Genomic DNA, 114,591 nt, shown 5'->3' with positions numbered 1-114,591 from the left:
CTGCACCCACTTCACAGACCGCTGGTCTGCTGCAGGCACTGACCTCGCAATTGAACGTGACCCCTGAGCAGGCCGTTGGTGGTACCGGCGCAATGCTGGGCCTGGCCAAGAATAAATTGGGCGGCGGTGATTACTCGCAACTGACCAAAAGCGTACCGGGCCTGGACAAGCTCTCCGGCAGCAACTCCCTGGGCAGCCTCGGCGCCCTGAGCGGCATGCTCGGCCAGAGCGGCGGCAGCAAGACCTCGGGCCTGGACGGCGTGTTGGGTAACGTGAAGAACACCAACGACCTGAACACCGCGTTCAGCGCGCTGGGCATGGACAGTGGGATGGTGGGCCAGTTTGCGCCGGTTATCCTGAAATACCTGGGCGGCCAGGGCGCCAGCGAGTCGGTGCTGGGCAAACTGGCTTCGGCCTGGGGCACTGGCGGCTAAGACCGCTCCGCGCGCAGTTGGGCGATGCGCGCATCCTTCTCCATCCAGAGCTGGTTGACCCAGTTCTGGACGGTCTGGCGAAACGCCGGATCGTTCTCGTAATCCCCCTGCCACAACGCCGGATCCAGCTCTCGGGTACGGATATCCACGATCACCTTCGGCACCGCACCACTGATCAAGTCCCAGAAGCCCGGAATGTTTTCCTGTGGATAAACCACGGTGACGTCGAGCACCGCATCCAGCTGTTCACCCAACGCCGCGAGCACGAACGCCACGCCACCCGCCTTGGGCTTGAGCAGGCGCTCGAAGGGTGAAGCCTGCTGTTTGCGCTTGGCCGGGGTGAACCGCGTGCCTTCCAGGTAATTCACCACGGTGACCGGCTGGCGCTTGAACAACTCGCAGGCCTCTTTGGTGATTTTCAGGTCCTGGCCTGCCAGTTCAGGGTGCCTGGCCAGGAATGCCTTGCTGTAGCGCTTCATGAACGGGTAATCGAGTGCCCACCAGGCCAGGCCCAGGAAGGGTACCCAGATCAGTTCCTTTTTCAGGAAGAACTTGAAGAACGGCGTGCGCCGGTTGAGGGCCTGGATCAGTGCGGGGATGTCGACCCAGGATTGATGGTTGCTGATCACCAGGTAAGAAGTGTCACCCCGCAGGTCGCCGCCGCCGCGAATGTCCCATTGGGTAGGGATGCACAGGGCGAAGATCAGCTTGTCGATCTCGGCCCAGGTTTCGGCGATCCACATGACGGCCCAGGACGCATAGTCACGAAAGCGACCGGGGGCCACCAGCTTGAGCAGGGCAAACACCATCAGCGGCCCGAACAGCACCAGGGTGTTGAGCAACAGCAGCAATGTGACGAAACAGCCGGTGAGCAGGCGGCGCATAAGTAACTCTTGGAATCATTTTTGGCCCGCCATGATAAGCAGCTTGGGCCTGGAGACCAAATCGCAAATAAGCTTACGAATGTTTCACAGCGGGCTGGGTATGCTCTGTGATCTAACTAAGCAGCGAATTTGCAGTCTAGAATTGGCCCACTTATTTCAAGGAAACCTCCTACGTGAAATCCATCCTTGCCCTGCTAACGCTGGTGGCCTTGCCTGTCATGGCCGCCGAGCCGACCCTTTACGGTCGCTACGAATACATCCAACTGCCGGAAATCGGTGAGACCTTCAAGGCCAAGATGGACACCGGCGCGCTGACCGCCTCGCTGTCGGCCCGGGACATCGAGACCTTCACCCGTGATGGCGACGACTGGGTACGCTTCCGCCTCGGCGGCAAGGACGCCACCAACAAGGTGTACGAGCACAAGGTTTCGCGCATCAGCAAAATCAAGAGCCGCGCCGACGAAGATGACGACAAGGACGAAGCCACCGTGGCCAAGCGCCCGGTGATCGACCTGGAAATGTGCCTGGGCAACGTCAAGCGCACCGTCGAGGTCAACCTCACCGACCGCAGCAGCTTCAACTACCCGCTGCTGATCGGCGCCAAGGCCCTGCGTGAATTCGGCGCTGCGGTATACCCGGCCCGCCGTTACACTGCGGACAAACCGGACTGCTGACGGAACACCATGGCGCATATCCTGATTGTCGAAGACGAAGCGGCTATCGCCGACACGCTGATTTTCGCCCTGCAAGGCGAGGGCTTCACCACCACCTGGTTGAGCCTCGGCCAGGCGGCGCTGGCCCATCAGCGGCAAACCCCGGCGGACCTGGTCATCCTCGACATCGGCCTGCCGGACATCACCGGCTTTGAAACCTGCAAGCAACTGCGGCGTTTCAGCGAAGTACCGGTGATGTTCCTCAGCGCCCGGGACGGTGAGATCGACCGCGTGGTGGGTCTTGAGATCGGCGCTGACGACTATGTAGTCAAGCCGTTCAGCCCGCGGGAAGTGGCAGCGCGGGTACGGGCCATTCTCAAGCGCGTGGGCCCCGGTGCTGCTCCGGCGGTGTTCCAGGTGGACCTGGAGCGCATGCAGATCAGTTATCGCGGCCAGCCCCTGAGCCTCACTCGCCATGAATTCCGTCTGCTGCACAGCCTGTTGGAGCAACCCGAGCGCGTGTTCAGCCGCGAGCAACTGCTGGATGCGGTGGGCGTGGCGGCGGACGCAGGCTACGAGCGCAATATCGACAGCCACATCAAAAGCGTGCGCAGCAAATTGCGCGCGGTGGCGCCCGAGGCGGAGCCCATCCAGACCCATCGCGGCCTTGGCTACAGCTACAGCCCGGGCAACAGCTGATGCGCCTGGGGATCCGGTTCTTCCTGGTGTACGCATTGTTTATCGGCCTGACAGGCTACTTCGTACTCAGCACCGTGATGAAGGAAATCCGCCCCGGCGTGCGCCAGTCCACCGAGGAAACCCTGGTGGACACCGCCAACCTGCTGGCGGAAATCCTGCGCGACGATGTGAAGAACGGCACCCTCGGCCAGAGCCACTGGCCCGAACTGCTCAAGGCCTACGGTGAGCGTCAGCCCGGCGCGAATATCTGGGGCCTGCCGAAAAACCAGGTCAACCACCGCATCTACGTCACCGACGCCAAGGGCATCGTGTTGCTGGACTCCACCGGCGAGGCGGTGGGCGAGGACTATTCGAAGTGGAACGATGTGTACCTGACCCTGCGCGGCGAATACGGTGCGCGCTCGACCCGCAGCGAACTGGACGACCCTGCCTCATCGGTGATGCACGTCGGCGCGCCGATCCGCGATAGCGGGCAGATCATCGGCGTGGTCACTGTGGCCAAGCCCAACAGTTCACTGCAACCCTATGTGGACCGCACCGAAGACCGGCTGCTGTGGTACGGCGCCGGGCTGGTCGCTCTGGGCTTGCTGTTTGGTGCGCTGTTGTCGTGGTGGTTGAGTGTCGCACTGCGCCGGCTGACGGCGTATGCCCAGGCGGTGAGTGAAGGCCGGCGTGCCGAGTTGCCGCACTATCGCGGCGGTGAACTGGAGCAGTTGTCCACCGCCGTGGAGCACATGCGCACCCAGCTGGAAGGCAAGGCGTACGTCGAACGTTATGTGCACACCCTGACCCACGAATTGAAAAGCCCGCTGGCGGCGATTCGTGGTGCGGCGGAGCTGTTGCAGGGCGACATGTCCCGTGACCAGCAGCAGCGTTTCGTGAGCAATATCGACAGTGAAAGTGCGCGCTTGCAGCAGTTGATCGAACGCTTGCTGAACCTGGCGCAGGTGGAGCAGCGCCAGGGCCTTGAGGACCAGGCCAGCCTGTCGTTGGCGGCGCTGGTGGACGAAGTGCTCAGGGCTCAATGTGCGCGCATTGAAGGCGCCGGGTTGCAGGTCGAGCAGGCGATTGCCGCGGATCTGCAGGTGTATGGCGAGCCGTTCCTGCTGCGCCAGGCGCTGGGTAACCTGCTGGAAAACGCGCTGGATTTCACACTGCCCGGTGGCACATTGCGGTTCAGCGCCAAGGCCTTGGATGACGGGATCGAATTCACCCTGTTCAACCAGGCCGACGCCATTCCCGAGTATGCGTTGCCGCGCCTGAGCGAGCGCTTCTATTCCCTGCCGCGCCCGGCCAGCGGGCGCAAGAGCACCGGCCTTGGGCTGAATTTTGTCGAAGAGGTGATGAAGCTGCACGGCGGCTCATTGCAGATCGGCAACGTGCCCGGCGGCGTGCAGGTAAAACTGCATCTCCACACAGTCTCCACATTCCCTTCATAAATCCCCCTTAAGCGCCCGCCAGACTCTCCCCCATCAAAACAGGGAGAGCTTCATGAACCGCAATCTGCTTTTCAAATTGGGCGCCATCGCGCTGCTGATCGTGCTGTTGTTGATTCCGTTGCTGATGATCCACGGGGTGATTACCGACCGTCAGCAACTGCGCGACGACGTCTTGCAGGATATCGCCCGCAGTTCCAGCTACAGCCAGCGCCTCAATGGCCCGGTGCTGGTGGTGCCTTATCGCAAGACCGTCCGGGAGTGGAAGCTCAATGAAAAGCTCAACGAACGCTACGAAGAAACCCGCGAGGTGCGTGGTCATCTGTATTTCCTGCCGGAGCAATTTGCCCTCGACGGGCAGGTGCAAACCGAAGTGCGCGCCCGGGGCATTTACCAGGCGCGGTTGTTCCACGCCGACAGCCGTATCAGTGGGCGGTTTGTGTTGCCGGAGCAGTGGGGCATCACGGAAAACTTTGCCGATTACCGCTTTGAGCCGGCGTATCTGGCAGTGGGTATCAGCGACATTCGCGGCATCGAAAATGCGTTGAAGCTGGAGCTGGGCAGCCAGCAACTGGCATTTTCCCCGGGCACTCAAGTGGCTTGGCTGGGGGAGGGTGTGCACGTGATGCTGCCCGAGCAGGACAGCCACAATCCGTCACCTTTTGACTTCGCCTTTGACCTGCGCCTGCAAGGCACCGAGCAGCTGCAAGTGGTGCCGGTGGGCAAGACCAGCCAGGTCAAGCTCGCGTCCAACTGGCCGCACCCCAGCTTTATCGGCAACTTCCTGCCGACCCAGCGCGAGGTCACCGCCCAAGGCTTCAGCGCCAATTGGCAGACCACATTCTTCTCCACCAACCTGGAAGAAGCACTGCGCGGTTGCCTGGCCGAGCGCGGCTGTGACGACTTCAACAGCCGCAGCTTCGGCGTGAGCTTTATCGACCCGGTGGACCAGTACCTCAAGAGCGATCGGGCGATCAAATATGCGCTGCTGTTCATTGCCCTGACGTTTGCCGGTTTCTTCCTGTTCGAGGTGCTCAAGAGCCTGGCGGTGCACCCGATCCAGTACGCGTTGGTGGGGGTTACCCTGGCGTTTTTCTATTTGCTGTTGTTGTCATTGTCCGAGCACATCGGGTTTGGCCCGGCGTACCTGATATCGGCGGCGGCCTGTGTGTTTCTGATCGGGTTTTACGTCTGCCATGTGCTGCGCAGTGTCGCCCATGGCCTGGGGTTTTCAGCAGGGTTGGCGGCGTTGTATGGCTTGCTGTACGGGTTGCTGAGTGCCGAGGATTACGCGTTGTTGATGGGCTCGTTGCTGCTGTTCGGGTTGCTGGGCACGGTGATGGTGCTGACCCGCAAGCTGGATTGGTATGGCGTGGGCAAACGCAAGGAGGTGGGTGATGAGTAGGTCGTTGGGGTTGCGGGAAGATCAGCAAGAGGGCGCGCAGTTAGTGGTGAGGATTAACGCGCTGTTCCCTTTGGCCCGGGAGCTTTTTGTGGCGAGGGAGCTTGCTCCCGCTGGGCTGCGCAGCGGCCCCAAAAATCCTGGGAGCGCTTCGCACTCCAGCGGGAGCAAGCTCCCTCGCCACAGAGGGGTCCTTGCAGCAGGTTAGGCCGGTGGCTGGGTCTGGAGCATCGACGGCCGCTGACTCACCTCGGCATACCACGCCGCCAGCTTCGGATGGCTCGACCGCCACTGCATGTCCGGGTGGCGGAAGTCCAGATAAGCCAGTGCACACGCCACGCTGATCGCGGCCACGTCAAACGGCCCGGCCAGTTCGGCGATGGCGTCCTGTTCGAGCATGTCGAGGGCGCGGCGGATCTTGTCGCGCTGGCCTTCCAGCCACAGGTCCCAATGTTTTTCCTCGGGGCGCATGGCGGTTTCATAACGCACCAGTACGGCGGCATCCATGATGCCGTCGGCGGTCGAGGCTAGGGTCAGGCGCCGCCAGCGGGCCGGGCCGTTCCGGGGGATCAGTGGAGTCCCGGTGTGTTGGTAGTCGAGGTAATCGAGGATCACCCGGCTGTCGTGCAGCGCATTGCCGTCGGCCAGGCGCAGGGCGGGGATCTTGCCCAGCGCGTTGTCCAGGATTACATCGGCGTCGGGCTTGACCGGCGTCGGCACGCAGGCGTGCAAGGTCACGCGGTCCAGTTGACCGGTCTCGTGCAACAACACCCGTACTTTGCGCACAAACGGCGAGGCAGGGTTGTGGAACAACGTCATGCTGGGGGTGGACATGGGCATTCCTCGGAAAAGGGCAGCGCTAATCTATCTCAACGCTTGAGCAACGCCCAGCTACCTATGGCGGCCGGAATGCCCAGCCCCACCCAGCTCAGCGAATCCCACAAGCCGTCCCCCAGCAATGCCGCAAACAATCCGGCAGCACTCAACAACCCGATGGCCAGCGGAATGCCGAATACCTTCCAGAAACTCGATTGCCTCGGCTTCATGACTTGGCCGCCTTGCGCCGCACCAGCCACAGGTACACGCCACTGCCCAGGACGATGATGGTCAGCACATCCAGCACCGCCCACAGGATCTTCATCGGCATGCCGCCGTAGTCACCGAAGTGCAGCGGCTGGGACATGCCCATGGCGTCCATGTACCACGGCCGTTCGGCGATGGCGGTGACGTGCAGGTTGCTGGCGTCGATCAATACCGGCGTCAGCAGGTGTGAAGTCAGGTGGGTGCTGCCTTTCATGAACACCGCGTAGTGATGCTCGCTGGAGAAACGCGTGCCGGGGAACGCGATAAAGTCCGGCTCCATCCCGGGCGCGGCCTTGGCGGCAATCGTCAGCAGGTCGGTGGCGGGGGCGCGCAGGGTCAGCGGCGGGGCGTTTTTGTAAGGCTCGATCATTGCGCTGAGGCTGTCGGTGCGCCACGCGGCGATGATCAGGTCGGCGCAGGCGCTGATCACGCCGGTCACGCCCACTACCAGCGCCCAGGTCAGGGTGACCACGCCGATCAGGTTGTGCAGGTCGAGCCAGCGCAGGCGCGTGGATTTGTCCTGGCGCACGGTGGCGAATTTCAGCCGGCGCATGAACGGCAGGTACAACACCGTGCCGGAGATGATCGCCAGCACAAACAGAATGCCCATGAACGCCAGCAGCAACTTGCCCGGCAGCCCGGCGAACATATCGACGTGCAGGCGCAGCAGGAACATCGTCAGCCCGCCGTTGGCCGAAGGCGTTTCCAGGGCTTCGCCGGTGCGGGCGTCGAGCATGAAGGTGTGGGAGGAATTGGGTTCGGTGCCGGCGGTGGCGGCCATGATCGCGATCACGCCGTTCTTGTCGTCTTCGTCCCAGGCCAGGTATTGCATGGCTTCGCCGGGGCGATGGGCCTGGGCTTTGGCAACAAGCTGTTCGAGGTTCAGCTGTGGGGTATCGGCGGGCATCTGTGCCAGCTCGGGTTCGTTGCCCAGCAGGTGGTCGATCTCGTGGTGGAAGATCAACGGCAGGCCGGTGAGGGCGAGCAGCAGCAGGAATACGGTGCAGACGAGGCTGGTCCAGGTGTGGATGAAGGACCAGCGGCGGATGGTTTTGCTTTTCATTTTCTAGCCTTCAGACACACCGAAGCCGCCCACGGGGGCGGCCCGGTTGTTAACTCAGCCGATTACCACTGGTAGGTGGCACTGGCGACGACGCTGCGTTGGTCGCCGTAGTAGCAGTAGGAAGCATCGCAGGTGGAAATGTAGTCCTTGTCGAACAGGTTGGTGGCATTCAGTTTCACCGAAGCCCCCTTGAGGCTGTTGTCCAGGCGGCCGAGGTCGTAATGCACGGAGGCATCGAACACGGTGTAGGCATTGGCCTTGCCCAGCCAGGTGTTGCCCTGGTCGCCATAGGTATTGCCGGTGTAGCGGGCACCCGCGCCAATGCCGAAACCGTCGAGCACACCGGCGTGCCAGGTGTAGTCGGTCCACAGTGAGGCTTGCTGGTTTGGCATCAGTTGCAGGCGGTTGCCTTTGTATTGGCCTTTTTGCACTTCGGATTTGGCCAGGGTGTATGCAGCGATGACCTTAAGGTTCTCGGTCACGTCAGAGACGGCTTCCAATTCCAGGCCCTTGACCTTCACTTCGCCGGTCTGGTTGGTGATCGACTGGCCACCGGCGCCGAAGCTGGTAACCAGCACGTTCTTTTGGGTCAGGTCGTACACCGCGGCGCTCAGCAGGGTATTTGAGCCGGGTGGTTGGTACTTGACCCCCAATTCCCATTGCTTGCCTTCGGTGGGTTTGTACGACTCGGTTGGCGAGACGCTGGCGTTACTCGCTGGCTGGAACGATTCGGCGTAGGAGAGGTACGGAACGAAGCCCGAATCGAACACATAGCTCAGCGCGGCGTTGCCACTGAAGTTCTTGCTGCGGTCGGTATTGGTTGCATCGTTTTTGTTGAAGTAGGTGGTGCCTTGGTGCACCCAGTCTTCACGCCCGCCAAGAGTCAGGCGCCACTTGTCCAGGGCCATCTGGTCCTGGGCGTAAAGGCCAGTCTGGATGGTTTTCTGGTTGTAGTCGTAATAAGCGGTGGAGCGCGCCGGACGCACCACCGGCTTGGTGTTGACGGGGTTGTAGAGGTTGACTGTGCCGCCGTCACCGAAGATCGACAGGTACGAGGTGTCGGTGCGCTGGTGATCCAGGCCGAGCAACAGCGTGTGGGTGATATCACCGGTGGCGAAGTCAGCCTGGAAATTGTTGTCGACGGCGAACTGGCCGATGTTTTCGTCGACGTTGGTCGACCCGCGGCTGGTATTGCCCTCGGCATCAATGGTCGAGTAACCGTAGGAACCCACGGTCAGTTGCTGGAAAGCCAGCTCCGACTTGGTGTAACGCAGGTTCTGCTTGAACTGCCAGGTATCGTTGAAGCGATGCTCGAAGGCGTAGCCCAGCGCGTAGTAGGTGCGGTCGTAGTACTCGTAGTCCGGGTCGCCGAGGTTCTTGTGATGAGAGATGTCCCCCAGCGGCGATTTGATCTTGGTGCCGACAATGGGCAGGAACTGACTGGTGGCGCCGGTATCGTCGCGGGTGAACTGCGACAGGAACGTCAGCTTGGTGTCGGTATCAATATTCCAGGTCAGGCTGGGGGCGATGTTGTAGCGCTTGTTGTCGATGTGATCGACCTGGGTGCCGGCGTCGCGCACCACACCGCTGAGGCCGTAGAGAAACTGGCCTTCATCATCGATCTTGCCGGTGCTGGCGAAGTTGATCTGGCGGTAGTTGTCGCTGCCGTACTGCACCTGGATGGCATTGCTCGACTCGGCACTTGGACGTCGGCTGACCATATCCAGCAGGCCACCCGGTGGCGTCTGGCCGTAGACCGACGAGGCCGGCCCACGCAGCAGCGCAAGGCGGTCGAGGTTCCAGGTTTCGGCTTTCGGGTTGGCATACACGCCGCGTGGCAGCGGCAGGCCGTCGAGGAACTGGGTGGGTTCGAAGCCGCGTACACGCATCCAGTCGTAGCGGGTGTCACTGCCGTAGCTGGCGGACACGATACCGGGCATGTATTTGACGGCGTCATCCAGGTTCTGGACGTTGCGGTCCTGCATTTGCTGGCGAGTGGCGACGGAAATCGAACGCGGGGCTTCGACCAGTGCGGTATCGGTCTTGGTGCCGGCAGCGGTGCGGGTCGCCAGGTAACCATCAACCGGCCCCCATGCGCTTTCCGCGTCGGCCTGGCCGGTAATGCTGGTCTCCGGCAATGCCACGACCCCATCCGGGATCGCTACCAGGCTGAACGTGCCTGCACTGCTTTGCTCCAGTTGCAGCCCGGTCCCGCGCAACGCTTCACGCAATGCGCCTTGTGCATCGAATTGCCCTTTTACCGGCGCGGAAGTCTTGCCCGCTGCCAACCCCGGGTTCAGCGTCAGCGCCAAACCGGCCTGGCTGGCGATCTGGTTCAGGGTGGTGGCCAGCGACGCTGCCGGCAGATTGTAGGCGCGCGCACTGGACGCTTGTTCGGCGGCGAGCAACTGGGTGCTGGCCAGCGGGGCGCTGAGGGCAATGGCCACGGCCAACAGGCTGGGGCGCAACAAGGTGTCTAGCGTGCGGGACATAGGGCGGCTCCTGAATGGAAATATTTCTCAATTGCCTATGTGCCGAGCGAGATGCAAAAAGTGATAGGGCTCGATGAAAATAATTTCTATTAGTGGGTGAGTGCTGTTTTTGAGGGCCTCATCGCAGGCAAGCCAGCTCCCACAGGGGAACGCATTCCACCTGTGGGAGCTGGCTTGCCTGCGATGACAATGGCCTATGCACCACAGGAGCCTACGGCTTGGGCGCCACCGTCACCCACCACGGCGTGTGTTGTTGAATCTGCACCGGCAAGGTCGGCAGCAGCGCGTTCAGTGCCAGGTTGGTGTCGTGCAACGGAAAGCTGCCGGTGATCCGCAGGTCGGCCACCTGTTTATCCACACCCAGGTAACCGGTGCGGTAGCGGCTCAGCTCGGCAACCACATCGCCGAGCCGCGCGTTGTCCACCACCAGCATGCCGCGCGTCCAGGCGTCGGTGCCGGGGCTGACGGCAAGCATCGGGCCGAGGCTGTCGCGGCGCATCAGCACTTGCTGGCCTTCCTTGAAGATCTGCTCTTGATGCAGCGCTTCAGGCTGTGCGCCGACGGCAGACAGCAACACGCTGAGGCGGGTGCCATCTTCCTCACGCTTGACGATAAACCGTGTGCCCAGGGCGCGCAGGCTGCCTTCGCGGGTTTCAACAAAAAATGGACGGGCGTCGTTGTGGCCGGTTTCGACAAGGATCTCGCCTTCCTGCAATACGATCAGCCGACGTTTCTCGTCAAAGCGCACGTCAATGGCGCTGTGGGTGTTGAGGTTGATCACGGTGCCATCCGCCAGCTTCAGGGTGCGCTGTTCACCGGTGGCGGTGCGCTGGTCTGCCAGCCAATAGTTGAGCGGCACGTAGCGCTGGCCGACGAACAATGCCAGGCCGCACACCAGCACCACACTGGCCAGGCCGCTGCCGAGCTTGCGCACGCGGCGGCGAATGCCTTCGCGCGACTGCAGCAATGCCGCACGGGCCGGGCCCGAGGCCACACTGAAACGCTGATCGAGCATGCCCAACTGGCGCCAGGCGCGGGCGTGTTCTTCGTTGCTGGCCAGCCATTTGGCGAATTCTTCCTGCTCCACGGCACTACCGTCGCCCGAGTCGAGGGACAGTTGCCAGGCAATGGCCGCGTCGAGCACCCGCGCCGACACCGGCTTGGAACTGACCGGGCTCACAGCGGCTCGCCATACAGGGCGATGTAGCACTGGCGGATACCCTGGGCCAGGTATTGCCGCACCCGGGGCACGGAAACCCCCAGGCGCTGGGCGATTTCGGCGTGGCCCATGCCGTCGAGGCGGTTATAGAGGAAGGCCGCGCGGGCCTTGCTCGAGAGTTTGCCCAGCAGGCGGTCGATGGCCTTGAGGTCTTCGAGGATCAGTTGCTGTTCTTCCGGGGACGGGTGCTCGCTTTCCGGGATCAGCATCAGTTCGGTGAGGTAAGCCTGTTCCAGCGCGGCGCGGCGGAAATAATCGAACAGCAGGCCCTTGGCGATGGCCACCAGGAACGCCCGCGGCTCGCGGGGTTCACGCAGTTCTTCACGGCCCAGCAGGCGCATGAAGGTGTCCTGGCTGAGGTCTTCGGCGCGGCTGGGGCAGGCCACGTTGCGTCGCAGCCACGCCAACAGCCAGCTGCGATGGTCGCGGTACAACGCGCCAACAAGCTCACTGTGGGGACTTTGGATTGACGACAAGGCGACACCGATCGGAAAGTTTAAACTAACGAGAATTATTCGCGATTGTGGCAGAGGTGTAAGACGGGTGCAATTGGCGTTGGTCGGGCGGCGGCGTAATGCTATCTATCATGATGATGCCGCTTACTGTGGCGAGGGAGCTTGCTCCCGCTCGGCTGCGCAGCAGTCGTAATCCAGGCAGTGCATTTATTCAGTTGGAAATGGGTTGGCTGATTTGGGGGCGCTTCGCACCCCAGCGGGAGCAAGCTCCCTCGCCACCATTAGAATGAGGGCGCTTGTTTGCGGCGTTTCCATTGGCCCAGGCGCTGTTGTAACGCGTGCGGGCTGTCGATCTGCTGCTGCCGTGCGCGGCTGAACAAAATCAGCATCAGTTCCGCCGTTGCCAGCGCATCCGCACTGGCATGGTGACGCTCGCCCACTTGCAGCTTGAAATGCGTGATCCAGTCATCCAGCCCGGCTTCGCGGATGTTGGCGTCGGGGCACAGCAGCGGGGCGATGTCGGCCACGTCCAGGAACGGGTGGTTCAAGCGATAGCCCAGGCTGTCCTTGAGTGCCCGGCACAGCATGTGTTGATCGAAGGGCGCATGAAACGCCAGCAGCGGGCTGTCGCCGACAAACTCCATGAAGTCCATCAGCGCTTCTGCCGGGTCACTGCCCGCTGCAATGGCGCTGGGCCCCAGGCCATGGATCAGCACGCTGGGGCTGAGCTTGGTCTCGGCCCGGTGCAGGGTGCGCTCGAATAATTGCGAGAAGTCCACTGCGCCGTCCTCGATCACCACGGCGCCAATCGAAAGCACCTGGTCACGATTGAGGTTCAGGCCGCTGGTTTCCAGGTCCACCACCACCCAGCGCTGGGCCCGCAGCGATCCGTCCCCCAGCTCCCCAGGTGTGGGCAATTGTTCGACGCGCCGTTGTTGCGCCGCATCCAGGCCAGGTTTGGGTTTGCGCAACCAGCCAAACCAGCTCACAGCTGATACCGCAACGTCAGGCTGCCTTGCAGGCGTTGGGCCTGGCGCAGGGATTCGCGCAGGATGCGCCGGTCGAGGTGGTTGAGGCTGTCGGGATCGACGCGGTTGGAGTAGGGCAGGTTCTCGCGGGTTTGCAGTTGGTGTTGTTGCATGCGAGTTTGCTGGATGAAGTGATAGGCCTCTTCATAGGCGGCGCCATCAAGGCGTTCGATGACTTCCCTGGCCACCAGTTGGCGCAAGCGCTCCAGGGTGTTGATGGCGCTGATGCCGTTGGCCAATGCCAGCAGACGGGCGCCGTCGACAAATGGCGTGAGGCCTTGCACCTTGAGGTCAAGGGTTGCCTTGTCGGCGCCTTTGCGCGTCAACACAAAATCCCGGAAGCGCCCTACCGGCGGGCGCTGGCGCAACGCGTTCTCGGCCAGCATGCGCTGGAACAAACGGTTGTCTGCCACCTGGTCGAGAATGCCCTGGCGCAGTTGCTCGCACCCTTGCTCATCGCCCCACACCACCCGCAAATCAAAATAGATGCTCGAACCCAGCAGATTCTCCGGCGTCGCCTCACGGATAAACCCGGCAAAGCGCCGCGCCCATTCCGCCCGGGACAGGCACAGCTCCGGGTTGCCGGCCATGATATTGCCCTTGCACAGGCTGAAGCCGCACAGCGCCAGGCTCTGGTTGATCTGTTGTGCCAGCGGCAGCAGGCGCCCGCGAATCTCGGCGGCTTCGGCGGCGTCCCGGGCTTCGAACAGGATGCCGTTGTCCTGGTCGGTATACAGCGTCTGCTCGCGGCGGCCCTCGCTGCCGAAACACAGCCAGCTGAATGGCACGCCCGGGTCGCCTTTATCGGCCAGGGTCAACTCGATGACACGGCACACCGTGTGATCGTTGAGCAAGGTGATGATGTGGGTGATCTGCGTAGACGACGCGCCGTGGGCGAGCATGCGCTCCACCAACTGGCCGATTTCGCCGCGAATCGCCACCAGGTTTTCGACCCTGGGTGCATTGCGGATGGTGCGCGCCAGGTGCACCAGGTCAACCCGCTGCAGGGAAAACAGGTCACGCTCGGACACCACGCCACACAGGCGCTGATCCTTGACCAGGCACACGTGGGCGATATGCCGTTCGGTCATCGCAATCGCCGCGTCGAAGGCGCTGTGGTCCGGCGTGAGGAAAAACGGCGCCTGGGTCATATGGCGCTCGATGCCCTGGTTGAAATCACTGGTGCCGTCGGCCACCACCTGGCGCAGGTCCCGCAGGGTGAGAATCCCCAGGGGCGCCTTGTGCTCATCCACGATCACAATGCTGCCCACTTGTTGCTCGTGCATTTGCGTGACCGCTTCACGCAGCGGCGTCAGCGGGCTGCAGGTGACCGGGTGACGCATGGCCAATTCGCCCAGGCGGGTGTTCAGCGAATATTGGGTGCCGAGGGTTTCCACGGCCTTTTGCTGGACTTGCTGGTTGACCTGGTCCAGCAAGCTGCTCACGCCGCGCAAGGCAAAGTCGCGAAACGCGCTGGAAAGGGCGAACAGCTTGATAAAGGCCGGCTTGTTCAGTTGCAGGCAGAAGGTGTCTTCGGCGGCTTTGTGCTCGGTACGGGTGGCCCGCTCCCCCAGCAGCGCCGCCAGCGGAAAACATTCACCGGTGGTGATTTCAAAGGTGGTTTCTGTCGAGTCCGGCCGCTCGCCGACTACGCGCCCCTGCTTGACGATATAGAAGTGTTCCACCGGCCCGCCCGAGGGCTTGAGGATGCTCTCGCCGGGGCCGTAGAAGCGCAATTGACACTGCTCTACCAGAAATCCCAGGTGGGCGTTTTCCATTTGGTTGAACGGCGGGAAGCGTTGCAGGAATTGCAGGGTGCCGTGGATGTTCTGCAACACAGCGGTTTTCCCCGCTTGTGTGAAAGCATCAGCTTTACTCATACCTATGACCGCAGTTTTTTGTCGTTATCGTGCCCCATGGTCGACTCCTGCGCTGCGGGTGCCCATTGGACGTAAGTCTAGGTAGCGTTATGCCTTCCACGACTAGGGAAAAACCTTACATGAATATCGTCCAAACCCCGTAGAACGCCCACTAGGCAAACTTTCCGACGAAGTGCACATTGTTCGCCCTTCCGGCGATGTCTGACTTCTGTGCTGGGAGATTGAATAGAACTGCCGAGAAACGTATGTCCGACCACGATATTTTGAGTGATGCCGAGCGCGAGGCCCTGAGTGCTGTTATGCAGGAGCCGGATTTGCCGCCACAACGGGTTTTGATCGTGGATGACGACAAGGACGCGCGCGAACTGTTGGCAGAAATTCTTGGCCTGGACGGCATTCGTTGCATGACCGCCGACAGCGGCGAGGCTGCATGGGACTTGTTGAGTTCCAGCAGCTCCATCGGCTTGCTGATCACCGACCTGCGCATGACGCCGAGCAACGGGCTGCAATTGATTCGCCAGGTGCGCGAATCCACCCGGGCGGCGCTGCCGATCATCATCATGTCGGGTGACGCCGAAGCGCCGGATGTGATTGATGCGATGCACTTGAGCGTGGTGGACTTTTTGCTCAAGCCGATTGATAGCGTGAAGCTGGCGAAAATGGTGAAGCGGGAGTTGGGGATGGCGTCCTAGACGGTGCCATTGGTCTGATTTCGCGAAGAACTGTCAATTCTGACAGTAGGAAAGTATCGAACTTCGCATGTTTACTGATTAGGAGGGGGTGGGTCGCAGGCCTGCACCTAATCAATTTGTGGACAGGAGTTCATCATGAGTACTGAAAAATTCAATATCGATGAGAAAGAACTGCACAAGGCCAAGACTTTAAGCAGTGGTGATGCTCGTATTGAAGTTTCGCGAGATGGCACCTTGAGTCATGTATTTGTGCCTACAGACGTCTTTGGCTATCTCTCCTGGAGCGCTTTGGACGGTGCAGTTGAGAGTGTTCGTATCTACTACGGAAGCGACTTGAAAGCCGGGCCGCATCATCGGAAAGCTCCACTTCTTAATGTCACCTACCGCGATGCCGACGGCCATTCATACCATCAGCCTGTGCTGGGTGACCTCACTGTGCTGGTCGATCGTCCGGAGTCCGGTACTACCTTCAAGCACATCGGGAAACTTACAAACGTAACGTTTGAATCGGACGGAGGAACGGTCACGCTTAATGGGAACTACACCGTTGAGTCCGATTGACATCCCAAACAAAAAAGCCCTGATCGATAGGTCAGGGCTTTTTCGTTTCTAGCGCTTACTCACAGACCATTCTTGGCCTTGAACTCCCGACGCCGACGGTGCAACACCGGCTCGGTATAGCCGTTCGGTTGCTTGGTCCCTTCAATCACCAACTCCACCGCTGCCTGGAACGCGATGTTGCTGTCGAAATCCGGAGCCAGCGGACGGTACAGCGCATCCCCGGCGTTCTGACGGTCCACCACCGGCGCCATGCGCTTGAGGCTTTCCATCACCTGGGCTTCATTGACGATGCCGTGGCGCAACCAGTTGGCAATGTGCTGGCTGGAGATACGCAGGGTGGCGCGGTCTTCCATCAGGCCGACGTCGTTGATGTCCGGGACTTTCGAGCAACCCACGCCCTGGTCGATCCAGCGCACCACGTAACCGAGGATGCCCTGGGCGTTGTTGTCCAGCTCGTTGCGGATTTCTTCGTCGGACCAATCGGTATTCTGGGCCAGGGGAATGGTCAGGATATCGTCTACCGAAGCACGTTCGCGCTTGGCCAGTTCGGCCTGGCGGGCGAACACGTCAACCTTGTGGTAGTGCAGCGCATGCAGCGCAGCCGCCGTCGGCGAAGGAACCCACGCCGTGTTGGCGCCGGCCAGCGGGTGAGCAATCTTCTGCTCCAGCATGGCGGCCATCAGGTCGGGCATCGCCCACATGCCTTTACCGATTTGTGCGCGGCCTTGCAGGCCGGTGCTCAAGCCGATGTCCACGTTCCAGTTTTCGTAGGCGCCGATCCACTTCTCGGCCTTCATGGCGGCCTTGCGCACCATCGCGCCGGCTTCCATGGAGGTGTGGATCTCGTCGCCGGTACGGTCGAGGAAGCCGGTGTTGATAAACACCACGCGCTCGCTGGCGGCCTTGATGCAGGCCTTGAGGTTGACCGTGGTACGGCGCTCCTCGTCCATGATCCCGACTTTGAGGGTGTTGCGCGGCAGCTTCAGCACGTCTTCGATGCGACCGAACAGCTCGTTGGTGAACGCAGCTTCTTCGGGGCCGTGCATTTTCGGTTTAACGATGTACACCGAACCGGTGCGGCTGTTCTTGCGGCGGGTGTTGCCGTTAAGGCTGTGGATCGCCGACAGGCTGGTGAGCAGGCCATCGAGAATGCCTTCCGGCACTTCGTTGCTATCCTTGTCGAGGATCGCGTCGATGGTCATCAAGTGGCCAACGTTACGCACGAACAGCAGCGAACGACCGTGCAGGGTCACTTCCTTGCCGTCGGCACCGGTGTAGACGCGGTCGGCGTTCATGGTGCGGGTAAAGGTCTTGCCACCCTTGGCGACTTCTTCCGACAGGTCGCCCTTCATCAGGCCGAGCCAGTTGCGGTAGATCACCACCTTGTCATCGGCATCGACGGCGGCGACGGAGTCTTCGCAGTCCATGATGGTGGTCAGGGCGGCTTCCATCAGCACGTCTTTCACGCCGGCGGCGTCGGTCTGGCCGACCGGGGTGCTGGCGTCGACCTGGATTTCGAAGTGCAGGCCGTTGTGCTTCAGCAGGATGGCAGTCGGCTTGGCTGCGTCGCCCTGGTAGCCGATCAACTGGGCATCGCTGCGCAGGCCGCTGTTGCTGCCGCCCTTGAGGCTGACCACGAGCTTGCCGTCGACGATCTTGTAGCCAGTGGAGTCCACGTGGCTGCCGGCAGCCAATGGCGCGGCTTCGTCAAGGAAGGCGCGGGCGAAGGCGATGACTTTGTCGCCACGCACCTTGTTGTAGCCTTTGCCCTTTTCGGCGTCGTCGGCTTCGCTGATGGCGTCGGTGCCATAGAGCGCGTCATACAGTGAGCCCCAGCGCGCATTCGAAGCGTTGAGGGCGAAACGGGCGTTCATCACCGGCACTACCAGCTGCGGGCCGGCCATGTGGGCAATTTCTTCGTCGACGTTTTGGGTCGAGGCCTGGAAATCCGCGGCTTCTGGCAGCAGGTATCCGATATCTTGAAGGAAGGCTTTGTAGGCCACCGCGTCGTGGGCCTGGCCGGCGTGTGCCTGGTGCCAGGTGTCGATCCGCGCTTGAAAATCGTCGCGTTTGGCGAGTAGGGCTTTGTTCTTCGGCGCCAGGTCGTGGATGACCTTGTCGGCACCGGCCCAGAACTGGTCGGCGGTAATGCCGGTACCAGGAATGGCTTCGTTGTTCACGAAGTCGAACAGGACTTTGGCGACCTGCAGGCCACCGACTTGAACGTGTTCAGTCATTGCTTGCCTCACTCTGCGGAGCTTATGCGCTTTTCAGCTTTTCAATTTACCAATGAAGCCTCTGGCCATGTAAACCGTGAACACGCTGCACCAGTACATGCCGTAGAAGGCGGCTGGGCGGGCTGCGTCGCGGTGCGTGGTTGCCTTGGCAGACATCGACCTAACGTTATGTAGTGCGCGATTGGGCATACTACATGATGAGTTGCGGTTGTGAAAATTAGACTAAATACGTCGTTTAGCGACCCACTTTGGTCGTACGGTCACAGTGGGGTACGGGATGTTCTCAAAAAACTATTGGATTGTTCCATATAAATATAAAAATGGTACACGATTTGTTTTCGTGGCTACCTGAGTCCACCTTGGTAGGTACGAGGGGAACGCCTGGTTCCTACCTGATTTTCATAAGAAGAGGACGACACCATGGACCATCTCGTACTGACTGTCATCGCCCCGGACAAACCCGGTGTGGTCGAACGCATCGCCCAGTGCATCGCCGCCCATGGCGGCAACTGGCTGGAAAGCCGCATGGCGCACATGGCCGGGCAGTTTGCCGGGATTTTGCGGGTGAGCGTGCCGGCGGAAAATCGGCTGGACTTGATTGGCGCGCTGGAAGACTTGTCCACCCACGGCATTCGCGTGCTGCTGGGCGAAAGCAGTTCGCTCGCCCCCAGCGAGTCGCAACCCATCGCGATGGAACTGGTCGGTAACGACCGGCCGGGGATTGTTCGCGACATCACCGCGCTGCTCAGCAAGCAGGGTGTCAACCTGGAGCGCTTGATCACCGACGTGCGCCCGGCGCCCATGAGCAGCGACCTGCTGTTCCACGCCGAAGCCTTGCTGGCGGTGCCGTTGACGCTGCCGCTGGAAACCTTGCAGGCGGCGCTGGAAACCCTGGCCGACGACTTGATGGTGGAACTGGAACTACGCAGCGAGGAATAGTTGCCCACAAGGTTATGCATGGAAATCTTGCATGGGCCTGTGGATAACCTGTAGAGACCCGCGTCCGGCCCAGGCGGGCCGTGGCTCTTCGCCAGCTGGCTAAAAAACGAACAGTTTCAAGGGCTTGTGCACAAACGCCGGGGACCAGGCTGTGGATAACCTTGGGGTGAATGCCTGCAAGCCACACCAGCTGTGGCTTGCAGAGGTTTGTACGTTATTTGATCAGTTTTTCCGCACAGTCATCCAGGCGTCGATGCTGTAAACCACCAGGCCGGCCCAGATAAAGCAGAAGGCGATCAGCGTGGCGGGTGCCAGGTGTTCGTTGAATAACAGCACGGCTTCCAGCAGCACCAGGGTGGGCGCCACGTATTGCAGGAAGCCCAGGGCGGTGTAGGGCAAATGCCGTGCGGCGGCGTTGAAACACACCAGCGGGATCAGCGTCACCGGACCTGCGGCCACCAGCCACCACGCTTCGGAGGTGCTCCAGAATTCCATCTGTGCGCTGTGGGCCGAGGGGTTGAACAGCAACCATGCGATGGCAATCGGCACCAGCATCCAGGTTTCCACCACCAGCCCGGGCAATGCCTTGACCGGCGCCTGCTTGCGGATCAACCCGTAGAAACCAAAGGTCGCCGCCAGGACCAGGGATACCCACGGCAGGCTGCCGACTTGCCATACCTGTTGCGCCACACCTACCGCTGCCAGGCCCACGGCCACCCATTGCAGGCGGCGCAGGCGCTCGCCGAGGATCACCATGCCCAGCAGCACGTTCACCAGCGGGTTGATGTAGTAACCCAGGCTGGCCTCCAGCATGCGGCCACTGTTCACTGACCACACGTAGGTCAGCCAGTTGGCTGCGATCAAGGTGCCGCTCAGGGCCAGGATCGCCAGGCGCCTGGGGTTGTCCCGCAGTTCTCGGAGCCAGCCCGGGTGTTTCCAGACTATCAGCAGCAGACTGCCGAACAGCGCCGACCACAGCACGCGGTTGACGATGATTTCTGCGGCGGGAACGCTGGCGATGGCCTTGAAGTAGATCGGGAACAGGCCCCAGATGACGTAGGCGCTCAGGCCCAATATGTACCCGCGACGGGGGTTGGCGGCTTGCATGCAGAATCCTTGCTTAGGCAGCTAACAAAGCCGCGATTGTAAGGATATTTGTCAGTCAGTGGGATGTGCTTTTCTGTAGGAGCTGGCTTGCCGGCGATGGCTTCACCCCGGTTCCACTGATACACCGAGGCGCTTGCATCGCCGGCAAGCCAGCTCCTACAGGGGATTGTGGTGTGCGTTAGAACAGTTTCAAGGGTTCTTCATTGAGCGCCGACAACTGCTCGCGCAACGCTAGCACCTGGTCGCCCCAGTAACGTTCGCTGCCAAACCAGGGAAAGCTGTGGGGGAACGCCGGGTCGTCCCAGCGCCGTGCAAGCCAGGCGCTGTAGTGCATCAGGCGCAGGGCACGCAGGGGTTCGATCAGGGCCAGTTCGCGCGGGTCGAAGTCGTGGAATTCCTGGTAGCCGTCCATCAATTCCGACAGTTGCCCCAGGCATTCCTGACGATCACCGGCGAGCATCATCCACAGGTCCTGAACGGCGGGGCCCATGCGGCAGTCATCGAGGTCGACGATATGGAACATCTCGTCGCGGCACATCATGTTGCCGGGGTGGCAATCGCCGTGCATGCGGATGTTCTTGTGGGGCGTGGCCTTGTAGACCTCCTCCACACGCTTGAGCAGGTCGCGGGCCACGGACTCGTAGGCTGGCAGCAGGCTGCGAGGAATGAAGTTGCCTTCCAGCAGGGTGTTCAGGGAATCGTGACCGAAATTCTTCACGCCCAGGGCTTCGCGGTGTTCGAAGGGGCGGGTGGAACCGACCGCATGCAGGCGGCCGAGCAATTGGCCGAGGCGATACAACTGGTCGAGGTTGCCCGGCTCCGGTGCGCGGCCGCCACGGCGCGGGAACAGGGTGAAGCGGAAACCCGCGTGCTCGAACAGGCTTTCACCGTTGTGAATCATCGGCGCCACCACCGGCACTTCGCACTCGGCCAGTTCGAAGGTGAAGCTGTGTTCTTCGAGGATCGCTTCGTTGGTCCAGCGTTGCGGCCGATAGAACTTGGCGATCAAGGGCTCGGAGTCTTCGATGCCGACCTGGTAGACACGGTTTTCGTAGCTGTTGAGCGCGAGGATGCGGGCGTCGCTGAGGAAACCGATGCTTTCGACTGCGTCGAGCACCAGGTCAGGGGTCAGTGTTTCAAACGGGTGTGCCATGCGAACTCCTGCGCGCAGCAGGGCGCCGCGTCCGGCCGGGTATGGTAACGCACCCAGGGTTGGATAGGTGGTGACTGTTCTGACGCCTTCGCGAGCAAGTCGAATCGTCGCACCGCCGCTCCCACATTAAACCGAGTCCTGGCTTTGGAATGCGGTCAAATGTGGGAGCGGGCTTGCTCGCGAAGAGGCCTTATCAGGCGCCGACGATCCCGCCATCATCCCGACGAATCGCCATCACCGAGGACCGTGGCTTGCCATTCGGCAGATGCTCCGGCCAGGTGGAGCCACCGGTTTCCCCCGGATGCTGAATCCCCACAAACAGGGTTTTCTGGTCCGGCGAGAAGCTGATCCCGGTCACTTCACAGGCCACCGGCCCCACCATGAACCGCCGAATTTCACCGGTCGACGGGTCGGCACACAGCATCTGGTTATTACCCATCCCGGCAAAGTCGCCGCCGTTGCTGTAGTCGCCATCGGTGAGGATCCACAACCGCCCGGCCTTGTCGAAGCCCAGGCCGTCCGGGCTGTTGAACATGTTCTGCGGGTTGATGTTGGATGAGCCGCCCTTTGGCGTGCCGGCATGCACCGCCGGGTTGCCGGCCACCACAAACAAATCCCAGCTGAAGTCCTGCGCGCCATGGTCGTTGGCATTGGCCTTCCAGCGCAGGATCTGCCCGTAGACGTTTTTCTCCCGCGGGTTCGGGCCGCCCACCGGCTGGCCGTCTTCGCCGCGCTTGGCGTTGTTGGTCAGGGTGCAATACACCTGGCCGTCGGTGGGGCTGACCACGATCCATTCCGGGCGGTCCATGCGGGTGGCTTTCACCACGCTGGCGGCCAGGCGCGCGTGGATCAGCACTTCGGCCTGGCTGGCAAAACCGCTGTTGGCGTCGATGCCGTTCCTGCCGTAGGTCAGCTCGACCCATTGGCCCTGGCCCTTGGGGTGGTCGGCATTGCCGTCGCCCGCGTCGAAGATCGCCACGTACAAGGTGCCGTGGTCCAGCAGGTCCTTGTTGGCCTTGGGATTCTTGTGATTGATCTTGTCGCGGCTGATGAACTTGTAGATGAACTCGCCGCGCTCGTCGTCGCCCATGTACACCACGGCGCGGCCGTCGCGGGTTTCCGCCAGCGCAGCATTTTCATGCTTGAAGCGGCCGAGGGCGGTGCGCTTGACCGGTGTGGATTGCGGGTCGAACGGGTCGATTTCGACTACCCAGCCATGGCGGTTGAGTTCGTTGGGATTCTTGGCCATGTCGAAGCGGGGATCGTGGGGGTGCCAGTTGATGTCTTTGCTGGCGGCCACCACGCCATAGCGTTTCTGCCCAGCGTCGAAGGTCTGTTGCGGGTTGCTGCTGCCGAAGCAGTCGGTGAAGTTCTCTTCGCAGGTGAGATACGTGCCCCACGGGGTCTTGCCGTTGGCGCAGTTCTGGAAGGTGCCGAGGACTTTTTTGCCGGTTTTGTCGGCGCTGGTTTTCAGCCAGGCATGGCCCGCCGCAGGGCCGCCGAAGCGGATCGGCGAGTTGCCGTGGATGCGCCGGTTGTAGCGCGAGTCCTGGACGAACTGCCAGGTGTCGCCTTTGCGCCGTACTTCGATCACCGACACGCCTTCGCTGGCCAACGCCTTGCGCACGTCTTCGGCCGATTGCGGCGCGCCGCCGTGGGCGTAGAGGTAGCGGTAGTTGGTGTATTCGTTGTTGATCGCCATCAGCGCGCGGTTGTCGTCACCGGGGAAGGCGAACAGGCTCATGCCGTCGTTGTTGTCGCCGAACTGCTGTTCCTGGGCCTTGGCCGTGCCGTTGCCGCTGGGGTCGAAGGCCGGCGCGTTCTTGTGCAGCGGCTGGCCCCAGCTGATCAGTACCGAAGCGCTGTAGCCGGGCGGCAGGGTGATGGTGTCGCTGGTGGCCGAGGCGATGCTGGCGAACCCCAGCAACGGGCTGTTCGACGCGACGTTGACCGCCAGGGCGCTGCGGGTCAGCAGGTTGCCACCGAGGAACATCGCGGCACCGCACAGGGCGCCGGCGCCGATAAAACGCCGGCGGGTGAGGCCGATCATCTGTTCCAGGTCGGTGGCTTGGTTTTCTTCTAATAGGCTCATTTCAGGCTCCCTGCGGGTTTTTGCAGCCACCTTAGGGAGCAGTCGTGACGAAATTGTTGCAGTTTGAAGCGCTACACCGGAGTGCCCAGCAGCACGTTGCTGGGGGAGAACTGCACCTTCACCTGCAGGCCTTCGGCGGCATGGATCTGCGCAAGCGCGTCGGGCCGGGCCAGGGCGCAGAGAACCTGGCCGTTGGGCAAGGTGATCCGCACCTCGCTGGGGCCGTCTTCGGCATCGAGAATGGCGTCGATTTTTCCTTCCAGGCAATTGTGTCCAGGTGTTGCTGCCTGCGTGACGGCCAGTACTTCAAGCCAGCCGGCCTTGATCAGGGCGACGACTTCGGTGCCGATCTCCAGCTCCAGGCGCAAGGTGCTGTCGTGGGTGATCTGCGCATCCAGGCGCAGCCCGGCTGCCAGCTCCAGGCGAATCAGGTCATTGCGGCCGTGGCTGTCGATGGCGATCACCCGGCCGTGCAACTGGTTACGTGCGCTGGTGCGCAGCATCAGGCGGCCCAGCAGGTTGAAGTCGCTGGCGTCTTCGGCGGAATCCAGCACCTGGGCTTGCAACACCTGCAGGCGTTGGTAAAGGCGTAATACCCGCTCACCCTCGGCCGTCAACCTGGCGCCGCCACCGCCCTTGCCGCCGACGCTGCGTTCCACCAGGGGCTTTTGCGCCAGGTTGTTCAGTTCGTCGATGGCGTCCCAGGCCGCCTTGTAGCTCAGCCCCGCACTCTTTGCGGCGCGGGTGATGGAGCCTTGTTCGGCAATATGTTGCAGCAGTGCAATGCGCTGCGGGCGACGGACGATGTGTTGGCTCAAGAGGGTTGGCAGGGACATGGTTACACGCTTCGATGGAATGGGCAGACGTTGCGGGCAGGGCGCCCGCGAGTCAAGTCATGTGCCGGGCTTGGGCGTACGCGCCAGGCAATACACATCCACCTGTCGGGCGCCGGCATCCATTAACAGGCGGGCGAGACTGCTGGCGGTGGCGCCGGTGGTCAGTACGTCGTCGATCAGCGCCAAGTGCCGGCCTTTGACTTGCGCGCCGTCGGCCAGGGCGAAGGCCTGGTGCAGGTTGCGCTTGCGGGTCCTGGCGTCGAGGTCTTGCTGCGCCACGGTTTCACGCGGCCGTGACAGCAGGTGCTCATCCCAGGGGATGTTCAGGTCCTCACTCAGCCAGCGGGCGAGCATTGCCGCCTGGTTGAACCCCCGTTCCCGCAGGCGTTTGCGGGCCAGGGGCACGGGCAGCAGGCAGTCGGGGCGAGCCAGCGCGGCATCTTCATAGCGGTGTTGCAGGAATTGTCCCAACAGGTGCGCAAGCAGATGCCCCAGCGGCCAGCGGGCCTGATGCTTGAAACGGCTGATCAGGCTGTCGATGGGGAAGCTGTAGGTCCACGGCGCGACGACCTGCTTGAACGCCGGAGGTTGCTTCAAGCACTGGCCGCACACCAGGCCAGTCGCCGGCAACGGCAGTGCGCACACCTCGCAATGTTCCATCAGCCAGGGCAGCTCGGTTTCGCAGGCGCTGCAGACAGGATCGGCCGTTCCGCTGCTTTCATCGCAGATTAAACAGGTTTGGTTGCTTTTTAACCAGATGTAAACCTCGTGTTTGTTCTCAAGTTGACAGTGCATGAATCTTCCTTAAATATGCCGAGCATCCGTGTCGTACCTGTGGGTATTACTCCCACAGGGCTTGCCAAAGCATAATCAAGGAATCGCCCATGAGCGCCAGCATCACTGCCAACCTGCGTCACGATTGGTCTTTAGCCGAAGTCAAAGCGCTGTTCGTACAGCCCTTCAACGACCTGTTGTTCCAGGCGCAGACCGTGCACCGCGCGCATTTCGACGCCAACCGCGTCCAGGTTTCCACGCTGCTGTCGATCAAGACCGGCGCCTGCCCGGAAGATTGCAAATATTGTCCGCAGTCGGGCCACTACAACACCGGCCTGGAAAAAGAGAAGCTGATGGAAGTGCAGAAGGTCCTCGAAGAGGCCGCTCGCGCCAAGGCCATCGGTTCGACCCGTTTCTGCATGGGCGCCGCCTGGAAGCATCCGTCAGCCAAAGACATGCCCTACGTGCTGGAGATGGTCAAAGGCGTGAAGGCCATGGGCCTGGAAACCTGCATGACCCTCGGCCGTCTCGATCAGGACCAGACCGAAGCCCTGGCCCAGGCCGGCCTCGATTACTACAACCACAACCTCGACACGTCGCCGGAGTTCTACGGTTCGATCATCACCACCCGCACCTACGGTGAGCGCCTGCAAACCCTGGCGTATGTGCGTGATTCGGGGATGAAGATCTGCTCCGGCGGCATCCTCGGCATGGGCGAGTCCCTGGACGACCGCGCCAACCTGCTGATCCAACTGGCCAACCTGCCGGAGCATCCGGAGTCGGTGCCGATCAACATGCTGGTGAAAGTTGCCGGTACGCCGCTGGAAAACGCCGACGACATCGACCCGTTCGACTTCATCCGCATGCTGGCTGTGGCGCGCATCCTGATGCCGCAGTCCCATGTGCGGCTGTCGGCCGGGCGTGAGGCGATGAACGAGCAGATGCAGGCCCTGGCATTCTTTGCTGGCGCCAACTCGATTTTCTACGGCGACAAGCTGCTGACCACTGCCAACCCGCAGGCGGACAAGGACATGCAACTGTTCTCGCGCCTGGGCATCTTGCCGGAAGCTCGTGAAGAGCACGCCGATGAAGTGCACCAGGCGGCGATCGAGCAGGCGCTGGTGGAGCAGAAGAGCAGCGAGCAGTTTTACAACGCGGCTGTTTGATAAGTCCACTTTGGAATGCCATCCAAATGTGGGAGCGGGCTTGCTCGCGAAGGCGGTGTGTCAGCCAATACATAAGCTGACTGATCCACTGCTTTCGCGAGCAAGCCCGCTCCCACATTTTTGACTGCGTTCAACCTGATCTACCGAGGTCTGCATGTCTTTCGATCTCGCCGCGCGTCTTGCGGCTCGTCGTGCCGAACACCTGTATCGCCAACGTCCACTGCTGCAGAGCCCGCAAGGCCCTGACGTGGTGGTCGACGGCCAGCCGTTGCTGGCGTTCTGCAACAACGATTACCTGGGCCTGGCCAATCACCCGCAAGTGATTGAAGCCTGGCGCGCGGGCGCGGCTCGCTGGGGCGTGGGTGGCGGCGCTTCGCATCTGGTGATCGGCCACAGCACGCCGCACCATGAACTGGAAGAGGCCCTGGCCGACCTCACTGGTCGCCCGCGGGCGCTGCTGTTCACCACCGGTTACATGGCTAACCTTGGCGCCGTCACCGCGCTGGTGGGGCAGGGCGATACGGTGCTGGAAGACCGCCTTAACCACGCCTCGTTGCTGGATGCTGGTTTGCTCTCGGGTGCGCGCTTCAATCGTTACCTGCACAACGATGCTGAAAGCCTGGCCAAGCGCCTGGAGAAAGCCACCGGCAATACGCTGGTGGTGACCGACGGCGTGTTCAGCATGGACGGTGACCTGGCCGACTTGCCGGCGCTGGCCCGTGAAACCCGGGCCAAGGGCGCATGGTTGATGGTGGATGACGCCCATGGCTTCGGGCCTTTGGGCGCCAACGGTGGTGGGATCGTCGAGCATTTCGGTTTGAGCCAGGAAGACGTTCCGGTGTTGGTGGGCACTCTGGGCAAAGCCTTCGGTACTGCCGGCGCGTTTGTCGCGGGCAGCGAAGAGCTGATCGAAAGCCTGATCCAGTTCGCCCGCCCGTATATCTACACCACCAGCCAACCGCCGGCATTGGCCTGCGCCACGCTGAAAAGCCTGGAATTGCTGCGCACCGAGCATTGGCGCCGTGAGCATCTCAATGGGCTGATCCGCCAGTTCCGCCAGGGCGCCGAGCAGATTGGCCTGGAACTGATGGACAGTTTCACGCCGATCCAGCCGATCATGATTGGCGACAGTGCCCGCGCGGTGCGTTTGTCGCAGATGCTGCGCGAGCGCGGGCTGATGGTGACGGCGATTCGGCCACCGACCGTGCCTGCCGGTAGCGCTCGCCTGCGGGTGACCCTGACGGCGACCCACAGCAACGCCCAGGTGCAGCTATTGTTAAGCGCATTGGAAGAGTGTTTCCGCTTGTTAGGCCAGGAGCCCGACCATGCGTGATCGACTGATATTGCTGCCTGGCTGGGGCCTCGGCGTTTCGCCGCTGGAACCGCTGGCGGCGGCGTTGCAGGGGCTGGATGAACACTTGCAGGTGCAGATCGAACCGTTGCCGGACGTGGAGTCGGACGACCTTCAAGAGTGGCTCGATGAGCTGGATTCGACCTTGCCCCAAGACGTCTGGCTGGGTGGTTGGTCCCTCGGCGGCATGCTTGCTGCCGAGTTGGCCGCCCGGCGCGGTGATCATTGTTGCGGTTTGCTCACCTTTGCCAGCAACGCAAGCTTCGTGGCCTGGTCCCGCTGGGACCATGGCATGCACGAAGAGGATTTTATTGCGTTTCTTAACGGTTGCCGCCTTGATCCGGTTGCGACGTTAAAACGCTTCAGTCTGCTTTGCGCCCGGGGCTCCAGCGATCCCCGATCACTTGCTCGGCTATTGCTGGCGGGTGCCCCTAAAACCTCCGCGCAGACCTTGCTCAGTGGTCTGGAGCTGTTGGGCCGATTGGACACCCGCCAGGCGCTGGTCGACTTTCAAGGGCCGCAGTTGCATCTGTTTGCCGGGCTGGACGGGCTGGTTCCGGCTGAAGTGGCCAGTGAGTTGTTCGCCTTGTTGCCTGACGTTGAAATCGGCCTGATTGAACAGGCCGGTCACGCTTTTCTACTGGAGGACCCCCACGGTGTGGCGGGGGCCATCCAGGCTTTTTTGCATGAGTGCGGTGATGACTGATTTGTCCCATGTGCTGCCCGGCGGCTTGCCAGACAAGCGCCAGGTAGCGGCCTCCTTTTCCCGCGCAGCCGCCAGTTACGACAGCGTTGCCGAGTTGCAGCGTGCGGTGGGCAGCGAGCTGTTGCGGCGTTTGCCCGAAGGTCTTTCTCCACAACGCTGGCTCGACCTGGGCAGTGGCACGGGCTATTTCAGTCGTGTGCTGGGCCAGTCATTTGCGGATAGCCAGGGTTTGGCCCTGGATATCGCCGAGGGCATGCTCAAACACGCCCGGCCGCTGGGCGGTGCACAACATTTCATCGCTGGCGATGCCGAGCGCTTGCCCTTGCAGGACGCCAGTTGCGGGCTGATCTACTCCAGTTTGGCAGTGCAGTGGTGTTCGGATTTTGCCGCAGTGCTCAGCGAAGCGCAGCGCGTATTGCAGCCCGGCGGCGTGCTGGCGTTTGCCAGCCTCTGCGTGGGTACGCTGGATGAGTTGCGCGAAAGCTGGCGCGCAGCGGATGGCATGGTTCATGTGAACCGCTTCCGGCCGTTCAGTGCTTATGAGCAACTGTGCGCAGCCAGTGGTTTGCGGGTGCGCAGCCTGGAGCAGTGTCCCCACGTGTTGCATTACCCCGACGTGCGCAGCCTGACCCACGAACTGAAAGCGTTGGGTGCGCACAATCTGAACCCGGGGCGCCCAGGAGGGTTGACGGGCCGGGCGCGGATTGTTGCACTGGTGCAAGCCTACGAGCAGTTCCGCCAGGCCCAGGGCCTGCCGGCAACTTATCAAGTGGTGTACGCCGTCCTGGAGAAACCTCTATGAATGCCGCTTACTTCATCACGGGGACCGACACCGACGTCGGCAAGACCACCGTCGCTGCCGGCCTGCTGCATGCCGCGCGGCAAGCCGGCAAAAGTACGGCGGCGGGCAAGCCGGTAGCCTCTGGGTGCCAGCTGACGCCCAAGGGCCTGCGCAATTCGGACGCCCTGGCGTTGCTGGCCGAGTGTTCGTTGCCGTTGAGTTATGCCGAGGTCAACCCGGTGGCCTTCGAGCCGGCCATCGCGCCGCATCTGGCGGCCCGTGAAGCCGGCGTGGCGCTGACGGTGCAGTCGTTGTTGAAACCCATGCAGCACGTTCTCGCCAAGCAGGCGGACTTCACCTTGATCGAAGGTGCGGGCGGCTGGCGTGTGCCATTGGCGGACCAGGACAATTTGTCGGACCTGGCCCAGGCGCTGAAGCTGCCGGTGATCCTGGTGGTGGGTGTGCGGCTGGGGTGTATCAGCCACGCGCTGCTGACCGCAGAAGCCATCGCCCGGGACGGGTTGCCGCTGGCGGGCTGGGTGGCCAATATCATCGACCCCAAGACCTCTCGTCTGGAAGAAAACCTCGCGACCCTGGCTGAACGCCTCCCCGCGCCATGCCTGGGAAGGGTGCCCAAGCTCAAGCATCCCAGCGCCGAAGCGGTCGCCGCGTACTTGCAACTGGACCTGCTTGACTAGTTTTGCCTATCGCGAAGGCATTATGCCATTAGTGTTTTTGACGGGCGTTTTGCCGGTAGGTCTGCTTCAATAACAGTTCACGATTCTCTTATAGGCAGGTTCACGCCATGGAAATCTCTGGTAGCAGTGCGTTTTACTCGGGACTGAGCGCGATTCAGACCGGGCAGAACCGTGTCGACCAGGCCGCCGGCAAGATTGCCAGCGCCGCCACTTCCCAGCCTTCGGACGCGCAAAATGATCGTTTGCGTTCGGTAGACGCCAATCAGGCCAGCAACTCGGCGAGCAACATGGTCGAGATGGCCCAAGGCAAGTTCCAGGTTGAACTGGGCGCCAAAGTCGCCAAGGCTTCCGACGAAATGCTCGGCACGTTGATCGATACTTACGCATAACCCCCCCCTCTTATCATGCGAGCTGGCTTCTCTGTGGGAGCTGGCTTGCCTGCGATAGCGTCACCTCGATCCTCCTGATACACCGCGGCGCCCGCATCGCAGGCAAGCCAGCTCCCACACTGATCTTCACCGCTCAATAATCTTTTTCCCCCTGAATCGTCATGCGGCATTTCGCTGCAGGCCTTGCCGTGCCTGACGTTGACCTGCGTCATGACAAACGGCGTTTGCGCGACGCTTGACAAGGATTGGTCGTAAACGTATGTTTCAAACAACTGTTTGACCGCCACAACACATCCATGCGGTTGTTCATCCCAGATACATCAGCAGAGGTTTATCGCTATGCCTGACTACAAGGCCCCCTTGCGTGATATTCGCTTCGTTCGTGACGAACTGCTTGGCTATGAAGCGCACTATCAGAGCCTGCCGGCTTGCCAGGACGCTACCCCGGACATGGTTGACGCCATTCTCGAAGAAGGCGCCAAGTTCTGTGAGCAGGTACTGGCACCGCTGAACCGCGTGGGTGATATCGAAGGTTGCACCTGGAGCGAGTCAGGCGTTAAGACCCCTACCGGTTTCAAAGAAGCCTACAAACAGTTCGTTGAAGGCGGCTGGCCAAGCCTGGCCCACGACGTGGCGCACGGTGGCCAGGGCCTGCCGGAATCCCTGGGCCTGGCGGTCAGCGAAATGGTCGGCGAGGCCAACTGGTCGTGGGGCATGTACCCGGGCCTGTCCCATGGCGCGATGAACACCATTTCCGAGCACGGCACTCCCGAGCAGCAAGAGGCTTACCTGACCAAACTGGTGTCGGGCGAGTGGACCGGCACCATGTGCCTGACCGAACCGCACTGCGGCACCGACCTGGGCATGCTGCGCACCAAGGCCGAGCCTCAGGCTGATGGTTCCTACAAGGTTTCCGGTACCAAGATCTTCATCTCGGCCGGCGAACACGACATGGCCGACAACATCGTCCACATCGTGCTGGCTCGCCTGCCGGACGCACCGGCTGGCACCAAAGGCATTTCGCTGTTCATCGTTCCCAAGTTCGTACCAAACGCCGACGGTTCGATTGGCGAACGCAACGCGGTGTCCTGTGGTTCCCTGGAACACAAGATGGGTATCCACGGCAATGCCACCTGCGTGATGAACTTCGACGCGGCCACCGGTTTCCTGATCGGCCCGGCGAACAAAGGCCTGAACTGCATGTTCACCTTTATGAACACCGCTCGCCTGGGCACCGCGCTGCAAGGCCTGTCCCACGCTGAAATCGGCTTCCAGGGCGGCCTCAAATACGCTCGCGACCGCCTGCAAATGCGCTCCCTGACTGGCCCGAAAGCGCCGGACAAGGCCGCCGACCCGATCATCGTGCACCCAGACGTGCGCCGCATGCTGCTGACCATGAAAGCCTTCGCCGAAGGCAACCGCGCGATGGTGTACTTCACCGCCAAGCAGGTTGACGTGGTCAAGTACGGCACTGACGACGAAGCCAAGAAACAGGCTGACGCACTGCTGGCCTTCATGACCCCGATTGCCAAGGCGTTCATGACCGAAGTCGGTTTTGAAGCCGCCAACCACGGCGTGCAAATCTACGGCGGCCACGGCTTCATCGCCGAGTGGGGCATGGAGCAGAACGTTCGCGACAGCCGCATTTCGATGCTGTACGAAGGCACCACCGGCATCCAGGCCCTCGACCTGCTGGGCCGTAAAGTGCTGATGACCCAAGGCGAAGCGCTGAAGGGCTTCACCAAGATCGTCCACAAGTTCTGCCAGGCCAACGAAGGCAACGAAGCGGTACAAGAATTCATTGCACCGCTGGCGGCACTGAACAAAGAGTGGGGCGAGTTGACCATGAAGGTCGGCATGGCAGCCATGAAGGACCGTGAAGAAGTCGGCGCCGCTTCGGTGGATTACCTGATGTACTCCGGTTATGCCTGCCTGGCTTACTTCTGGGCCGACATGGCCCGCCTGGCCGCCGAGAAACTGGCTGCCGGCACCAGCGAAGAAGGCTTCTACACCGCCAAGCTGCAGACTGCGCGTTTCTACTTCCAGCGCATCCTGCCGCGTACCCGCACCCACGTTGCAACCATGCTGTCGGGCGCCAACAACCTGATGGACATGAAAGAAGAGAACTTCGACCTGGGCTACTAAGCCTCGGCCAGTTCGCTTCAAAAGCCGCCGCTCCTTCGGGAGCGGCGGTTTTTTTTGCGCGATAAAAAACCACAGTACCGCACTCAGGGATTGCTCCGAGCGGCCGTTACAGTGATGGCAATGTGATACGCATCACATTGAATGTGCTTAACTGTGATCAGTGAAGGCACTGTGCCATCTTTTTTGTGGGTCGGAGCTTTACCCTTGTCGCGCGCGTCTGCTGTACGTTTCAGTCATTTTTTACCTTCACTGCTTTTACTGCTGGCGGGGCTCTCGGCTGCGTATGTGAAGGATCTCAATGTGTTCTTCACTTCACTGTTCAATGTGCTGCCGACCCTCGTGCTGCTGCTGGGCGGCTCGTACTGCGCGGTCTACCGGCGCCAGCGAGAGCTGTTCCTGATGATCACGGTGTACGTGGTCTATTTCCTGCTGGATACCCAGACCGATTACTACCGCGATAACGGTCGCGTGCGGGACGACGCGGCCGTGGTCTTCCATCTGTGTTGCCTGTTGTTACCGTTGCTGTTCGGCATCTACGCGGTCTGGCAAGAAAAAACCCACCTGTTTCGCGACTTCGTCGCACGCTGCGCGGTGCTGTTTGCGGTAGGCAGCGTGGCACTTGCCCTTGAACAAAGTTTTCCCCATGCCTTGTTGAGCTGGTTGGCTGAAATTCGCTGGCCCGCCTTGCATGGCCGCTGGATGAGCCTGATCCAGCTGTCCTATCCGATGTTCCTGATTGGTTTTGTGACCCTGGCCGCGCAGTACTGGTATCAACCAAGACCGCTGCACGCCGCGCAACTGGTAGGGTTGCTGGGCTTGTTCTGGATGTTGCCGCAGACGTTCATCCTGCCGTTCACCCTGAACATCATGTGCAGCCAGGTGATGCTGATGATCGCTGCCGGGGTGGCCCACGAGGCTTATCAAATGGCCTTCCGTGACGAGCTGACCGGGTTGCCGGGCCGCCGCGCGCTCAATGAGCGCATGCAACGCCTGGGGCGCAATTATGTGCTGGCCATGGGCGACGTCGATCACTTCAAGCGTTTCAACGATACCCATGGCCACGACGTGGGCGACCAGGTACTGCGCCTGGTGGCCAGCAAGCTGTCCAAGGTCAACGGCGGCGGCCGGGCCTACCGCTATGGCGGTGAGGAATTTGCCGTGGTATTCGCCGGCAAGACCCTGGATGAATGCCTGCCGCACCTGGAAGAGATCCGCGAAATCATCGCCAACTACGACATCAAACTGCGTAACCCGGACCGTCCCCACGACGACCAGCAGGGGCGCCAGCGTCGTGTGGGCAATGGCGCTTCCAGCGTGTCGGTGACCGTCAGCATCGGTGTGGCCGAACGCCAGGCCGAGCAGCGCAGCCCTGAAGAAGTGCTCAAATCCGCCGACCAGGCGCTGTACAACGCCAAGGGCGCGGGGCGTAACTGCGTGGTCGCTGCGGGGCAGACCCGCCGCGGCGCGGTCCGCATGGACAGCGCTGCCGGTTGAGTGATGGTGGTGTATTCAGCGGCCCTACAGTGATTGTCCGGTGGGCCGTGGGGCAGTAGGTTGAAGGCATCTGCTGCCGGAGACATTGCCATGCCTGACTATAAAGCTCCCCTGCGCGACATGCGCTTTCTGATCGATCACGTCTTTGACTTCCACGGCCACTACGCCGCGCTGGGTGCAAGCGATGCCAGCCCGGACATGGTCGGCGCGATCCTCGAGGAAGGTGCGAAGTTCTGCGAAAACGTCCTGGCGCCGTTGAACCGCTCCGGCGATGAAGAAGGCTGCCATTTCGACAACGGTGTGGTGACCACGCCCAAGGGCTTCAAGGAAGCCTTCGCGCAGTACGTGGAAGGCGGCTGGCACGGTTTGGCGGCTGACCCGGCCTACGGCGGGCAGGGCTTGCCAATGTCCCTGGGCCTGGTGCTCGCGGAGATGATCTCCTCCAGCAATACGTCCTGGGGCATGTACCCTGGCCTGACCCACGGTGCGATGTCGGCGATCCGTGCCCACGGCACTGAAGAGCAGAAAAACACCTACCTGAGCAAACTCACCGCGGGCCAGTGGACCGGCACCATGTGCCTGACTGAAGCCCATTGCGGCACCGACCTTGGCCTGATCAAGACCCGCGCCGTACCGCAGGCCGACGGCAGTTATGCAGTCACCGGCAGCAAGATTTTCATCTCGGCCGGCGAGCATGACATGAGTGACAACATCATCCACCTGGTGCTGGCCAAGCTGCCGGATGCGCCGGCCGGCACCAAGGGAATCTCGCTGTTTATCGTGCCCAAGTTCCATGCCGACTCGGGCGAGCGCAACACGATGAGTTGCGGCTCCATCGAGCACAAGATGGGCATCAAGGCGTCGGCCACCTGTGTGCTGAACTTCGATGGCGCCCGGGGTTTCCTGATCGGTGAGGCGAACAAGGGCCTCAACTGCATGTTCACCATGATGAACCATGCGCGCCTGGGCACCGGCATGCAGGGCCTTTGCCTGGGGGAAGCGAGCTTCCAGGGTGCGATCAAGTACGCCAACGACCGCTTGCAGATGCGCTCGCTGACCGGCGCCAAGGCACCCGAAAAAGCCGCTGATCCGATCATCGTCCACCCGGATGTGCGGCGCATGTTGCTGACCATGAAAGCCTTCAATGAAGGCAACCGCGCATTGACCTACTTCTCGGCACAGTTGCTCGATACCGCACACCTGAGTGGCGACGAGGGGCAACGCCAGGAAGCCGAAGACCTGTTGGCCTTCCTTACGCCGATCTGCAAGGCGTTCATGACCGAAACCGGACTGGAGGTGACCAACCACGGCATGCAGGTGTTCGGTGGCCATGGCTTCATTCGTGAATGGGGCATGGAGCAACTGGTTCGCGATTGCCGGATTGCGCCGATCTATGAAGGGACCAACGGCATCCAGGCCCTGGATTTGCTCGGGCGCAAGGTGCTCGGCAGCCAGGGCAAGCTGCTGCGCGGCTTTACCAAAATCGTCCACAAGTTTTGCGCGGCCAACGCCGAACATCCGCAACTCAAGGCCCATGTGGCTCAGCTCAACCAGTTGAATCAGCAGTGGGGTGAGCTGACGGTCAAGGTAGGCATGGCAGCCATGAAAAACCCGGATGAAGTCGGCGCTGCAGCCCTGGATTACCTGATGTACAGCGGCTACATCATCCTTGCCTACTTGTGGCTGCGCATGGCGCTGGTGGCACAAGAGCAGTTGGACAGCGGTAGCGGTGATGCCGATTACGCCCAAGGCAAGCTGGCGACCTGCGAGTTCTACTTCAAGCGCCTGCTACCGCGCACGGCCGCGCACCGGGCGGCGGTGGAGGCGGGCAGTGAGTGCCTGATGAGTCTGCCGGCGGAGCTGTTTGCGCTTTAGTGACCGTAAAATACTTGTTGGTCACAAGCAGACCCTATGTGTCACAAAAGTTGTTCGGTTACACTCGGGGTCTGTAAAACCGACCCCACCCGAATAACGTTAAAGTTCTCACGAGGTTTGCCATGGCTGACTACAAAGCGCCGCTGCGCGATATGCGCTTCGTCCTCAACGAAGTTTTCGAGGTCGCCAAACTCTGGGCCCAACTGCCCGCGCTGGCAGAAACCGTCGACGCCGAGACCGTTGAGGCAATCCTCGAAGAAGCCGGCAAAGTCACCTCCAAGACCGTCGCCCCGCTCAGCCGCGGCGGCGACGAAGAAGGCTGCCGCTGGGAGAATGGCGCGGTCTTCACCCCGGCTGGCTTCAAGGACGCCTACAAAACCTACGCTGAAGGCGGTTGGGTAGGTGTTGGCGGCGACCCGGCGTACGGCGGCATGGGCATGCCCAAGGCAGTGTCGGCCCAGGTAGAAGAGATGATCAACTCGTCGGGCCTGGCCTTCGGCCTCTACCCGATGCTGACCTCCGGCGCCTGCGTGTCGATCAACACCCACGCCAGTGAAGAGCTCAAGGCCACTTATCTGCCGAATATGTACTCCGGCGTGTGGGCCGGTTCCATGTGCCTGACCGAACCTCATGCCGGCACTGACCTTGGGATAATTCGGACCAAGGCCGAGCCTCAGGCAGACGGTTCCTACAAGGTCAGCGGCACCAAGATCTTCATCACCGGTGGCGAGCACGACCTCACCGAGAACATCATCCACCTGGTGCTGGCCAAGCTGCCGGACGCACCGGCGGGTCCCAAGGGTATTTCGCTGTTCCTGGTACCCAAGTTCATGGTCAATGCCGACGGCAGCCTGGGCGCGCGCAATCCGGTGACCTGCGGCTCCATTGAACACAAGATGGGCATCCAGGCGTCTGCGACCTGCGTGATGAACTTCGACGAAGCCGTGGGCTACCTGGTGGGCGAGCCGAACCGTGGCCTGGCCGCGATGTTCACCATGATGAACTACGAGCGCCTGGGTGTGGGCATCCAGGGCCTGGCCTCCGGTGAGCGCTCTTATCAGAACGCTATCGAATATGCGCGCGACCGCCTGCAAAGCCGTTCGCCAACCGGTCCGAAAGCCAAGGACAAGGTCGCTGACCCAATCATCGTCCACCCGGACGTGCGGCGCATGCTGCTGACCATGAAAGCCTCGAACGAAGGTGGCCGTGCGTTCTCCACCTATGTGGCGATGCAGCTCGACACCGCCAAGTTCAGCGAAGACGCCACCGCCCGCAAACGCGCGGACGATCTGGTTGCTCTGCTGACCCCGGTTGCCAAGGCGTTCCTGACCGACCTGGGCCTGGAAACCACCGTGCACGGCCAGCAGATTTTCGGCGGCCACGGCTACATTCGCGAATGGGGCCAGGAGCAACTGGTGCGTGATGTGCGCATCACCCAGATCTACGAAGGCACCAACGGCATTCAGGCCCTGGACCTGGTGGGACGCAAGATCGTCGGCAGCGGTGGGGCGTTCTACAAGCTGTTCGCTGATGAGATCCGCCATTTCACCGCCACTGCCGGCGCCGAACTGGCCGAATTCACGAAGCCGCTGAACGCGGCCGTGGATGACCTGGACGAACTGACCGCCTGGCTGCTGGACCGCGCCAAATCCAACCCGAATGAAATCGGCGCGGCATCCGTGGAATACCTGCACGCGTTCGGCTACATGGCTTATGCCTACATGTGGGCCCTGATGGCCAAGGCGGCTCTGGGTAAAGAGGCTCAGGAAGACTTCTACGCGAGCAAGCTGGGCACCGCGCGTTTCTACTTTGCGCGCTTGCTGCCGCGGATCGCGTCCCTCAGCGCCTCGGTAAAAGCCGGTAGCGAATCGCTGTTCTTGCTGGATGAAGCACTGTTCTAAGGACTTGGAGGGCGTGTAAGCATTCTCTTACATGACGTGCTGCTATTCGTCCTCTATCGCCAAATTGGATCCACGGATAATCTACTTCACATGGACGTCGCGCAGGAAGCGCAAAGCAACAACACGGACACGTAGGATTCTGCCAGGAAGGCGGAGTGAAATGGATGTCAGGGAAACAGTCTGCAAAGCCCCGCTTCGGCGGGGTTTTCTTTTGCCTGCGAAAAAGTCAGGCGGGCGCGTTCATCACGTCTTCCAGCAGCGTGCGCAACAATTCCAGCGTCGCCTGCTGGCGCTGCACATCCCGGCACACCAACCCCACTTTCAACGGCACCCGTGGTTCGCTCAAGGGTTTCCACAGCAACGCCTTGCTGTTGTGTTCATCCTGGGAGCGTCCGGGAAGCACCGTCGCCAGCTTGGTGTGGGGCAGGCTGTCGAGAATCCCCGCCATCGTATTCAACTCGGCCTGCACTTGCGGGCGTCGGCCCAGGTTGGCCAATTGACCTTGCCATATCTGGCGCACCTGAAACTCTTCCCCCAGCAGCAACATGGGTAACTCGGCGGCTTGCTTCAGGGAGACTTTCTTGAATTCCCGCAGCGGGTGATCAGCCGGGATGACTACCTTCAGTTCATCTTCATACAGCAGCACGCCGTGCAGCCCCGGCTGGCGTGGCGGCAGGTAGCTGATGCCGATATCCAGCGAGCCGTTGAGCAGCCGGCGTTCGATTTCCATCCCGGTCAGCTCGTAGATCTGTACGACCAGGTGCGGCTGGGCCTTGCGCACTCGTTCGAGCATCTGCGGCACCAGGCTGGTGTGCACGGTTTGCAGCACGCCGATCGCCAAGGTGCGCAGTGCCTGGCCCTTGAAGTTGCGCAGTGCTTCCACCGCGTGCTGCATACCGTCGAGCAAGGGCAGGGCGTGGTTATACAAAGTGTGGGCGGCGAGGGTCGGCAGCAGGCGCTTGCTGCTGCGTTCGAACAGGCTCACATCAAGGTTTTGCTCGAGCTGGCGAATCTGCTGCGACAACGCTGGCTGGGAGATCGACAGGCGCTCCGCTGCCCGCCCCACATGGCCTTCTTCGTACACCGCGACGAAATAACGCAGTTGCTTGAAATCCATAAGTAATGCTTATCGAAAATGCTGGAAAATCGAAATGGCCGAGTGCCCCCAAGGCGCCTAGTCTAGCGCCTATTCACAGGGCTTACAGGGCCGGAAAGCACGATGAGTAGTGTTTATGTTGACGGTGTTTGCATAGGCAAGGCAAAAAACCTCCGCCATGGGTTTATCGGTAATGCCGACCAAGGTGCGATTGCCAAAGGGGTTCATCCATGAACCTGTTCAACCTGCGTCGCCCCGCCCCCAGCCTGGATGATCTGATCCTCGAGGCGAAGACCCCGGCTCTGCGAGACGATCTTTCCAGCGATTGCCTGATGCCCAGTGTGGCCCGCCCGCCCCAGGTGTTTGTACGCGGCCAAGGCTCCTGGCTGTGGGACAGCGAAGACCGCGCCTATCTCGACTTCAGCCAGGGTGGCGGCGCCAACAGCCTGGGCCATAGCCCACAGGCAGTGACCAAGGCGCTGGCCGATCAGGCCCAATCGCTGATCAATCCCGGTAACAGCCTGCACAACCGCGTTCAACTGAACCTCGCCGACCGCCTGTGCCATCGCACCGGCAGCGACCAGGCCTACCTGCTCAACAGCGGCGCGGAAGCCTGCGAAGCGGCCATCAAGCTGGCGCGCAAATGGGGCCAACTGCACCGTGGTGGCGCCTATCGCATCATCACCGCGAGCAACGGTTGCCATGGCCGCAGCTTTGCCGCGATGTCGGCCTCGGCAGCCGCCAGTGAAAACCGTTTTGAGCCCCAGTTGCCAGGCTTCAGCCACGTGCCGTTCAACGACCTGCCGGCGCTGCACGCGGCGGTGGATGCGCAAACCGTAGCAATCATGCTGGAACCGATCCAGAACGATGCCGGCGTCATTCCCGCGACCGAGCATTACCTCAAGGGTGTCGAACGTCTGTGCCGTGAGCTGGGAATTCTGTTGATCCTCGATGAAGTGCAAACCGGCACCGGCCGTTGTGGCACGTTGCTCGCCGAACAGTACTATGGCGTTTGCGCCGACATCATCACCCTGGGCAAGGGCTTGGGGGGTGGTGTGCCGCTGGCGGCTTTGCTGGCACGGGGCAAAGCATGTTGTTTTGAGCTGGGTGAGCTGGAAGGCACCCACCACGGCAACGCGCTGATGGCTTCCGCCGGTGTGGCGGTGCTTGATACGGTGCTGAACCACGGATTTCTTGAACACGTCTGCGAGGTCGGCACTTACCTGGGTGAAGGGCTTGCCCGCCTGGCGCATCGCTATGACCAGGGTGAACTGCGCGGCCAGGGCCTGATGTGGGGACTGACTCTGTCGGAGGATTCGGCAGATGCGGTGGTAAACGCCGCCCTCAGTGAAGGCCTGATCCTGAGCGCGCCGCAACCCGATTGCCTGCGCTTCACCCCGGCGCTCACATTGAGCAAAAGCAACGTCGACGAAATGCTCCTGCGTCTGGCCCGTGCCTTCTCCCGGGGGCGCACTGCACAGCTGCAATGCCGCAAGGGCATTGCCGTTTAAGCCCCATATTTCCTGAACCGTCTCGCGGTATACGCGGCGCCTCCAGCCTGATTCTTTTGGCTGGGGGCGTTTTTTTGTCCGCGAATTAGACGATGGCTGAGTGCCAGATCCCACTGAACCCTTACCAACGGCCAAGGTCGATTAGCTTGTACGGCTCACACGAGCCGATTTTCTGGAGCTGAACCCATGGATATCATTCGCATCATCATCGCTATTCTGCTTCCGCCACTGGGTGTGTTCCTGCAAGTGGGTTTCGCTGGCGCGTTCTGGCTGAACATCCTGCTGACCTTGTGCGGTTACATTCCCGGCATCGTGCACGCGGTGTACATCATCGCCAAACGCTAAAAGACCTCAGCCTTTCGCGATCAGCCGTGAGTTGCGCTCATTGCGAAAGGCCAGTTGCTCGATGGTCTGGGTGGCGTGCTCCGCTTCTTCGCGGGCCTGGAGGATCATGCCGTGATGCTCCGATTTGCTGCACACCGGGTCGGCGTTGCTGGCATCCCCGGTCAGCATGAACGCCTGGCAGCGGCACCCACCGAAGTCCTTTTCCTTCTCGTCACATGAACGGCACGGCTCGGGCATCCAGTCGTAGCCGCGAAAGCGGTTGAAGCCAAACGAGTCGTACCAGATGTGTTGCATGCTGTGGTCGCGCACATTGGGAAATTGCACCGGCATCTGTCGGGCTCCGTGGCACGGCAGGGCAGTACCGTCCGGCGTTACTGTCAGAAAGATGCTGCCCCAGCCATTCATGCAGGCTTTCGGGCGTTCCTCGTAGTAATCCGGCGTGACGAATATCAGCTTGCACGGGTGGCCTTCGGCTTCGAGCTTGGCGCGGTATTCGTTGGTGATGCGTTCGGCGCGCACCAGCTGTTCTTGGGTCGGCAACAGGCCGACCCGATTGAGCTGGGCCCAGCCGTAGAACTGGCAGGTGGCAAGCTCGACAAAGTCCGCTTCCAGGGCAATGCACAGCTCAATGATGCGGTCGATCTTGTCGATATTGTGCCGATGGGTGACGAAGTTCAGCACCATCGGGTAGCCATGGGCTTTCACTGCCCGGGCCATTTCGAGTTTTTGTGCGAAGGCTTTTTTCGAGCCGGCCAGCAAGTTGTTCACTTGCTCGTCACTGGCCTGGAAACTGATCTGGATATGGTCCAGGCCGGCCTTCTTGAAGTCGCTGATCTTCTGCTCGGTGAGGCCGATGCCGGAGGTGATCAGGTTGGTATAGAAACCCAGCTTGCGCGCCTCGGCGATCAGTTCGGCGAGGTCCTGGCGCACCAGCGGCTCACCGCCGGAAAACCCCAGTTGCGCAGCGCCCATTTCCCGGGCTTCACGAAATACCTTGATCCACTGTTCCGTGCTCAGTTCCTTGCCCTGCTCGGCAAAATCCAGCGGATTGGAGCAGTACGGGCATTGCAGCGGGCAGCGGTAGGTCAGCTCGGCCAGCAACCAGAGCGGCAGGCCGATTTCCGGCTTGGGTGGCAGGTCAGGCAAGTTCGATCCAGTGCTGAGCACGGGCAACCTCCATGAATTGCTCGATGTCTTCACCCAGCTCGGGCACGCCAGGGAACTGCTTGTCCAACTCGGCGATGATTGCGCTGACATCGCGCTCGCCGTCGATCAAGCCACCGATCAAGGCGGCGCTGTCGTTGAGCTTGATCATGCCTTCCGGGTACAGCAGCACATGGCCTTTTTGCGCCGGTTCGTACTGGAAACGATAGCCCTGGCGCCAGGTCGGTTTTTTGCTGCGATCGAAGCTCATAGGGTGATCCCCTTATGCCATACACGCTGATCGGTCACGCTGTGATACGGCGGGCGTTTCAGTTCATAAGCCATGCTCATTGCATCGAGCATGCTCCAAAGAATGTCCAGTTTGAACTGGAGAATTTCCAGCATGCGCTCCTGGCCTTCGCGGGTGGTGTAGTGCTGCAGGGTGATGGCCAGACCGTGCTCCACATCCCGGCGAGCCTGGCCCAGGCGGGTGCGGAAATACTCGTAGCCGGCGGGGTCGATCCATGGGTAATGCTGGGGCCAGCTGTCGAGGCGCGACTGGTGGATCTGCGGGGCGAACAACTCGGTCAGGGAACTGCTGGCGGCTTCCTGCCAGCTGGCCCGGCGGGCGAAGTTGACGTAGGCGTCTACCGCAAATCGTACGCCCGGCAGTACCAACTCCTGGGAGCGCAGTTGATCCGGGTCGAGGCCGACGGCCTGTCCCAGGCGCAACCAGGCTTCAATGCCGCCGTCTTCGCCGGGAGCGCCGTCGTGATCCAGCAGGCGCTGGATCCACTCACGACGAATCTCCCGGTCCGGGCAGTTGGCCAGGATCGCGGCGTCCTTGAGGGGAATGTTCACCTGGTAATAAAAACGGTTGGCGACCCAGCCCTGGATCTGCTCGCGGGTGGCGCGGCCTTCGTACATCGCCACGTGATACGGGTGATGGATATGGTAGAAGGCGCCCTTGGCGCGCAGGGCCTGTTCGAACTCGGCGGTGGTCAGCGGTGTGTCAGTCATTTGGCTCGCTCCTACAATTCAATGCTCATGCCGTCGTACGCCACTTCCACATTGCGTCGCAGCAGCTCGGCTCGCTCGGGCGAGTCTTCATCCAGGATCGGGTTGGTGTTGTTGATGTGGATAAGCACCTTGCGCTGCTTGGGCAACTGCTCCAGCACTTCCAGCATGCCGCCGGGGCCGTTTTGTGCCAGGTGGCCCATCTCGCGACCGGTGCGGGTGCCGACGCCACGGCGCTGCATTTCGTCGTCGTCCCACATCGTGCCGTCCACCAGCAGGCAATCGCTGCCGGCCATGATTTCCAGCAACGGTGCGTCAACCTTGCCCAGGCCCGGCGCATAGAACAGCTTGCCGCCGGTGCGCAGGTCTTCGACGATCAGGCCGATGTTGTCGCCCGGGTGTGGGTCGAATCGGTGAGGTGAGTAGGGCGGTGCCGCGCTGCGCAGCGGCAATGGTGTGAAGCGCAGGTTGGGGCAGGCGGGGATCGTGAAGCTGGCGTCCAGCTCGATGCGGTTCCAGGCCAGGCCGCCGTTCCAGTGGGTCAGCATGGTGAACAGCGGGAAGCCGGTGCTCAGGTCCTCATGGACCATGTCGGTGCACCACACCTGGTGCGGGCAGCCTTCGCGCAGGCTGAGCAGGCCGGTGGTGTGGTCGATCTGGCTGTCCATCAGGATGATCGCGCTGATGCCGGTATCCCGCAGCGCGCGGCCCGGTTGCATCGGGGCGAAGCCTTGAAGCTGGGCGCGGATATCTGGCGAGGCGTTGCACAGCACCCAGTTCACGCCGTCATCGGAAATCGCGATGGACGACTGGGTACGCGCCTCGGCCCGCAGGCTGCCGTCGCGAAAACCTGCACAGTTCACGCAGTTGCAGTTCCATTGCGGGAAACCACCGCCCGCGGCGGAACCTAGAATCTGGACAAACATGGCCGCTCCATTACACACAACTCAAAAATAAAAACGCCCCGGGCGAGCCGAGGCGTTGCATTGCGATACAAAGCCAATCAGCGGCTGGCAAAGTACATGGTGACTTCAAAGCCGATACGCAGATCAGTGTAAGCAGGTTTGGACCAAGTCATGTTCTTACTCCTACGAAGGGAAGGGACGTTTACTACCAAGTAATACATATAGTCCACCTCCAAGCGGAGATGTTCAGATGTGTGCATGTGAATGTTACGTACTTCTTTTGAAGATAGCGCTGTCCTGCGGGAAAAAGCCTTTTACCGAAGCGGCAATGATCAGCCAGATCGTTGCCAGGAGCCGGCGGCACAAGCGCCATTGGCCACACAGCACCATCCGCCTGCAGCAGCATTGAGTTGCTGTGCAGCTACCATTAAATCCTCACGGGTGCGGGTCTGGATGAAATCTTGCAGCTGCTGGATGTAATCCGACGGGTGGCCTGCCAAGTGCGCGTGCCAGAGCAGTTCAGCGGCTTGGGAAGTGGGTAGGGCGTCGAGGGAAAATTGCCGGGCCAGATCGTTCGGCAGTTCGCTGGCGTTGATCAGCGCGGGCAGTTGCTTCAGGAACGCCTGCAGGTGATCAAGTATTTGCGCAAGAGACGCGCTTGGGGATTGCACCCCAAACAGCAGGCCGGTTTGCCCGCTGTACTGTCGGATGTCGCTGAACACCGCGTAGCCCAATTGAAGCTCAACACGCAGTTGCTGGTAGAACGGCGCTTGCACCAGATGTGCGAGTAGACGCCAGCAAGCCTCGTCCGCCAGGGAGCGTGTGGCTGTCGGGCAGAACAGCAGCAACGCGGCGTCGCTGGAATCGGTCCTGACTTCGTGCCAACGATGCTGGCTGCTGATTGACGGCAGTTCGCTGATAGCCGCTTGCGGTTGGCCGGGCAGTTTCCCGGCTGCACTTTTTATCGCCGTCTCGCAGGCGGCGGGCAGCCCCACGGCGAGCCCTTGCCAGCGAGCGGTTGACCATCGGTCTCGCCCAGCAACCTGCTGTGCAGCTGGGATGTCGGCGCAATACCCGGGCAATGCCTTGAGTAACTGCCGGATCGCCATTGCCGGCGCCGGGGAGGATGACGCTCCGGCATTTTCGTCGAGCCGGGTCAGCTCGCGTGCCACTTCCTCCAATATCGCGGGCATGGGTTCGTGCAGCCCTAGCATCTTCAGCTGCCAGTGACCGCCGATTGTCTCGAAAGACAACTGGACGCCAGCCTGGCTGGCGTTCTCACGCAGCCGTGGGAAAAGCTCTGCATCCAGCGGCGAATCCAGATGCCAGCGCAGGTAGAGCGCGCCTTCATCTGTGTCGCCTGGCAAGGCCTGGCTGAAGGTCAGCGCCGAAAAGTCCTTTCGCCCACGGGAGCGATCCTGGGCGAACGTGCGCAGGCCGCGATGGGCGCTGGTTTGCCCGCGAATCAGCCCCGGGCGCTCTTCCCTGGCTGCCGGCTGCAGGAACGGATTGGTGGGCGGCAGTTGCCAGGCGTGCCGGGACGGCGGAAATTGCAGCGAGTCCAGCAGGGTCTTGAGGGAGCTGGCGCTCTGCTCGGACAGGACCAGTTCCTTGTCCTGCCGGGCCAATGCCAGGGCACCACTGACCTGTTGTTTGCGAGCAAGCAGCAAGGCGTGCTCTTCCCGCAGGGGCGCCCAGTCACTGTGTGCGAAAAAGCTCAGCCAGTCGTGCAGCAGTTCTTGGATCAGTGTCGTCTGCTGCGCACCCTGAGTGTCCAGGGTGAACTTGATATCCAACAACGCCTGTCCGGCAAATTGATACAGCGCCGTTGCGTTAATGGCACTGACTAACTGCCGCGACTGCAACTCGGCGAGCAACCCGCCGGGCGCCGAAGTGTTCAGCCACAGGCAGAGGAAATCCAGCGCCTCAGGGGAAGCCTCGCTTGCCACCACCTGATGCCAGTGGTGTTCATCGGTGTGTTGATAAGTACGTTGATTGCCGGCCAGCAACGCTGGCGCCGACGTCTGTCGCCGCAGAGGTGCAGTCTTCAGCGCAGCGTCAAACTGATGCGCCAATGCCTCCAGCTCCACCAGCGACTGAGGGCCCGCAAGGCTCAAGGTCATCTGCCCGGAATGATAGAAACCTTCATAAAAATCCCGCAAGGCCTGCTGAAAATCCTCACGCTCTACCGGCAAGCTATCCCGGTTGCCCGCATGAAACGCGCGCAACGGATGACCCGCCGCAACACCTCCCAGCAACGCTTGTTGCTGTTGCGCCGTGGCATCTTGCGACCAGGCAATAAACTCCGCCTGCAATACTTCGCGCTCACGCAACTGGTCTTCCAGGGCCAGGCGCGGATGGGCGAGCATGTCCCCCAGGCGCTCCAGTGCGGCTTCAAATGCCGTAACAGGCACCTCAAAGAAAAAGTCGGTAGTGCGCTCGCGGGTGCTGGCATTCACCTGTCCACCCTGGCGCTGGACGTAGGCCATCAGCCCGTCGCTTGCGGGAAAACGCCCGGTGCCCAGGAACAATAAATGCTCAAGAAAATGCGCCAGTCCCGGCCACGCCAGGGGCACATCGTGGCTGCCCGCTGCAACGCGCAAGGCAGCCGCGGCGCGCTTCAAGCGCGGCGCATGATGCAAGGAAACCCGCAGGCCGCTGGCCAGGGTCAATTGAAGGTGATGAGGGTGGGCCGGCGCAGGCATGAGCACTTCCGAAACGTAGGAAGTGCCTATGCTAGCGCAAACCTGCGGGATCAGTGCTTGTGCAACGCCCCATAAAGCTCGGGACGCCGGTCCAACAGGTAGCGATTGGCCGCGCGTGAGTCGACCATCAACTGCCGATCGAGTGTGCCCACGATCAGCGCTTCATCCAGACCTGCCTGGGCAATCCGCTGGCCATCCGGTGCGGCGATGCTGCTTTGCCCGCAATACTGGATCTCGCCTTCCTGCCCGCAGTAATTGGCGTAGGCCACATAACACTGGTTTTCAAACGCCCGCGCCCGCACGGTCACATCGGCGACGAAATCGAAGGGCACCATATTGGCCGTCGGTACCAGGATCAACTCCGCGCCGGCCAGCGCCAGGCGCCGGGTGTTCTCCGGGAACTCCAGGTCATAGCAAATCAGGAAACCCAGCGTCCAGCCGTTCAATTCCACCAGCGGGAAATCATCGTCGCCGGCGCTGAACATCGAGTTGTCGAGATCGCCAAACAGGTGGGTCTTGCGGTAGTTGCACAGGCGCTGGCCGTTGGCGTCGATCAACTGCACGGCGTTGTAGATCTGCCCGTCTGCACCGCGTTCCGGGTAGCCATACAGAATCGCCACGCCCGAGTTTTTCGCCAGCGCGGCGATGGATTGGGCAGCGGGACCGTCCTGGGTTTCAGCCAAGGCGCCGACCGCTTCCACGCCGATGTTATAGCCGGTGAGAAACATCTCCGGCAGCACCAGCAGGTCGGCGTCGGTGGCCTCTTGCGCCAACTGATGCAGGCGCTTGAGATTGCCGGCCACGTCCAGCGGCAAAGGCGGGCATTGATACAGGGCAACACGCATGGGCAACTCCTTACTCGGGCAGTGCGATTGGCCCGATCTCGTCGAACACATCCCCCGGCCCCGGGTTCTGCGGGTGAGTGCTGCCACCGAAGTGAGTCATGATGCCCCACACCGCGTTCAGCGAGGTTTGCACGGCGCCTTCAACCCACGCCGGGGTCCAGGACACGTCGTCACCGGCAATGAAAATACCGCGTTGCTCCGCCGGCATGTCCTTCTGTATGAAGTGCGCGTACATCCGCTGGTTATAGCGATAGTGGCCGGGAAGTGCGCCTTTGAAAGCACCGAGGAAATGCGGGTCGGCTTCCCATGACACGGTGATCGGATCGCCGATGATCCGCGCGGCGATGTCGACTTTCGGGTAGATCTTCTTCAGCGCATCCAGAGCCAGCTTCACGCGTTTCTCGATGGGTTGCGGAAGCATTTTCAGCGCATCGCTCATCCAGGAGTAGGACAGGCAAATCACCCCCGGCTTGTCGTCACCGTTGTCGAACAGATAGGTGCCGCGGGTCAGGCGATCCGTCAGCGTCATGCTCATCAGGTCGCGGCCGGTTTCCGGATCCTTGTCCTTCCAGAATGGCCGGTCGACCATCACGAAGGTCTTCGACGACTGCATGTAGCGGGTGCGGTCCAGGGCCATCCACATCTTTTGCGAGAACAGGGTTTCGTCGCACTCGATCTGGGTGGTCAGCAGCCAGCTCTGGCAGGTGGTCAGCACGGCGGCGTATTCGCGGGTGTCACCGTAGTTGTCGGTGACGGCGAAACGGCCGTCCGGCGCGTGGGCAATGCGCTTGACCCCGGCCCGTGGCGCACCGTTGTGCAGGGAACTGAGGCTGGTGCCTTCGGGCCAGTGGGCGCAACGCTCCGGCACATGGCGCCAGATGCCCATGGGCACTTGGGCGACGCCGCCGACCACCAGATGCTGGTGATCGTCGCAGTTGGTCATCACCACGCGGAAGATTTCCAGCATCGAGTTGGGGAAGTCCGAGTCCCAGCCGCCGGTGCCAAAGCCGACCTGGCCGAACACTTCGCGGTGATGAAAGGACAACTTGGCGAACGCTTTGGAGGTCGCCACGAAGTCGTAGAAGGTGCGGTCGTCCCACAACGGAACCAGCGTATTCCACAGCTCTTTCAGGCGCGGTACGTCACGGTCGCGGATGGCTTGCTGGATATCGGCGAACTGCGAGCCGGCTTCCAGGGCGTCGGCCCAGGCGTCAGCCACTTCCTGGAACAGTGCAGGAAGGTCAGCGAGTTTCTGTGCGTAGTGCGTCTGGCCTTCGAGGTCGATGACCGTGCTGCCGGAAGCCGGCGTCAGCGGGTTGGGGAAGGGTTTGGTCTCCAGCCCGAGCTTGTCCACATAGTGGTAGAACGCGGTGGAGGACACCGGGAAGCGCATGCCACCCAGTTCCGCAATGATGCCTTCGGCGCCTTCAAACGCCTGGGAGCGCAGGCGGCCACCCATTTTCGAGGCTTCATACACCACGGGTTTAAGGCCCAGCTTCATCAGCTCATAGGCGGCTACCAGCCCGGCAATCCCGGCGCCGACGATCGCCACTTCGGCGCCGTGGTTGGCCGCCGGAATGCTACCCAGGCCCGCCGGATGTTCGATCCAGTCATCAAAGGCAAACGGGAAGTCCGGGCCAAAGATAGTGATGGGCTTCTTGCCGTTTGCCGGGTGGCGATTGGTCTTGCTGATGGTGCTGGAAGGAATGCTCATGGCTGACCTTGCTGGCGGCTCGGCGGGGCGCGACCCGCTGAGTATAGGAAAAGATGGCAGCCATTCTAGGGAGCGTAGCGTTCGTTAATAAGACGCAATGTGTCGTCGGATTGAATTGTTTTTAGTCAGAGTGACGATCTTGCTGGTCAGATTGGTTGGCCGCGATCCAGTTTGTTACTGAGGATGATCGAGGTGGTGGTCTTCTCCACGCCATCGACGCTGCCGATCTGGTCCAGCAGTTGATCCAGCTGTTCCGGCGAATCGGTGCGCAGCCAGGCCACGTAATCGAACTCGCCGCTTACCGCACATAACTGCTGAACCTGCGCCATGGCACTGATCCGGCGCAGCACTTCCTTGCCGGAGCGCGGTTGCACGGTGATCCCCACGTAGGCCTGCAAACCACCGTCCACCACCCGCTGGCTGAGGCGCACGCCATAGCCGGTAATCACCTGGGTTTTTTCCAGGCGCGCCAGGCGTGAGGTGACGGTGGTGCGCGCGATGCCCAGTTGCCGGGCAAGCATGGCCACACTTTCACGCGCGTTGATCTGCAAGGCGGCGATCAACTGGCGATCGATTTCATCGAGGACGGGAGGGTGAGAGGCGGACAAGGTGTTCTCCGGCGCGGGCATCAATGGGCGAGCATGTTACAGGCTCGGTCCTGGCGATACTGCCCGCCCGGCCGGGAATTTATTTTCGCCGCTGATCGAACACATTATTTTGTGCCAGATTGTGAAAAGTAACTGTTTGGTACATTATTTTGCGTTAGGTATACAGGAAGGACGTTTGCGCGATGAATAACTTTGGGGCTGCCACCGGCAGCAGATGGTTGCTGGTTGGGCTGGGCCTGCTGATCGCCTTGATCGGCCTGGGTTTGGCAGGTGGCGGCGGTTACCTCGTAGCGCTGGGCGGCAGTTGGTATTTCCTGCTGATGGGCCTGGCGATGCTGGTCTCTGGTGTGCTGATCGCCAAGCGCCGGCCTCAGGGCGCATGGCTGTACGCCGTGGCATTGGTGCTGACTGCGATCTGGGCGGTGTGGGATACCGGTCTGGAATACTGGCCGTTGGTTTCGCGAGTCCTGACCTTCGCCGTCATCGGCCTGGTAGTCGCGCTGATTTATCCACAGCTCGCCCGCGCTTCGGGATCGACACCCGGGCGCGGCGCCTATGGCGTTGCCGGGCTGCTGGGCCTGGGCGTGGTCGCCACCCTGGCGTACATGTTTGTACCGACCCACGTGGTCAAGGCCAGCAGTGAGCCTGCGGTGACTGCGGTAACGCCGGGCACCGAGCAAAAAGACTGGGCCCACTGGGGCAACACCACCGCCGGCAATCGGTTTGCCGCGCTGGACCAGATCAACAAAGGCAACATCGACAAGTTGCAGGTGGCCTGGACCTTCCACACCGGCGACATCCCCGAGAGCAATGGCGCCGGTGCCGAAGACCAGAACACCCCGCTGCAGATCGGTGACAGCGTTTACGTGTGCACCGCCTACGGCAAAGTGTTTTCCCTGGACGCCGATACCGGTGCCCAACGCTGGAAATTCGATCCCCAGGGCAGCGGCCCCAACTGGCAGCGTTGCCGTGGCCTGGGTTATTTCGACAGCAGTGCCAGCGAGCAACCCGCCGGCGCCAAAGCCTGTGTGAAACGTCTGTTTCTGCCGACCGGCGATGCCCGGTTGATTGCGATCAATGCTGAAACCGGCGCGCCTTGCGAAGACTTCGGCGACCACGGCACCGTCGACCTGAAGACCGACATGGGCGAAGTGAAGCCCGGTTATTACCAGCAAACCTCGACGCCACTGGTGGCGGGCAATGTGGTGATCGTGGGCGGGCGTGTGGCAGACAACTTCTCCACCGGTGAACCGCCAGGCGTGGTGCGCGCCTTTGACGTGCACAGCGGCGAACTGGTGTGGGCCTGGGATCCGGGCAACCCGAACACCACCAAACGCCCACCTGCAGGAGAGACCTACACCCGTGGCACGCCGAACGTATGGTCGGCCATGTCCTACGACGCCAAGCTCGGCCTGGTCTACCTGCCTACCGGTAACGCCACCCCGGATTTCTTCGCCGGTGAACGTACCGCCTATGACGACAAGTGGAGCTCCTCCATCGTCGCCATCGACGTGAAGACCGGCCAGGTGCGCTGGCACTTCCAGACCACTCACCACGACCTGTGGGACTTTGACCTGCCGGCACAGCCGCTGCTCTACGACATTCCGGATGGCAACGGCGGCGTGCAACCGGCACTGGCCCAAGTCACCAAGCAAGGTGAAATCTTCCTGCTCAACCGCGCAACCGGCGTGCCCATCGCCCGGGTAGAAGAGCGCCCGGTGCCCCAGGGCAATGTGCCCGGCGAACGTTATTCGCCGACCCAGCCGTTCTCGGTGGACATGCCTTCGATCGGCAATCAGCAACTGACCGAATCCGACATGTGGGGCGCCACGCCGTTTGACCAGTTGATGTGCCGCATCCAGTTCAAGGGTATGCGTCATCAGGGCGTCTATACGCCACCAGGTCTGGACCGCGCGCTGCAATTCCCGGGTTCGCTGGGGGGTATGAACTGGGGCAGTGTGTCGGTGGACCCGAACACCCACTACATGTTCGTCAACGACATGCGCCTGGGTTTGGCCAACTACATGATCCCGCGCGACAAGATCGCCGCCGGTGCCAGTGGCATCGAAATGGGCGTGGTGCCGCAAGAAGGTACGCCATTCGGTGCAATGCGCGAGCGCTTCCTCTCGGCGGCGGGCATTCCGTGTCAGAAGCCGCCGTTCGGCACCCTGTCGGCCATCGACCTGAAAACCCACAAGCTGATGTGGCAAGTGCCGGTGGGCACGGTTGAAGACACCGGGCCGCTGGGTATCCGCATGCACATGCCGATTCCAATCGGCATGCCGACCCTCGGCGCGTCCCTGGCCACGCAGTCTGGCTTGCTGTTTTTCGCCGGCACCCAGGACTTCTACCTGCGCGCTTTCGACACCGGCAACGGCAACGAGATCTGGAAATCACGGCTGCCGGTGGGTAGCCAGTCGGGGCCGATGACCTACGTGTCGCCCAAGACCGGCACGCAGTACATCGTGCTCACCGCTGGCGGCGCGCGACAGTCGCCGGACCGTGGGGATTATGTGATTGCCTACGCGTTGCCCAAGAAATAGGGCGTGAAAAAGCCGCACGGATGTGCGGCTTTTTTTTGCGTCTCAGATCGCGTCAGCCAGCAGGCATCGGGCAAAGAGTTGTGGCACCGGAAGGTTGCGCTGGCTGTAGCGGCTCAGCAAGATGATTTCCCGGTTAAAGGTCAGCTCGCCCAGCGGGATGACACGCACCTGCGGGGATCGGTCCAGCCATAGTCCGGCGTGGGGAACCAGTGAAACGCCCAGGCCGCATTCGACCATTTTGACCAGCGCCTCAATCTCGTCCAGTTCCAGCGCCACTTGCACGTCCAGCCGCTGATCCCGCAGAAAGCGACTGACCAGCCGCCCGCCAAACGAAGCGCGGTCGTAGCGCACGTGGGGATGAGCTTCGAGCAGTTGCAGCGGGTCATCACCCTTGACCGTGTGCGGCACGATCAACACAAACGGCTCCTTGCGCAGCACCTGTACGTGCAGTTCCTTGGGCAAATCAAAGGGCGGGCGAATGATGATCGCCGAATCCAGCTCGCCTGCGTCTACCTGGCTGAGCAACTCCAGGGAAACCCCTGGCACTAATTTGCATTCGACCGTCGGCGCAGCCTGGCGCAAGCGCACGAGGGCCTGGGGCAGCAGCCCGGTCTGGGCGGTGGTGATGGCGCCGACTTTCAATTCGCCACGGTATTCGTTGGCATCCACCGGCACGGCCATGCGGTTGAACGTCTCGAGAATCTCCTTGGCCAGTGGCAGCGCGCGGATGCCCGCCGCATTCAATGTGGCCTGGCGCCCGGTGCGGTCGAACAGCTGCACGCCGAGCACCTGCTCCAACTGACGGATCTGCGCACTCACCGCCGATTGTGTCAGCCCGATATGCATGCCCGCTGCGGCGAACGTGCCATGGCGGGTAACGGCGATAAAGGTTTTCAGTTCCCGCAGCATGGGCGTCTCGATTGATCAAAATAATTTGAGCTCGCTGCGAAAACTATCGTCTTTCCATCGGTTACGGCAAGGCTAGACTCGCAAGGAATTAATATCCATAGAGGTTAAACCTGATGGCACTGGCTCCTTTTCACCTGGCAATTCCGGTATTCGACCTGGCGGCTGCGCGGCAGTTTTATGGCGAGGTGTTTGGGTTGGAGGAGGGACGTGCCAGTGATCACTGGGTCGACTTCGACTTCTTCGGGCATCAATTGGTGATTCATGAGCACCCGAAAACCGCTTCTCAAGAGGCGGCGCACACCAATGCAGTGGACGGCCACGACGTGCCGGTGCCGCATTTTGGCGTGGTGTTGAGTTGGGATGATTGGCATGCGTTGGCGGAGCGTTTGCAGGCGCGCAATACCCAGTTTGTGTTGGAACCGCATATTCGTTTCAAAGGCCAGGTGGGCGAGCAGGCGACGTTGTTTCTGTTTGACCCGTGCGGCAACGCGTTGGAGTTCAAGGCGTTCAAGGACATTGGGCAGTTGTTTGCCAAGTGAGGGCGCTTTGATGAATGGCCTGGATGCAACGGGCATCGCCGAGGCGGTGGGTTCGGGGGCGATTACGCCGGCTTTGGTTGCTGAACACTTTCTTGCGCGCATAGGTGTCGACGAACCAGATATCCAGGCGTTTGTATCCTTCGACGCTGAGGCGGTGCGCGAGCAGGCGTTGCAGCTTGAAGGCTGTTCCGGTCCGCTGGCGGGCTTGCCCGTGGGGGTCAAGGACATCTTTGATACCGCCGACCACCCAACGGAATTCTATTCGCCGATTTACCTGGGTAATCGTCCATCGCGGGATGCCCATGTGGTGACGCTGCTACGACAGGCGGGCGCGATCATCATGGGCAAGACCCACACCACCGAATTTGCCTACATGCACACAGGGCCGACGCGTAATCCGCTCGATCTGTCCCGCACGCCGGGTAGCTCCAGCGCGGGTTCCGCGGCGGGGATGGCGGCCGGGTTTTTCCCGTTGGCGTTGGGTACCCAGACGGCTGGGTCGCTGCTCAAGCCAGCCGCTTATTGCGGGTTGTATGCCTTCAAGCCATCGTTTGGACTGGTCTCGCTGGAAGGCGTGAAACCCCTGGCGCCGAGCTTCGATACGGTGGGTTGGTATGGGCGCTCGGTGCGTGATCTTGAGCGGGTGGCGCAGGTGTTGATTCGAGGGTTTCCGGCTGTTGAGGTCGGTCGTCGGCCTTTGCGGCTTGGTTTCTGCCGTACTTCTCGCTGGTCGGATGTGCAGCCGGTGGTGGCCCAGGCGATTGAGCTAGCGATAGCCAGGTTGGGGCCTCTTGTCAGTGAAGTCGTGTTGCCCGAGGCGTTCGACGGAGTATTCGACGATCACCAGTTGATCAACGATTGCGAAGGTGCCCGGTCATTGGCCAAGGAGTTTCAGTCTCATCCCGAACTACTCAGCGACTCGACGTTGGCCATGATCGAGCGCGCCCAGACGACGAGTTGGGAGCAGGAGTCGGCAGCCAAGGCCCGCTTGGTACAACTGGCCCCGCAGCTTGCGCAAATCTGCCAGCCGTTTGATGCGATGTTGAGTGTTTCCTGCGGGATGCTGGCGCCGGTGGGGTTGGCGACCACGGGCCCGTCGGACTTCATCAAGTTCTGGGGCGCGTTTGGCTTGCCGCAGGTGAATGTACCGGTGATGCGTGGGGAAGGGGAGTTGCCGGTGGGGTTGCAGGTAATTGGGGCGTTCAGAGGGGATGCGCCGTTGCTGGGTACGGCGCAAGGCATTGTTGATGCGTTGGTAAGCTGAAAGGCACTATGGGGGAACACGTTACTGATCTGTTGAGTGAGCCCCAGGCGGTTCATTCAGAGGATGAAAAATGAAATTCCCTGTGGTGATGCATAAAGACGCTGATTCAGATTACAGCGTGACCGTCCCGGACGTGCCAGGTTGCTTTTCTGCGGGCACAACCTTTTCCGAAGCTCTGGATAATGTCCGCGAAGCTTTAGCGCTGCACCTCGAGGGATTGGTTGCTGATGAGGAGCGGCTTCCTCAGGCTAGAGAGGTCGACGTCCATTTGGAGAATCCGGACTTTGCGGGTGGCGTGTGGGCGGTGATCGACTTTGATCTCACTCCTTACCTGGGCAAGTCAGTCAGGTTCAACGCCTCACTGCCTGAGCAACTTTTGAATCGTATCGATGAGCGAGTGCAAAAAGACCATCGCTATGCCTCGCGCTCTGGGTTCCTGGCGACGGCGGCTTTGCGCGAACTTTCCGTTTGATAACGGGCCGGTAGAGCACGCAGTACAAAAAAGGCTTACGCCGCAAAGCGTAAGTCTTTCTTTTATTCGAGGAGGTGTGATCAGCGAGACTACGACCCCTTGCACACCTTCGCAGCGGCAGCATCGTTCGGGATAAATGAATCCGGCGCGCCCGGCTTCAGCACCACGTACCCTCGCCGCCACGGTTGATCGTCCACCAGATTCCAGCGATGCCCTGTGCCGGTGTTGTCTTCGGCGATCAGTACTTCACCCGGATGCAACGTGAACTTCTCACCGCCGCGTGTCACGAACGCCAGGGTGCCGGACAGCGTCATCACGTACTGAGGCTCCGGGTCGTTATGCCAGCCATACGAGGCGTGCGCCGGGGTTTGCTTGAAGTGAATGGCAGTCACGTCATTGCGCATGCTCTGGTCGATGGTGCCTTCCAGTACGTGCGAATTGTTGTCGGCGCCGGTGCAGAGCTTGAATGCCTTGATGGAGTCAGTGGCGGCGGGGGCGGCTTGTGCGCCGCTCAAGGTGGCGAGGGTGATTGCGACGGCGGCTGTGGCACGTATGCCCAGGCCGTGGATTGCGTTGCGCGGCGAGCGTTTTTGCTGATGCATGGAACAAGTTTCCCTCGTGCTGAATTGGCGTTGACTGGGAATCATGGTCAGTGCCGTAGCCGTTCGGGACAACTAACTAATGTTTCATTGCTGCACGACTCACGCGCGCCAGAAACGACAAAGCCGCGCAATGCACGGCTTTCAAGATGGTGGGCCCAGTAGGACTCGAACCTACGACCAAGGGATTATGAGTCCCCTGCTCTAACCAACTGAGCTATAGGCCCTCAGTAGGCCGCGGATTATAGCGATGGTTTCTTCGCTGTGCCATCCGAAAAGTCCGAAACACTCATACGAAGGAACGTAGCGGCGAAAAGGTCCGGCGGCAGCGGCAGGCTGACGATATAGCCTTGCATCTGCTCACAACCTTCAGCCGCCAGAAACGCTTGCTGGGCCGGCGTTTCCACACCTTCGGCAATGATGGTGAATTGCATGCTGTGCCCCAGGGCAATAATGGCGCGCACGATCGCCGCATCGTGTGGGTCATCGGGCAGGCCGCGGACGAAGGATTGGTCGATCTTCAGGAAGTCCAGCGGCAGGCGTTTCAGGTAGCTGAGGGACGAATAGCCGGTGCCGAAGTCATCAATGGCCAGTTGCACGCCCAGATGCTTGAGCTGGTGCAGCACCTCCAGCGCTTCTTCGGCCTGGCTCATGATGAAGTTTTCGGTGATCTCCAGTTGCAGGCAGCCAGGCTCCAGGCGGTTGTCCCGCAGCAGTTGCTCGATGCGCGCCAGCAGGTTGGGGTGGCGCAGTTGCGCGCCGGCGAGGTTGACGGACAGCGGGCCGAAGTCATCAAAAATTTCTCGCCAGTCGTGCATCTGTCGGCAGGCCTGCTCCAGTACCCAGTCGCCAATCTGCAGGATCATGCCGTTCTCTTCGGCCAGGGCAATGAAGTGCTCGGGCGGCACTTCGCCGAAGGTGGGGTGGCGCCAGCGAATCAGGGCTTCGGCGCCGATCAGTTGTTGGGTGTCGAGGCTGAGTTTCGGCTGGTAATAGAGAGACAATTCGTCGCGCTCGATCGCTCGGCGCAGTTCGTGTTCCAGGGCCACGCGCTCGTTGGCTTGCGCAGTGAGGTCCTGGGTGTAGCTTTCGACGCGGTTGCGGCCTTTGGCCTTGGAGCGGTACATGGCGGCGTCAGCGTTTTTGACCAGGGTGGCGACGTCGTTTCCGTCCCGTGGGTACAGGCTGGTGCCGATGCTGGCGCTGATGAAGAACTCATGCTCGCCCGCCTGGAACGGTGGGGTGAAGCAGGCCAGCAGCTTATTGGCCAGGTGTTCGGCGTCGCTGGCTTGTTGCAGGCCGGGCAGCAGGATGATGAATTCGTCACCGCCCAGGCGCGCGACGGTGTCGACGTCTCGCAGTTGGTCCTTGAGGCGAACGGCGATGTCCTTGAGCAGCAGGTCGCCAATCGGGTGGCCGAGGCTGTCGTTGATGTGTTTGAAGCGGTCGAGGTCGAGGAACAGCACGGCGCCCTGGCTGCCGGTTTCCTGTTGGTTGTTGAGGGCGGCTTGCAGGCGGCTTTCAAACAGGGTGCGGTTGGGCAGGCCGGTCAGCGGGTCGTGGTGGGCCTGGTAATCGAGGCGCGCCTGGGCGTGCTTGAGGCTGGAGATGTCGGCAAACACGGCGACGAAGTGGGTGATCGACTCCTCGCGGTTGCGCACGGCGCTGATGGTCAGCCAGCTGGGGTACAGCTCGCCGCTCTTGCGCCGGTTGGAGATCTCGCCTTGCCAGTGGCCGTTGGCCGTCAGTTGGTGCCACATGGCCGCGTAGAAGGCGCTGTCGTGCAGGCCCGAGGCAAGCAGGCGCGGGGTTTGGCCGAGGGCCTCGGCTTCGCTGTAGCCGGTGATCTCGCTGAAGGCGCGGTTCACGGCGCTGATATTTTGCCGGGTGTCGGTGATCAGTACGCCTTCGGCCGTGCTCTCGAACACGGTGGCGGCCTGTTGCAGTTTTTCCTGCATCAGTTGGCGTTCGGTGATGTCCCGGGCGATGGTCAGCATGCAGTCGTCGTCGCCGATGGGCAGCGGGCGGCTGGAGACTTCACACAGGCGAATTTCGCCGTCGCTGCGGCGGATGTGGCAGACAAAGTCGCGGACAAATCCATCCCGTTGCAGTCGCTCCAACATATCTTTGCGTTCGTTCAGGTCGACCCAGATCCCGAGGTCCAGGGTTGACTGGTCCAGCGACATCACGCTGTTGAAGCCGGTAATACGGCTGAATCCTTCGTTGACCTCAATCAGCAAACCGTCGCTTTGGCGGGACAACAGCAGGCCGTCGGGAGAGGCATGGAAGGCCTTGGCGAATTTCTCTTCGGAGGTTTGCAGCCGCTGCTGGGTTTCTTTCAGCTGGGTGATGTCACGCACCACCACGACCAGAGCTTCGGTGGTATCCAGTTGAAAGGGTTCGGCGGAGATCAGTCCGGTGAAGGCCTGGCCGTTGCTGCGCAGGAAGGGCATTTCCAGGTTGCGGATGCTGGTGGTCTGTACCCGTTGCAGCAGGCCGGGGCCTACGCCCTGGATGCCCCAGATATTCAGTTCAGTGGCGGTTTTTCCTACGACTGCTTCGGCGCTCAGGCCGATCTGGTCTTCGAATGCCTTATTGACCTCCATCAGGCAGCCGTCCGACAGCCGGGCGATGACCAGGATGTCCGGGCATTGCTGGAACACAGAGGCGAATTTCTGTTCCGAAAGCTGCAACGCTTCCTCGGTGCGCTTGGCCTCGCTGATGTCGATCATCAGGCCGCGCAGCACGGGCTCGTGGCCGTGTTCGATCAGGCTGACGATGTCCCGCACCCACAGGCAGCGTCCATCGGCGGTGATCACCCGGTAGTCGACACTGTGGTCGCGGTTGGCCCGGGTTTCGGCGTAGCAATAGGATTCGGTGCGGGTCAGGTCCGCGGGGTGGATGATGTTGCGCCAGAAGCCCGGGATCAGCCAGTGGGCACGGGGGTAACCCAGCAGTTCCTCGGCGTGGGGCGACACGTAGCTGTAGGTGAAATCGCTGATGCTGGCTTCCCAGGCGATCGCGGAAAGGCTCTCCACCAGGCCGCGATAGTGGTATTCGCTGCTGCGCAGTTCCTGTTCGAGGGCGACCCGGCGGGAAATTTCCGAGCTGAGCCGACGATTGATCCGAATAACCACGGCCAGCACGATGCTCAGCAACAGCACGGCAGGCAACCCGTAGAGCAGCACATCCGTCCAGAGCGTGCGGTGGTCGATGACGTTGCCGACCCAGCGCTGCTGGATGGCCTCGGTCTCAGACGGGCTGATGTCGGCCAGGACTTTATCGAGGATGCCCACCAGCATCTTGTCGTCCTTGGGTACGCCCATGGCCAACTGATAGCGGTAAGGCGTTTCGCCGCTGATGTACAGGCCTTCCAGCTTGAGTTGCCGCAGGCTCCACACGCTGGACGCCAGATCGCCCACTACGGCGTCGACCTTGTCGGTGGCCAGGGCCTGCAGCGTAGCGCTGACATTGGGCATGGCCACCAGGTTGAGGTCCGGGTGGTGAGTGCGCAGCAGTTCATGGGGCGCGTAGTTTTCCACCACGGCCACCTTCAACCCGTACAGGTCTTTGAGGCTGCGTGGTTGCGGGCCGCCTTCGTGGGCGAGGATGACGATGGGGAAGTCGAGATAAGGCCGGGTAAACGACAGGAAACCCTGGCGTTCCGGTGTGGACATGATGCCCGGCAGCAGGTCGAGCTGGTTGTTGCGGGCCTGTTCCAGCACGGCACTCCAGTTCACCGGCTCGATCAGTTTTATCCTGACGCCAAGGCGATCCTGCATCAGCCGCACATAATCAGCGGCCAGGCCCTGGTAGCGACCATCTTCATCGCGGTATTCAAAGGGTGGCCAAGAGGCGTCGACGCCCAGGCGCAACTCTTGGTGGTCCGCCAGCCAGCCACGCTCTTCATCGGTGAGAGTCAACGCGCCAGCCGTTGCGGTCCAGGTCAGCAGCGACAGCAGTAACACGGTCGGCAATCTGGGCATAACGGTCTCGTTATGGCACGGGGAATATTTCGAGTGTAGACGGGCATTGCGGGGGAGGGGAGGCAGCGAGGATTTAATCTGTAGAAGCAAAAACCCCGGCCTGGGCCGGGGTTTTTGTGATCACTCGTCGAGGAAGGAGCGCAAATGCTCGCTTCTCGTCGGGTGGCGCAGCTTGCGCAACGCCTTGGCTTCGATCTGACGAATCCGCTCACGGGTAACGTCGAACTGCTTACCAACCTCCTCAAGGGTGTGGTCGGTATTCATGTCGATGCCGAAGCGCATGCGCAGTACCTTGGCTTCACGGGCAGTGAGGCCGGACAGTACGTCGCGAGTCGCTTCTTTCAGGCTCTCAACGGTAGCAACATCGATTGGCGACTGCATGGTCGAGTCTTCGATGAAGTCACCCAGATGGGAGTCTTCGTCATCACCGATCGGGGTTTCCATGGAGATCGGCTCTTTAGCGATCTTCAATACCTTGCGGATTTTATCCTCAGGCATTTCCATGCGTTCGCCCAACTCTTCCGGGGTCGGTTCGCGACCCATTTCCTGCAACATCTGCCGGGAAATACGGTTGAGCTTGTTGATCGTCTCGATCATGTGCACCGGAATACGGATGGTGCGGGCCTGGTCGGCGATCGAGCGAGTGATCGCCTGACGGATCCACCAGGTGGCATAAGTCGAGAACTTGTAGCCGCGACGGTATTCGAACTTGTCCACCGCTTTCATCAAGCCGATGTTGCCTTCCTGGATCAGATCGAGGAATTGCAGGCCACGGTTGGTGTACTTCTTGGCGATGGAGATCACCAGACGCAAGTTCGCTTCAACCATCTCTTTCTTCGCGCGGCGGGCCTTGGCCTCACCGATCGACATGCGACGGTTGATGTCCTTGATCTCGGCAATCGTCAGACCGGTTTCAGTCTGCAATGCAGTCAGCTTCTGCTGGCAACGAACGATGTCGGCCTGGAAGCGACCAATGGCTTCAGCGTATTTGCTTTTGCCTTTGGCCAGTGCGTCGGTCCAGCTTTCGTCGACTTCGTTGCCCGGGAACTGGCGCAGGAAGTCGGCACGCGGCATGCGCGCATCACGGACACAGAGCTGCATGATCGCACGCTCTTGTGCACGCAGACGCTCAAGGGCGCTACGAACCCGCTCAACCAGGCCTTCGAATTGCTTCGGTACCAGTTTGATCGGCATGAAGAGTTCAGCCAGGGCCAGCAATTCAGCAGTTGCCTGCTTGCTGCCGCGACCGTGCTTCTTCAGGGCCTTGCGAGCCAGTTCCATCTGATCGGAGACCGCGCCAAAGCGCTGGGCTGCGATGATCGGATCCGGACCGCTTTCGACTTCTTCTTCGTCATCGGTGCTGGCTTCAGCTTCGTCGTCGTCGGTGTCGTCGTCTGCTTTCGCAGCCTTGGCATCGATCGGTGGCGGAATTTCAGCCGCAGGTGGCGCAATGCCGTCGTCCGGGTCGATATAACCGCTCAGGACGTCGGACAGGCGGCCACCTTCGGTGGTGACGCGAGTGTACTCGGAGAGAATGTGGTCAACCGTGCCTGGGAAGTGCGCGATTGCGCCCATCACTTCACGGATGCCCTCTTCGATACGCTTGGCGATTTCGATTTCGCCTTCACGTGTCAGCAGCTCTACCGTACCCATTTCGCGCATATACATGCGCACAGGGTCAGTCGTGCGACCGATGTCGGTCTCGACCGCTGCCAACGCGGCGGCTGCTTCTTCAGCGGCTGCCTCGTCGGTATCGGCGTCGGCCAACATAAGGGCGTCCGCATCCGGAGCACTCTCGTGTACGGGGATCCCCATGTCATTAATCATGCGGATGATGTCTTCCACCTGCTCTGGATCTGAAATATCCTCAGGCAGGTGGTCGTTGACCTCTGCGTAAGTCAGATACTTCTGCTCACGACCAAGGGTGATCAACTCTTTGATACGAGACTGCTGTTGCGCTTTTCCGGACATAACACCCTATCCACTGAAGGTCTTGGCGGGCAAAAAACAAGCCGAGGATTATACCCGAGCTATGACCTCACACGCCAGCTGAGGTCGGGTTTGATGCGGAAACATTGCGACTTAAAAGGTCGCGCAGTTGATTTTTCTCTTCGGCGGTCAATTCACTCTGACGCGCTTTTCGAAGAAGTTGTTCCAGGTTTCGCTCGCGTTGACGAGCTACCAAGCTAGTAATGGTGTCGAAAAACTGTTGTTCAAGGTTATCGCCATCAATCAGCCATTCCTTTTCTGCCAATGCCTTCAGCAAACGGCCCTGTTCGGTGCCGTGCCAGCGTGCAATCAGCTGGAATGAGTTTAGCTTAGGATTCTTCTGTACGGCTTCGAGCAGGGCCACCAACAGTTGCGTATTGGTGTGGTCTTCGGCCGCAAAGTGCCCCGCATCCTCGACTTTTTGTGCCAGTTGCGGGTGGTGCAAAAGTGTACGCAGGGCTGCCATGGTGGGCGGCTCTACTGCTGCTGGGACGCGTGGGCCGCGCGGTTCGTCACGGTCACCGCCACGTTTGCCGTTTTTGTCCCAGGGTTTCTTGTCCCATTTCTTGCCGCCGGTGCCGGGTTTCTTCGGTGTCCACTCCTGCTGGGGCGTGTAGGCCTCCTGCGGTTGGTGGAAGTCGGAGTAGTCCGGCATGGCGTCGTAATCCATGCCCGGGTCGTAGGCCGGCGGCGCCTCTTGCGGCGCGCTGCGGGCCAGCTGGCTGACGGCCTCGCCACTCAAGCCGGTGATTTCCAGCAGGCGCTGGCGCATCAGGGTGCGCAGGTTGGCGCCCGGAACCTTGTCGATCAGCGGGGCCGCGAGGGTGACCATGTGGGCCTTGCCTTCGAGGGAGCGCGGGTCGGACTCTTCGGTCAGTTGCTGGAAAAAGTAATCGGCCAGCGGTTGTGCGTGTTGGTTGATGCGCGCGCGGAACGCGTCGGTGCCTTCGGAGCGGACCAGGGTGTCCGGGTCTTCACCTTCGGGCAGGAACAGGAAGCGTGCGCGCCGCCCGTCCTGCAGGCTCGACAGGGTCGACTCAAGGGCACGCCACGCTGCGTTGCGGCCGGCCTGGTCGCCGTCGAAGCAGAACAGTACGTTGGGCACTACGCGAAACAGGCGCTTCAAGTGCTCTTCGCTGGTCGCGGTGCCCAGGGTCGCCACGGCGTTGCGCAAACCTTGCTGGGCCAGGGCAATCACGTCCATATAGCCTTCAACCACGATGATTTCGTCGAGGTTGCGGTTGTTCTTGCGCGCCTCAAACAGGCCGTAGAGTTCCTGGCCTTTATGAAACACCGGGGTTTCCGGTGAGTTCAGGTATTTGGGCTTGTCGTCCCCCAGCACCCGGCCGCCGAACGCGATGATGCGGCCGCGGCTGTCGCGGATCGGGAACATCACGCGGTCGCGGAAACGGTCATAACGCTTGCCGGTCTCGGCGTTTTCCACCAACAGGCCGGCGTCGATCATGGCTTTTTGCTGCAGGGTGTCGCTGCTCAGGTGCTTGTACAGGTTGTCCCAGCCCGGCGGGGCGAAGCCGAGGCCGAAGTCGCGGGCGATTTCACCGGTCAGGCCGCGGCCCTTGAGGTAATCGACGGCGGCTTTGCGCTGCGGGTGGCTTTTCAGTGCCTGGCGGTAAAAGTCGGCAGCAGCGGTAAGCAGCGGGTACAGCGGCGAATCGGTGGGTTGCCGCGGTTTGTGCGGGCGGCCACTTTCTTCGCGGGGGATTTCCATGCCGGCGGCTTTCGCCAGTTCCTCGACGGCCTGGGGGAAGTCCAGGTTGTCGTGGTCCATGATGAAGCCGAGGGCGTTGCCGCCAGCGCCGCAGCCGAAGCAGTAGTAGAACTGCTTGTCGGGGCTGACGCTGAACGACGGAGTCTTTTCCTTGTGGAACGGGCAGCAGGCGGTGTAGTTCTTGCCGGCCTTTTTCATCTGCAGGCGCGAGCTGACAACATCGACGATGTCGGTGCGGTTCAGAAGGTCGTCAATAAAGCTCTGGGGAATTAGCCCGGCCATGGCGTTCTCGTCATCACTGCGTGTAAAAGAGGGCCCGCAAAGTGCTCAAGGCGCGCGTGTTGTGCGGCTCGATCTACTGTCGTCTGCTTGGTCTGTCAGGAAGTGTATCTGCCGAACATTCACTGACGTTAGTTCCGATCAGTGCCCGGCGTAGAAATGTTGCCCGGGAGTCCGGTCTTGGCCATGTGGGGGCCTCGGAAGCTCATCGGTGGGCGCAGCCGACCTGTTGATCGCCTGTTAAAAAATAAGTGTGCTCGTCAGTAGCCTTGTTAGGCTCGTCAGAAGAGACGTGCACCGCTGGCAAAAGAGCCAGTCCTGACGTGTGAAGCAGTTCGTTTCAGTCGCGTGTGCGGCGTCAACGGTGAAGCATCAAGCGATATCCGCAAATGCCAACAGCCCGGCTGAGGGCCGGGCTTGGCAGAAGCTTGCTACGAACGTCTGTGTATTAGTACAGACGAACGGCGCGGCGCTGCTCGCGCTGAACTTTCTTGGCGTGACGCTTAACAGCGGCTGCTGCTTTACGCTTACGCTCAGAAGTTGGCTTCTCGTAAAATTCGCGGCTACGAACTTCAGCCAGAACACCGGCTTTTTCGCAGGAGCGCTTGAAACGACGCAGAGCTACGTCGAAGGGTTCGTTCTCTTTTACTTTGACGGCTGGCATCCAGAGCTACCTTCTTTCATTACCGGGAATCAACGTTCTCGTCGCAAAAAATTCGCGGCTGAGGTCGTCGGTTTTTAAGGGTTGCGGATGTTAACCCCTCATTGCCCGGAATGCAAAGCCTCTGATCGAAAACCGCTAGTCGGGAGGGGGAGTGGCGACTATTATGCGCGCCTTCGAATTCAGCCTCTACAAGGCGCAAACCCATGCTAGTTCTGGGATTAGAAACCTCGTGCGACGAAACCGGTGTCGCACTTTACGACAGTGAACGCGGGCTTTTGGCCGACGCACTGTTCAGTCAGATCGACCTGCATCGCGCCTATGGCGGCGTGGTGCCGGAGCTGGCCAGCCGTGATCATGTGAAACGCATGCTGCCATTGATTCGCCAGGTGCTGGACGAGGCCGGCTGCGTGCCGACCGAGATCGACGCCATTGCCTATACCGCAGGCCCCGGATTGGTCGGAGCCCTGCTGGTTGGGGCCTCTTGCGCCCAGGCGCTGGCATTTGCCTGGGGCATTCCGGCCCTTGGTGTGCACCACATGGAAGGCCATTTACTGGCACCGATGCTGGAAGAAAACCCGCCAGCGTTCCCGTTCGTCGCTTTGTTGGTTTCAGGTGGCCATACGCAGCTGGTTCAGGTCGACGGAATCGGTCAATACACGCTTCTGGGGGAAAGCCTGGACGACGCTGCCGGTGAAGCGTTCGACAAGACCGCGAAGATGATGGGCCTCAATTATCCCGGCGGTCCGGAAATTGCGCGGCTGGCGGAAAAAGGCGTGGCAGGGCGCTACACCTTCCCGCGCCCGATGTGCGATCGCCCTGGCCTGATGTTCAGTTTCAGCGGCCTGAAAACCTCTGCCCTGAACACCTGGCAGCAGAGCGTCAGCGCCGGAGACGACAGTGAGCAAGCCCGTTGCGACATCTCGCTGGCGTTCCAGCAGGCCGTGGTGGAGACTTTGACCATCAAGTGCAAGCGGGCCCTGAAGCAGGCGGGCATGAAGCGCCTGGTGATCGCGGGCGGCGTCAGCGCGAACAAGGCGCTGCGCAGCTCCCTGGAGAAAATGCTCGGCGACATGAAGGGCGACGTGTTTTATGCGCGTCCCGAATTCTGCACCGACAACGGTGCGATGATCGCCTATGCCGGTTGCCAGCGTTTGCAGGCCGGGCAGCATGAAAGCCTGGCAATCAGCGTGCAGGCGCGCTGGCCGATGGAGCAGTTGCCGCCGCTGTAACGGGCGAACGTGAGCCGGGTTCACCGGGCGTATTTAAAAATGCCGTTCGCGCCCGGCAAACAGGTCGCGTAAATTGCCCCGGTGGCGCCAGACGATCAGCAGCGTGAGCACGCTCATCGGCACCAGCGCCTCCGGTTCCTGCCACGCCAGCAACGGCAGGGTCAGGGGCGTGGCGATGAGGGCGGCCAGCGAGCTGGTGCGTGTCAGGTAGAACGTCAGCAGCCAGGCCAGGATGGCCAGCAGCGCCGCCGGTGGGTAGATCCCCAGCAGCATGCCGGCCGCCGTCGCAACGCCTTTGCCGCCGCGAAAGCGAAAGTACAGCGGGAACAGGTGGCCGAGCACCGCGCAGACGCCGATCCAGGCTTGCTGTTGCAGCGAGAGTCCGGCGAGATCGGCGATCAGCACCGGCAGCAGGCCCTTGCAGACGTCGCCGAACAGCGTGAGTACGGCGAGTTTCTTGCCGGCCAGGCGCAACATATTGGTGGCGCCGGCATTGCCTGAGCCACTCATTCGCGGGTCGGGATTTCCCGTCAGGCGGCTGAGCAAAATGGCGAAGGACAGCGAGCCGAGCAGGTAGGCGAGAGTCGCCAGTAACCAAAACATGCTAACTATTCCGGGCGAGGACGCCCTGATTCTAACGGGGCATCGCGCCCTTGTCGTGCAGCGGAGAAGAGTGCTTGGACAGAGTGTTTATCGAAGGCCTGGAAGTCGACACCGTGATCGGGGCCTACGACTGGGAGCGCGGTATCCGGCAATGCCTGCGTCTGGACCTGAGCTTCGCCTGGGATAACCGCCCGGCCGCTGCCGGTGATGACCTGACCCTGGCGCTGGATTACGCGAGCGTGTCCGCGCGGATCCAGGCCTTTGCCGAGCAGGCGCAGTTCCAGCTGGTGGAAACCTTCGCCGAGCGCCTGGCTGAAGTGTTGATGAGTGAGTTCCAGATTCCCTGGCTGCACCTCAAACTGACCAAGCCCGGCGCCGTACCGGCCGCCAAGGGTGTGGGCGTGGAGATCGAGCGCGGATGTCGCTAACTCAGGTTTACCTTGGTCTTGGCAGTAACATCGAGCGTGAGGCCCATTTGCACGCTGGCCTTGATGCGCTGGCGGGTTTCCTGACGCAGATGCGCTGTTCGCCGGTGTTTGAAAGCCAGCCTGTGGGCATAAAGAGCGGGCCATTCTTCAATCTGGTGGTGTCGGCGTATACCGACCTGCCGTTGATGGAGCTGGACCGCCGGCTGAAATTCATCGAGGCCGACAATGGCCGCTACGCCCCGGATCGCAAGGGCTTGCCGCTGGACATCGACGTGCTGCTGTATGGCGAGCTGGTGGGTAACTTCGATGGCCTGATCCTGCCCCGGGCCGAAATCCTGAAGAACGCGTTTGTGCTGTGGCCGCTGTCGTTGATGGCGCCGCAGCGTGTGCATCCTGAGGTGGGCAAGTCATTTGCCGCGCTGTGGCAGGATGCACACATTGACCAGGTACTGGCGCCGGTCGCGTTCGAATGGCGGGATCAGCTGTTGACGCCGGACTCGCTCTTGTAGGCTTTTAGCGCCTTGAGCCGTTCGCGTTTCAGCGCTTCGCCCAGTTCGGGACCTTTGTAGCCTTGTTCCAGTAGCGGTGCGACGGCCACACCTCTGGCCGCCAGCGCCGCACCGCGCAAATAATCGGCTTGTGGATAACTTCTCTGCTCAAGGCCCTTGCGCCCGCGGGCGTCCATCTCGCATGCCACCACAAACTCTTCAAAGCGTTGCGGGCGACGGTAAACGTCGAAGCTTTGCAGCAACTCCAGCAATGTCGAGGGCCTCAGCTCCAGTGCGCGGTGGCCGTGGGTGTGATATTCGCCCACCAGCAACGCCAACTCCTGGCAATCCCTTGGCACCTTGAAGCGTTCGTTCATCGCCTTGATCAGCTTCACGCCGCGTTGCTCATGAGCGATGTGCTGCGGCAACTTATCCACAGGCGTGAGCCCCTTGCCCAGATCGTGCAGCAGGCACGCCCAGCGGACGGTCAACGGTTGGGCATGGATGGCTGCCTGTTCCAGCACGCTCAATGTGTGCACGCCGGTATCGATTTCGGGGTGATGGGCCTCGGGTTGCGGCACGCCAAACAGTGCGTCGATTTCCGGCATCAGGGTTTTCAGCGCGCCGCAATCGCGCAGCACCTGGATAAACACCTGTGGCTGGTTTTCCATCAATGCGCGGGAAATCTCCTTCCAGCTGCGTTCGGGCGTCAAGGCTTCCAGTTCGCCCGACGCGCTGAGTTCGCACATCAGTTCCAGGGTTTCGGGCGCTACCGTAAAGCCGAAGCCGGCATAGCGTGCGGCAAAGCGGGCAACGCGCAGGACTCGCAGTGGATCTTCGGCAAACGCCGGGGAAACGTGACGCAGAATGCGTGCGTCAAGATCCTGCTGGCCGTGATAAGGGTCGGTCAGGTTGCCCGCGTCATCCTCGGCCATGGCGTTGATGGTCAGGTCGCGGCGGATCAGGTCTTCTTCCAGGGTAACTTCGGGGCTGGCGTGAAACACAAAGCCGCCATAACCCCGGCCGCTCTTGCGCTCCGTGCGGGCGAGGGCGTACTCGTCACCATTTTTCGGGTCAAGAAATACCGGGAAGTCCGAACCCACAGGCTTGTAGCCCAGGGCGAGCATTTCTTCAGTGGTAGCGCCGACTACGACACGGTCGATATCGGTAACGGGGATGCCCAGCAGGCGATCACGTACCGCACCACCGACTTTGTAGATTTGCATGAAAAAGCCTCCATTAGCGGCACAGGATAACGCCTGCGGCCCGCCAATGGAGGCTTTGCCGTTTCACAGATGCACGACTGCCAGGTCCAGGCGGCCGTAATCGTTATCGCCGTGTTCGTTGCGGGGCGGAACATGGTGGGTTTTCATCACCTGGTCGCCTTGCAGCGTTTCCAGGTGGATATCGAACCCCCACAGCCGGTGCAGGTGCTTGAGAACCTCCTCAGTGGACTCTCCCAGCGGTTTGCGGTCGTGCTGCTGGTGGCGCAGGGTCAACGAGCGATCGCCGCGTACGTCGATGCTGTAGATCTGCACATTGGGTTCGCGGTTGCCCAGGTTGTACTGCGCCGCGAGGGTTTCGCGGATGGTGCGGTAACCCGGCTCATCGTGGATCGCCGGCACCAGCAGGTCGTCCTTGAGGTCGTCGTCCATGATGCTGAACAGCTTGAGGTCTCGAATCACCTGGGGGGACAGGTACTGCAGGATGAAGCTCTCATCCTTGAAGCTGCTCATGGCGAACTTGATGGTCGACAACCAATCGCTGCCGGCAATCTCCGGGAACCAGCGGCGGTCTTCATCGGTGGGGTGCTCGCACATGCGCCGGATATCGCGGTACATCGCAAAGCCCAATGCATACGGGTTGATACCGCTGTAGTAGGGGCTGTCGAAGCCCGGCTGGAAGACCACGCTGGTGTGGGACGTCAGGAACTCCATCATGAAACCGTCGGTGACCAGGCCTTCGTCATACAGGTCGTTCATCAGGGTGTAGTGCCAGAACGTGGCCCAGCCTTCGTTCATCACCTGGGTCTGGCGTTGTGGGTAGAAATACTGGGCGATCTTGCGCACGATCCGCACGATTTCCCGCTGCCAGGGCTCCAGCAATGGCGCGTGCTTTTCGATGAAATACAGGATGTTTTCCTGAGGTTCGGCGGGGAAGCGCGCATTGTCCTTGTCGTTATTCTTGCCGGCGCGTTTGGGAATGGTGCGCCACAGGTCGTTGATCTGTTTTTGCAGATGCTCTTCACGGTCCTTCTGGCGCAGCCGTTCTTCTTCGGCGGAAATCGGATACGGGCGTTTGTAGCGGTCGACGCCGTAGTTCATCAGGGCATGGCAGGAGTCCAGCAGGTCTTCCACTGCGTCGATGCCGTGGCGCTCCTCGCACTGCATGATGTACTGCTTGGCGAATACCAGGTAATCGATGATCGAGCTGGCATCGGTCCAGGTGCGGAACAGGTAGTTACCCTTGAAGAAGCTGTTATGCCCGTAGCACGCGTGGGCCACCACCAGCGCCTGCATGCAGATGGTGTTTTCTTCCATCAGGTAGGCGATGCACGGGTCGGAGTTGATGACGATTTCGTAGGCCAGGCCCATCTGGCCGCGGGTGTAGGACTTTTCAGTGCTGAGGAAGTGTTTGCCGTAGGACCAGTGGTGATAGCCCAGGGGCATGCCCACGGACGCATAGGCATCCATCATCTGTTCGGCGGTGATCACTTCGATCTGGTTGGGGTAGGTATCCAGGGCATAACCCGCCGCGATGCGGCTGATTTCCCGGTCATAGGCCTGGATGAGTTCGAAGGTCCATTCGGACCCCGTGGATATGGGTTGGCGCTTATGCTCTTTGGCGGTCATGTCACTAACCTGCGCTGGAAGAGTTCACGGAAGACCGGATAGATATCGCCGGCCGAGACCAATTGTTGCTGGGCGAAGGTGTCAGCGAAGGCTTCGCTGATGCGCTCGTATTCGAACCACAGGGCCTGATGCTCGCGCGGGGTGATTTCGACGTAGGTGTAGTACTGCACGAACGGCATGATCTGGTTGATCAGGATGTCGCGGCAGATCGGCGAGTCGTCGTTCCAGTTGTCGCCGTCGGAAGCCTGGGCGGCGTAGATGTTCCACTCGTTGGCCGGATAGCGTTCGGCCATGATTTCCTGCATCAGCTTCAAGGCGCTGGAGACGATGGTGCCGCCGGTTTCCCGCGAGTAGAAGAATTCCTCCTCGTCGACTTCCCTGGCGCTGGTGTGATGGCGGATGAACACCACATCGATCTTGTCGTAGTTACGCTTGAGAAACAGGTACAGCAGGATGAAGAAGCGCTTGGCGATGTCCTTGGTCGCCTGGGTCATGGAGCCGGACACGTCCATCAGGCAGAACATCACCGCTTTGGAACTGGGATTGGGTTGCTTGACCAGCAGGTTGTACTTCAGGTCGAAGGTGTCGAGAAACGGCACGCGATGGATTCGCGCGCTGAGTTTGGCGATTTCGGCTTCAATTTCCTGGATATCGCCGAAGTTGTCCGGCTCTTCGCGTTTCAGGCGTTCCAGTTCCGCCTTGGCATCCCGCAGTTTTGCCCGGCTGCTGCCAGACAAGGCGATACGTCGCGCATGGGCCGAGCGCAGGGTACGGATGATGTTGATCCGTGACGGGTTGCCTTCATTGCTGATCCCGGCACGCACGGTCTTGAAGGTGTCGGTACCGGTCAGGTTGCGTTTGACCAGGTTGGGCAGTTCCAGGTCTTCGAACATGAACTCCAGGAACTCTTCCTGGGTGATCTGGAACACGAACTCATCCATGCCTTCGCCGGAGTTACCGGCCTTGCCCGGGCCTTTGCCGCCCGCGCCGCCCTGGGGCCGCTGGATATGTTCGCCGCTGGTGAATTCCTTGTTGCCGGGATGCACGACGGTCTGTTTGCCGCCCCGGCCGTGGTGCAGCACCGGTTCATCGATGTCGCGTCCGGGGATGCTGATCTGTTCGCCATGCTCCATATCGGTGATGGAACGGCGGCTGACGGCCTCTTCGACGGCCTTTTTGATGTGGTCACGGTAACGCCGCAGGAACCGCTGGCGGTTTACCGTGCTCTTGTTCTTGCCATTGAGACGTCGGTCGATCACATAGCTCATGCAGGAGCCCTCCGGGCAGCTTCAAGTTACAAGCTTCAAGCGGCAAGCTGGAAGCTTAAAGACAAGCGGTCGATTGCCAGGCTGTCCGGCGTACCGGGAGCCTGGCATTGCACGCTTGTCGCTGCCTTACTGCGATTTGCGGACCCGCAAGTACCACTCGGAGAGCAGTCGTACCTGTTTGTCGGTGTAGCCACGCTCGACCATTCGAGTGACGAAGTCGTTGTGTTTTTGCTGATCCTCCTTGCTGGCCTTGGCGTTGAAGCTGATGACCGGCAGCAGATCCTCGGTGTTGGAGAACATTTTCTTCTCGATGACCACCCGCAGCTTCTCGTAGCTGAGCCAGGTAGGGTTCTTGCCGTTGTTGTTGGCCCGGGCGCGCAGCACGAAGTTGACGATTTCGTTGCGGAAATCCTTCGGATTGCTGATGCCGGCGGGTTTTTCGATCTTTTCCAGTTCCTCGTTGAGGGCTACGCGGTTGAGAATCTCGCCGGTTTCCGGGTCGCGGTATTCCTGGTCCTGGATCCAGAAGTCTGCGTACAGCACATAGCGGTCGAAGATGTTCTGGCCGTATTCGCTGTAGGACTCCAGGTACGCGGTCTGGATTTCCTTGCCGATGAACTCGATGTAGCGCGGTGCCAGGTATTCCTTGAGGAAGCGCAGATAGCGCTCGCGGGTTTCAGCCTGGAACTGTTCCTGTTCGATCTGCTGTTCCAGCACGTAGAGCAGGTGCACCGGGTTGGCGGCGATTTCGTGCGGGTCGAAGTTGAAGACCTTGGACAGGATCTTGAACGCAAAACGTGTCGACAGGCCGTTCATGCCCTCATCCACGCCGGCGGTGTCGCGATACTCCTGGATCGACTTGGCCTTCGGATCGGTGTCCTTGAGGTTTTCGCCGTCATACACGCGCATCTTCGAGTAGATGTTGGAGTTTTCCGGCTCCTTGAGGCGCGACAACACGGTGAACTGGGCCAGCATCTTCAGGGTGTCAGGCGCGCAATGGGCCTTGGCCAGGGAGCTGTTGAACAGCAGCTTGTCGTAAATCTTGATTTCATCGCTGATCCGCAGGCAGTACGGCACCTTGACGATGTAGATCCGGTCGATGAAGGCTTCGTTGTTCTTGTTGTTGCGGAAGGTGTGCCATTCCGATTCGTTGGAGTGGGCCAGCAGGATCCCGGTGAATGGAATCGCCCCCAGGCCTTCGGTGCTGTTGTAGTTACCTTCCTGGGTGGCGGTAAGCAGTGGGTGCAGCACCTTGATCGGTGCCTTGAACATCTCCACGAACTCCATCAGGCCCTGGTTGGCCCGGCACAGTGCGCCCGAGTAGCTGTAGGCATCGGCGTCGTTCTGCGGGAATTCTTCGAGTTTGCGGATATCGACCTTACCCACCAGCGCCGAGATGTCCTGGTTGTTCTCGTCACCGGGTTCGGTCTTGGCCACGGCGATCTGGTTGAGGATCGAGGGATAGAGCTTCACCACCCGGAACTGGCTGATGTCGCCGCCGAATTCGGCCAGGCGCTTGGTCGCCCACGGCGACATGATGGTATTGAGGTAGCGCCGTGGAATACCGAAGTCTTCTTCGAGGATCGCGCCATCTTCCGTGGCGTTGAACAGCCCCAGGGGCGACTCGAACACCGGCGAGCCCTTGATGGCGTAGAACGGCACCTTCTCGATCAGTTGTTTGAGCTTCTCGGCCAGGGACGACTTACCGCCGCCGACGGGGCCGAGCAGGTAGAGGATCTGTTTCTTCTCTTCCAGGCCTTGGGCGGCATGGCGGAAATACGAGACGATCTGGTCAATGCATTCTTCCATACCGTGGAAGTCTTCAAAGGCCGGGTAGCGACGGATCACCTTGTTCGAGAAAATCCGCGACAAGCGCGAATTGGCTGCGGTGTCCACCAGCTCCGGCTCGCCGATCGCCAACAGCAGGCGTTCAGCGGCAGACGCGTAGGCGCTGCGGTCCTTTTTGCACAGTTCGAGATACTCCTGAAGCGAGAGCTCTTCCTGGCGGGTGGACTCGAAGCGTTGTTGGAAGTGGCTAAAAATACTCATGACGTCGTCACCTCGCTCGATACGTGGAGCCGACGCCGGATCAATCAGTCGATGCTGGCAGCCATTGGTGGACACCAATGGCCGTTTTCCCCCCAGAACACCCTGAAACGCTACCGATGACCCGCACGCCGGTGTACCGGCTCTCCCCTGTTTTGGATGGCCTGCGCTTAAGGATAGTTCGGAATCCGGGAGGTCAAGGCGCGATACGAAATTAGTTTGGCCGCGCCGTTCGTCAGAAACGGCGCGAGGCCAAGCGTCACGCGGGATAGCGGGGTTTGAAAAAAATTATTGCGCGTCGCCTGCGGCAATTTCTGCAGGATAGGTCGCACGCCATAGCTCAAAGCCACCGTCGAGGCTATAGACGTCGGAGAAGCCCTGGCTCACCAGGTAGGCGGCGGCGCTTTGGCTGGAGTTGCCATGGTAGCACGCGACGATGACCGGCGCGTCGAGGTCGGCGGCGCGGATGAAGTCGGCGATGTTGTGGTTGTCCAGGTGCTGGGCACCACTGATGTGGGCAGCGTTGTAGGTCGGCTGGTCGCGGATGTCTACAACCACCGCGCCTTGCTCGCGCAGGGCCTGGGCTTGCTCGGGAGGGATACGTTTGAATTCAGTCATGGCGGGCTCCTTTGGCCTGTATGAAAGCGCGGCTCAGCGCTTTGCCGCGGCCTGCAGTTGTTCGGGAACGGGGGAGTCGCACTGGCAGCTCGAGCGCTCGCCGGTGTCGATGTTCATCAGGGTCATGGCGCCGCCCCATACGCAGCCGGTGTCGAGGGCGAACACGCCAGGTTCATCACACTTGCCTTCCAGGGCTGCCCAGTGGCCGAAGATGATCTTCGTTTCACGGGTCTTGCGCTCCTTGTGGGCGAACCAGGGCTTGTAGCCGGGCAGCGCAGTGTCGGCGCCTTCCTTGCTCTTGAGGTCCAGCTTGCCTTCGGCGGTGCAGAAACGCATGCGGGTGAAGTAGTTGGTGATCACCCGCAGGCGCGCGACGCCGGTCAGTTCGTTGTCCCACTTAACGGGTTCGTTGCCGTACATGCCATCCAGGTAAGCGGTGTACAGGTTGTCATCGGCCAGGGCTGCTTCGACTTCACTCGCGCACTTGAGGGCTTTCTTCAGCGTCCACTGGGGTGGAATGCCGGCATGCACCAAGGCGGTGTCGCGGCTCTCGTCGTAGTGCATGAGTTTTTGCCGGCGCAGCCAGTCAAGCAGCTCGGTGCGATCCGGCGCTTCGAGGATTTCCCGCAGGGTATCGCCCTTTTTCAGGCGCTCGATGTTATTGCCGGCGGCCAGCAAGTGCAGGTCATGGTTGCCCAGTACGCACACCAGGCAGTCGCGCATGCCATAAAGGAAGCGCAGGGTTTCCAGGGATTGCGGGCCACGGTTGACCAGGTCGCCCACCAGCCACAGGCGATCCTTGGCCGGGTCGAAGGCCACACGCTCGAGCAGGCACTTGAGCGGTTCCAGGCAGCCTTGCAGGTCGCCGACGGCATACGTCGCCATCAGTGCAGGGCTCCAGGCACCGCGAGGCGGAACGGGGCGATGATGGCGTCGAAGTGTTTGCCGTCGTCGGCGAGCATCTGGTAGCTGCCTTGCATGTTGCCGACACGGGAGGTCATCACAGTGCCGCTGCTGTAGGTGTGGCTCTTGCCTGGGGCGATCAGCGGTTGTTGGCCGACCACGCCGGCGCCGCGGACTTCCTCGACCTGGCCGTCACCGTCGGTGATGACCCAGTGGCGCGACAGCAGCTTGGCAGGCAGCTCGCCGTTGTTTTGCACGGTAATGGTGTAGGCGAACGCAAAGCGGTTCTGCTCGGGTTGCGATTGTTCCGCCAGAAAGCGGGTGACGACGCTGACGTCGATCTGATAACGAGGATCGGACATGCAAGAGGCCTTAAAAGCAAAAGCGGGGGAACAGCGGATGCCGGTCAGTCTAGGCCCGTAGGCGCTGGCTTGCCAGCGATGGCGATCGTGAGTGCGCCATCGCCGGCAAGCCGGCTCCTACTATTTATTCAGCCACTGGCGCAGGCTGAATGGCGAGCTGGTCAGCCAGGCGCACGAAGGCGGCCAGGTCCAACTGCTCGGGGCGCAGGCTGCCGTCGACGCCGGCGGCCTCGATTTCAGCGTTGCTGAGCAAAGCCTTCAGCGTATTGCGCAAGGTCTTGCGGCGCTGGTTGAAGGCTTCGCGCACCACGCGCTCCAGCAACTTGTGATCTTTGGCCGGGTGTGGCAACACCGCGTGAGGCACCAGGCGCACGATGGCGGAGTCGACTTTCGGCGGGGGGTTGAACGCGCCAGGTCCGACGTTGAACAGGTGCTCTACGCGGCAATGGTACTGAACCATGATCGACAGGCGACCCCAGTCACCGCCTCCAGGACCCGCTGCCAGGCGCTCGACCACTTCCTTTTGCAGCATGAAGTGCATGTCGCGGATGATGCCGGCGTTGTTCAGCAGGTGGAAAATCAGCGGGGTGGAGATGTTGTACGGCAGGTTGCCGACCACCCGCAGGCTGTTGGGCGCTGCATTGAGGCTGGTGAAGTCGAACTTCAGCGCATCACCCTGGTGCAGGTTGAAATTGGGCATGCCGGCGAACTGCTGGTTGAGGATCGGGATCAGGTCCTTGTCCAACTCAACCACGTCCAGTTGGCCGCCGCTTTTCAGCAGGCCTTGGGTCAGGGCGCCCTGGCCCGGGCCGATTTCCAGCAGGCGGTCTTCGGGCTTGGCATGGATGGAACGCAGGATGCGATCGATCACGCCAGCGTCGTGCAGGAAGTTTTGCCCGAAACGCTTGCGCGCCCGGTGTTGGTAATGCTCGGTCATATACGGGTCTCGGCCATCTGATAGGCGGTTTCCAGGGCCACGTGCAGGCTGCCGGTATCGATCTTGCCGCTGCCTGCGAGGTCCAGGGCTGTGCCATGGTCGACGGAGGTGCGGATGATCGGCAGGCCCAGTGTCACGTTGACCGCGGCGCCGAAGCCTTTGTACTTCAGCACGGGCAGACCCTGGTCATGGTACATCGCCAGCACTGCGTCGCAGTGCTCCAGATATTTGGGGGTAAACAGAGTGTCGGCAGGCAATGGGCCGCGCAGGTCCATGCCTTCAAGGCGCAGACGCTCCAGGGTTGGTTCGATGATGTCGATTTCTTCATGGCCCAGGTGGCCACCTTCACCGGCGTGGGGGTTGAGCCCACAGACCAGGATGCGTGGTTGGGCGATGCCGAATTTCTGTTGCAGGTCGGCGTGCAGGATGCGTGTTACACGCTCCAGTCGCTCGGGGGTAATGGCGTCGGCAATCTCGCGCAGGGGCAGGTGAGTGGTCACCAGCGCCACCCGCAGGTCGCCCGTTGCCAGCATCATCACCACTTGTTCGGTATGGGTCAGCTCAGCGAGGAATTCGGTATGCCCGGAAAAGGCGATGCCTGATTCGTTGATCACGCCCTTGTGTACCGGGGCGGTGATCATCCCGGCAAAATCCCCGTCGATGCAGCCCTGGCCGGCACGGGTCAGGGTTTCCAGGACGAAGGCAGCGTTGGCCTTGTCCAGTTGCCCGGCCACGACCTTGGTCGCCAGCGGGGTATCCCATACGTACAGGCTGTTGGCCGGTGCCGGCAGATCAGGCCAGTTGCCCGGGCCCACCGGCAGCAGATCGACAACCACAACCAGCTGCGCGGCCCGCTCAATGAGCAGGTCGCGGCTGGTAATGGCAATCAGGGGGTGTGGCTGGGGGTGCGAGGCGAGCAGCAGGCACAGGTCAGGACCAATGCCGGCCGGCTCGCCGGGTGTCAGTGCGAAACGCTTGGGTGTCACTGGGCTGCCTGGTCGGTGCCTGTTTGGTCGGCACCAGGAAGCTTGTTCTCTACGTAGGCTTCGTCACGGATCTGACGCAACCAGGTTTGCAGCTCTTCGTCGTATTTGCGGTTACGCAGTACGGTCAGGGCTTGCTGCTCGCGGGCCTGGGTGGTGTTGTCAGTGGCGCGACGGCCAAGGACTTCCAGCACATGCCAGCCGTATTGGGTCTTGAACGGCTTGGACAGCACGCCTTGCGGGGTCTTGGCCATGACGTCCTGGAACTCTGGAACCAGTGCCTTCGGATCGATCCAGTTCAGATCACCGCCGTTAAGCGCCGAACCCGGGTCTTCGGAATAGCTCTTCGCCAATTCGCCGAAGTCTTCGCCCGCTTCGATGCGGTCATAGAGCTTCTGGGCCAGTTCCTTGGTTTGGGCTTCGGTACGGATCTCGCTTGGCTTGACCAGGATGTGACGAACGTGAACTTCGTCCTTCATCTGGGCTTCTTCGCCACCGCGCTTGCCGAGCAACTTGAGGATGATGAAACCGCCTGGCGTACGGGCAGGCTGGGTGATGCCACCGACTTCCATGGCACTCAGCTCGCGGTCGAACGGTGGTGGCAGTTGCGCGGCTTTACGCCAGCCCATGTCACCGCCTTCGAGGGCGTTGTCGCTGCCGGACTGGGCAATGGCCATCTGGGCAAAGTCGGCACCTTGCTTGAGACGGTCATAGATAGCCTGGGTTTTCGCTGCGGCAGCATTGAGCTGTTCAGCGTTGGCGCTGTCTGGCGTAGGCACCAGGATGTTGGCCAGGTGCAGTTCTTCGGAAAGCTGCATCTTGCCAAGGTCGGAGGCGAGGAAGTTCTTCACTTCCTGCTCGGACACCTGAATCCGTTCGGCCACGCGACGCTGACGTACACGGCTGATGATCATTTCCCGGCGAATCTGGTCACGGGCGTCCTCATAGGACAGGCCGTCGTGAGCCAGGGCTGCGCGGAACTGATCAACACTCATGTTGTTGCGCTGGGCGATGGTGCCGACAGCCTGGTTCAATTCTTCGTCGCTGATACGGATACCGGAGCGATCGCCGATCTGCAGTTGCAGGTTTTCAACGATCAGGCGTTCAAGCACCTGCTGGTCCAGCACGCTGGTCGGCGGTACGCCGCCGCCACGCTTGGCGATGGTTTGCTGAACTTCCTTGACCCGTTGGTCCAGTTGGCTCTGCATGATCACGTCGTTATCGACGATGGCCACTACCTTGTCCAGCGGTTGAACCGCAGCGTGAGCTGCGGCGGTACCCAGGAACAGCGCGCCCAGCATCAGCGGGCGCAGACAATCAGAAAGCTTGGTCTTCACGTTCACGATAACCTTCAATGCCTTTGTCGAGGAAGCTCTCTACCTTGGCGCCGGTCAGGCCGCCGAGTCCTTTAAGGACGATCTGGAAGAAGAGCCCGTGGTCACCCTTTTCGTTCAGCGGGGCGATCTGGCTGTATTCGTCGTTGGAAACCCAGTAACGGTTGATGACGCGCAGTTTCCAGCAGCAGTTGTCGTACTCGAAACCACCAAAGGCCTCCAGGGTACGGTTGCGGGCATAGTCATACTGCCAGCGGGTGATCAGGTTCCACTGCGGAACGATCGGCCACATCATCGAGAAGTCGTGTTGCTGGATTTTGTAGTAATCCTTCACGAAGTTCGGGTCGCCTGGCTGCCCGTAGTCGCCACCAAACTGCCATTTGCCGGTCAGCTGGTTGTACACCACCTGGTCGTTGCGATAGCGGTAGCCGACGTTGATAACCTTGTTCGGGTTGTCTTCCGGCTGATAGTGGAACATCGCGCTGCCGGAGCGTGGGCTGTGGCTTTCCGGGTCCCAGTTGTAATCGGCAGTGGCGCGCCAGTCACGGTTGAAGCGGAACTCGTAGTCCAGGGCGATTGGCGAAACATCAGACTGTGCGTCCGCACGGTCCGCGGCCAGGATGCCCGGCAGTTGAACTTCGCGGTTCTTGAAGTACACGGCCTCGCCGATGCTGACGCGTTGGCGTTCGAAGCCGTTTTCTTCGATCCAGCGGCTGGTCACGCCCAGGGACAGTTTGTTCTCGTCGCCGATGCGGTCAGTACCGCTGAAGCGGTTGTCACGGAACAGCGACGCGTAGCTGAACGAGTACTCACCGCTGTCGAATACCGGGATATCGCCCTGGTCCTTGTTCGGTACATACAGGTAGTACGCACGAGGCTCCAGAGTTTGACGGTAGTCTTTGCCGAACAAGTTGGTGTTGCGGTCGAAGTACAGGCCGCTGTCGATGCTGGCAATCGGAATTGCACGGTCTTGCGAGCTTTTGAAGGTGCCACCGGCATAAGGGTTGGCTGCAGTTGACGCGGCTTGCGCTGCGATAATCTGGTTCTTGCCGATGCTGTCCAAATCAAGATCGTACTTGGTATAGACGTACTTCAACTTTGGCGTAATAAAACCGTAGGTCCAGTTCATCGGGTAGTCGACTGCCGGCGCAACGTTCAGGCGAGTACCGTTTGCGCGGGTCAGGCCGGTTACGTAGGTGTCGAGCCGCGGCGATACGAGCCCGTTTTCATCCGTGAAGCTTCCGTTCTCCAAGTCCCGATCAAAGCGTACGGCTTCGGTCTCGTAGGTGAAGTTCACCCCGCCTGGATGGTACGGCAGCGTGCCGTTGAAGGTGATCTGTGGCAAGCGGTCATACGGCGTGATCTGGGAGATCGTTGCCAGCTGGTACGCCTGCAGGTTCAGTTTCGCCTGGAAGGTATCACCGCGATAGGTCACCGAACCTTGCTGGTTCACGTAGTCCTGGCTCTTGATCCCTTCCTGATAGGACTTCAGATCCTGGAAGTAATAAGGGTCGCTGATGTTGGTGTAGTCGACCTGGGTCAGTACACGCGAGTCCAGCCCGCCCTTGTGCTGCCAGTTGATCATGTAGCGATCTTTTTCGTAGTCGGTCTGGCCTTTACGCTCGCTGCTGTCGTCGTTCAGGTACGCGCCGCCGAACTGGCCTTCGCTGGACTTGGTGAGGTAGCGGAATTCGCCTTCCATCAACAGGCCGCGCTTGGTCATGTATTGCGGGTACAACGTGGCGTCGTAGTTTGGCGCCAGGTTGAAGTAGTACGGCGTAACCAGCGTGAAGCCAGTCTCGCCACCGGTGCTGAAGCTCGGCGGCAGGAAGCCGGATTGACGACGGTTGTCGATCGGGAAATAGATATACGGGGTGTAAAGGATCGGAATGTCCTTGACCCGCAACGTCACGTTGGTCGCGGTACCGAAACCGGTGGCCGGGTTGAGCGTGATGTTGTTGCCCTTGAGCTGCCAGGCGTTGCTGTTCGGCTCGCAGGTGGTGTACGTACCGTCCTTGAGACGGATGATCGCGTTCTCGGCACGCTTGGCGTACAGGGCGTTACCGCGGATGCGCGATTTGTGCATCACGTATTCGGCGTTGTCGACCTTGGCGGCGCCGGTGTCCAGTTGGACTTCAGCGTGGTCGCCCACCAGCAGGGCGCCGTTGTCGCGCAGACGGACGTTGCCGTTCAGCTCGCCACGGTTCTCGGCCTGGTACAGGTTGGCCTCGTCGGCCTCGACCTGCATGCTGCCCTGGCGCATGACGACGTCACCGGCCAGGGAGGCAACTTGCTGTTCCTGCTCGTAACGAGAGACCTTGGCGCCGATGAAAGTCGGTGCGTCGCTCTTGTTCGTCTTGTCGTTCATGCCAGGACGAATCGGCTCGATGTACGCGCCGGAGCAGTACGGGCCGGTTTCGGCCAGTTGCGCGGCGGTGAGTTTCTCGCGAGGGACCCAGTCCAGATGGCTGTAGTCGGCGCTGCGCGAACGCAGGCCGCGGCCCTTGGCTTCGGTGACCAATGTGGTCTGCGGCACGGCCTCGGCACTGCCGCCGGACTCGCCTTGCGGCGTGCCATTGGCGGAGCTGACGGCACTGCCGTCATGCACCGGGCGCGGTGGCAGCGGGGCTGCGGCCGTTTTCGGCGCGCAATCCCAGGCACCCGAAGCAGAGACTGAGCAGTCATACTGTTCCGCGGCGACCACGAATGAGGTGGCGAAAGGTTGCATGGCCAGCAGACTGCCGGTTACCAGCAACGGAAATTTTCTACGAAACGCGGGGGATTTCAATGCCATCTTATTAGTCCGGGCTTCCTGCGTGCCATCTGCCCGCGGTGTGGGCCGCACGCCTCTCGATGGTCTGAAAAAGATGCGTGATAATAAAGCATGACCCGCTTGACGGCTAGCGCCGTCGGAGACCCTTGTAATGCCCGACCAAGATCTACGTTTGCAACAGCTGAAAGTCTGGCTTGATGAGCAATTGCCAGGCCTCTTTACCACCCAGGGCTGGGGTGTCGTACCCCCGGCCACGTTGACTGCGGCCAGCAGTGACGCGAGTTTCAGGCGTTACTTCCGGTGGGAGGGAGGAGGTCGCAGTTTTGTCGTGATGGACGCTCCACCCCCCCAGGAAAACTGCAAACCTTTCGTCGATATCGCTCATTTACTCGGTCAATCGGGAATAAATGTTCCGAAAATTTATGCGCAAGATCTGCTTCGCGGCTTTCTTTTGCTGAACGACCTGGGGAAAAAAACCTATCTGGACGTGATTACGGCTGAAAATGCCGATCAATTGTTCGCCGATGCCATCGACGCATTGCTGGCTTTCCAGCAATTGCCGATGGAAGCCCCGTTGCCCAGTTATGACGTCGCGCTGTTGCGTCGGGAGCTGGAATTGTTTCCTGAATGGTACGTTCGCCGGGAGCTGGGCATCGAGTTTGACGCCCGGCAGCTTGGCCTGTGGCAACGCGTCAGCGAACACCTGATTGACAGCGCCCTGGCCCAGCCCAAGGTCCTGGTGCATCGCGACTATATGCCGCGCAATCTGATGATCAGCGAGCCGAATCCCGGCGTGCTGGACTTCCAGGATGCGGTCTACGGCCCGGTGACCTACGACATCACGTGCCTGTTCAAGGACGCCTTCCTCAGTTGGCCGCAGGCCCGCGTGCGGGAATGGCAGCGCGGTTACTGGCAGCGCGCCGGCGCGCTGGGTATTCCGGTGCAGGCGGACTTCGAGGAGTTCCTGCGGGCCAGCGACCTGATGGGCGTGCAGCGTCACCTCAAGGTGATCGGCATCTTTGCGCGCATCTGCCACCGCGATGGCAAGCCGCGCTACCTGGCGGACGTGCCGCGCTTCTTCGCTTATATAGAGGCGGTGCTCGCGGACCGGCCAGAGTTGAGCGAACTGGGTGAATTGCTGGCGAGCCTGCGCGTCGAGGCGGTGGTATGAAGGCCATGATCCTGGCCGCCGGCAAAGGTGAGCGGATGCGCCCGCTGACCTTGCACACGCCCAAGCCGCTGATCCAGGCCGGCGGCAAGCGCCTGATCGAGTACCACCTCGAGGCGCTGGCGAAAGCGGGCTTTACCGAGATCGTCATCAACCATGCGTGGCTTGGCCAGCAGATCGAAGGCTATCTGGGCGATGGCTCGCAGTACGGCGTACGCATCCAGTACTCGGCCGAAGGCGAGCCGCTGGAGACCGGCGGCGGGATCTTCAAGGCCTTGCCGCTGCTGGGGGACGAACCGTTCCTGGTGGTCAATGGCGACATCTGGACCGACTACGACTTCGCCAGCCTCCACCAGCCACTGGATGGGCTGGCCCACCTGGTGATGGTCGACAACCCGCCGCACCATCCGTCCGGTGGTGATTTCTACCTGAAGGACGGCGCGCTTCATGATGCCGCCGCCGGTGCCGATAACCTGACCTTCAGTGGCATTTCCGTACTCCACCCCCAGCTGTTCGCGGGTTGCAGTGCGGGTGCCTTCAAGCTGGCGCCGCTGTTGCGTGACGCCATGGCGAAAGGGTTGGTGACGGGGGAACACATGAACGGACGCTGGATCGATGTCGGGACGCTGGAGCGTCTGGCGCAAGTCGAAACCCTGCTGACAGCGGGGCACTAGGATGTTGTGGCCAGGGACTCTGATTGGAGCCGGGGCGGGCTTTGCCATTGCCAGCATTCCGGGGGCCATGTTGGGCGCACTGCTGGGCCAGGCGCTGGACCGGCGCCTGGAACTGCAAAGCTGGGCCCAGTTACGCGAGCGCCTTGGCGGCCGGCCGGCGTTGCGCAATGACGAACTGCTGTTCGTGTTGCTCGGTCGCCTGGCCAAGAGCAACGGCCGGGTGGTGGACGGGCATATCCAGCAGGCCCGCCAGGAAATGCGCTCGCTGGACATGGCCGAGCCGGCCCAGCGCCGTGCGATTGCCGCGTTCAATCGCGGCAAGTCCGGCTCGGACCGGGTACGCAGTTACCTGGGCGTGCTCAAGGCCCAGCCCCATGCGGCGGAAGGTGTGCTGCGTGCCTGTTGGCGCATGGCCTGGGCGGACGGCAAGGCCAGTACGGCCGAGCGCGAGTTGATTGAACAATGGGGCAAATGGCTGGGTTGGACGGTCCAGCAGATCCAGGCGCTGGCGGCTGACTATGAGCCGGAGCGCAAGCCGTTGGCCAATCGTGGCGGGGCTTATCAGGAGGCGTTGCGGATTCTGGGGGTGACGTCGACGACGGAGCCCGCGGTGATCAAGCGTGCCTACCGGCGCCTGCTCAGCCGGCACCACCCGGACAAAATTGCCGGCAGTGGCGCCAGTCCAGCCCAGGTGCGGGAGGCGACCGAACGTACCCGCGAGCTGCACAACGCCTATGCGCTGATTCGCGAAAGGCGAGACTTTCGCTAACAGAATTATCAGGCGCTGCTTTTTTATGGCGTAAATCGGATCAACTGTGGGAGTGGCGGTGCGACGATTCGACTTGCTCGCGAATGCGGTGGATCAGTAACAGATGCAGTGACTGACTCACCGCATTCGCGAGCAAGCCCGCTCCCACATTTTGTTCTCCAGTGTTTTTGAGATTTACGATCAGTCTCCGGGATTTTGCGGGCTCAGCCACCCGCGAATCCGCCGGTACAGCTGCTCTTGCCCTGCCTGGCTGTTATCGGGGAGGGCCTTCAACGACACCTGCTTGTAGCTGTCATTCTTCAAACGCTTGCTGGCCTGGGAACGTTCCTGGGCCGCTTTGCGTGCCTGGGCGTTGTCCTGGTAGAAAAAATCTGCCGTGGCCAGCTTCAGTTTCGGTGCCAGTTGTTGCAGGTCCGGGGCACGGCCCGCCGGGGTCTGCCCGGCCACCATGACAAATTTCTGCACCTGCGCCGGTTGTTTTTCACTCAGGTAACGCGCGGCCCACCAGGCGCCGGTGCCGTGGCCGAGCAATACGACGCTGCGGGCATTCTGGGTCTGGGCGAAGGCGAGGGCGGCGTCAATGCGCGCGAAGATTCGCGTGGTGTCGGTCTTGTCTTGTTCATCGGTGCCGGGAACCACGGCCGGGTCAGTGCCTTCCGCTTCGGCGCTGGCGGCTTGCTCCACGGGTTTGGCGACGGTGCTGGCGTCTTTGCTGCTGGTCTCCACGGTCGCCTTGGGCGATTCGATGACGCGGGGTGGCAAGGTGTCCAGGGTCAGGTCCGGCAGCGACAAGCTCAGGGTGCCCCAGGAGGCGTCCGGCAATTTCTTGCGCAACGGCGCGATTGCTTGAGGCCAGTCAGCACTTTCGCCGTTGCCCGGGACGATAATCACCACGCCTTCAGGCTCACCGCTGTTGGCCGGCTTCCACAAAGCCAGGAAAGAATCGCTGCCCGCCTGCAACTGTTGTTGTTCCTGCTGCGGGATTTGTCGTTCCAGGGCGTTGGCTTCTTCCTGGCTGCGCTCCGGCAAGGGCTGGCGCACCACCGGTTTTTCCGGGGCGGGAGCGGGAGTGTCGGCGGCCTCGACACAAAAGGCGCTGGTAAACAGCAGCGACAGGCACAATGCTGGCAGTGCCGAGCGGTGGGAAAGTGGCATCGTTGATTTCCGGCCAGAAGTGATTCCGGCAGCCTAATGGGTTGGTCAGTATTTGTCAGTGATATGAGACGTGGATCATGGGTTTTCGCTACCTGCTGGTTATCGGCTGTATATGCTTTCCCTTGATCGCGGGCGCCGTGCCTGCGCCTGCCACTCATCAGGCGCAGCTCGATGCCGGCCAGCGCGAATGGCTCGAACAGCATCCCGACCTGCGGGTCGGGCTGGTGCTACAGGCGCCTTATGCCCAATACGATCGGCGCTTGCAGCGGCTGTCCGGGGCCAATGTCGAATTGATGCAGTGGTTGGCCAAGGCGCTGAATATCGAACTGACCTGGCGCAACTTTCCCAATCAGGAGCAACTGGAGGCGGCGGTGCGTGACGGCGAGGTCGACCTCGCCCCCGGCCTGCTGCAAACCCCGGCCGGCCTGCGCCTGTGGTTGTTCTCCGATCCGTATATGCGGGTGCCCCAGCACATTGTCGGGGTTCGTGATGGCAGCACCGCAGTCGACCTGGAGAAACTCGACGACCAATCCCGCGTCGCCGTGCGCATGCCCAGCGCAGTGGCGGATTACCTGCGCAGCACCTACCCGAGTCTCAACCTGCAAGGTGTGCCCATGGAGCGCCAGGCCCTGCAATTGCTGGTGAGCCAGCAGGCGCGGTATGCGGTGGTGGATGAGGCGCAATTGAGCCGGTTGTCGGGCGAAACCGAGTTCGCCGGCCTTGCCGTGGTCGGCGATATCGGCCTGCCGCAATTGCTGCGGGTGGCCACGCGGCGCGACTGGCCCGAGCTGGCCGATATCATGCAAAGCGCCTTGCGCGCGATTCCCGCTCGTGATCTGGACCAGTTGCACAGCCGCTGGCTGCAGCCCAAATACCCACGGGTGACCGAGTCCCCCGGCTTCTGGCAAAACCTCACGTTACTGCTGGGCCTGCTATTGCTCGCCAGCCTGGCCGTGGTGTTCTGGCAGCGCCGCCAGCAACGCGGCCTGGAGCATAATCTGCTGGCCGCCCGCGAAGAAAGCGCCGCCCGCGCCGCGGGTGCCGAAGCCTTGCGCCTGACCCAGTTCTCCATCGACCAAAGCACCGTCGGTATCCTCTGGGTCAATTGGGACAGCCATGTGCGCTACGCCAATCAGGCGGCGGAAACCATGCTCGGCTACGCCCCCGGCGCCCTGATCGAACGCCCGCTGATCGAGTTCGACCCGACGCTGACCATGGACCGCTGGCTCAACCTGTGGAAGCGTGCCCGGGCCAGCGAAGACGGGCCACAGAGTTTTGCCACCAATTGCCTGCGCGCCGATGGCAGCGTATTGCCAGCCGATGTGTCCCTGAGTTTCCTGCGCTTTGCCGACGGCGAATACCTGGTGGTCTACCTCAACGATGTCACCGAGCGTCGCCGGGCCCTCGCGGCGTTGCAGGAAAGTGAGGCGCGGCTGCAAGGGATCGCCGCCAATGTGCCGGGGCTGGTGTTTCGCCTGGAGCGCTTGCCGCGCAGCGAGGCGATCGAGTTCGCCTACATCAGCCAGGGCAGCGAGGGCCTGGTGGGGTACGCGCCGGAAGTGCTCAGCCATCCGGCCATGGGCATTCGCAGCCTGGTGCATCCCGACGACCGCGCCAGTTATCACCGCACCCAGGACCAGGCCATCGAGACCGAGAGCAACTGGGCCTGGCAGGGCCGCATCCTGACTCGCCTGGGCGAGCAGCGCTGGGCCGATATCAAGGCCGTGACCCGGCGCCTGGAAGACGGCGCCGTGGTCTGGGACGGAATTGTCTGGGACATCAGCGAGAGCAAGCGCATCGAGCTGGAGCTGGACGCCTCCCGCGCGCAATTGCGGGAATTGTCGGCCCACCTGGAAACCGTGCGCGAGGAAGAGAAGGCCCGCATCGCCCGGGAAGTGCACGACGAGTTGGGGCAGATGCTCACCGTGCTCAAGCTGGAGACCTCGATGTGCGAGCTGACCTACGCCCAACTGGATCCCGGCCTGCACGAGCGGCTGAACAGCATGAAGCGCCTGATCGCCCAACTGTTCCAACTGGTACGCGATGTGGCCACCGCCTTGCGTCCGCCGATTCTCGATGCCGGGATTGCCTCGGCGATCGAATGGCAGGCCCGGCGTTTCGAGGCCCGGACGCAGATTCCGTGCCTGGTGCAGGTGCCGGATAATCTGCCGGCGCTGAGCGACGCCAAGGCCATCGGCCTGTTCCGCATCCTGCAGGAGGCACTGACCAATGTGATGCGCCATGCCCAGGCGCATACTGTCGAGCTGACGCTGGTGGTGGAGGGCGCGCACTTGCGCCTGACCATCAGCGACGACGGTGCAGGTTTCGTCCAGGCTCCCGGGCGCCCTGTATCGTTTGGCCTGGTGGGCATGCGCGAGCGGGTGCTGATCATGGGCGGGCAGTTGAGCCTGGACAGCGCATTGGGCGAAGGCACCACCCTGAGTGTGACGGTGCCGCTGGATTGATAACCAAAAGAAGAGGACATCCACAGTGATCCGTGTACTGGTAGCTGAAGACCACACCATCGTTCGCGAAGGCATCAAGCAACTGATAGGACTGGCCAAGGACCTGCTGGTGGTGGGCGAGGCGAGCAATGGCGAGCAGTTGCTGGAGACCCTGCGCCACGTGCCCTGCGAGGTGGTGTTGCTGGACATCTCGATGCCTGGCGTCAACGGCCTGGAAGCCATCCCGCGGATCCGTGCGCTGAACAATCCCCCGGCGATCCTGGTGCTGTCGATGCACGACGAAGCGCAAATGGCCGCCCGTGCGCTGAAGGTCGGTGCCGCCGGCTACGCCACCAAGGACAGCGACCCGGCGCTGCTGCTGACCGCGATCCGCAAGGTCGCGGCGGGCGGGCGGTACATCGACCCGGACCTGGCCGACCGCATGGTCTTCGAAGTCGGCCTCACCGATTCCCGCCCATTGCACTCGTTGTTGTCGGAGCGCGAGTTCTCGGTATTCGAGCGCCTGGCCCAGGGCGCCAACGTCAACGACATCGCCCAGCAGTTGGCGTTGAGCAGCAAAACCATCAGTACCCACAAGGCGCGCCTGATGCAAAAGCTCAATATCACCTCCCTGGCGGAACTGGTGAAGTACGCCATGGAGCACAAACTCCTATAGCGGCATACCTGTTTGCGACTACCTGCCGAGCGCCGCGCTGCCCGGTCTTGCTGCTTGTAGCGTGGGGTTTGTAACTGCTCTGTTCTATCCCCGCCATCCGTGTAGGGCAATCCCTACCCCAAACCTTCCATCCTGCTGATGCCAATCTCTCCGGGCCCCCGATTTTCGCGGCCTTGCCCTGGGACTACGCTTGTTCCACGGCAGTCCAAAACAAAAAGGTGCGGGTATGAGCGAGGTGGATTCAAATGATGTGCTGGTCAGCTTTCGTGGCGTGCAGAAGAGCTACGACGGCGAGAACCTGATCGTCAAAGACCTCAACCTGGAGATTCGCAAGGGCGAGTTCCTGACCCTGCTCGGGCCGTCCGGGTCGGGCAAGACCACCAGCCTGATGATGCTCGCCGGTTTTGAAACCCCCACCGCCGGCGAGATCCAGCTGGCCGGCCGCTCCATCAACAATGTGCCGCCCCACAAGCGCGACATCGGCATGGTGTTCCAGAACTACGCGCTGTTCCCGCACATGACCGTCTCCGAGAACCTGGCGTTTCCGCTCTCTGTACGCGGCCTGAGCAAGACCGACATCAGCGAGCGGGTCAAGCGTGTACTGAGCATGGTCCAGCTCGATGCCTTCGCCCAGCGCTACCCGGCGCAACTCTCCGGTGGCCAGCAGCAGCGGGTGGCCCTGGCCCGGGCGCTGGTGTTCGAGCCACAGCTGGTGCTGATGGACGAACCCCTCGGCGCCCTCGACAAGCAACTGCGCGAACACATGCAGATGGAGATCAAGCACCTGCACCAGCGCCTCGGCGTGACGGTGGTGTACGTGACCCACGACCAGGGCGAAGCACTGACCATGTCCGACCGGGTGGCGGTGTTCCACCAGGGCGAGATCCAGCAGATCGCTGCCCCGCGCACCTTGTACGAAGAACCGAAAAACACCTTCGTCGCCAACTTCATTGGCGAGAACAACCGCCTCAATGGCCGCCTGCACAGCCACACCGGCGACCGCTGCGTGGTCGAGCTGGCGCGCGGCGAAAAGGTCGAGGCGCTGGCGGTGAACGTCGGCCAGGTCGGCGGCCCGGTGACCCTGTCGGTGCGCCCCGAGCGCGTCAGCCTGAATGGCTCCAGTGAAAGCTGCGTCAACCGTTTCTCCGGGCGCGTGGCCGAGTTCATCTACCTGGGCGACCACGTGCGGGTGCGCCTGGAAGTCTGCGGCAAGACCGATTTTTTTGTGAAACAACCGATCGCCGAGCTGGACACAGCCCTGGCGGTCGGCGACGTGGTACCGATTGGCTGGCAAGTCGAGCACGTTCGCGCACTCGACCCACTTCTAGAGGCGAATTGATCGCCCCCTTGCTTCACCAACCTCGCACGTGGAGAGAACAACAATGTTGAGATCCCTGAAATATTCCGCCCTGGCTCTGAGCTTGATGGGCGCGACACAGGCCATGGCAGGCCCTGATTTGACGGTGGTGTCCTTTGGTGGCGCGAACAAGGCGGCGCAGGTCAAGGCCTTCTATGCACCGTGGGAAAGCGCGGGCAACGGCAAGATCGTCGCCGGCGAATACAACGGTGAAATGGCCAAGGTCAAGGCCATGGTCGACACCAAGAGCGTGTCCTGGGACCTGGTGGAAGTGGAGTCGCCGGAACTGTCCCGTGGCTGTGACGAAGACATGTTCGAGCCCCTGGACCCGAAACTGTTCGGCAACCCGGGCGACTACGTGAAGGGCGCGATCCAGCCGTGCGGCGTGGGTTTCTTCGTGTGGTCCACGGTGCTGGCCTACAACGCCGACAAACTGAAAGCACCGCCAGGCGGCTGGGCCGATTTCTGGGACACCAAGAAATTCCCGGGCAAACGCGGCCTGCGCAAGGGCGCCAAGTACACCCTGGAATTCGCCTTGATGGCTGACGGTGTGGCGCCGAAGGATGTGTACAAGGTGCTGGCCGGCAAAGATGGCCAGGACCGTGCGTTCAAGAAGCTCGATGAGCTCAAGCCGTATATCCAGTGGTGGGAAGCGGGCGCCCAACCGCCGCAGTACCTCGCTTCTGGCGACGTGGTGATGAGTTCTGCCTACAACGGCCGGATCGCTGCCGTGCAGAAAGAAAGCAATTTGAAAGTGGTGTGGAACGGCGGGATCTACGATTTCGACGCCTGGGCCATTCCAAAAGGCCTGGCCAAGGACCGTGCTGACGCGGCGAAGAAGTTCATCGCCTTCTCGGTGCAGCCGCAGCAGCAGAAGACCTATTCGGAAAACATCGCCTACGGCCCGGCCAATACCCAGGCGGTACCGTTGCTGGCGAAGGACATCCTGAAGGATATGCCGACTACCCCGGAAAACATCGCCAACCAGGTGCAGATCGACGTGAGCTTCTGGGCGGATAACGGTGAGCAACTGGAGCAGCGCTTCAATTCCTGGGCTGCCAAGTAACCACCGCACCCAGGGTGGATGGGCTTTTTGTGGCGAGGGGGCTTGTCCCCCGTTGGGCTGCGAAGCGGCCCCAAAACCAGCCACCGCGGTCAGTCTAATAAACCACAGTGGCTTTACTGGGGCTGCTGCGCAGCCCAACGGGGGACAAGCCCCCTCGCCACAGGTGTGGGCCTTCACAGGTCTGCATTCTTTTTTACGATCCGGAGTTCGCCATGGCCCTCGCCATTCCCAGCCCCACCCTGAAACAGCGCCTGGCGCGTGCCGAGCGGCTCAACCGCTGGAAGGCCCAGGCCCTGATCGCGCCATTGGTGGTGTTTTTGCTGCTGGTGTTCCTGGTACCGATTGTGGCGCTGCTCTACAAAAGCGTCGGCAACCCGGAAGTGGTGGGCGGCCTGCCGCGCACGGTGGTGGCGGTGACGGCCTGGGACGGTCGTGGCTTGCCTGGCGAGCCGGTGTACCAGGCCATCAGCGAGGACCTGGGCGAAGCCCGGAAAAACTCGACCCTGGGCGACCTCTCCAAACGCTTGAACATGGAGCTGGCGGGCTATCGCAGCCTGCTGACAAAAACCGCGCGGGCGCTGCCGTTCACCGAAGCGCCTGCCTCCTATAAAGAAGCGCTGGAAAACCTCGACGAACGCTGGGGCGACCCGGCGTACTGGCAAGCGATCCGGCGCAACACCAGCAGCCTCACGCCATACTACTTGCTGGCCGCCGTCGATCACCGCATCGACGACCTCGGCGAAATCGCCCCGGCCACCCCGGACCAGGCGATCTACCTCGATATCTTCGCCCGTACGTTCTGGATGGGCCTGGTCATCACCGTGTGCTGCCTGCTGCTGGCCTATCCGTTGGCTTACCTGCTGGCCAACTTGCCGGCGCGGCAAAGCAACCTGCTGATGATCCTGGTGCTGCTGCCGTTCTGGACCTCGGTGCTGGTGCGCGTGGCGGCCTGGATCGTGTTGCTGCAGTCCGGCGGCTTGATCAACAGCGCGCTGATGGGCATGGGCCTGATCGATAAACCGGTGGAACTGGTGTTCAACCGGCTCGGCGTCTACATCTCCATGGTGCACATTCTGCTGCCCTTCATGATTTTGCCGATCTACAGCGTGATGAAAGGCATCTCGCCCACCTACATGCGGGCGGCAATCTCCCTGGGCTGCCACCCATTCGCCAGCTTCTGGCGCGTGTACTTCCCGCAGACCTACGCAGGCGTTGGTGCCGGCTGCTTGTTGGTGTTCATTTTGGCGATTGGCTACTACATCACCCCGGCCTTGCTGGGCAGCCCGAACGACCAGATGGTCAGCTACTTCGTGGCCTTCTACACCAACACCAGCATCAACTGGGGCATGGCCACGGCCTTGGGCGGCTTGCTGCTGCTGGCCACCGTGGTTCTGTATTTGATCTACAACTGGCTGGTGGGCGCCAGCCGCCTGCGCCTGAGCTAAGGAGACCGTTGCGATGCTGAGCCCTTATATGTCGCCCGTGGAACGGGTCTGGTTCTACAGCTTGCGGATCCTCTGCGGCCTGATCCTGTTGTTCCTGATCTTGCCGGTGCTGGTGATCATCCCGCTGTCGTTCAACAGTGGAAGTTTCCTGGTCTACCCGCTGCAAGGTTTCTCGCTGCACTGGTACCAGGATTTCTTCGGTTCGGCGGAATGGATGCGCGCCCTGAAGAACAGCATCATCGTGGCTCCGGCGGCTACAGTGCTGGCGATGGTGTTCGGCACGCTGGCGGCGATTGGCCTGACCCGGGGGCACTTTCCCGGCAAGGCGCTGGTGATGGCCCTGGTGATTTCGCCGATGGTAGTGCCCGTGGTGATTATCGGTGTGGCCAGTTACCTGTTCTTCGCGCCGCTGGGCCTGGGCAACAGCTTCTTCTCGCTGATCGTGGTGCACGCGGTGCTGGGCGTGCCGTTTGTGATCATCACCGTGTCGGCGACCTTGCAGGGGTTCAACCATAACCTGGTGCGGGCGGCGGCCAGCCTGGGCGCGTCACCGCTGACGGCGTTTCGTCGGGTGACCTTGCCATTGATTGCCCCGGGGGTGATCTCCGGGGCGCTGTTCGCCTTTGCCACCTCGTTCGATGAAGTGGTGGTGACGCTGTTCCTTGCCGGGCCCGAGCAGGCAACCTTGCCCCGGCAGATGTTCAGCGGCATCCGTGAAAACCTCAGCCCGACGATTGCGGCGGCGGCGACCTTGCTGATTGCCTTCTCGGTGGTGCTGTTGCTGACCCTGGAATGGCTGCGCGGGCGTAGCGAGAAACTGCGTACGGCCCAGGTCTAAAGCCAAACAGAGATCAAAATGTGGGAGCGGGCTTGCTCGCGAAGGCGGTGTGTCAGTCAACAGAGATATCGACTGGCCTACCGCCTTCGCGAGCAAGCCCGCTTCCACATTGGGTTTGTGTCTATTCAGTAGCTGAATGCAAGACAACCAGCCCAAGTCAGCTAATCTTGTGCCAGCCCATAACTGATAAGAGGCCGCGCACATGAGTACTTCCTCATTCAAGATCGCCCACAAACTGCTCACCGGCCCAGGCGCCATCGAGCAACTGGCCGCCGAGCTGACGCGGCTGGATGTCGACAACCCGCTGATTGTCACCGATGCGGCACTGGTCAAGTCCGGCACCGTGGCGCTGGCGCTGGAACACCTGGGCGAACGGACCTACGAGATTTTCGACCGCGTGCTGCCCGACCCGGAAATCGCCATCGTCGAGGACTGCATGCGCGTCTACCGCGAAGGCGGGCATGACGGCCTGATCGGCGTCGGCGGCGGCAGTGCCATCGACATCGCCAAGAGCGTGGCGGCCTACGCCGGTTACCACGGCGCCCTGGCCGACCTGTTCGGCGTGGACCAGGTGCCGCGCAAAGGCCCGCCGCTGATCGCGATTCCCACCACCGCCGGCACCGGTTCGGAGGTGACCAACGTGGCGATTCTGTCGGACAAGGTCGCGCAACTGAAAAAAGGCATCGTCAGTGATTACCTGCTGCCGGACGTGGCCCTGATCAGCCCGCAGATGACCCTGACTTGCCCGCGCAGCGTCACCGCCGCCAGTGGGGTGGACGCATTGGTGCACGCCATCGAATCCTACCTGTCGCTGAATGCCTCGCCGATCACCGATGCACTGGCCATCGGGGCGATCAAACTGATTGCCAAGGCGTTGCCCAAGGCCTACGCCAACCCCGCCAACCTTGAGGCCCGGGACGACATGGCCACCGCCAGCCTGATGGCCGGGATGGCGTTCGGGAATGCCGGCGTGGGCGCGGTGCATGCGTTGGCCTACCCGTTGGGCGGGCGTTTCAACATCGCCCACGGCGTAAGCAATGCCTTGCTGCTGCCCTACGTGATGCACTGGAACAAGCTGGCGTGTGTGGAGCGCATGCAGGAGATTGCCGAGGCCATGGGCGTGAATATCACGGGGCTGAGCGCCGTGGATGCCGCCGACCAGGCCGTCGATGCGATGACGCGACTGTGTGCCGCAGTCGAGATTCCGTCCGGCCTGCGCAGCTTCGGTGTGCCTGAAGATGCGATCCCGGCCATGGCGGTAGAAGCGGCGGGGATCGAGCGGCTGATGCGCAACAATCCGCGCAAGCTCAGCGCCGCGGATATTGAGAAAATCTACCGGGCAGCTTATTAACCATTGAGCGAGGTCACGGTGCGCGCGGCAAAGCATGAGGTATACAATGCGCGCCATCGTGATTTAGCTCAAAAAGGTGCGTCATGCAGCCCTTCGTCATTGCTCCATCGATTCTCTCCGCCGACTTCGCCCGCCTGGGCGAGGAAGTGGACAAGGTGTTGGCCGCCGGTGCCGACTTCGTTCACTTCGATGTCATGGACAACCACTATGTGCCGAACCTGACCATTGGTCCGATGGTCTGCGCCGCCCTGCGTAAATACGGCGTGACCGCGCCTATCGATGCGCACTTGATGGTCAGCCCGGTGGACCGCATCGTCGGTGACTTCATCGAAGCCGGCGCGACCTACATCACCTTCCACCCGGAAGCCACGTTGCACGTGGACCGCACCCTGCAACTGATCCGCGAGGGCGGTTGCAAGGCGGGCCTGGTGTTCAACCCGGCCACTCCGCTGAGCGTGCTTGAGTACGTGATGGACAAAGTCGACATGGTGTTGCTGATGAGCGTCAACCCGGGCTTCGGCGGGCAGAAGTTCATCCCCGGCACTCTTAACAAGCTGCGTGAAGCGCGGGCGCTGATCGATGCGTCGGGCCGTGATATCCGCCTGGAGATCGACGGTGGCGTCAACGTCAACAACATCCGCGAAATCGCCGCGGCCGGTGCCGACACCTTTGTGGCCGGTTCGGCAATCTTCAATGCCCCGGACTATCAGGAAGTGATCGCCAAGATGCGTGCAGAACTGGCGCTGGCGCGTCCATGAGTGGCTTTGAGCAACTGTTCCCCGGCAAACTGCCACGGCTGGTGATGTTCGATCTGGACGGTACGTTGATCGATTCAGTGCCGGACCTGGCCGCGGCGGTGGACCAGATGCTGCTCAAGCTGGGGCGCAAGCCGGCGGGTATCGAGTCGGTGCGCGAGTGGGTCGGCAATGGCGCGCAGATGCTGGTGCGTCGGGCCTTGGCCAACAACATCGAGGCCGAGGGTGTCGATGAGGTGGAAGCCGAGCATGCGCTTGAGCTGTTCAACGTGGCCTACGAAAACGGCCACGAACTGACCGCGGTTTATCCCGGCGTGCGCGACACCCTGAAATGGCTGCACAAGCAGGGCGTGGAAATGGCCCTGATCACCAACAAGCCGGAGCGTTTCGTCGCACCGCTGTTGGACCAGATGAAGATCGGCCGGTATTTCCGCTGGATCATCGGCGGCGATACCTTGCCGCAGAAGAAGCCCGACCCGGCCGCGCTGTTCTTCGTGATGAAAATGGCCAATATCCCGGCGTCCCAATCGCTGTTTGTCGGCGATTCGCGCAGTGATGTGCTGGCGGCGAAAGCGGCGGGGGTCAAGTGCGTGGCCTTGAGTTACGGCTACAACCATGGCCGGCCGATTGCCGAAGAATCCCCGGCGCTGGTGATTGATGACCTGCGCCTGTTAATCCCCGGTTGCTTGGGAACGGGCGCTGAGATAACGTTGCCCGACGCTGTTCCATCCCCTTCTGGAAATCCCATCGTGGTGGTCACTCGCAAACTCTGGATGAAAGTCATCAAGGCCCTGGCCCGCTGGCGTTGGCGCGCCTGACTGATCCTCGCCGCGCTGCGGCACGTTTGCACACCTGACCGTTAGACCCTCAAGCCACGAGGCACCTCATGATCCGCGAAGAATTCCTGCGTTTGGCCGCTGCCGGCTACAACCGTATCCCCATGGCCTGCGAAACCCTGGCCGACTTCGACACCCCGCTGTCGATCTACCTGAAACTGGCCGACGAGCCCAACTCCTATCTGCTGGAGTCGGTGCAGGGCGGCGAGAAATGGGGCCGTTATTCGATCATCGGCCTGCCGTGCCGCACGGTGCTGCGGGTACATGATCACCATGTGAGCATCACCCTGGACGGCGTCGAGATCGAAAGTCACGATGTGGAAGACCCGCTGGCCTTCGTCGAGGAATTCAAGGCGCGCTACAACGTGCCGACCATCGCCGGCCTGCCGCGCTTCAACGGCGGCCTGGTGGGTTACTTCGGCTACGACTGCGTGCGCTACGTGGAAAAACGCCTGGGCAAATCCCCGAACCCCGATCCGTTGGGCGTGCCGGACATTCTGCTGATGGTTTCCGACGCGGTGGTGGTGTTCGACAACCTCGCGGGCAAGATGCACGCTATCGTGTTGGCGGATCCTTCCCAGGCCGATGCGTTCGAGCAAGGCCAGGCGAGCCTGGAAGCGCTGCTGGAAAAACTGCGCCAGCCGATCACCCCGCGTCGCGGCCTGGACCTCAGCCGTCCACCGGCGGCTGACCCGGTGTTCCGCTCCAGCTTTACCCAGGATGACTACGAGCGTGCGGTCGATACCATCAAGGAATATATCCTTGCCGGTGACTGCATGCAGGTGGTGCCGTCGCAACGCATGTCCATCGACTTCAAGGCCGCGCCGATTGATTTGTACCGGGCGCTGCGCTGTTTCAACCCGACGCCGTACATGTACTTCTTCAACTTTGGCGACTTCCACGTCGTGGGCAGTTCGCCGGAAGTGCTGGTGCGGGTCGAAGACAACCTGATCACCGTGCGCCCGATTGCCGGCACGCGCCCTCGCGGTGCGACCGAAGAGGCCGACCTGGCGCTGGAACAGGACCTGTTGAGCGACGACAAGGAAATCGCCGAGCACTTGATGCTGATCGACCTGGGCCGCAACGACACCGGGCGTGTCTCGGAAATCGGTTCGGTGAAACTCACCGAGAAGATGGTGATCGAGCGTTATTCCAACGTGATGCACATCGTGTCCAACGTCACCGGCGAGCTGAAGGCCGGGTTGACGGCGATGGATGCACTGCGGGCGATCCTGCCGGCGGGCACCTTGTCCGGCGCACCGAAGATTCGCGCGATGGAAATCATCGACGAGCTGGAGCCGGTGAAGCGGGGTGTGTATGGCGGCGCGGTGGGGTATTTCGCCTGGAACGGGAATATGGACACTGCGATCGCGATCCGTACGGCGGTGATCAAGGACGGCGAACTGCATGTGCAGGCGGGCGGCGGGATCGTGGCCGACTCGGTACCGGCCCTGGAATGGGAAGAGACGCTGAACAAGCGCCGGGCGATGTTCCGCGCGGTGGCGTTGGCTGAGCAGACCCCGCAGGACTGAAGTCAGACGTAGATCAAAAATGTGGGAGCGGGCTTGCTCGCGAAGGCGGTGTATCAGTCGACATATAAGGTGACTGTCGCACCGCTTTCGCGAGCAAGCCCGCTCCCACATTTGGTATTTGTCAGTTTCAAGTCCGAGTCAGAAATCCAGACTCACCCCGACACTCAGCCCTTGCTGGGTAAAGTTGTCATCCTTTCTCACGTTATAGGCCGCGTTCAACGCCAGGTCCTTGGTCACCTTGTGGGTAATCCCCAGGTTCAAGCGATCCGAATTGCTGCGTGGCGTGTAGCCGTCCAGTTTGAAATCAATCCCCGGCACGCTGTTGAGGGACATGCCCACTCGCTGCGTATCGTTTTCAAACTCGTGCTCGTGGGCCACTTCGCCAAACACCAGGGTTTGCGGGGTGAAGCGGTAGTTGGCTTGTAATCCGATTCCCAAACGCTTGGAGTCGCGCTGTTGGTCATCAAACGTCAGCGCGGTGGAACGGGCATCTTTCTCCGAATAACCATTCACCTCGACCCGCGAATAGTCAGCGCTGATAAAGGGTGAGAAGTGCCACTCGCTGTTCGGCTCGGCGATGTCATACCCAACCCGTGCGCTCAATGCCCATAGCCAGCCGTCGGTGTCGCCTTTCTCGGTGCCTTCGCTGATGCCCAGGGCGAACTTGCGCTTGAGGTTGTCGAAGTCCAGTTTGCCGCCGGTCAATGCGGCGTCGGCCCACCAGTGATCTTCCTGATATTGGGCGAACGCGGTGCCCAGGTAGCTGTTGAGCTTGTAGTCCGAATCGCTGGCGCCGGCCTCAAGACTCTGGCGATAGAAGCCTGCTACCACACCCACGCGCCACTCGTCATTGAGCCTGTAGCTGCCACCGATGTTCAGGTTATAGCCGCTGCCGTCACCGCTGGCCGAGCTGTTCTGATCATCGAAGTCCAGGTGCTGGCCGCCAGCGTCGACGATCGCCCGCCATTGGCCCACGGCCTGCCAGCTACGGGAGTCGGCTTGCCATTGGTTGCGCAATGAATCCTGATGGGCGCGCAAGGTGCCTTGGGCCATTTCCGGAAGCAGGGTGATTTCCCAGGGCGCAGCCAGCAGTGAATACGCGTAGTCGGCGATCAGTACCTGGCCGGCCTCGGTCGGGTGCACGGTGTCGTTGTAAATCAGCTTGGTCGGGTCCGGATTGGTGCCGCCGACGCCATACACCGGATTCCTGCAGGTGGTGCCGCTGAAGCACGTCTGGTTGAGGTTCTGGTCGGTGGCAAAACCAAAACGCCCGGGATCGGCAAAGGTTTCCTTGAGCAGCAATGGAATGTTCAGCGGGATGATCTGCGCATCGATTTGCGACAGGCGCTGTACCAGGGTCTGGTTGAACGCGCCGGCCAGGGTGCTGACGGCCCCTTGGAGCGGGGTGCCATTGACGGCAGGTGTCAGGCCCAGGTCCGGCAGCATCCATACCATTACATAACGGGCGCCAGCCTGTTGCAGCGCCTGGGCGCTGTCGGCCAGGCGCCCGGCTGCGGCCGAGGCCTGGTCGGAGCTGAGGACCAGGCCGTCGAGGAAGTCATTGCCGCCGCCGGAGAGAAAGTACAACGCGTTGGGGTCGGCTCGGCCCCCCGTTGATGCCAGGTATCCGGGACGTGTACGCAATACCTGCCCGGTGTCGCTGTCGGTGACGGTGGAGTTACCGGTGATGGCATCGTAGATCTGTTGGGTGGTGTAGCCGCCGACGGCCCAGTTATTGCCGTCTGGCTGGCCCAGCGCGGCGCGCTCCGGCGAGGTCGAGGCATTCAGGTCGCCCGGGGCAACCCCCAGCTTGCCGCCCAATAACGTCGAGGAGATCAGCGATGTGCTTTCGCCGCTGCCGTCGAAGTATTGCGGGCCGGTGCGGTTGGTGAAGCGATAGGTTGAGCCCGGTGCGCCAGGGTCGGCAAATGTACCGGCGTCGGCCAGGCTGTCACCGAAAACGACCATCGTCGAATAAGGCGAGGGCGCGGCGAAGGCTTGCGAGCATGCCAGCGCCAAGAGGCAGCCGACGATGGGGGTGAAATAGGGCATCTTGGTCATGAGTCCGTCCATGATTTTGTTTTTTTGTCAGCACTGTGACTGTAGCGCCCTTGGAAGGGTTCTGAAAAGTTTGACGCCAATTATCAGTCGGGCAGTTTCCCCCGTATTTGCGGCTCGATATTGCACCGTTGGCGAGGCTACGTTACTGTGCCTGAACGTATGAATGAGACCCTCCCCGTGTTGATCATCAGCAAACTCTTGATGCGAGTAGTCAAGGCACACGCCCGTTGGCGTTGGCGCGCCTAACTTTTCTCTACCGGCCCCGCCGGACCTGTACCGATTTGCCTTCTTCACCCTCTGTTAAACGCCCCTTGCCGACCAACCCCGGCAACCGGAAAGTGCGTCTGGCAGCGGGTCACTCCCTTGGAAGGCCGTCATTAGAAGTCAGTGAATTCAAGAGGTTTTAACCCACATGTTGCTGATGATTGATAACTACGACTCCTTTACCTACAACGTTGTGCAGTACCTGGGCGAGCTCGGCGCCGAGGTCAAGGTGGTGCGCAACGACGAATTGACCGTGGCCCAGATCGCCGCGTTGAACCCTGAACGCATCGTCGTCTCCCCAGGCCCGTGTACGCCGACCGAAGCGGGCATCTCCCTCGAAGCCATCCAATACTTTGCCGGCAAGCTGCCGATCCTGGGCGTGTGCCTGGGCCATCAGTCCATCGGCCAGGCCTTTGGTGGCGACGTCGTCCGCGCCCGCCAGGTAATGCACGGCAAGACCAGCCCGGTATTCCACAAGGACCAGGGCGTATTCCAGGGTTTGAACCTGCCGGTAACGGTAACCCGCTACCACTCGCTGGTGGTCAAGCGTGAAACCCTGCCCGAGTGCCTTGAGCTGACGGCCTGGACCCAACTGGAAGACGGCTCCGTCGACGAGATCATGGGCCTGCGTCACAAGACACTGAACGTCGAAGGGGTGCAATTTCACCCGGAATCGATTTTGACCGAGCAGGGCTTCGAGCTGTTCGCTAACTTTCTCAAGCAGAGCGGCGGCACGCGCTAAGGACTTTTCATGGATATCAAGACTGCCCTGAGCCGTATCGTCGGCCATCTGGACCTGAGCACCGCTGAAATGAGCGATGTGATGCGCGAGATCATGACCGGTCAATGCACCGACGCGCAGATCGGCGCGTTCATGATGGCCATGCGCATGAAGAGCGAGAGCATCGACGAAATCGTCGGCGCTGTGTCGGTCATGCGTGAGCTGGCCGACAAGGTTGAACTCAAGACCCTCGACGGCGTGGTCGACGTGGTCGGCACCGGCGGCGACGGTGCGAACATTTTCAACGTGTCGACGGCTTCTTCCTTTGTGGTGGCCGCTGCCGGCTGCACCGTGGCCAAGCATGGTAACCGCGCGGTGTCGGGTAAAAGCGGCAGCGCCGATTTGCTGGAAGCAGCAGGTATCTACCTGAACCTGACCCCGGTACAAGTGGCGCGCTGCATCGATCATGTCGGCATCGGCTTCATGTTTGCCCAGTCCCATCACGGCGCGATGAAACACGCCGCCGGCCCGCGCAAGGACTTGGGCCTGCGTACCCTGTTCAACATGCTCGGCCCGCTTACGAATCCGGCCGGTGTGAAGCATCAGGTAGTGGGCGTGTTCAGCCAGGCGCTGTGCCGGCCATTGGCTGAAGTCCTGCAGCGCCTGGGCAGCAAGCACGTGCTGGTGGTGCATTCCAAGGATGGCCTCGACGAGTTCAGCCTGGCAGCACCGACCTTCGTGGCGGAGCTGAAGAACGACCAGGTCACCGAGTATTGGGTCGAGCCAGAAGACCTCGGCATGAAAAGCCAGAGCCTGCACGGCCTGGCGGTAGAAAGCCCGGCAGCCTCCCTTGAACTGATTCGCGATGCCCTGGGACGCCGCAAGACCGAAAACGGCCAGAAAGCCGCAGAAATGATTGTGCTCAACGCCGGTGCGGCGCTGTACGCCGCGGATCACGCCTACAGTCTTAAAGAGGGTGTTGCCCTCGCTCATGATGCATTGCATACCGGGCTGGCGCGCGAAAAGCTCGAAGAACTGGGTGCGTTTACTGCGGTGTTCAAAGTGGAGAATGAAGGATGAGTGTTCCGACCGTTCTGGAAAAAATCCTGGCCCGCAAGGCAGAAGAAGTCGCCGAGCGCCGTGCCCGGGTCAGCCTGGCTGAGCTGGAAGGCCTGGCGAAAACCGCCGATGCACCGCGTGGGTTCGCCAATGCGCTGATCAAGCAGGCCAAGGAAAAACAGCCGGCCGTTATCGCTGAAATCAAGAAGGCTTCGCCGAGCAAGGGCGTGATTCGCGAGATCTTCATCCCTGAAGACATTGCCAAAAGCTACGAGAAGGGCGGCGCGACCTGCCTCTCGGTGTTGACCGATATCGACTATTTCCAGGGTGCCGACCTGTACCTGCAGCAAGCGCGTGCGGCGTGTTCGCTGCCGGTGATCCGCAAGGACTTCATGGTCGACCCGTACCAGATCGTCGAAGCCCGTGCCTTGGGCGCCGATTGCGTGCTGTTGATCGTCTCCGCACTGGATGACGTGAAAATGGCTGAACTGGCGGCCGTGGCCAAGAGCGTCGGCCTCGACGTGCTGGTGGAAGTGCACGACGGTGATGAACTGGAACGCGCGTTGAAAACCCTCGACACACCGTTGGTGGGCGTCAACAACCGCAACCTGCACACCTTCGAAGTCAGCCTGGAAAACACCCTCGACCTGTTGCCGCGCATCCCGCGCGACCGGTTGGTGATCACCGAAAGCGGCATCGTCAATCGCGCCGATGTGGAACTGATGGAAATCAGCGGCGTGTACTCGTTCCTCGTCGGCGAAACCTTCATGCGTGCCGAGAACCCGGGGGCTGAATTGCAGCGCCTGTTCTTCCCGGAGCGTGGCGTTGCCGTCAGTGGCTCGACCCTGGATTGATCATGACCCAGCCGGTGGCGATGACGGTCGAGGCAGGCCTTAAGGCCGAGCAGGATTTGCTCGCCGCGGTCTGTGCCGGCGAGCAACCGTTCGGCCTGCTTTTCTGGCAGCCCAGCGATCAAGCGTTGGTGATGCCTCGTCGTTTGAGCCGCCTTCCGGCATTCGAGACCGCCAGCCAGGTGTCGGCAGGCGCCGGTTGGCCGGTGCTGCTGCGGGAAACGGGCGGTGAGCCTGTCCCGCAATCGGCAGCCACGGTCAATATCGCGTTGGTCTACGCGCCACCACGCAGTGAAGGTGACCAGGGCCGTATCGAAACCGGCTACCAGCGTCTGTGCCAGCCGATTTGCGACCTGCTGATCGAGTTGGGTGGCAACGCGTCGGTGGGCGAGATCGACGGTGCGTTTTGCGACGGTCGCTACAACGTCAACCTTGATGGTCGCAAAATGGTCGGTACCGCCCAGCGCTGGCGCCAGAGTGGCGGGCGCCCGGTGGGGTTGGTGCATGGTGCGTTGCTGCTGGATGACGATCGCGTCGAATTGATCGCCGCGGTCAATCGCTTCAATGAAGCATGCGGCCTGGAACAACGGGTGCGCGCCGAAAGCCACATCGCCCTGCACGAAGCCTTTGCGGCGCCAGGTGCGATTGCCCGGCTTGATACGTTGTACCGTCAGATGCTTGCGAGTTTCCTGCCGGTTTAACGCGTACCGAAGACCACCATGGTCTTGCCTTTGACATGCACCAGGTTGCGTTCCTCCAGGTCCTTGAGCACACGGCCAACCATTTCCCTTGAGCAACCGACGATCCGCCCGATTTCCTGGCGGGTGATCTTGATCTGCATCCCGTCGGGATGGGTCATGGCGTCCGGTTGCTTGCACAACTCCAGCAGGCAGCGGGCAACCCGGCCGGTGACGTCGAAGAACGCCAGGTCGCCGACTTTGCGCGTGGTGTCTCTCAGGCGCTGTGCGATCTGGCCGCTCAGGGCGTACAGAATGTCGGGATCCTGCTGGGCCAGTTCGCGAAATTTCGTATAGCTGATCTCGGCGACTTCGCATTCGACCTTGGCCCGCACCCAGGCACTGCGTTGCTGTTCCTTGCCGGCTTGTTCGAAAAGCCCGAGTTCACCGAAGAAATCACCGGTATTGAGGTAGGCGATGATCATTTCGCGACCATCGTCATCCTCGATCAGGATGGTGACCGAGCCTTTGATAATGAAGAACAGGGATTCCGAGCGCTCGCCCGCGCAGATGATGTTGTGCTTGGCTGGATGACGCCGGCGCTGACAATGCATCAGCAGTTTGTCGAGGTTCTTGATTTTGGGTGTGGGAGTAATAGCAACCATGGTTGTATCCCGAAAAGACTGCACGGTGTTGGTGAGCTTGTTTTTTTATCCAGCGCGATCAACGGCTAAGCTACATCATCCAATGGATGGCAATGCGCCATTGATTTGGCGCCAGCTTAACAGACACATTCTGACTTCATTAGGGAATTTACCCAGCAAACCCTGCTGTTGATCGCTTTCATGGGAAACGCTGCCGGCCCAAAGTGCTGTGCTAAGCTGGCGACCCTTTTTTAGCAGTGGAGTCTGGGCGATGAAGGCACGCATCCAATGGGCGGGCGAAGCCATGTTCCTCGGTGAGTCGGGCAGTGGCCACGTGGTGGTCATGGACGGCCCGCCGGAAGCCGGTGGCCGCAACCTGGGCGTACGCCCGATGGAAATGCTCCTGCTCGGTGTAGGCGGTTGCAGCAATTTCGATGTGGTGAGCATCCTGAAGAAGTCCCGCCAGGCGGTGGAAAGCTGCGAAGCATTCCTGGAAGCCGAGCGTGCCACCGAAGACCCGAAGGTGTTTACCAGGATCCACATGCACTTTGTCGTCAAGGGCCGGGCGTTGAAAGAAGCCCAGGTCAAGCGGGCCATCGAGTTGTCGGCGGAGAAGTACTGCTCGGCCTCGATCATGCTGGGCGCTGCGGGCGTTGCCATCACTCATGATTACGAGATCATTGAGTTGGGCTGATTCTTCAATCGGCAGGCAAAAAGAAAGGGCGCTTGATAGCGCCCTTTTTTGTTTTCTGCTGAAACTAGATGCGGTACGTGCTTTTGGTCATGACCTTGGCCAGCAGGCTCATGCCAAATTTCACCGGTGCCGGGAAGCGGAAGCCGCCCGCGTCCAGCGCGCTTTCGGCGTGATGTTCTTCATCAATGCGCATCTGCTCAAGAATCGCCCGGGACTTTTCGTCTTCAGCCGGCAGTTGCTCGAGGTGTTCATTGAGGTGTTTGCACACCTGATGCTCGGTGGCGGCCACAAAACCCAGGCTGACTTTGTCGCTGATCAGTCCGGCCACCGCACCAATGCCAAACGATAAGCCGTAGAACAGCGGGTTCAGCACGCTCGGATGGCTGTTCAACTGGCGAATGCGTTGTTCGCACCAGGCCAGGTGATCGATTTCTTCTTCGGCGGCATGTTCCATCGCGGCGCGCACTTGCGGCAGCTTGGCGGTCAGGGCCTGGCCCTGGTACAGCGCCTGGGCACAGACCTCGCCGGTATGGTTGATACGCATCAGGCCGGCGACGTGGCGGGTGTCGGTCTCGCTCATCTGCGCTTCGGGCCGCACGATGGCGGGCGACGGGCGGTGCGGTTGGCCGCTGAATGGCAGCAGCGTGCGCATGGCCGTATCGGCTTGCAGCAACAGACGATCAATCGGCGAGTAGTGACGTTGGGTAGTCATGCTGACCTCCGGGAAGAATCTCGGCGGCCAGTTTACCGCAAGAGAGGGGGAAGCGTTTGCGCTGGGTCAAATTGCTTGTGTGGCGAGGGAGCAAGCTCCCTCGCCACAGGTAGTGCTCAGCCCGGCGGCCAGTTCATCTGGCGTTGACCTAGAACATGCATGTGGATGTGATAAACGGTCTGTCCGCCATCTTCGTTGCAGTTCATCACCACACGGAAGCCCTTCTCACAGCCTTGCTCAACCGCCAGGCGCTGGGCGGTGAACAGGATATGCCCGGCCAGCGCCTTGTCTTCCTCGGTGAGGTCGTTGAGGGTGCGGATCGGCTTTTTCGGAATCACCAGGAAATGCACGGGTGCCATTGGCGCGATGTCGTGGAAGGCCAGGACCTGGTCATCCTCGTAGATGATCTTCGCGGGTATTTCTCTGTTGATGATCTTGGTGAACAGAGTATCCACAGCTGTTTCTCCATTGTGAAAGTGCAGGGTGAGTGTACTCAGGCGATCAGCGCGGGCAATAGGCCTTGTTGATCGCGCCGGCAATCTTGCGGGTCAGCCAGCGCGGGCTCAGGCGCGGGCTGAACGCCAGCCAGCGATTACGCCGGCCGGGAATGATGATGGCTTTGTTCCTGGCCAGGGCGCGCACGGTGTAGAGCGCGACTTCTTCCGGGCTCATCAACTGTTGGCTGCGATCCAGCTTGGCGGTGTCCATTTGGGCGGTGCCGAAGAATGCGGTGCGGGTCGGGCCGGGGCAAAGTACGGAAACCTTGATGCCGCAAGTCTTCAGTTCCTCGCGCAAGCCTTCGGAAAAGTGCAGCACGTAGGCCTTGCTGGCGTAGTAAGTGCTCATCCACGGGCCGGGTTGGAACGCGGCAACCGACGCGACGTTGAGAATCTGCCCGCCGCCGTGCAGGGCCATGGCGTTGCCGAGGGCGTGGCACATGCGGGTCAGGGCGAGGATGTTGACCTCCATCAGGTCCTGCTCGGTCATCCAGTCCTGCGCCAGGAACGGACCGCTGGTACCGATGCCGGCGCAGTTCACCAGCAGGTCGATCTGCCGCTCGCCTTCTTCCAGTTCCAGCAGGAACCCGGAGAGCCGCAGGGGCTCGCCCAGGTCACAGGCGCGGAACAGCACCTCGACGCCGAAGCGCTGAGTCAATTCGATTGCAATGCTTTCCAACTGATCACGCTGGCGGGCCACCAGAATCAAGCTGCGGCCGCGACGGGCCAGTGCTTCGGCCAAGGCCAGGCCGATGCCGCTGGAGGCACCGGTGATCAGAGCGTAACGGGTCATGCGTTTCTCCATCGCAACGCTACCGGGCCTGTGACAGAGGCGTCACAGGCGTCGGGCGTTTTTCACTGTTGCGTAGAGTCTACAGGTTCGGCTGTGTCGTCAGCACTTTGCACATCGACTTCATCGACGGTGGTGGCCTGGTCGCTGTCGTCATCGGAGTTGATGGAGCTGCTTTCGTAGCTGCCGCCTACATCGCTTTCCAGTTGATCCAGGTAGCCGCTCATGCCCACCAACACCGCGCCGGCAAATACCAGCGGAATGAATGCGAGCCACAATGCGGAGAGGATTTTCACCGCAGTGGAGTTACGCGGTGGTGGCGCGCCGTACTGGTTTGCGCCCGTGTTACCGGGGAGGACCATCAGCAGGATCGGGAAGATGCTGCCAACGAAGGGCACCAGGTGCAGGAACCACAGCCAGCCGGACCAGCCCAGGTCATGCAGGCGCTGCACGGTGATCTGTACGCTGACCCACACAGCGGCCACGAGTATGGCAATCCCCACCAGGAAGCCAATGACCATGGCAATCGTCGGAGAGACCGCAGCGATACCAAGTCCGACGGTGAAGAACACGCTTGAGACGAGGAGGATCACCACGCTCAGCACCAGCGTCCACGCCAGGAAGCGCAGGCGTCCGATCCGGCCGTTGACGGTGAATACCTTAAGGGTGGAAAACTCCGGCAGGTTCTCGCCAACCGCGGCCCGGGGCGGGGCGTAAGGCGATGCGGCGGGGCGGGTGTAGCCAGTCGCGCTGCCGGAGTCCGTTTCATGGGTTTCGGCAAGGCTGAAGGCGACCGGCTGCTCTTCTTCTATCCGCGCATCCACCCCGGCGTTTTTCAGCGCTTGCAGATAGGTCTCGGCATCGGCGCGGGAAAGGTCGCGTTTCAGCGCGACCGGGCGGCCGGTGAAAAGCTTTTCGATCGCGTCGACATCACTTTTGAACAACTCGGCGAGGTTCAGCTTGGCGGTGGTGCTTTCGACACCCGGGAGCAATGCGCCATCAAACACAATCTTGAAACGGTTGTCGCTCATGCGGGCATCCTTGTCACTTGAATAGGGGAGGCCTGCCTTGATCAGCAGGCTTTGGATCGCGGATCAGCGTGGCCAGCGTTCAGGCAATTGTGCCGCATGCTCGAGCGCCTTGCGGTATTCGGCATCCAGGCGGGCCACGAGTTCATCGACGCTGGGCAAATCATCAATCTCTCCGACGCCCTGGCCGGCGGACCACACGGTCTTCCAGGCTTTGGCTTCGTCGTTGAGTGGCTTGAGCTTGGAGCCAAAATTGACTTCACCCTTGCCTTGCAGCGCGGCGAGGTCGAAACCGGCATTTTCCAGGCTCTGGCGCATGAAGCTTGCGGGAACACCGGAGACGGCTGGAGTGTGCACGATGTCGGCGGCGCGCGATGTGAGCAGCATCTCTTTATAGGCATCCGGGGCATGGCTTTCGGTGGTGCCGATAAAACGCGTGCCGAAATAGGCCAGGTCGGCGCCGAGCAGTTGCGCGGCGAGGATTTCGTGGCCGTGGTTCAGGCAACCGGCGAGCAGCAGGGTTTTGTCGAAGAACTGACGGATTTCTGCGATCAGCGAAAACGGGCTCCAGGTGCCGGCGTGGCCACCGGCGCCCGCCGCAACGGCGATCAGGCCATCGACGCCGGCTTCAGCGGCTTTTTCGGCGTGGCGCCGGGTCGTGACATCGTGGAATACCAGGCCGCCGTAGCTATGCACCGCGTCTACCAATTCTTTCACCGCGCCCAGGCTGGTGATGACGATCGGCACCTTGTGCTCGACGCAGATCGCCAGGTCAGCTTCCACCCGCGGGTTACTGTTGTGCACGATCAGGTTGACCGCATAGGGCGCCGGGTTATCCAGCAGCGCCAGGCCCGCTTCGATTTCTTCCAGCCACGCCTTGAAGCCGCTGCTTTCCCGCTGGTTGAGGGCAGGGAAGCTGCCGACGATCCCGTTGCGGCAGCAGGCCAGCACCAGTTGCGGGTTGGAGATCAGAAACATCGGCGCAGCCACGACGGGCAGGCGCAGATTTTGTTCGAGCGAAGCGGGCAGCGACATTGGAAGTACCCCGAGTAATAGAGATTAGAACGGTTTGACCACGACCAAAATTACGATAGCCAGCAATATCAGAACTGGCACTTCATTGAACCAGCGATAAAAGACATGGCTGCGGGTGTTTTCGCCACGGGCGAAACGTTTTACCTGCGCGCCGCACATATGGTGGTAGCCGATGAGCAGTACTACCAGGGTCAACTTGGCGTGGATCCACCCGCCGGATTGAAAGATGGCCGGGTTGAGGTAGATCAGCCATCCGCCGAACACCAGGCTGGCGATCATCGCCGGGCCCATGATGCCGCGGTACAGCTTGCGCTCCATCACGCTGAAGCGTTCCTTGCTGATGGTGTCCTCGCTTTGGGCGTGGTAGACGAACAGGCGCGGAAGGTAGAACAGCGCGGCAAACCAGCAGACGATGCTGACGATATGAAAGGCTTTGACCCATAGATAAAGCATTTTTAGTTATTCCCAGGTTCACGGTAGCTGAAGATAGTAGTGGCTCTTGCGTCTACACGTCATGTTGAAGGTTGTCGCAGGACGATACGAACCCTATTATCGACGGCTTTCCAGTGGGTTCGTTGAGGGCAGGTTTATGGTCAAGGTCGGTATCGTCGGCGGCACGGGTTACACCGGTGTCGAATTGCTGCGTCTGTTGGCTCAGCATCCGCAAGCTGAGGTGGTGGTGATCACTTCCCGATCCGAGGCCGGCCTGGCTGTGGCCGATATGTACCCGAACCTGCGAGGCCACTATGACGGCCTGGCGTTCAGCGTTCCGGATATCAAGACCCTGGGCGCGTGTGATGTGGTGTTCTTTGCCACGCCTCACGGTGTGGCCCATGCCCTGGCGGGCGAGTTGCTGGCCGCCGGTACCAAGGTGATCGACTTGTCGGCAGACTTCCGCCTGCAGGACGCCGATGAGTGGGCCAAGTGGTACGGCCAGCCTCACGGTGCACCGCAGTTGCTGGAAGAGGCGGTGTACGGCCTGCCGGAAGTCAATCGTGAGCAGATCAAGCAAGCACGCCTGATCGCCGTGCCGGGTTGCTATCCGACAGCTACGCAGTTGGGTTTCCTGCCATTGCTGGAAGCCGGGCTGGCGGATGCATCGCGGCTGATTGCTGACTGCAAGTCGGGCGTCAGTGGTGCTGGTCGTGGGGCCGCTGTAGGTTCGCTTTACTCCGAGACGTCGGAAAGCATGAAAGCCTATGCAGTCAAAGGCCATCGTCACTTGCCGGAAATTCGCCAGGGGCTGCGTCGTGCTGCGGGCAAGGATGTCGGCCTGACGTTTGTGCCGCACCTGACACCGATGATCCGCGGGATCCACTCCACACTGTATGCGACAGTCGTTGATCGCTCCGTAGACCTGCAGGCGCTGTTTGAAAAGCGCTATGCCAATGAGCCGTTCGTCGATGTGATGCCGGCGGGCAGCCACCCGGAGACCCGCAGCGTGCGCGGTGCCAACGTGTGCCGTATCGCAGTGCATCGTCCACAGGATGGTGACCTGGTGGTGGTATTGTCGGTCATCGACAACCTGGTCAAGGGCGCTTCGGGCCAGGCTGTGCAGAACATGAACATCCTGTTTGGCCTGGATGAGAAGCTGGGCCTGTCCCACGCGGGCATGCTGCCGTAAATTTTCTGCTGTTGCGCAAAGGCCCGTTGATCGGGCCTTTCGTGTTTTTAATGGCCGCTGCGCAGATTGATATACCGTAACAATAGTTGACCGCTTTTCTAGGAGAAGCGGATAATGCCCGCCATCACGCATATGGCGGCGCTACGCCGGGAGATTATCAGCATGAGCGTTGAATCCTTCACCCCCACGGCTTTGCAATTCACCCACGGTGCTGCGCACAAGGTGAAGAGCCTGGTCGATGAAGAGGGTAATGATCGCTTGAAGCTGCGCGTATTTGTTACGGGCGGCGGTTGTTCAGGGTTTCAGTACGGTTTTACCTTCGATGAAGACGTGGCCGATGACGACACCATCGTTGAGCGCGAGGGCGTCAGCCTGGTTGTCGATCCGATGAGCTTCCAGTACCTGGCAGGAGCCGAGGTGGACTATCAGGAAGGTCTGGAAGGTTCGCGCTTCGTGATCAAGAACCCGAATGCCACCACCACTTGTGGTTGCGGGTCTTCGTTCTCGATCTGATCGACAGCGGATATAAAAACGCCGCTTGGCCTTGATAGGGCCAAGCGGCGTTTTGCTGTGTGGGATTCAGGCGGGGTAGATCGCGCCGAGTACACGAAGGCCGCGGGCGCCGGTGACGCTGGGGCGGTTGGCGGCGATGCCTTCCAGGCAGCAATGGGCCAGCCAGGCGAACGCCATGGCTTCGACCCAGTCAGGGTCTACGCCGCAGGTGGCGGTGCTGCTGACCTGGGTCGCCGGCAGCAGGGCGCTCAGGCGGCTCATCAAGGTTGCGTTGTGGGCGCCGCCGCCGCAGACCAGCAGGGTTTCGGTCTGTGATTGGGCGGTTTGCAGGGATTCGACGATGGTCAGGGCAGTCAGCTCGAGCAATGTGGCTTGCACGTCCTGGGCTGCGAATGGCGGCAATCGTCCCAGGTGATGCTCAAGCCATCCCAGGTTGAAGACTTCGCGACCGGTGCTTTTTGGCCCCTTGGTCACAAAGAACGGATCGCTGAGCAATGCCTTGAGTAGCTGGGGTTCAACCGTCCCGCTGGCAGCCCACTGGCCATCGCGGTCGAAGTTCTCGCCGCGTTGCTGGTGAATCCAGGCATCCAGCAGGACATTCCCTGGGCCGCAGTCGAAGCCCGCGACCGGTTTGCCGGTCTCGATCAGGCTGAGGTTGCTGAAGCCGCCCACATTCAGCACGGCGCGGTTGCCCGTGCGCTCGCCAAACAGTGCCTCATGAAATGCAGGCACCAGCGGGGCGCCTTGGCCTCCGGCGGCGACATCGCGGCTGCGGAAATCACTGACGACGGTGATTCCGGTCAATTCGGTGAGCAGTGCCGGGTTGCCGATCTGCACGGTAAAACCCCGTGCAGGTTCGTGACGAATGGTTTGGCCGTGGCTGCCAATCGCTCGAATGTCCTGGGGCTTGAGGTTCTGCTGATCGAGTAGGGCGTGAATACCTTGGGCGGCAAGCGTCACCCAGTTCTGCTGCGCGAGCGCCGAACGGGCAATCTCGTCCGGGCCGCTGGCGCACAGGCCAAGCAGCTCGGAACGCAGGGATTCAGGCATGGGGATGTAGTGGGTGGCGATCAGCTTGATCGCCGGGCCTTGCTCGATCAGCGCAATGTCCAGGCCATCAAGGCTGGTCCCGGACATCACACCTATATAGAGCGACATGGCTTAGCGCTTCGCCGAAGCCAGGAGAGTGGAGCGCTCCTGGTCCATGCGGGCCATCAATGGCTGGCTCTGCTGCAGGAAGCGAGCGCGCTCGGCCTTGGCGATCGGGTCGGCCATTGGCAGCTTCTGGCCCAGTGGGTCGACGTGCACGCCGTTGACCTGGAACTCGTAGTGCAAGTGCGGGCCGGTGGACAGCCCGGTAGTGCCGATGTAACCGATCACCTGGCCCTGCTTGACGTTGCCGCCGGTCTGGATGCCCTTGGCGAAACCTTGCATATGGCCATACAGCGTACGGTAGGTGGCCCCGTGCTGGATGATCACGGTGTTGCCGTAGCCGCCACGGCGACCGGCCAGCAAGACCTTGCCGTCACCGGCAGCCTTGATCGGCGTGCCACGCGGGGCGGCGTAGTCGACGCCTTTGTGAGCGCGAATTTTGTTCAGAATTGGATGCTTGCGACCCATCGAGAAACGCGAGCTAATACGGGCGAAGTCAACCGGGGTACGGATGAACGCCTTGCGCATGCTGTTGCCGTCGGCGGTGTAGTAGCTGCTGTTGCCTTGTTTGTTGGTGTAGCGCACGGCGGTGTAGGTCTTGCCACGGTTGGTAAATCGCGCAGAGAGGATGTTGCCGGTGCCGACGACCTTGCCGTTGGCGACCTTCTGTTCGTAGATCACGTCGAATTCGTCACCCTGGCGAATGTCCTGGGCGAAGTCGATGTCGTAGCCAAACACGCTGGCCATGTCCATGGTCATGCTGTGGGACAGGCCGGCGCGGGCGGCGGACTGCGACAGCGAGCTGTTGATCACGCCGTGTACATAGGCGGAGCGCATGACCGGCTTGGTGGTGATGCGGTTGAACGCAAAGCCCTTGGCGCCTTTGGTCAGGGTGATGCTTTCCAGGTCGCTGACGTTGCTGTGCAGGTTGGTCAACTGGCCGTCGGGCGCCAGTTCGAATTCAAGCTTCTGGCCATGCTTGAGTTGGGTGAATTGCTTGGCCTGCTTGTCGCTTGCCAGTACATCGTTGACCGTCGCGGCGGGGAGGCCGACCTTTTCGAACAGGGTCGAAAGGGTGTCGCCCTTGGCGACAATGACTTCCCGGTGCAGCGGGTTCTTGGGTGCCTCTACTACCGCAGGTTCGGCCTGCGCGGTTTCCTTGGTGTCTTCGGCGCTGCTTTCGATCTGGGCAAACGGCGATTCGGCTGCGCCATTTGTGGCTTGAAGTGCGTCGGAAGCGTCTTGATCTTGTGTCAGTTGCTCAACCGGACTTTCAAGGTCAAGGCTTAGGGTCGTTCGTTTGGCTTCTACGTCGCTGGAAGGAAATACCAGGAGTGCCAGGCTCAGAAGGGCGGCGATCCCACTTGCGGCGAGCAGGTGGGTCTTCGGGTAAAGCGGCGGCGCTTTAGACGGTTCTGTGGTCATAAGTAATTTTGACTTTGAAAAGATGAATTGGAAAAGATGAATGACATGATGAAGATGAAATAACTGTATAAAATATAACCAAATCATCTGTGGTGCAAGCTTGCGAACGCTGGGCTTGCTGAACGGTGTCCGTGCGCAGGGCAAAACTTGTAATTAGTCCCTGATCTTGTATGGTTGGTTCCCTTTTGAATCTGAGCCTTGCGGGTCTGTTATGAAGTCGGTTGAAGAGCAGCTAGCGCTGATCAAACGTGGTGCGGAAGAACTGTTGGTCGAAGCTGAGCTGATCGAAAAGCTCAAGCGTGGCCAGCCCCTGCGTATTAAGGCCGGCTTTGATCCGACGGCGCCGGATCTGCACCTTGGGCATACGGTGCTTATTAATAAGCTGCGCCAGTTCCAGGAACTGGGGCATCAGGTAATCTTCCTTATAGGTGACTTCACCGGGATGATCGGCGATCCGAGCGGCAAGAGCGCTACGCGTCCGCCGCTGACCCGTGAGCAGGTTCTCGATAACGCCGAGACCTACAAGACCCAGGTCTTCAAGATTCTTGATCCGGCCAAGACCGAGGTGGCCTTCAACTCCACCTGGATGGATCAGATGGGGCCGGCGGATTTCATTCGTCTTACGTCCCAGTACACCGTTGCTCGCATGCTCGAGCGCGATGACTTCGATAAGCGCTACTCCACCAATCAGCCGATCGCTATCCATGAGTTCCTGTACCCATTGGTTCAAGGGTATGACTCGGTGGCGTTGCGTGCCGATGTCGAGCTGGGCGGTACTGATCAGAAGTTCAACCTGCTGATGGGGCGTGAGCTGCAGCGTGCGTATGGGCAAGAGGCTCAGTGCATTCTGACGATGCCGTTGCTGGAAGGGCTGGATGGCGTCAAGAAGATGTCCAAGTCCCTGGGTAACTATGTCGGTATCCAGGAGGCGCCGGGTGTGATGTACGGCAAGCTGGTTTCGATTCCGGATGCGCTGATGTGGCGTTACTTCGAACTGTTGAGTTTCCGCTCGATGGATGAGATCAATGCACTGCGTGCTGAAGTGGAAGCTGGGGCTAACCCGCGGGATGTGAAGATCAAGCTGGCTGAAGAGATTGTTGCGCGCTTCCATGGTGAAGAGGCTGCGGCCAGTGCTCACCGTGCTGCGGGTAACCGTATGAAGGATGGCGAGCTGCCGGATGATCTGCCTGAGATTGAATTGACTGCTGGCGAGGCAATGCCGATCGCTGCCGTCCTTAATAAGGCGGGCCTGGTGAAGAACTCGGCGGTGGCGCGCGACCTTCTGGGGTCTGGCGGTGTACGTATAGATGGTGAGGTTGTCGATCGCACCTTTATATACGAACTGGGCGCGACCCACGTTTGCCAGGCCGGCAAGAAGGCATTTGCGCGTATTACGCTTAAATCCGAATAAACCTGAAATTAACTGTTGACGGCGTTTTATATCTGTCTATAATTCGCCCCACTTCC

General features: G+C 61.2%; 102 protein-coding genes and 1 tRNA gene (1 of these 103 only partly in view). 48 read left to right on the top strand and 55 right to left on the bottom strand.

Going from position 1 to position 114,591, the window contains the following annotated elements; genetic code table 11:
- Positions 1-434: the 3' portion of a DUF2780 domain-containing protein gene (locus HX821_RS02835; RefSeq protein WP_003209203.1), read on the top strand. Its footprint begins 136 nt before the window's first position; the window shows 434 of its 570 coding nt (coding positions 137-570); its start codon lies off the left edge, out of view; the stop codon is at positions 432-434.
- Here the strand turns inward: HX821_RS02835 and HX821_RS02830 are convergent.
- Complete coding sequence (locus HX821_RS02830) at positions 431-1,318, bottom strand: acyltransferase (protein ID WP_177035260.1); 888 nt, start codon at positions 1,316-1,318, stop codon at positions 431-433. The two genes, HX821_RS02835 and HX821_RS02830, sit on opposite strands and share 4 nt — an antisense overlap.
- A gap of 173 nt (positions 1,319-1,491) precedes the next feature.
- On the opposite strand from HX821_RS02830, the gene HX821_RS02825 reads away from it, so the two are divergent.
- From HX821_RS02825 to creD, 4 genes are read left to right on the top strand one after another with little or no spacing between them, the layout of a single operon-like run.
- Positions 1,492-1,992 (top strand): ATP-dependent zinc protease, encoded by a 501-nt coding sequence (locus HX821_RS02825; protein ID WP_177035259.1) that lies wholly within the window; start codon positions 1,492-1,494, stop codon positions 1,990-1,992.
- 9 nt (positions 1,993-2,001) lie between these two features.
- On the top strand, positions 2,002-2,670 hold the full coding sequence (gene creB, locus HX821_RS02820) for a two-component system response regulator CreB (RefSeq protein WP_003209207.1): 669 nt from the start codon (positions 2,002-2,004) through the stop codon (positions 2,668-2,670).
- Positions 2,670-4,109 (top strand): two-component system sensor histidine kinase CreC, encoded by a 1,440-nt coding sequence (creC, locus tag HX821_RS02815; protein ID WP_177035258.1) that lies wholly within the window; start codon positions 2,670-2,672, stop codon positions 4,107-4,109. The genes creB and creC overlap by 1 nt, the downstream gene beginning before the upstream one ends.
- Before the next feature lie 52 nt (positions 4,110-4,161).
- Entirely contained in the window at positions 4,162-5,511 is a 1,350-nt protein-coding gene (gene creD / locus HX821_RS02810; RefSeq protein WP_177035257.1) for a cell envelope integrity protein CreD, read from the top strand.
- Between the two features lie 201 nt (positions 5,512-5,712).
- Here creD and HX821_RS02805 read toward each other — a convergent pair whose 3' ends face one another.
- The 8 genes from HX821_RS02805 to HX821_RS02770 all read right to left on the bottom strand — a co-directional run bounded on the left by HX821_RS02805 (position 5,713) and on the right by HX821_RS02770 (position 14,728).
- A complete protein-coding gene (locus HX821_RS02805; RefSeq protein WP_003209214.1) occupies positions 5,713-6,342 on the bottom strand; it encodes a glutathione S-transferase in 630 nt (209 codons plus the stop codon).
- Positions 6,343-6,377: 35 nt separating this feature from the next.
- On the bottom strand, positions 6,378-6,554 hold the full coding sequence (locus tag HX821_RS02800) for a hypothetical protein (protein ID WP_003209216.1): 177 nt from the start codon (positions 6,552-6,554) through the stop codon (positions 6,378-6,380).
- Positions 6,551-7,654: a PepSY domain-containing protein gene (locus tag HX821_RS02795; protein ID WP_177035256.1), complete on the bottom strand. Its 1,104-nt coding sequence runs from the start codon at positions 7,652-7,654 to the stop codon at positions 6,551-6,553. The genes HX821_RS02800 and HX821_RS02795 overlap by 4 nt, the downstream gene beginning before the upstream one ends.
- A gap of 62 nt (positions 7,655-7,716) precedes the next feature.
- The gene (locus HX821_RS02790; protein ID WP_177035255.1) at positions 7,717-10,146 is read right to left on the bottom strand and encodes a TonB-dependent siderophore receptor; all 2,430 of its coding nucleotides are present in this window, start codon (positions 10,144-10,146) and stop codon (positions 7,717-7,719) included.
- A 211-nt stretch (positions 10,147-10,357) separates the two neighbouring features.
- Entirely contained in the window at positions 10,358-11,326 is a 969-nt protein-coding gene (locus HX821_RS02785) for a FecR family protein (protein ID WP_177035254.1), read from the bottom strand.
- Positions 11,323-11,841: an RNA polymerase sigma factor gene (locus tag HX821_RS02780; RefSeq protein WP_010167452.1), complete on the bottom strand. Its 519-nt coding sequence runs from the start codon at positions 11,839-11,841 to the stop codon at positions 11,323-11,325. The genes HX821_RS02785 and HX821_RS02780 overlap by 4 nt, the downstream gene beginning before the upstream one ends.
- 260 nt (positions 11,842-12,101) lie before the next feature.
- Positions 12,102-12,809: a PolC-type DNA polymerase III gene (locus tag HX821_RS02775; RefSeq protein ID WP_008434358.1), complete on the bottom strand. Its 708-nt coding sequence runs from the start codon at positions 12,807-12,809 to the stop codon at positions 12,102-12,104.
- Positions 12,806-14,728: a putative nucleotidyltransferase substrate binding domain-containing protein gene (locus tag HX821_RS02770; RefSeq protein WP_177035253.1), complete on the bottom strand. Its 1,923-nt coding sequence runs from the start codon at positions 14,726-14,728 to the stop codon at positions 12,806-12,808. Before HX821_RS02770 ends, HX821_RS02775 begins: the two co-directional genes overlap by 4 nt.
- A 245-nt stretch (positions 14,729-14,973) precedes the next feature.
- Here HX821_RS02770 and HX821_RS02765 point away from each other — a divergent pair, with 245 nt between their 5' ends.
- Both HX821_RS02765 and HX821_RS02760 read left to right on the top strand, forming a co-directional pair.
- On the top strand, positions 14,974-15,420 hold the full coding sequence (locus tag HX821_RS02765; protein ID WP_003211086.1) for a response regulator: 447 nt from the start codon (positions 14,974-14,976) through the stop codon (positions 15,418-15,420).
- 135 nt (positions 15,421-15,555) lie between these two features.
- Positions 15,556-15,981: a hypothetical protein gene (locus HX821_RS02760; RefSeq protein WP_087694746.1), complete on the top strand. Its 426-nt coding sequence runs from the start codon at positions 15,556-15,558 to the stop codon at positions 15,979-15,981.
- A 59-nt stretch (positions 15,982-16,040) separates the two neighbouring features.
- Here HX821_RS02760 and HX821_RS02755 read toward each other — a convergent pair whose 3' ends face one another.
- Positions 16,041-18,218, bottom strand: a complete 2,178-nt coding sequence (locus tag HX821_RS02755; RefSeq protein WP_177035252.1) for a malate synthase G — start codon at positions 18,216-18,218, stop codon at positions 16,041-16,043.
- Between the two features lie 420 nt (positions 18,219-18,638).
- On the opposite strand from HX821_RS02755, the gene HX821_RS02750 reads away from it, so the two are divergent.
- A complete protein-coding gene (locus tag HX821_RS02750) occupies positions 18,639-19,157 on the top strand; it encodes a glycine cleavage system protein R (protein WP_003211081.1) in 519 nt (172 codons plus the stop codon).
- A 222-nt stretch (positions 19,158-19,379) separates the two neighbouring features.
- Here HX821_RS02750 and rarD read toward each other — a convergent pair whose 3' ends face one another.
- From rarD to HX821_RS02725, 5 genes are all read right to left on the bottom strand, one after another.
- Positions 19,380-20,264, bottom strand: coding sequence for an EamA family transporter RarD (gene rarD, locus HX821_RS02745; protein ID WP_003211079.1), 885 nt, complete (start codon positions 20,262-20,264; stop codon positions 19,380-19,382).
- Positions 20,265-20,442: 178 nt separating this feature from the next.
- Positions 20,443-21,417: a serine/threonine protein kinase gene (locus tag HX821_RS02740; protein ID WP_003211077.1), complete on the bottom strand. Its 975-nt coding sequence runs from the start codon at positions 21,415-21,417 to the stop codon at positions 20,443-20,445.
- A gap of 193 nt (positions 21,418-21,610) precedes the next feature.
- Positions 21,611-23,509 carry a PhoX family phosphatase gene (locus HX821_RS02735; protein WP_177035251.1) on the bottom strand — a complete coding sequence of 633 codons (1,899 nt, stop codon included), beginning with the start codon at positions 23,507-23,509 and terminating at the stop codon, positions 21,611-21,613.
- A 71-nt stretch (positions 23,510-23,580) separates the two neighbouring features.
- On the bottom strand, positions 23,581-24,345 hold the full coding sequence (locus HX821_RS02730; protein WP_177008818.1) for a TOBE domain-containing protein: 765 nt from the start codon (positions 24,343-24,345) through the stop codon (positions 23,581-23,583).
- A 57-nt stretch (positions 24,346-24,402) separates the two neighbouring features.
- Positions 24,403-25,140 (bottom strand): ComF family protein, encoded by a 738-nt coding sequence (locus HX821_RS02725; RefSeq protein WP_177035250.1) that lies wholly within the window; start codon positions 25,138-25,140, stop codon positions 24,403-24,405.
- Between the two features lie 89 nt (positions 25,141-25,229).
- Here HX821_RS02725 and bioB point away from each other — a divergent pair, with 89 nt between their 5' ends.
- The 10 genes from bioB (at position 25,230) to HX821_RS02675 (ending at position 37,625) form a co-directional block, all read left to right on the top strand.
- A complete protein-coding gene (gene bioB, locus HX821_RS02720) occupies positions 25,230-26,285 on the top strand; it encodes a biotin synthase BioB (RefSeq protein WP_003211072.1) in 1,056 nt (351 codons plus the stop codon).
- A 154-nt stretch (positions 26,286-26,439) separates the two neighbouring features.
- Positions 26,440-27,618, top strand: a complete 1,179-nt coding sequence (gene bioF / locus HX821_RS02715) for an 8-amino-7-oxononanoate synthase (protein ID WP_177035249.1) — start codon at positions 26,440-26,442, stop codon at positions 27,616-27,618.
- A complete protein-coding gene (locus HX821_RS02710) occupies positions 27,611-28,342 on the top strand; it encodes an alpha/beta fold hydrolase (protein ID WP_003211068.1) in 732 nt (243 codons plus the stop codon). The genes bioF and HX821_RS02710 overlap by 8 nt, the downstream gene beginning before the upstream one ends.
- Complete coding sequence (gene bioC / locus HX821_RS02705; protein ID WP_177035248.1) at positions 28,335-29,144, top strand: malonyl-ACP O-methyltransferase BioC; 810 nt, start codon at positions 28,335-28,337, stop codon at positions 29,142-29,144. The genes HX821_RS02710 and bioC overlap by 8 nt, the downstream gene beginning before the upstream one ends.
- On the top strand, positions 29,141-29,821 hold the full coding sequence (bioD, locus tag HX821_RS02700) for a dethiobiotin synthase (RefSeq protein WP_008434374.1): 681 nt from the start codon (positions 29,141-29,143) through the stop codon (positions 29,819-29,821). Before bioC ends, bioD begins: the two co-directional genes overlap by 4 nt.
- 107 nt (positions 29,822-29,928) lie before the next feature.
- The gene (locus HX821_RS02695) at positions 29,929-30,210 is read left to right on the top strand and encodes a hypothetical protein (RefSeq protein WP_008434375.1); all 282 of its coding nucleotides are present in this window, start codon (positions 29,929-29,931) and stop codon (positions 30,208-30,210) included.
- Between the two features lie 339 nt (positions 30,211-30,549).
- Positions 30,550-32,355: a phenylacyl-CoA dehydrogenase gene (locus HX821_RS02690; protein ID WP_177035247.1), complete on the top strand. Its 1,806-nt coding sequence runs from the start codon at positions 30,550-30,552 to the stop codon at positions 32,353-32,355.
- A gap of 204 nt (positions 32,356-32,559) precedes the next feature.
- Positions 32,560-33,849, top strand: a complete 1,290-nt coding sequence (locus HX821_RS02685) for a diguanylate cyclase (protein WP_023659318.1) — start codon at positions 32,560-32,562, stop codon at positions 33,847-33,849.
- 90 nt (positions 33,850-33,939) lie between these two features.
- A complete protein-coding gene (locus HX821_RS02680) occupies positions 33,940-35,724 on the top strand; it encodes an acyl-CoA dehydrogenase C-terminal domain-containing protein (protein ID WP_177008814.1) in 1,785 nt (594 codons plus the stop codon).
- Between the two features lie 122 nt (positions 35,725-35,846).
- Complete coding sequence (locus HX821_RS02675; protein WP_102370043.1) at positions 35,847-37,625, top strand: acyl-CoA dehydrogenase C-terminal domain-containing protein; 1,779 nt, start codon at positions 35,847-35,849, stop codon at positions 37,623-37,625.
- A gap of 226 nt (positions 37,626-37,851) precedes the next feature.
- Here the strand turns inward: HX821_RS02675 and HX821_RS02670 are convergent, their stop codons facing one another.
- Positions 37,852-38,742 carry a LysR family transcriptional regulator gene (locus HX821_RS02670; protein ID WP_003211052.1) on the bottom strand — a complete coding sequence of 297 codons (891 nt, stop codon included), beginning with the start codon at positions 38,740-38,742 and terminating at the stop codon, positions 37,852-37,854.
- A 209-nt stretch (positions 38,743-38,951) separates the two neighbouring features.
- Between HX821_RS02670 and HX821_RS02665 the strand changes: the two genes are divergently transcribed.
- Together HX821_RS02665 and HX821_RS02660 are read left to right on the top strand one after the other, a co-directional pair.
- On the top strand, positions 38,952-40,232 hold the full coding sequence (locus HX821_RS02665) for an aspartate aminotransferase family protein (RefSeq protein ID WP_177035246.1): 1,281 nt from the start codon (positions 38,952-38,954) through the stop codon (positions 40,230-40,232).
- A gap of 186 nt (positions 40,233-40,418) precedes the next feature.
- A complete protein-coding gene (locus HX821_RS02660; protein ID WP_003211049.1) occupies positions 40,419-40,577 on the top strand; it encodes a YqaE/Pmp3 family membrane protein in 159 nt (52 codons plus the stop codon).
- Positions 40,578-40,583: 6 nt separating this feature from the next.
- Here HX821_RS02660 and pqqE read toward each other — a convergent pair whose 3' ends face one another.
- The 9 genes from pqqE to HX821_RS02615 form a co-directional block, all read right to left on the bottom strand.
- A complete protein-coding gene (pqqE, locus tag HX821_RS02655) occupies positions 40,584-41,723 on the bottom strand; it encodes a pyrroloquinoline quinone biosynthesis protein PqqE (protein WP_008434380.1) in 1,140 nt (379 codons plus the stop codon).
- Entirely contained in the window at positions 41,716-41,991 is a 276-nt protein-coding gene (gene pqqD / locus HX821_RS02650; RefSeq protein ID WP_003211043.1) for a pyrroloquinoline quinone biosynthesis peptide chaperone PqqD, read from the bottom strand. Before pqqD ends, pqqE begins: the two co-directional genes overlap by 8 nt.
- The gene (gene pqqC, locus HX821_RS02645; protein WP_003211042.1) at positions 41,988-42,740 is read right to left on the bottom strand and encodes a pyrroloquinoline-quinone synthase PqqC; all 753 of its coding nucleotides are present in this window, start codon (positions 42,738-42,740) and stop codon (positions 41,988-41,990) included. Before pqqC ends, pqqD begins: the two co-directional genes overlap by 4 nt.
- Before the next feature lie 11 nt (positions 42,741-42,751).
- On the bottom strand, positions 42,752-43,663 hold the full coding sequence (pqqB, locus tag HX821_RS02640) for a pyrroloquinoline quinone biosynthesis protein PqqB (RefSeq protein WP_003211040.1): 912 nt from the start codon (positions 43,661-43,663) through the stop codon (positions 42,752-42,754).
- Positions 43,664-43,740: 77 nt separating this feature from the next.
- On the bottom strand, positions 43,741-43,815 hold the full coding sequence (gene pqqA, locus HX821_RS02635; RefSeq protein ID WP_003194766.1) for a pyrroloquinoline quinone precursor peptide PqqA: 75 nt from the start codon (positions 43,813-43,815) through the stop codon (positions 43,741-43,743).
- Positions 43,816-43,974: 159 nt separating this feature from the next.
- The gene (gene pqqF / locus HX821_RS02630; RefSeq protein ID WP_177035245.1) at positions 43,975-46,347 is read right to left on the bottom strand and encodes a pyrroloquinoline quinone biosynthesis protein PqqF; all 2,373 of its coding nucleotides are present in this window, start codon (positions 46,345-46,347) and stop codon (positions 43,975-43,977) included.
- A 50-nt stretch (positions 46,348-46,397) separates the two neighbouring features.
- Complete coding sequence (locus tag HX821_RS02625; protein ID WP_102370039.1) at positions 46,398-47,192, bottom strand: carbon-nitrogen hydrolase family protein; 795 nt, start codon at positions 47,190-47,192, stop codon at positions 46,398-46,400.
- 10 nt (positions 47,193-47,202) lie between these two features.
- A complete protein-coding gene (locus tag HX821_RS02620; RefSeq protein WP_177035403.1) occupies positions 47,203-48,885 on the bottom strand; it encodes an NAD(P)/FAD-dependent oxidoreductase in 1,683 nt (560 codons plus the stop codon).
- A gap of 167 nt (positions 48,886-49,052) precedes the next feature.
- A complete protein-coding gene (locus HX821_RS02615) occupies positions 49,053-49,535 on the bottom strand; it encodes an Lrp/AsnC family transcriptional regulator (protein WP_102604402.1) in 483 nt (160 codons plus the stop codon).
- A 161-nt stretch (positions 49,536-49,696) separates the two neighbouring features.
- Between HX821_RS02615 and HX821_RS02610 the strand changes: the two genes are divergently transcribed.
- On the top strand, positions 49,697-52,057 hold the full coding sequence (locus HX821_RS02610; RefSeq protein WP_177035244.1) for a glucose/quinate/shikimate family membrane-bound PQQ-dependent dehydrogenase: 2,361 nt from the start codon (positions 49,697-49,699) through the stop codon (positions 52,055-52,057).
- Between the two features lie 42 nt (positions 52,058-52,099).
- On the opposite strand, the gene HX821_RS02605 is transcribed toward HX821_RS02610, so the two are convergent.
- On the bottom strand, positions 52,100-52,966 hold the full coding sequence (locus tag HX821_RS02605) for a LysR family transcriptional regulator (RefSeq protein ID WP_177035243.1): 867 nt from the start codon (positions 52,964-52,966) through the stop codon (positions 52,100-52,102).
- A 113-nt stretch (positions 52,967-53,079) separates the two neighbouring features.
- Between HX821_RS02605 and HX821_RS02600 the strand changes: the two genes are divergently transcribed.
- From HX821_RS02600 to HX821_RS02590, 3 genes are all read left to right on the top strand, one after another.
- Complete coding sequence (locus HX821_RS02600; protein WP_003211024.1) at positions 53,080-53,505, top strand: VOC family protein; 426 nt, start codon at positions 53,080-53,082, stop codon at positions 53,503-53,505.
- Positions 53,506-53,515: 10 nt separating this feature from the next.
- Positions 53,516-54,769: an amidase gene (locus HX821_RS02595; protein ID WP_177035242.1), complete on the top strand. Its 1,254-nt coding sequence runs from the start codon at positions 53,516-53,518 to the stop codon at positions 54,767-54,769.
- Positions 54,770-54,839: 70 nt separating this feature from the next.
- Positions 54,840-55,241: a type II toxin-antitoxin system HicB family antitoxin gene (locus tag HX821_RS02590; RefSeq protein ID WP_177035241.1), complete on the top strand. Its 402-nt coding sequence runs from the start codon at positions 54,840-54,842 to the stop codon at positions 55,239-55,241.
- Between the two features lie 89 nt (positions 55,242-55,330).
- Here the strand turns inward: HX821_RS02590 and HX821_RS02585 are convergent, their stop codons facing one another.
- From HX821_RS02585 to rpsU, 6 genes are all read right to left on the bottom strand, one after another.
- A complete protein-coding gene (locus tag HX821_RS02585; RefSeq protein WP_177035240.1) occupies positions 55,331-55,843 on the bottom strand; it encodes a cupin domain-containing protein in 513 nt (170 codons plus the stop codon).
- Between the two features lie 147 nt (positions 55,844-55,990).
- A tRNA-Ile gene (locus HX821_RS02580) sits at positions 55,991-56,067 on the bottom strand.
- Between the two features lie 15 nt (positions 56,068-56,082).
- Positions 56,083-59,826, bottom strand: a complete 3,744-nt coding sequence (locus HX821_RS02575; RefSeq protein ID WP_102370019.1) for a bifunctional diguanylate cyclase/phosphodiesterase — start codon at positions 59,824-59,826, stop codon at positions 56,083-56,085.
- A 120-nt stretch (positions 59,827-59,946) separates the two neighbouring features.
- Complete coding sequence (rpoD, locus tag HX821_RS02570) at positions 59,947-61,797, bottom strand: RNA polymerase sigma factor RpoD (RefSeq protein WP_003211014.1); 1,851 nt, start codon at positions 61,795-61,797, stop codon at positions 59,947-59,949.
- A gap of 67 nt (positions 61,798-61,864) precedes the next feature.
- Positions 61,865-63,826, bottom strand: a complete 1,962-nt coding sequence (dnaG, locus tag HX821_RS02565) for a DNA primase (RefSeq protein ID WP_177022284.1) — start codon at positions 63,824-63,826, stop codon at positions 61,865-61,867.
- Between the two features lie 445 nt (positions 63,827-64,271).
- Positions 64,272-64,487: a 30S ribosomal protein S21 gene (gene rpsU, locus HX821_RS02560; RefSeq protein WP_002551877.1), complete on the bottom strand. Its 216-nt coding sequence runs from the start codon at positions 64,485-64,487 to the stop codon at positions 64,272-64,274.
- Positions 64,488-64,690: 203 nt separating this feature from the next.
- Between rpsU and tsaD the strand changes: the two genes are divergently transcribed.
- The gene (gene tsaD / locus HX821_RS02555; RefSeq protein ID WP_177035239.1) at positions 64,691-65,716 is read left to right on the top strand and encodes a tRNA (adenosine(37)-N6)-threonylcarbamoyltransferase complex transferase subunit TsaD; all 1,026 of its coding nucleotides are present in this window, start codon (positions 64,691-64,693) and stop codon (positions 65,714-65,716) included.
- 33 nt (positions 65,717-65,749) lie between these two features.
- Here the strand turns inward: tsaD and plsY are convergent, their stop codons facing one another.
- Positions 65,750-66,319 carry a glycerol-3-phosphate 1-O-acyltransferase PlsY gene (gene plsY, locus HX821_RS02550; protein ID WP_003211009.1) on the bottom strand — a complete coding sequence of 190 codons (570 nt, stop codon included), beginning with the start codon at positions 66,317-66,319 and terminating at the stop codon, positions 65,750-65,752.
- A gap of 74 nt (positions 66,320-66,393) precedes the next feature.
- Here plsY and folB point away from each other — a divergent pair, with 74 nt between their 5' ends.
- Both folB and folK read left to right on the top strand, forming a co-directional pair.
- Positions 66,394-66,747: a dihydroneopterin aldolase gene (gene folB, locus HX821_RS02545; RefSeq protein WP_003211007.1), complete on the top strand. Its 354-nt coding sequence runs from the start codon at positions 66,394-66,396 to the stop codon at positions 66,745-66,747.
- Entirely contained in the window at positions 66,738-67,256 is a 519-nt protein-coding gene (folK, locus tag HX821_RS02540; protein WP_177035238.1) for a 2-amino-4-hydroxy-6-hydroxymethyldihydropteridine diphosphokinase, read from the top strand. Before folB ends, folK begins: the two co-directional genes overlap by 10 nt.
- Here the strand turns inward: folK and HX821_RS02535 are convergent.
- From HX821_RS02535 to HX821_RS02485, 11 genes are all read right to left on the bottom strand, one after another.
- Positions 67,226-68,461 carry a multifunctional CCA addition/repair protein gene (locus HX821_RS02535; RefSeq protein ID WP_177035237.1) on the bottom strand — a complete coding sequence of 412 codons (1,236 nt, stop codon included), beginning with the start codon at positions 68,459-68,461 and terminating at the stop codon, positions 67,226-67,228. The two genes, folK and HX821_RS02535, sit on opposite strands and share 31 nt — an antisense overlap.
- A gap of 63 nt (positions 68,462-68,524) precedes the next feature.
- The gene (locus tag HX821_RS02530) at positions 68,525-70,087 is read right to left on the bottom strand and encodes a SpoVR family protein (RefSeq protein WP_177035236.1); all 1,563 of its coding nucleotides are present in this window, start codon (positions 70,085-70,087) and stop codon (positions 68,525-68,527) included.
- A complete protein-coding gene (locus HX821_RS02525) occupies positions 70,084-71,355 on the bottom strand; it encodes a YeaH/YhbH family protein (protein ID WP_003211000.1) in 1,272 nt (423 codons plus the stop codon). The genes HX821_RS02530 and HX821_RS02525 overlap by 4 nt, the downstream gene beginning before the upstream one ends.
- Positions 71,356-71,481: 126 nt before the next feature.
- Positions 71,482-73,404 carry a PrkA family serine protein kinase gene (locus HX821_RS02520; protein WP_167664179.1) on the bottom strand — a complete coding sequence of 641 codons (1,923 nt, stop codon included), beginning with the start codon at positions 73,402-73,404 and terminating at the stop codon, positions 71,482-71,484.
- Between the two features lie 285 nt (positions 73,405-73,689).
- On the bottom strand, positions 73,690-74,019 hold the full coding sequence (glpE, locus tag HX821_RS02515; RefSeq protein WP_008434417.1) for a thiosulfate sulfurtransferase GlpE: 330 nt from the start codon (positions 74,017-74,019) through the stop codon (positions 73,690-73,692).
- A gap of 33 nt (positions 74,020-74,052) precedes the next feature.
- Positions 74,053-74,904, bottom strand: a complete 852-nt coding sequence (locus HX821_RS02510) for a symmetrical bis(5'-nucleosyl)-tetraphosphatase (protein ID WP_177035235.1) — start codon at positions 74,902-74,904, stop codon at positions 74,053-74,055.
- Entirely contained in the window at positions 74,904-75,284 is a 381-nt protein-coding gene (apaG, locus tag HX821_RS02505) for a Co2+/Mg2+ efflux protein ApaG (protein ID WP_003210996.1), read from the bottom strand. Before apaG ends, HX821_RS02510 begins: the two co-directional genes overlap by 1 nt.
- Before the next feature lie 124 nt (positions 75,285-75,408).
- Complete coding sequence (rsmA, locus tag HX821_RS02500; protein WP_003210994.1) at positions 75,409-76,221, bottom strand: 16S rRNA (adenine(1518)-N(6)/adenine(1519)-N(6))-dimethyltransferase RsmA; 813 nt, start codon at positions 76,219-76,221, stop codon at positions 75,409-75,411.
- Positions 76,218-77,207, bottom strand: a complete 990-nt coding sequence (gene pdxA, locus HX821_RS02495) for a 4-hydroxythreonine-4-phosphate dehydrogenase PdxA (protein WP_177035234.1) — start codon at positions 77,205-77,207, stop codon at positions 76,218-76,220. The genes rsmA and pdxA overlap by 4 nt, the downstream gene beginning before the upstream one ends.
- Positions 77,204-78,541 (bottom strand): peptidylprolyl isomerase, encoded by a 1,338-nt coding sequence (locus tag HX821_RS02490; RefSeq protein WP_003210991.1) that lies wholly within the window; start codon positions 78,539-78,541, stop codon positions 77,204-77,206. The genes pdxA and HX821_RS02490 overlap by 4 nt, the downstream gene beginning before the upstream one ends.
- On the bottom strand, positions 78,522-81,332 hold the full coding sequence (locus HX821_RS02485; protein ID WP_177035233.1) for an LPS-assembly protein LptD: 2,811 nt from the start codon (positions 81,330-81,332) through the stop codon (positions 78,522-78,524). The genes HX821_RS02490 and HX821_RS02485 overlap by 20 nt, the downstream gene beginning before the upstream one ends.
- A gap of 130 nt (positions 81,333-81,462) precedes the next feature.
- Here HX821_RS02485 and HX821_RS02480 point away from each other — a divergent pair, with 130 nt between their 5' ends.
- Genes HX821_RS02480 through HX821_RS02470 form a run of 3 tightly spaced genes read left to right on the top strand, consistent with a single transcriptional unit; the run spans position 81,463 to position 83,922 of the window.
- Positions 81,463-82,482, top strand: a complete 1,020-nt coding sequence (locus tag HX821_RS02480; RefSeq protein WP_008434428.1) for an aminoglycoside phosphotransferase family protein — start codon at positions 81,463-81,465, stop codon at positions 82,480-82,482.
- Entirely contained in the window at positions 82,479-83,153 is a 675-nt protein-coding gene (gene murU, locus HX821_RS02475; protein WP_177020667.1) for an N-acetylmuramate alpha-1-phosphate uridylyltransferase MurU, read from the top strand. The genes HX821_RS02480 and murU overlap by 4 nt, the downstream gene beginning before the upstream one ends.
- A gap of 1 nt (position 83,154) precedes the next feature.
- Positions 83,155-83,922 carry a TerB family tellurite resistance protein gene (locus HX821_RS02470; RefSeq protein ID WP_003210983.1) on the top strand — a complete coding sequence of 256 codons (768 nt, stop codon included), beginning with the start codon at positions 83,155-83,157 and terminating at the stop codon, positions 83,920-83,922.
- A 180-nt stretch (positions 83,923-84,102) separates the two neighbouring features.
- On the opposite strand, the gene HX821_RS02465 is transcribed toward HX821_RS02470, so the two are convergent.
- Positions 84,103-85,077: an alpha/beta hydrolase family protein gene (locus HX821_RS02465; protein ID WP_177035232.1), complete on the bottom strand. Its 975-nt coding sequence runs from the start codon at positions 85,075-85,077 to the stop codon at positions 84,103-84,105.
- Between the two features lie 77 nt (positions 85,078-85,154).
- On the opposite strand from HX821_RS02465, the gene HX821_RS02460 reads away from it, so the two are divergent.
- The 10 genes from HX821_RS02460 to trpE all read left to right on the top strand — a co-directional run bounded on the left by HX821_RS02460 (position 85,155) and on the right by trpE (position 97,377).
- On the top strand, positions 85,155-87,542 hold the full coding sequence (locus HX821_RS02460) for a PAS domain S-box protein (protein ID WP_003210979.1): 2,388 nt from the start codon (positions 85,155-85,157) through the stop codon (positions 87,540-87,542).
- Positions 87,543-87,567: 25 nt separating this feature from the next.
- Positions 87,568-88,197, top strand: a complete 630-nt coding sequence (locus HX821_RS02455) for a response regulator transcription factor (RefSeq protein ID WP_003210977.1) — start codon at positions 87,568-87,570, stop codon at positions 88,195-88,197.
- 226 nt (positions 88,198-88,423) lie between these two features.
- The gene (locus HX821_RS02450; RefSeq protein ID WP_003210974.1) at positions 88,424-89,536 is read left to right on the top strand and encodes an ABC transporter ATP-binding protein; all 1,113 of its coding nucleotides are present in this window, start codon (positions 88,424-88,426) and stop codon (positions 89,534-89,536) included.
- A 43-nt stretch (positions 89,537-89,579) separates the two neighbouring features.
- Positions 89,580-90,620, top strand: coding sequence for an ABC transporter substrate-binding protein (locus tag HX821_RS02445; RefSeq protein ID WP_003210973.1), 1,041 nt, complete (start codon positions 89,580-89,582; stop codon positions 90,618-90,620).
- 212 nt (positions 90,621-90,832) lie between these two features.
- Positions 90,833-92,065 (top strand): ABC transporter permease, encoded by a 1,233-nt coding sequence (locus HX821_RS02440; protein ID WP_003210972.1) that lies wholly within the window; start codon positions 90,833-90,835, stop codon positions 92,063-92,065.
- Between the two features lie 13 nt (positions 92,066-92,078).
- Positions 92,079-92,903 carry an ABC transporter permease gene (locus HX821_RS02435; RefSeq protein WP_003210970.1) on the top strand — a complete coding sequence of 275 codons (825 nt, stop codon included), beginning with the start codon at positions 92,079-92,081 and terminating at the stop codon, positions 92,901-92,903.
- 202 nt (positions 92,904-93,105) lie between these two features.
- Positions 93,106-94,254, top strand: coding sequence for an iron-containing alcohol dehydrogenase (locus HX821_RS02430; RefSeq protein ID WP_003210968.1), 1,149 nt, complete (start codon positions 93,106-93,108; stop codon positions 94,252-94,254).
- Between the two features lie 83 nt (positions 94,255-94,337).
- Positions 94,338-95,012 (top strand): ribulose-phosphate 3-epimerase, encoded by a 675-nt coding sequence (rpe, locus tag HX821_RS02425; RefSeq protein WP_003210966.1) that lies wholly within the window; start codon positions 94,338-94,340, stop codon positions 95,010-95,012.
- Positions 95,009-95,827 carry a phosphoglycolate phosphatase gene (locus tag HX821_RS02420; protein WP_177035231.1) on the top strand — a complete coding sequence of 273 codons (819 nt, stop codon included), beginning with the start codon at positions 95,009-95,011 and terminating at the stop codon, positions 95,825-95,827. The genes rpe and HX821_RS02420 overlap by 4 nt, the downstream gene beginning before the upstream one ends.
- A gap of 68 nt (positions 95,828-95,895) precedes the next feature.
- On the top strand, positions 95,896-97,377 hold the full coding sequence (trpE, locus tag HX821_RS02415) for an anthranilate synthase component I (RefSeq protein ID WP_003210962.1): 1,482 nt from the start codon (positions 95,896-95,898) through the stop codon (positions 97,375-97,377).
- A 138-nt stretch (positions 97,378-97,515) separates the two neighbouring features.
- On the opposite strand, the gene estP is transcribed toward trpE, so the two are convergent.
- Positions 97,516-99,438: an esterase EstP gene (gene estP / locus HX821_RS02410; protein ID WP_177035230.1), complete on the bottom strand. Its 1,923-nt coding sequence runs from the start codon at positions 99,436-99,438 to the stop codon at positions 97,516-97,518.
- A 412-nt stretch (positions 99,439-99,850) separates the two neighbouring features.
- Between estP and HX821_RS02405 the strand changes: the two genes are divergently transcribed.
- The 4 genes from HX821_RS02405 to HX821_RS02390 are packed head-to-tail and all read left to right on the top strand — an operon-like array spanning position 99,851 to position 103,034.
- The gene (locus HX821_RS02405) at positions 99,851-100,444 is read left to right on the top strand and encodes an aminodeoxychorismate/anthranilate synthase component II (RefSeq protein ID WP_003210957.1); all 594 of its coding nucleotides are present in this window, start codon (positions 99,851-99,853) and stop codon (positions 100,442-100,444) included.
- 9 nt (positions 100,445-100,453) lie between these two features.
- The gene (gene trpD / locus HX821_RS02400) at positions 100,454-101,503 is read left to right on the top strand and encodes an anthranilate phosphoribosyltransferase (RefSeq protein ID WP_003210955.1); all 1,050 of its coding nucleotides are present in this window, start codon (positions 100,454-100,456) and stop codon (positions 101,501-101,503) included.
- The gene (gene trpC / locus HX821_RS02395; RefSeq protein WP_003210953.1) at positions 101,500-102,336 is read left to right on the top strand and encodes an indole-3-glycerol phosphate synthase TrpC; all 837 of its coding nucleotides are present in this window, start codon (positions 101,500-101,502) and stop codon (positions 102,334-102,336) included. The genes trpD and trpC overlap by 4 nt, the downstream gene beginning before the upstream one ends.
- Before the next feature lie 2 nt (positions 102,337-102,338).
- The gene (locus tag HX821_RS02390; RefSeq protein ID WP_177035229.1) at positions 102,339-103,034 is read left to right on the top strand and encodes a lipoate--protein ligase family protein; all 696 of its coding nucleotides are present in this window, start codon (positions 102,339-102,341) and stop codon (positions 103,032-103,034) included.
- Here the strand turns inward: HX821_RS02390 and crp are convergent.
- A complete protein-coding gene (gene crp / locus HX821_RS02385; RefSeq protein ID WP_003210949.1) occupies positions 103,031-103,675 on the bottom strand; it encodes a cAMP-activated global transcriptional regulator CRP in 645 nt (214 codons plus the stop codon). The two genes, HX821_RS02390 and crp, sit on opposite strands and share 4 nt — an antisense overlap.
- 250 nt (positions 103,676-103,925) lie before the next feature.
- Here crp and HX821_RS02380 point away from each other — a divergent pair, with 250 nt between their 5' ends.
- On the top strand, positions 103,926-104,348 hold the full coding sequence (locus tag HX821_RS02380) for an OsmC family protein (protein ID WP_003210947.1): 423 nt from the start codon (positions 103,926-103,928) through the stop codon (positions 104,346-104,348).
- Positions 104,349-104,412: 64 nt separating this feature from the next.
- Here HX821_RS02380 and coq7 read toward each other — a convergent pair whose 3' ends face one another.
- From coq7 to hemJ, 6 genes are all read right to left on the bottom strand, one after another.
- The gene (coq7, locus tag HX821_RS02375; RefSeq protein WP_003210945.1) at positions 104,413-105,060 is read right to left on the bottom strand and encodes a 2-polyprenyl-3-methyl-6-methoxy-1,4-benzoquinone monooxygenase; all 648 of its coding nucleotides are present in this window, start codon (positions 105,058-105,060) and stop codon (positions 104,413-104,415) included.
- Between the two features lie 116 nt (positions 105,061-105,176).
- Positions 105,177-105,515, bottom strand: coding sequence for a histidine triad nucleotide-binding protein (locus HX821_RS02370; RefSeq protein WP_003210943.1), 339 nt, complete (start codon positions 105,513-105,515; stop codon positions 105,177-105,179).
- A 46-nt stretch (positions 105,516-105,561) separates the two neighbouring features.
- On the bottom strand, positions 105,562-106,350 hold the full coding sequence (locus tag HX821_RS02365) for an SDR family oxidoreductase (protein ID WP_003210941.1): 789 nt from the start codon (positions 106,348-106,350) through the stop codon (positions 105,562-105,564).
- 62 nt (positions 106,351-106,412) lie between these two features.
- Positions 106,413-107,378: a DUF805 domain-containing protein gene (locus HX821_RS02360; RefSeq protein ID WP_087694716.1), complete on the bottom strand. Its 966-nt coding sequence runs from the start codon at positions 107,376-107,378 to the stop codon at positions 106,413-106,415.
- A gap of 63 nt (positions 107,379-107,441) precedes the next feature.
- A complete protein-coding gene (locus tag HX821_RS02355) occupies positions 107,442-108,410 on the bottom strand; it encodes a nitronate monooxygenase family protein (protein WP_008434459.1) in 969 nt (322 codons plus the stop codon).
- 24 nt (positions 108,411-108,434) lie between these two features.
- Positions 108,435-108,863 carry a protoporphyrinogen oxidase HemJ gene (hemJ, locus tag HX821_RS02350; RefSeq protein ID WP_003210937.1) on the bottom strand — a complete coding sequence of 143 codons (429 nt, stop codon included), beginning with the start codon at positions 108,861-108,863 and terminating at the stop codon, positions 108,435-108,437.
- A gap of 136 nt (positions 108,864-108,999) precedes the next feature.
- On the opposite strand from hemJ, the gene argC reads away from it, so the two are divergent.
- Together argC and erpA are read left to right on the top strand one after the other, a co-directional pair.
- Positions 109,000-110,034, top strand: a complete 1,035-nt coding sequence (argC, locus tag HX821_RS02345) for an N-acetyl-gamma-glutamyl-phosphate reductase (protein WP_003210935.1) — start codon at positions 109,000-109,002, stop codon at positions 110,032-110,034.
- A 162-nt stretch (positions 110,035-110,196) separates the two neighbouring features.
- Positions 110,197-110,547 (top strand): iron-sulfur cluster insertion protein ErpA, encoded by a 351-nt coding sequence (gene erpA / locus HX821_RS02340; RefSeq protein WP_003176443.1) that lies wholly within the window; start codon positions 110,197-110,199, stop codon positions 110,545-110,547.
- A 66-nt stretch (positions 110,548-110,613) separates the two neighbouring features.
- Here the strand turns inward: erpA and HX821_RS02335 are convergent, their stop codons facing one another.
- Positions 110,614-111,705: an anhydro-N-acetylmuramic acid kinase gene (locus HX821_RS02335; protein ID WP_177035228.1), complete on the bottom strand. Its 1,092-nt coding sequence runs from the start codon at positions 111,703-111,705 to the stop codon at positions 110,614-110,616.
- Positions 111,706-111,708: 3 nt separating this feature from the next.
- Positions 111,709-113,124: a peptidoglycan DD-metalloendopeptidase family protein gene (locus HX821_RS02330; RefSeq protein WP_003210931.1), complete on the bottom strand. Its 1,416-nt coding sequence runs from the start codon at positions 113,122-113,124 to the stop codon at positions 111,709-111,711.
- A 211-nt stretch (positions 113,125-113,335) separates the two neighbouring features.
- On the opposite strand from HX821_RS02330, the gene tyrS reads away from it, so the two are divergent.
- Complete coding sequence (gene tyrS / locus HX821_RS02325) at positions 113,336-114,535, top strand: tyrosine--tRNA ligase (RefSeq protein ID WP_003210928.1); 1,200 nt, start codon at positions 113,336-113,338, stop codon at positions 114,533-114,535.
- The last annotated feature ends 56 nt before the right edge of the window (positions 114,536-114,591 follow it).

Source organism: Pseudomonas sp. B6001 (assembly GCF_013386015.1).
Lineage (GTDB): Bacteria > Pseudomonadota > Gammaproteobacteria > Pseudomonadales > Pseudomonadaceae > Aquipseudomonas.
Note: the sequence above shows the minus strand (reverse complement) of the source record. Positions and strands in the feature narration are given on the sequence as shown.

Excerpts from the sequence above, each read along its gene's own strand:
- HX821_RS02830 (WP_177035260.1), bottom strand. The coding sequence starts at position 1,318 with ATGCGCCGCCTGCTCACCGGCTGTTTCGTCACATTGCTGCTGTTGCTC.
- creB (WP_003209207.1), top strand. The coding sequence starts at position 2,002 with ATGGCGCATATCCTGATTGTCGAAGACGAAGCGGCTATCGCCGACACG.
- creC (WP_177035258.1), top strand. The coding sequence starts at position 2,670 with ATGCGCCTGGGGATCCGGTTCTTCCTGGTGTACGCATTGTTTATCGGC.
- creD (WP_177035257.1), top strand. The coding sequence starts at position 4,162 with ATGAACCGCAATCTGCTTTTCAAATTGGGCGCCATCGCGCTGCTGATC.
- HX821_RS02805 (WP_003209214.1), bottom strand. The coding sequence starts at position 6,342 with ATGTCCACCCCCAGCATGACGTTGTTCCACAACCCTGCCTCGCCGTTT.
- HX821_RS02800 (WP_003209216.1), bottom strand. The coding sequence starts at position 6,554 with ATGAAGCCGAGGCAATCGAGTTTCTGGAAGGTATTCGGCATTCCGCTG.
- HX821_RS02795 (WP_177035256.1), bottom strand. The coding sequence starts at position 7,654 with ATGAAAAGCAAAACCATCCGCCGCTGGTCCTTCATCCACACCTGGACC.
- HX821_RS02790 (WP_177035255.1), bottom strand. The coding sequence starts at position 10,146 with ATGTCCCGCACGCTAGACACCTTGTTGCGCCCCAGCCTGTTGGCCGTG.
- HX821_RS02770 (WP_177035253.1), bottom strand. The coding sequence starts at position 14,728 with ATGAGTAAAGCTGATGCTTTCACACAAGCGGGGAAAACCGCTGTGTTG.
- HX821_RS02765 (WP_003211086.1), top strand. The coding sequence starts at position 14,974 with ATGTCCGACCACGATATTTTGAGTGATGCCGAGCGCGAGGCCCTGAGT.
- HX821_RS02760 (WP_087694746.1), top strand. The coding sequence starts at position 15,556 with ATGAGTACTGAAAAATTCAATATCGATGAGAAAGAACTGCACAAGGCC.
- HX821_RS02755 (WP_177035252.1), bottom strand. The coding sequence starts at position 18,218 with ATGACTGAACACGTTCAAGTCGGTGGCCTGCAGGTCGCCAAAGTCCTG.
- HX821_RS02750 (WP_003211081.1), top strand. The coding sequence starts at position 18,639 with ATGGACCATCTCGTACTGACTGTCATCGCCCCGGACAAACCCGGTGTG.
- rarD (WP_003211079.1), bottom strand. The coding sequence starts at position 20,264 with ATGCAAGCCGCCAACCCCCGTCGCGGGTACATATTGGGCCTGAGCGCC.
- HX821_RS02740 (WP_003211077.1), bottom strand. The coding sequence starts at position 21,417 with ATGGCACACCCGTTTGAAACACTGACCCCTGACCTGGTGCTCGACGCA.
- HX821_RS02735 (WP_177035251.1), bottom strand. The coding sequence starts at position 23,509 with ATGAGCCTATTAGAAGAAAACCAAGCCACCGACCTGGAACAGATGATC.
- HX821_RS02730 (WP_177008818.1), bottom strand. The coding sequence starts at position 24,345 with ATGTCCCTGCCAACCCTCTTGAGCCAACACATCGTCCGTCGCCCGCAG.
- HX821_RS02725 (WP_177035250.1), bottom strand. The coding sequence starts at position 25,140 with ATGCACTGTCAACTTGAGAACAAACACGAGGTTTACATCTGGTTAAAA.
- bioB (WP_003211072.1), top strand. The coding sequence starts at position 25,230 with ATGAGCGCCAGCATCACTGCCAACCTGCGTCACGATTGGTCTTTAGCC.
- bioF (WP_177035249.1), top strand. The coding sequence starts at position 26,440 with ATGTCTTTCGATCTCGCCGCGCGTCTTGCGGCTCGTCGTGCCGAACAC.
- HX821_RS02710 (WP_003211068.1), top strand. The coding sequence starts at position 27,611 with ATGCGTGATCGACTGATATTGCTGCCTGGCTGGGGCCTCGGCGTTTCG.
- bioC (WP_177035248.1), top strand. The coding sequence starts at position 28,335 with ATGACTGATTTGTCCCATGTGCTGCCCGGCGGCTTGCCAGACAAGCGC.
- bioD (WP_008434374.1), top strand. The coding sequence starts at position 29,141 with ATGAATGCCGCTTACTTCATCACGGGGACCGACACCGACGTCGGCAAG.
- HX821_RS02695 (WP_008434375.1), top strand. The coding sequence starts at position 29,929 with ATGGAAATCTCTGGTAGCAGTGCGTTTTACTCGGGACTGAGCGCGATT.
- HX821_RS02690 (WP_177035247.1), top strand. The coding sequence starts at position 30,550 with ATGCCTGACTACAAGGCCCCCTTGCGTGATATTCGCTTCGTTCGTGAC.
- HX821_RS02680 (WP_177008814.1), top strand. The coding sequence starts at position 33,940 with ATGCCTGACTATAAAGCTCCCCTGCGCGACATGCGCTTTCTGATCGAT.
- HX821_RS02675 (WP_102370043.1), top strand. The coding sequence starts at position 35,847 with ATGGCTGACTACAAAGCGCCGCTGCGCGATATGCGCTTCGTCCTCAAC.
- HX821_RS02670 (WP_003211052.1), bottom strand. The coding sequence starts at position 38,742 with ATGGATTTCAAGCAACTGCGTTATTTCGTCGCGGTGTACGAAGAAGGC.
- HX821_RS02665 (WP_177035246.1), top strand. The coding sequence starts at position 38,952 with ATGAACCTGTTCAACCTGCGTCGCCCCGCCCCCAGCCTGGATGATCTG.
- HX821_RS02660 (WP_003211049.1), top strand. The coding sequence starts at position 40,419 with ATGGATATCATTCGCATCATCATCGCTATTCTGCTTCCGCCACTGGGT.
- pqqD (WP_003211043.1), bottom strand. The coding sequence starts at position 41,991 with ATGAGCTTCGATCGCAGCAAAAAACCGACCTGGCGCCAGGGCTATCGT.
- pqqC (WP_003211042.1), bottom strand. The coding sequence starts at position 42,740 with ATGACTGACACACCGCTGACCACCGCCGAGTTCGAACAGGCCCTGCGC.
- pqqB (WP_003211040.1), bottom strand. The coding sequence starts at position 43,663 with ATGTTTGTCCAGATTCTAGGTTCCGCCGCGGGCGGTGGTTTCCCGCAA.
- pqqF (WP_177035245.1), bottom strand. The coding sequence starts at position 46,347 with ATGCCTGCGCCGGCCCACCCTCATCACCTTCAATTGACCCTGGCCAGC.
- HX821_RS02625 (WP_102370039.1), bottom strand. The coding sequence starts at position 47,192 with ATGCGTGTTGCCCTGTATCAATGCCCGCCTTTGCCGCTGGACGTGGCC.
- HX821_RS02615 (WP_102604402.1), bottom strand. The coding sequence starts at position 49,535 with ATGCCCGCGCCGGAGAACACCTTGTCCGCCTCTCACCCTCCCGTCCTC.
- HX821_RS02610 (WP_177035244.1), top strand. The coding sequence starts at position 49,697 with ATGAATAACTTTGGGGCTGCCACCGGCAGCAGATGGTTGCTGGTTGGG.
- HX821_RS02605 (WP_177035243.1), bottom strand. The coding sequence starts at position 52,966 with ATGCTGCGGGAACTGAAAACCTTTATCGCCGTTACCCGCCATGGCACG.
- HX821_RS02600 (WP_003211024.1), top strand. The coding sequence starts at position 53,080 with ATGGCACTGGCTCCTTTTCACCTGGCAATTCCGGTATTCGACCTGGCG.
- HX821_RS02595 (WP_177035242.1), top strand. The coding sequence starts at position 53,516 with ATGAATGGCCTGGATGCAACGGGCATCGCCGAGGCGGTGGGTTCGGGG.
- HX821_RS02590 (WP_177035241.1), top strand. The coding sequence starts at position 54,840 with ATGAAATTCCCTGTGGTGATGCATAAAGACGCTGATTCAGATTACAGC.
- HX821_RS02585 (WP_177035240.1), bottom strand. The coding sequence starts at position 55,843 with ATGCATCAGCAAAAACGCTCGCCGCGCAACGCAATCCACGGCCTGGGC.
- HX821_RS02575 (WP_102370019.1), bottom strand. The coding sequence starts at position 59,826 with ATGCCCAGATTGCCGACCGTGTTACTGCTGTCGCTGCTGACCTGGACC.
- rpoD (WP_003211014.1), bottom strand. The coding sequence starts at position 61,797 with ATGTCCGGAAAAGCGCAACAGCAGTCTCGTATCAAAGAGTTGATCACC.
- dnaG (WP_177022284.1), bottom strand. The coding sequence starts at position 63,826 with ATGGCCGGGCTAATTCCCCAGAGCTTTATTGACGACCTTCTGAACCGC.
- rpsU (WP_002551877.1), bottom strand. The coding sequence starts at position 64,487 with ATGCCAGCCGTCAAAGTAAAAGAGAACGAACCCTTCGACGTAGCTCTG.
- tsaD (WP_177035239.1), top strand. The coding sequence starts at position 64,691 with ATGCTAGTTCTGGGATTAGAAACCTCGTGCGACGAAACCGGTGTCGCA.
- plsY (WP_003211009.1), bottom strand. The coding sequence starts at position 66,319 with ATGTTTTGGTTACTGGCGACTCTCGCCTACCTGCTCGGCTCGCTGTCC.
- folK (WP_177035238.1), top strand. The coding sequence starts at position 66,738 with ATGTCGCTAACTCAGGTTTACCTTGGTCTTGGCAGTAACATCGAGCGT.
- HX821_RS02535 (WP_177035237.1), bottom strand. The coding sequence starts at position 68,461 with ATGCAAATCTACAAAGTCGGTGGTGCGGTACGTGATCGCCTGCTGGGC.
- HX821_RS02530 (WP_177035236.1), bottom strand. The coding sequence starts at position 70,087 with ATGACCGCCAAAGAGCATAAGCGCCAACCCATATCCACGGGGTCCGAA.
- HX821_RS02525 (WP_003211000.1), bottom strand. The coding sequence starts at position 71,355 with ATGAGCTATGTGATCGACCGACGTCTCAATGGCAAGAACAAGAGCACG.
- HX821_RS02520 (WP_167664179.1), bottom strand. The coding sequence starts at position 73,404 with ATGAGTATTTTTAGCCACTTCCAACAACGCTTCGAGTCCACCCGCCAG.
- glpE (WP_008434417.1), bottom strand. The coding sequence starts at position 74,019 with ATGACTGAATTCAAACGTATCCCTCCCGAGCAAGCCCAGGCCCTGCGC.
- HX821_RS02510 (WP_177035235.1), bottom strand. The coding sequence starts at position 74,904 with ATGGCGACGTATGCCGTCGGCGACCTGCAAGGCTGCCTGGAACCGCTC.
- apaG (WP_003210996.1), bottom strand. The coding sequence starts at position 75,284 with ATGTCCGATCCTCGTTATCAGATCGACGTCAGCGTCGTCACCCGCTTT.
- rsmA (WP_003210994.1), bottom strand. The coding sequence starts at position 76,221 with ATGACCGAGCATTACCAACACCGGGCGCGCAAGCGTTTCGGGCAAAAC.
- HX821_RS02485 (WP_177035233.1), bottom strand. The coding sequence starts at position 81,332 with ATGGCATTGAAATCCCCCGCGTTTCGTAGAAAATTTCCGTTGCTGGTA.
- HX821_RS02480 (WP_008434428.1), top strand. The coding sequence starts at position 81,463 with ATGCCCGACCAAGATCTACGTTTGCAACAGCTGAAAGTCTGGCTTGAT.
- murU (WP_177020667.1), top strand. The coding sequence starts at position 82,479 with ATGAAGGCCATGATCCTGGCCGCCGGCAAAGGTGAGCGGATGCGCCCG.
- HX821_RS02470 (WP_003210983.1), top strand. The coding sequence starts at position 83,155 with ATGTTGTGGCCAGGGACTCTGATTGGAGCCGGGGCGGGCTTTGCCATT.
- HX821_RS02465 (WP_177035232.1), bottom strand. The coding sequence starts at position 85,077 with ATGCCACTTTCCCACCGCTCGGCACTGCCAGCATTGTGCCTGTCGCTG.
- HX821_RS02460 (WP_003210979.1), top strand. The coding sequence starts at position 85,155 with ATGGGTTTTCGCTACCTGCTGGTTATCGGCTGTATATGCTTTCCCTTG.
- HX821_RS02450 (WP_003210974.1), top strand. The coding sequence starts at position 88,424 with ATGAGCGAGGTGGATTCAAATGATGTGCTGGTCAGCTTTCGTGGCGTG.
- HX821_RS02445 (WP_003210973.1), top strand. The coding sequence starts at position 89,580 with ATGTTGAGATCCCTGAAATATTCCGCCCTGGCTCTGAGCTTGATGGGC.
- HX821_RS02440 (WP_003210972.1), top strand. The coding sequence starts at position 90,833 with ATGGCCCTCGCCATTCCCAGCCCCACCCTGAAACAGCGCCTGGCGCGT.
- HX821_RS02435 (WP_003210970.1), top strand. The coding sequence starts at position 92,079 with ATGCTGAGCCCTTATATGTCGCCCGTGGAACGGGTCTGGTTCTACAGC.
- HX821_RS02430 (WP_003210968.1), top strand. The coding sequence starts at position 93,106 with ATGAGTACTTCCTCATTCAAGATCGCCCACAAACTGCTCACCGGCCCA.
- rpe (WP_003210966.1), top strand. The coding sequence starts at position 94,338 with ATGCAGCCCTTCGTCATTGCTCCATCGATTCTCTCCGCCGACTTCGCC.
- HX821_RS02420 (WP_177035231.1), top strand. The coding sequence starts at position 95,009 with ATGAGTGGCTTTGAGCAACTGTTCCCCGGCAAACTGCCACGGCTGGTG.
- trpE (WP_003210962.1), top strand. The coding sequence starts at position 95,896 with ATGATCCGCGAAGAATTCCTGCGTTTGGCCGCTGCCGGCTACAACCGT.
- estP (WP_177035230.1), bottom strand. The coding sequence starts at position 99,438 with ATGACCAAGATGCCCTATTTCACCCCCATCGTCGGCTGCCTCTTGGCG.
- HX821_RS02405 (WP_003210957.1), top strand. The coding sequence starts at position 99,851 with ATGTTGCTGATGATTGATAACTACGACTCCTTTACCTACAACGTTGTG.
- trpD (WP_003210955.1), top strand. The coding sequence starts at position 100,454 with ATGGATATCAAGACTGCCCTGAGCCGTATCGTCGGCCATCTGGACCTG.
- trpC (WP_003210953.1), top strand. The coding sequence starts at position 101,500 with ATGAGTGTTCCGACCGTTCTGGAAAAAATCCTGGCCCGCAAGGCAGAA.
- HX821_RS02390 (WP_177035229.1), top strand. The coding sequence starts at position 102,339 with ATGACCCAGCCGGTGGCGATGACGGTCGAGGCAGGCCTTAAGGCCGAG.
- crp (WP_003210949.1), bottom strand. The coding sequence starts at position 103,675 with ATGGTTGCTATTACTCCCACACCCAAAATCAAGAACCTCGACAAACTG.
- HX821_RS02380 (WP_003210947.1), top strand. The coding sequence starts at position 103,926 with ATGAAGGCACGCATCCAATGGGCGGGCGAAGCCATGTTCCTCGGTGAG.
- coq7 (WP_003210945.1), bottom strand. The coding sequence starts at position 105,060 with ATGACTACCCAACGTCACTACTCGCCGATTGATCGTCTGTTGCTGCAA.
- HX821_RS02365 (WP_003210941.1), bottom strand. The coding sequence starts at position 106,350 with ATGACCCGTTACGCTCTGATCACCGGTGCCTCCAGCGGCATCGGCCTG.
- HX821_RS02360 (WP_087694716.1), bottom strand. The coding sequence starts at position 107,378 with ATGAGCGACAACCGTTTCAAGATTGTGTTTGATGGCGCATTGCTCCCG.
- HX821_RS02355 (WP_008434459.1), bottom strand. The coding sequence starts at position 108,410 with ATGTCGCTGCCCGCTTCGCTCGAACAAAATCTGCGCCTGCCCGTCGTG.
- hemJ (WP_003210937.1), bottom strand. The coding sequence starts at position 108,863 with ATGCTTTATCTATGGGTCAAAGCCTTTCATATCGTCAGCATCGTCTGC.
- argC (WP_003210935.1), top strand. The coding sequence starts at position 109,000 with ATGGTCAAGGTCGGTATCGTCGGCGGCACGGGTTACACCGGTGTCGAA.
- erpA (WP_003176443.1), top strand. The coding sequence starts at position 110,197 with ATGAGCGTTGAATCCTTCACCCCCACGGCTTTGCAATTCACCCACGGT.
- HX821_RS02335 (WP_177035228.1), bottom strand. The coding sequence starts at position 111,705 with ATGTCGCTCTATATAGGTGTGATGTCCGGGACCAGCCTTGATGGCCTG.
- HX821_RS02330 (WP_003210931.1), bottom strand. The coding sequence starts at position 113,124 with ATGACCACAGAACCGTCTAAAGCGCCGCCGCTTTACCCGAAGACCCAC.
- tyrS (WP_003210928.1), top strand. The coding sequence starts at position 113,336 with ATGAAGTCGGTTGAAGAGCAGCTAGCGCTGATCAAACGTGGTGCGGAA.